At 63.0% G+C, this 110,506-nt stretch carries 118 protein-coding genes and 5 pseudogenes (2 of these 123 cut by a window edge); 57 read left to right on the top strand and 66 right to left on the bottom strand.

Features of this window, described 5'->3' with window-relative positions:
• The 4 genes from V1279_RS12875 to ndk form a co-directional block, all read right to left on the bottom strand.
• Positions 1 to 1,329: the 5' portion of a xanthine dehydrogenase family protein molybdopterin-binding subunit gene (locus V1279_RS12875; protein ID WP_334436152.1), read on the bottom strand. 999 nt of this gene lie to the left of the window's left edge; only the first 1,329 of its 2,328 coding nucleotides appear in the window; it begins with the start codon at positions 1,327 to 1,329; its stop codon lies beyond the left edge, outside the window.
• 74 nt (positions 1,330 to 1,403) lie between these two features.
• Complete coding sequence (locus V1279_RS12870) at positions 1,404 to 1,619, bottom strand: hypothetical protein (protein ID WP_334446356.1); 216 nt, start codon at positions 1,617 to 1,619, stop codon at positions 1,404 to 1,406.
• 245 nt (positions 1,620 to 1,864) lie between these two features.
• The gene (locus V1279_RS12865) at positions 1,865 to 2,701 is read right to left on the bottom strand and encodes a TerC family protein (protein WP_334436149.1); all 837 of its coding nucleotides are present in this window, start codon (positions 2,699 to 2,701) and stop codon (positions 1,865 to 1,867) included.
• 62 nt (positions 2,702 to 2,763) lie between these two features.
• Entirely contained in the window at positions 2,764 to 3,186 is a 423-nt protein-coding gene (ndk, locus tag V1279_RS12860; RefSeq protein ID WP_334436146.1) for a nucleoside-diphosphate kinase, read from the bottom strand.
• A gap of 323 nt (positions 3,187 to 3,509) precedes the next feature.
• On the opposite strand from ndk, the gene V1279_RS12855 reads away from it, so the two are divergent.
• The 3 genes from V1279_RS12855 (at position 3,510) to V1279_RS12845 (ending at position 6,088) form a co-directional block, all read left to right on the top strand.
• Positions 3,510 to 3,770 carry a sulfur globule protein precursor gene (locus V1279_RS12855; RefSeq protein WP_334436143.1) on the top strand — a complete coding sequence of 87 codons (261 nt, stop codon included), beginning with the start codon at positions 3,510 to 3,512 and terminating at the stop codon, positions 3,768 to 3,770.
• A gap of 187 nt (positions 3,771 to 3,957) precedes the next feature.
• Entirely contained in the window at positions 3,958 to 4,131 is a 174-nt protein-coding gene (locus V1279_RS12850; protein ID WP_334436141.1) for a hypothetical protein, read from the top strand.
• 94 nt (positions 4,132 to 4,225) lie between these two features.
• The gene (locus V1279_RS12845; RefSeq protein WP_334436138.1) at positions 4,226 to 6,088 is read left to right on the top strand and encodes an ABC-F family ATP-binding cassette domain-containing protein; all 1,863 of its coding nucleotides are present in this window, start codon (positions 4,226 to 4,228) and stop codon (positions 6,086 to 6,088) included.
• Between the two features lie 142 nt (positions 6,089 to 6,230).
• Here V1279_RS12845 and V1279_RS12840 read toward each other — a convergent pair whose 3' ends face one another.
• From V1279_RS12840 to V1279_RS12830, 3 genes are all read right to left on the bottom strand, one after another.
• Positions 6,231 to 6,731: a hypothetical protein gene (locus V1279_RS12840; RefSeq protein WP_334446354.1), complete on the bottom strand. Its 501-nt coding sequence runs from the start codon at positions 6,729 to 6,731 to the stop codon at positions 6,231 to 6,233.
• A 202-nt stretch (positions 6,732 to 6,933) separates the two neighbouring features.
• Complete coding sequence (locus V1279_RS12835) at positions 6,934 to 7,386, bottom strand: DNA polymerase III subunit chi (RefSeq protein ID WP_334436136.1); 453 nt, start codon at positions 7,384 to 7,386, stop codon at positions 6,934 to 6,936.
• A 15-nt stretch (positions 7,387 to 7,401) separates the two neighbouring features.
• The gene (locus tag V1279_RS12830) at positions 7,402 to 8,904 is read right to left on the bottom strand and encodes a leucyl aminopeptidase (RefSeq protein ID WP_334436134.1); all 1,503 of its coding nucleotides are present in this window, start codon (positions 8,902 to 8,904) and stop codon (positions 7,402 to 7,404) included.
• A 348-nt stretch (positions 8,905 to 9,252) separates the two neighbouring features.
• Between V1279_RS12830 and lptF the strand changes: the two genes are divergently transcribed.
• The 7 genes from lptF to V1279_RS12795 all read left to right on the top strand — a co-directional run bounded on the left by lptF (position 9,253) and on the right by V1279_RS12795 (position 17,995).
• Positions 9,253 to 10,422, top strand: a complete 1,170-nt coding sequence (lptF, locus tag V1279_RS12825) for an LPS export ABC transporter permease LptF (protein ID WP_334436131.1) — start codon at positions 9,253 to 9,255, stop codon at positions 10,420 to 10,422.
• Complete coding sequence (lptG, locus tag V1279_RS12820; protein ID WP_334436128.1) at positions 10,419 to 11,516, top strand: LPS export ABC transporter permease LptG; 1,098 nt, start codon at positions 10,419 to 10,421, stop codon at positions 11,514 to 11,516. Before lptF ends, lptG begins: the two co-directional genes overlap by 4 nt.
• Positions 11,516 to 14,011 (top strand): LPS-assembly protein LptD, encoded by a 2,496-nt coding sequence (locus V1279_RS12815; RefSeq protein WP_442894761.1) that lies wholly within the window; start codon positions 11,516 to 11,518, stop codon positions 14,009 to 14,011. Before lptG ends, V1279_RS12815 begins: the two co-directional genes overlap by 1 nt.
• 72 nt (positions 14,012 to 14,083) lie before the next feature.
• Entirely contained in the window at positions 14,084 to 15,037 is a 954-nt protein-coding gene (locus V1279_RS12810) for a SurA N-terminal domain-containing protein (protein WP_442894887.1), read from the top strand.
• Between the two features lie 3 nt (positions 15,038 to 15,040).
• Positions 15,041 to 16,045: a 4-hydroxythreonine-4-phosphate dehydrogenase PdxA gene (pdxA, locus tag V1279_RS12805; RefSeq protein WP_334436122.1), complete on the top strand. Its 1,005-nt coding sequence runs from the start codon at positions 15,041 to 15,043 to the stop codon at positions 16,043 to 16,045.
• Complete coding sequence (gene rsmA, locus V1279_RS12800) at positions 16,042 to 16,908, top strand: 16S rRNA (adenine(1518)-N(6)/adenine(1519)-N(6))-dimethyltransferase RsmA (protein ID WP_334436119.1); 867 nt, start codon at positions 16,042 to 16,044, stop codon at positions 16,906 to 16,908. Before pdxA ends, rsmA begins: the two co-directional genes overlap by 4 nt.
• A 28-nt stretch (positions 16,909 to 16,936) precedes the next feature.
• Positions 16,937 to 17,995 carry an alcohol dehydrogenase gene (locus tag V1279_RS12795; protein ID WP_334436116.1) on the top strand — a complete coding sequence of 353 codons (1,059 nt, stop codon included), beginning with the start codon at positions 16,937 to 16,939 and terminating at the stop codon, positions 17,993 to 17,995.
• Positions 17,996 to 18,145: 150 nt separating this feature from the next.
• Here V1279_RS12795 and V1279_RS12790 read toward each other — a convergent pair whose 3' ends face one another.
• Positions 18,146 to 19,006, bottom strand: coding sequence for a hypothetical protein (locus V1279_RS12790; RefSeq protein ID WP_334436113.1), 861 nt, complete (start codon positions 19,004 to 19,006; stop codon positions 18,146 to 18,148).
• Between the two features lie 391 nt (positions 19,007 to 19,397).
• On the opposite strand from V1279_RS12790, the gene V1279_RS12785 reads away from it, so the two are divergent.
• Together V1279_RS12785 and V1279_RS12780 are read left to right on the top strand one after the other, a co-directional pair.
• A complete protein-coding gene (locus V1279_RS12785; RefSeq protein WP_334436111.1) occupies positions 19,398 to 19,574 on the top strand; it encodes a hypothetical protein in 177 nt (58 codons plus the stop codon).
• Positions 19,501 to 19,731, top strand: a complete 231-nt coding sequence (locus tag V1279_RS12780; protein ID WP_334446350.1) for a type II toxin-antitoxin system RelE/ParE family toxin — start codon at positions 19,501 to 19,503, stop codon at positions 19,729 to 19,731. Before V1279_RS12785 ends, V1279_RS12780 begins: the two co-directional genes overlap by 74 nt.
• On the opposite strand, the gene V1279_RS12775 is transcribed toward V1279_RS12780, so the two are convergent.
• The 4 genes from V1279_RS12775 to V1279_RS12760 form a co-directional block, all read right to left on the bottom strand.
• Complete coding sequence (locus V1279_RS12775) at positions 19,728 to 20,468, bottom strand: class I SAM-dependent methyltransferase (protein ID WP_334436109.1); 741 nt, start codon at positions 20,466 to 20,468, stop codon at positions 19,728 to 19,730. The two genes, V1279_RS12780 and V1279_RS12775, sit on opposite strands and share 4 nt — an antisense overlap.
• Before the next feature lie 351 nt (positions 20,469 to 20,819).
• Positions 20,820 to 21,149, bottom strand: coding sequence for a HigA family addiction module antitoxin (locus V1279_RS12770; protein ID WP_334436107.1), 330 nt, complete (start codon positions 21,147 to 21,149; stop codon positions 20,820 to 20,822).
• Positions 21,150 to 21,158: 9 nt separating this feature from the next.
• Complete coding sequence (locus V1279_RS12765; RefSeq protein ID WP_334436104.1) at positions 21,159 to 21,449, bottom strand: type II toxin-antitoxin system RelE/ParE family toxin; 291 nt, start codon at positions 21,447 to 21,449, stop codon at positions 21,159 to 21,161.
• Positions 21,450 to 21,638: 189 nt separating this feature from the next.
• Positions 21,639 to 21,884 carry a hypothetical protein gene (locus V1279_RS12760; RefSeq protein WP_334436101.1) on the bottom strand — a complete coding sequence of 82 codons (246 nt, stop codon included), beginning with the start codon at positions 21,882 to 21,884 and terminating at the stop codon, positions 21,639 to 21,641.
• A 286-nt stretch (positions 21,885 to 22,170) separates the two neighbouring features.
• On the opposite strand from V1279_RS12760, the gene V1279_RS12755 reads away from it, so the two are divergent.
• Positions 22,171 to 22,398 (top strand): hypothetical protein, encoded by a 228-nt coding sequence (locus tag V1279_RS12755; RefSeq protein WP_334436098.1) that lies wholly within the window; start codon positions 22,171 to 22,173, stop codon positions 22,396 to 22,398.
• Positions 22,399 to 22,704: 306 nt separating this feature from the next.
• Here V1279_RS12755 and V1279_RS12750 read toward each other — a convergent pair whose 3' ends face one another.
• Positions 22,705 to 23,448: an SGNH/GDSL hydrolase family protein gene (locus V1279_RS12750; RefSeq protein WP_334436095.1), complete on the bottom strand. Its 744-nt coding sequence runs from the start codon at positions 23,446 to 23,448 to the stop codon at positions 22,705 to 22,707.
• Positions 23,449 to 23,783: 335 nt separating this feature from the next.
• Here V1279_RS12750 and V1279_RS12745 point away from each other — a divergent pair, with 335 nt between their 5' ends.
• Both V1279_RS12745 and V1279_RS12740 read left to right on the top strand, forming a co-directional pair.
• Positions 23,784 to 24,680, top strand: a complete 897-nt coding sequence (locus tag V1279_RS12745; protein ID WP_334436093.1) for a DUF6236 family protein — start codon at positions 23,784 to 23,786, stop codon at positions 24,678 to 24,680.
• A 1,032-nt stretch (positions 24,681 to 25,712) separates the two neighbouring features.
• On the top strand, positions 25,713 to 26,819 hold the full coding sequence (locus V1279_RS12740; RefSeq protein ID WP_334436091.1) for a hypothetical protein: 1,107 nt from the start codon (positions 25,713 to 25,715) through the stop codon (positions 26,817 to 26,819).
• A gap of 18 nt (positions 26,820 to 26,837) precedes the next feature.
• Here V1279_RS12740 and gmk read toward each other — a convergent pair whose 3' ends face one another.
• The 10 genes and pseudogenes from gmk to V1279_RS12690 form a co-directional block, all read right to left on the bottom strand.
• Positions 26,838 to 27,491 carry a guanylate kinase gene (gmk, locus tag V1279_RS12735; protein WP_334436089.1) on the bottom strand — a complete coding sequence of 218 codons (654 nt, stop codon included), beginning with the start codon at positions 27,489 to 27,491 and terminating at the stop codon, positions 26,838 to 26,840.
• A 3-nt stretch (positions 27,492 to 27,494) separates the two neighbouring features.
• The gene (locus V1279_RS12730; protein WP_334436087.1) at positions 27,495 to 28,382 is read right to left on the bottom strand and encodes a YicC/YloC family endoribonuclease; all 888 of its coding nucleotides are present in this window, start codon (positions 28,380 to 28,382) and stop codon (positions 27,495 to 27,497) included.
• Positions 28,383 to 28,509: 127 nt separating this feature from the next.
• Positions 28,510 to 29,793 carry an endolytic transglycosylase MltG gene (gene mltG / locus V1279_RS12725; RefSeq protein ID WP_334436085.1) on the bottom strand — a complete coding sequence of 428 codons (1,284 nt, stop codon included), beginning with the start codon at positions 29,791 to 29,793 and terminating at the stop codon, positions 28,510 to 28,512.
• A 125-nt stretch (positions 29,794 to 29,918) separates the two neighbouring features.
• Positions 29,919 to 31,185, bottom strand: a pseudogene (fabF, locus tag V1279_RS12720) (beta-ketoacyl-ACP synthase II).
• 97 nt (positions 31,186 to 31,282) lie between these two features.
• Positions 31,283 to 31,522 carry an acyl carrier protein gene (locus V1279_RS12715; RefSeq protein WP_008969609.1) on the bottom strand — a complete coding sequence of 80 codons (240 nt, stop codon included), beginning with the start codon at positions 31,520 to 31,522 and terminating at the stop codon, positions 31,283 to 31,285.
• A gap of 306 nt (positions 31,523 to 31,828) precedes the next feature.
• A complete protein-coding gene (gene fabG / locus V1279_RS12710; RefSeq protein WP_334436082.1) occupies positions 31,829 to 32,566 on the bottom strand; it encodes a 3-oxoacyl-[acyl-carrier-protein] reductase in 738 nt (245 codons plus the stop codon).
• 20 nt (positions 32,567 to 32,586) lie between these two features.
• The gene (gene fabD / locus V1279_RS12705; RefSeq protein ID WP_334436079.1) at positions 32,587 to 33,540 is read right to left on the bottom strand and encodes an ACP S-malonyltransferase; all 954 of its coding nucleotides are present in this window, start codon (positions 33,538 to 33,540) and stop codon (positions 32,587 to 32,589) included.
• Positions 33,541 to 33,650: 110 nt separating this feature from the next.
• Positions 33,651 to 34,275: pseudogene (locus V1279_RS12700) on the bottom strand (LysE family translocator).
• Positions 34,276 to 34,330: 55 nt separating this feature from the next.
• Positions 34,331 to 35,356, bottom strand: a complete 1,026-nt coding sequence (locus V1279_RS12695) for a fatty acid desaturase family protein (RefSeq protein WP_334436076.1) — start codon at positions 35,354 to 35,356, stop codon at positions 34,331 to 34,333.
• Positions 35,353 to 36,072 (bottom strand): TetR/AcrR family transcriptional regulator C-terminal domain-containing protein, encoded by a 720-nt coding sequence (locus V1279_RS12690; RefSeq protein ID WP_334436074.1) that lies wholly within the window; start codon positions 36,070 to 36,072, stop codon positions 35,353 to 35,355. Before V1279_RS12690 ends, V1279_RS12695 begins: the two co-directional genes overlap by 4 nt.
• A gap of 346 nt (positions 36,073 to 36,418) precedes the next feature.
• On the opposite strand from V1279_RS12690, the gene rpsF reads away from it, so the two are divergent.
• From rpsF to rplI, 6 genes are all read left to right on the top strand, one after another.
• On the top strand, positions 36,419 to 36,892 hold the full coding sequence (gene rpsF / locus V1279_RS12685; RefSeq protein ID WP_334436071.1) for a 30S ribosomal protein S6: 474 nt from the start codon (positions 36,419 to 36,421) through the stop codon (positions 36,890 to 36,892).
• Positions 36,893 to 36,897: 5 nt separating this feature from the next.
• Entirely contained in the window at positions 36,898 to 37,137 is a 240-nt protein-coding gene (gene rpsR, locus V1279_RS12680) for a 30S ribosomal protein S18 (protein ID WP_002711478.1), read from the top strand.
• 436 nt (positions 37,138 to 37,573) lie between these two features.
• Entirely contained in the window at positions 37,574 to 38,563 is a 990-nt protein-coding gene (locus tag V1279_RS12675) for a TAXI family TRAP transporter solute-binding subunit (RefSeq protein ID WP_334436069.1), read from the top strand.
• Between the two features lie 10 nt (positions 38,564 to 38,573).
• Positions 38,574 to 40,460: a TRAP transporter permease gene (locus V1279_RS12670; RefSeq protein WP_334436067.1), complete on the top strand. Its 1,887-nt coding sequence runs from the start codon at positions 38,574 to 38,576 to the stop codon at positions 40,458 to 40,460.
• A 371-nt stretch (positions 40,461 to 40,831) separates the two neighbouring features.
• On the top strand, positions 40,832 to 41,803 hold the full coding sequence (locus V1279_RS12665; protein ID WP_334436065.1) for a hypothetical protein: 972 nt from the start codon (positions 40,832 to 40,834) through the stop codon (positions 41,801 to 41,803).
• Positions 41,804 to 41,856: 53 nt separating this feature from the next.
• Positions 41,857 to 42,456, top strand: a complete 600-nt coding sequence (rplI, locus tag V1279_RS12660; RefSeq protein WP_334436062.1) for a 50S ribosomal protein L9 — start codon at positions 41,857 to 41,859, stop codon at positions 42,454 to 42,456.
• 41 nt (positions 42,457 to 42,497) lie between these two features.
• Here rplI and V1279_RS12655 read toward each other — a convergent pair whose 3' ends face one another.
• The 3 genes from V1279_RS12655 to V1279_RS12645 all read right to left on the bottom strand — a co-directional run bounded on the left by V1279_RS12655 (position 42,498) and on the right by V1279_RS12645 (position 44,698).
• Positions 42,498 to 42,962, bottom strand: a complete 465-nt coding sequence (locus tag V1279_RS12655; protein ID WP_334436060.1) for a PaaI family thioesterase — start codon at positions 42,960 to 42,962, stop codon at positions 42,498 to 42,500.
• Complete coding sequence (locus tag V1279_RS12650; protein WP_334436057.1) at positions 42,959 to 43,564, bottom strand: TetR/AcrR family transcriptional regulator; 606 nt, start codon at positions 43,562 to 43,564, stop codon at positions 42,959 to 42,961. The genes V1279_RS12655 and V1279_RS12650 overlap by 4 nt, the downstream gene beginning before the upstream one ends.
• A gap of 99 nt (positions 43,565 to 43,663) precedes the next feature.
• Positions 43,664 to 44,698, bottom strand: coding sequence for a hypothetical protein (locus tag V1279_RS12645; protein WP_334436054.1), 1,035 nt, complete (start codon positions 44,696 to 44,698; stop codon positions 43,664 to 43,666).
• Positions 44,699 to 44,958: 260 nt separating this feature from the next.
• Here V1279_RS12645 and V1279_RS12640 point away from each other — a divergent pair, with 260 nt between their 5' ends.
• The gene (locus V1279_RS12640) at positions 44,959 to 46,209 is read left to right on the top strand and encodes a class I SAM-dependent methyltransferase (RefSeq protein WP_334436051.1); all 1,251 of its coding nucleotides are present in this window, start codon (positions 44,959 to 44,961) and stop codon (positions 46,207 to 46,209) included.
• A 21-nt stretch (positions 46,210 to 46,230) separates the two neighbouring features.
• On the opposite strand, the gene V1279_RS12635 is transcribed toward V1279_RS12640, so the two are convergent.
• Positions 46,231 to 46,431: a transcriptional regulator gene (locus V1279_RS12635; protein ID WP_334436048.1), complete on the bottom strand. Its 201-nt coding sequence runs from the start codon at positions 46,429 to 46,431 to the stop codon at positions 46,231 to 46,233.
• A 102-nt stretch (positions 46,432 to 46,533) separates the two neighbouring features.
• Between V1279_RS12635 and V1279_RS12630 the strand changes: the two genes are divergently transcribed.
• From V1279_RS12630 to alr, 3 genes are all read left to right on the top strand, one after another.
• Positions 46,534 to 46,698, top strand: a complete 165-nt coding sequence (locus V1279_RS12630; RefSeq protein WP_334436046.1) for a hypothetical protein — start codon at positions 46,534 to 46,536, stop codon at positions 46,696 to 46,698.
• A gap of 341 nt (positions 46,699 to 47,039) precedes the next feature.
• Positions 47,040 to 48,539 (top strand): replicative DNA helicase, encoded by a 1,500-nt coding sequence (locus tag V1279_RS12625; protein WP_334436043.1) that lies wholly within the window; start codon positions 47,040 to 47,042, stop codon positions 48,537 to 48,539.
• A 46-nt stretch (positions 48,540 to 48,585) separates the two neighbouring features.
• A complete protein-coding gene (gene alr / locus V1279_RS12620) occupies positions 48,586 to 49,821 on the top strand; it encodes an alanine racemase (RefSeq protein WP_334436040.1) in 1,236 nt (411 codons plus the stop codon).
• A gap of 49 nt (positions 49,822 to 49,870) precedes the next feature.
• Here alr and V1279_RS12615 read toward each other — a convergent pair whose 3' ends face one another.
• Positions 49,871 to 50,092: a cysteine rich repeat-containing protein gene (locus V1279_RS12615; RefSeq protein WP_334436038.1), complete on the bottom strand. Its 222-nt coding sequence runs from the start codon at positions 50,090 to 50,092 to the stop codon at positions 49,871 to 49,873.
• Between the two features lie 46 nt (positions 50,093 to 50,138).
• Here V1279_RS12615 and V1279_RS12610 point away from each other — a divergent pair, with 46 nt between their 5' ends.
• Positions 50,139 to 50,909: an exodeoxyribonuclease III gene (locus V1279_RS12610; protein WP_334436037.1), complete on the top strand. Its 771-nt coding sequence runs from the start codon at positions 50,139 to 50,141 to the stop codon at positions 50,907 to 50,909.
• A gap of 117 nt (positions 50,910 to 51,026) precedes the next feature.
• A complete protein-coding gene (locus V1279_RS12605) occupies positions 51,027 to 51,998 on the top strand; it encodes a tripartite tricarboxylate transporter substrate-binding protein (protein ID WP_334436035.1) in 972 nt (323 codons plus the stop codon).
• 16 nt (positions 51,999 to 52,014) lie between these two features.
• On the opposite strand, the gene V1279_RS12600 is transcribed toward V1279_RS12605, so the two are convergent.
• Positions 52,015 to 52,464, bottom strand: a complete 450-nt coding sequence (locus V1279_RS12600) for a cupin domain-containing protein (protein ID WP_334436033.1) — start codon at positions 52,462 to 52,464, stop codon at positions 52,015 to 52,017.
• A gap of 164 nt (positions 52,465 to 52,628) precedes the next feature.
• On the opposite strand from V1279_RS12600, the pseudogene V1279_RS12595 reads away from it, so the two are divergent.
• Positions 52,629 to 52,745, top strand: a pseudogene (locus V1279_RS12595) (adenylate/guanylate cyclase domain-containing protein); the annotation flags it as partial.
• Between the two features lie 224 nt (positions 52,746 to 52,969).
• Here the strand turns inward: V1279_RS12595 and V1279_RS12590 are convergent.
• The gene (locus V1279_RS12590) at positions 52,970 to 53,527 is read right to left on the bottom strand and encodes an AAA family ATPase (protein ID WP_334436031.1); all 558 of its coding nucleotides are present in this window, start codon (positions 53,525 to 53,527) and stop codon (positions 52,970 to 52,972) included.
• Between the two features lie 251 nt (positions 53,528 to 53,778).
• Positions 53,779 to 54,858 carry an IS630 family transposase gene (locus V1279_RS12585; protein ID WP_334436028.1) on the bottom strand — a complete coding sequence of 360 codons (1,080 nt, stop codon included), beginning with the start codon at positions 54,856 to 54,858 and terminating at the stop codon, positions 53,779 to 53,781.
• On the opposite strand from V1279_RS12585, the pseudogene V1279_RS12580 reads away from it, so the two are divergent.
• A pseudogene (locus tag V1279_RS12580) lies at positions 54,800 to 55,553 on the top strand (adenylate/guanylate cyclase domain-containing protein). The gene V1279_RS12585 and the pseudogene V1279_RS12580 sit on opposite strands and share 59 nt — an antisense overlap.
• Before the next feature lie 24 nt (positions 55,554 to 55,577).
• On the opposite strand, the pseudogene V1279_RS12575 reads toward V1279_RS12580, so the two are convergent.
• Both V1279_RS12575 and V1279_RS12570 read right to left on the bottom strand, forming a co-directional pair.
• Positions 55,578 to 55,688 (bottom strand): annotated as a pseudogene (locus V1279_RS12575) (GFA family protein); the annotation flags it as partial.
• Between the two features lie 9 nt (positions 55,689 to 55,697).
• Positions 55,698 to 56,306 (bottom strand): hypothetical protein, encoded by a 609-nt coding sequence (locus V1279_RS12570; RefSeq protein ID WP_334436026.1) that lies wholly within the window; start codon positions 56,304 to 56,306, stop codon positions 55,698 to 55,700.
• Positions 56,307 to 56,392: 86 nt separating this feature from the next.
• Between V1279_RS12570 and V1279_RS12565 the strand changes: the two genes are divergently transcribed.
• The 14 genes from V1279_RS12565 (at position 56,393) to V1279_RS12500 (ending at position 71,746) form a co-directional block, all read left to right on the top strand.
• Positions 56,393 to 57,115, top strand: coding sequence for a sulfite exporter TauE/SafE family protein (locus V1279_RS12565; RefSeq protein ID WP_334446348.1), 723 nt, complete (start codon positions 56,393 to 56,395; stop codon positions 57,113 to 57,115).
• A 57-nt stretch (positions 57,116 to 57,172) separates the two neighbouring features.
• Positions 57,173 to 57,838 (top strand): HAD family hydrolase, encoded by a 666-nt coding sequence (locus V1279_RS12560; protein WP_334436024.1) that lies wholly within the window; start codon positions 57,173 to 57,175, stop codon positions 57,836 to 57,838.
• Positions 57,839 to 57,935: 97 nt separating this feature from the next.
• Positions 57,936 to 59,339: an adenylate/guanylate cyclase domain-containing protein gene (locus tag V1279_RS12555; protein WP_334436021.1), complete on the top strand. Its 1,404-nt coding sequence runs from the start codon at positions 57,936 to 57,938 to the stop codon at positions 59,337 to 59,339.
• Between the two features lie 155 nt (positions 59,340 to 59,494).
• A complete protein-coding gene (locus V1279_RS12550) occupies positions 59,495 to 59,629 on the top strand; it encodes a hypothetical protein (RefSeq protein WP_334436019.1) in 135 nt (44 codons plus the stop codon).
• Between the two features lie 710 nt (positions 59,630 to 60,339).
• A complete protein-coding gene (locus tag V1279_RS12545) occupies positions 60,340 to 61,743 on the top strand; it encodes an efflux RND transporter periplasmic adaptor subunit (protein WP_334436017.1) in 1,404 nt (467 codons plus the stop codon).
• A gap of 10 nt (positions 61,744 to 61,753) precedes the next feature.
• Positions 61,754 to 62,509 (top strand): ABC transporter ATP-binding protein, encoded by a 756-nt coding sequence (locus V1279_RS12540; RefSeq protein WP_334436015.1) that lies wholly within the window; start codon positions 61,754 to 61,756, stop codon positions 62,507 to 62,509.
• The gene (locus V1279_RS12535; protein WP_334436012.1) at positions 62,506 to 63,738 is read left to right on the top strand and encodes an ABC transporter permease; all 1,233 of its coding nucleotides are present in this window, start codon (positions 62,506 to 62,508) and stop codon (positions 63,736 to 63,738) included. The genes V1279_RS12540 and V1279_RS12535 overlap by 4 nt, the downstream gene beginning before the upstream one ends.
• A 317-nt stretch (positions 63,739 to 64,055) precedes the next feature.
• A complete protein-coding gene (locus V1279_RS12530; protein WP_334436009.1) occupies positions 64,056 to 64,685 on the top strand; it encodes an RNA polymerase sigma factor in 630 nt (209 codons plus the stop codon).
• Positions 64,682 to 65,485: an anti-sigma factor gene (locus V1279_RS12525; RefSeq protein ID WP_334436006.1), complete on the top strand. Its 804-nt coding sequence runs from the start codon at positions 64,682 to 64,684 to the stop codon at positions 65,483 to 65,485. Before V1279_RS12530 ends, V1279_RS12525 begins: the two co-directional genes overlap by 4 nt.
• A 124-nt stretch (positions 65,486 to 65,609) precedes the next feature.
• Positions 65,610 to 67,085, top strand: a complete 1,476-nt coding sequence (gene radA, locus V1279_RS12520) for a DNA repair protein RadA (protein ID WP_334436004.1) — start codon at positions 65,610 to 65,612, stop codon at positions 67,083 to 67,085.
• A gap of 164 nt (positions 67,086 to 67,249) precedes the next feature.
• Positions 67,250 to 67,879 (top strand): CvpA family protein, encoded by a 630-nt coding sequence (locus V1279_RS12515; RefSeq protein ID WP_334436002.1) that lies wholly within the window; start codon positions 67,250 to 67,252, stop codon positions 67,877 to 67,879.
• Positions 67,880 to 67,903: 24 nt separating this feature from the next.
• Entirely contained in the window at positions 67,904 to 69,430 is a 1,527-nt protein-coding gene (gene purF, locus V1279_RS12510) for an amidophosphoribosyltransferase (protein WP_442894760.1), read from the top strand.
• 133 nt (positions 69,431 to 69,563) lie between these two features.
• Positions 69,564 to 70,304, top strand: coding sequence for an SDR family NAD(P)-dependent oxidoreductase (locus tag V1279_RS12505; protein ID WP_334436000.1), 741 nt, complete (start codon positions 69,564 to 69,566; stop codon positions 70,302 to 70,304).
• A gap of 215 nt (positions 70,305 to 70,519) precedes the next feature.
• Entirely contained in the window at positions 70,520 to 71,746 is a 1,227-nt protein-coding gene (locus V1279_RS12500; RefSeq protein WP_334435997.1) for an ABC transporter substrate-binding protein, read from the top strand.
• 112 nt (positions 71,747 to 71,858) lie between these two features.
• On the opposite strand, the gene V1279_RS12495 is transcribed toward V1279_RS12500, so the two are convergent.
• From V1279_RS12495 to V1279_RS12480, 4 genes are read right to left on the bottom strand one after another with little or no spacing between them, the layout of a single operon-like run.
• Positions 71,859 to 73,109 (bottom strand): TCR/Tet family MFS transporter, encoded by a 1,251-nt coding sequence (locus tag V1279_RS12495; RefSeq protein ID WP_334435994.1) that lies wholly within the window; start codon positions 73,107 to 73,109, stop codon positions 71,859 to 71,861.
• Positions 73,106 to 74,491, bottom strand: coding sequence for a ribosome biogenesis GTPase Der (der, locus tag V1279_RS12490; protein WP_334435991.1), 1,386 nt, complete (start codon positions 74,489 to 74,491; stop codon positions 73,106 to 73,108). The genes V1279_RS12495 and der overlap by 4 nt, the downstream gene beginning before the upstream one ends.
• A 55-nt stretch (positions 74,492 to 74,546) precedes the next feature.
• On the bottom strand, positions 74,547 to 75,056 hold the full coding sequence (locus V1279_RS12485; protein ID WP_334435990.1) for a hypothetical protein: 510 nt from the start codon (positions 75,054 to 75,056) through the stop codon (positions 74,547 to 74,549).
• 29 nt (positions 75,057 to 75,085) lie between these two features.
• The gene (locus tag V1279_RS12480; RefSeq protein WP_334435988.1) at positions 75,086 to 75,739 is read right to left on the bottom strand and encodes a tetratricopeptide repeat protein; all 654 of its coding nucleotides are present in this window, start codon (positions 75,737 to 75,739) and stop codon (positions 75,086 to 75,088) included.
• A gap of 275 nt (positions 75,740 to 76,014) precedes the next feature.
• Here V1279_RS12480 and V1279_RS12475 point away from each other — a divergent pair, with 275 nt between their 5' ends.
• A complete protein-coding gene (locus V1279_RS12475) occupies positions 76,015 to 76,848 on the top strand; it encodes a hypothetical protein (RefSeq protein WP_334435985.1) in 834 nt (277 codons plus the stop codon).
• 28 nt (positions 76,849 to 76,876) lie between these two features.
• Here V1279_RS12475 and V1279_RS12470 read toward each other — a convergent pair whose 3' ends face one another.
• The 6 genes from V1279_RS12470 to V1279_RS12445 form a co-directional block, all read right to left on the bottom strand.
• A complete protein-coding gene (locus tag V1279_RS12470) occupies positions 76,877 to 78,472 on the bottom strand; it encodes a class I adenylate-forming enzyme family protein (protein ID WP_334435983.1) in 1,596 nt (531 codons plus the stop codon).
• 11 nt (positions 78,473 to 78,483) lie between these two features.
• Positions 78,484 to 79,305: a 3-methyl-2-oxobutanoate hydroxymethyltransferase gene (gene panB, locus V1279_RS12465; RefSeq protein ID WP_334435981.1), complete on the bottom strand. Its 822-nt coding sequence runs from the start codon at positions 79,303 to 79,305 to the stop codon at positions 78,484 to 78,486.
• Between the two features lies 1 nt (position 79,306).
• Positions 79,307 to 79,891 carry an NnrU family protein gene (locus V1279_RS12460; protein ID WP_334435979.1) on the bottom strand — a complete coding sequence of 195 codons (585 nt, stop codon included), beginning with the start codon at positions 79,889 to 79,891 and terminating at the stop codon, positions 79,307 to 79,309.
• Positions 79,892 to 79,977: 86 nt separating this feature from the next.
• Complete coding sequence (locus tag V1279_RS12455; protein WP_334435976.1) at positions 79,978 to 80,580, bottom strand: hypothetical protein; 603 nt, start codon at positions 80,578 to 80,580, stop codon at positions 79,978 to 79,980.
• Positions 80,581 to 80,649: 69 nt separating this feature from the next.
• Positions 80,650 to 81,207, bottom strand: a complete 558-nt coding sequence (locus V1279_RS12450; RefSeq protein ID WP_334435974.1) for a TetR/AcrR family transcriptional regulator — start codon at positions 81,205 to 81,207, stop codon at positions 80,650 to 80,652.
• Between the two features lie 60 nt (positions 81,208 to 81,267).
• Positions 81,268 to 81,993: a crotonase/enoyl-CoA hydratase family protein gene (locus V1279_RS12445; protein WP_334435972.1), complete on the bottom strand. Its 726-nt coding sequence runs from the start codon at positions 81,991 to 81,993 to the stop codon at positions 81,268 to 81,270.
• Between the two features lie 242 nt (positions 81,994 to 82,235).
• Between V1279_RS12445 and V1279_RS12440 the strand changes: the two genes are divergently transcribed.
• Positions 82,236 to 83,408, top strand: a complete 1,173-nt coding sequence (locus tag V1279_RS12440) for an IS110 family transposase (protein WP_334435970.1) — start codon at positions 82,236 to 82,238, stop codon at positions 83,406 to 83,408.
• A 569-nt stretch (positions 83,409 to 83,977) separates the two neighbouring features.
• Here the strand turns inward: V1279_RS12440 and V1279_RS12435 are convergent.
• Positions 83,978 to 85,597, bottom strand: coding sequence for a peptide chain release factor 3 (locus V1279_RS12435; protein WP_334435968.1), 1,620 nt, complete (start codon positions 85,595 to 85,597; stop codon positions 83,978 to 83,980).
• 156 nt (positions 85,598 to 85,753) lie between these two features.
• Here V1279_RS12435 and sugE point away from each other — a divergent pair, with 156 nt between their 5' ends.
• Complete coding sequence (gene sugE, locus V1279_RS12430; RefSeq protein WP_334435965.1) at positions 85,754 to 86,071, top strand: quaternary ammonium compound efflux SMR transporter SugE; 318 nt, start codon at positions 85,754 to 85,756, stop codon at positions 86,069 to 86,071.
• On the opposite strand, the gene V1279_RS12425 is transcribed toward sugE, so the two are convergent.
• The 7 genes from V1279_RS12425 to V1279_RS12395 form a co-directional block, all read right to left on the bottom strand.
• Entirely contained in the window at positions 86,072 to 87,076 is a 1,005-nt protein-coding gene (locus V1279_RS12425; RefSeq protein WP_334435962.1) for an inorganic phosphate transporter, read from the bottom strand.
• Between the two features lie 15 nt (positions 87,077 to 87,091).
• Positions 87,092 to 87,736 (bottom strand): DUF47 domain-containing protein, encoded by a 645-nt coding sequence (locus V1279_RS12420; protein WP_334435959.1) that lies wholly within the window; start codon positions 87,734 to 87,736, stop codon positions 87,092 to 87,094.
• Between the two features lie 151 nt (positions 87,737 to 87,887).
• Positions 87,888 to 88,856 (bottom strand): branched-chain amino acid ABC transporter permease, encoded by a 969-nt coding sequence (locus V1279_RS12415; RefSeq protein ID WP_334435956.1) that lies wholly within the window; start codon positions 88,854 to 88,856, stop codon positions 87,888 to 87,890.
• A 1-nt stretch (position 88,857) separates the two neighbouring features.
• On the bottom strand, positions 88,858 to 89,721 hold the full coding sequence (locus V1279_RS12410) for a branched-chain amino acid ABC transporter permease (protein WP_334435954.1): 864 nt from the start codon (positions 89,719 to 89,721) through the stop codon (positions 88,858 to 88,860).
• Between the two features lie 87 nt (positions 89,722 to 89,808).
• Complete coding sequence (locus V1279_RS12405; protein ID WP_334435951.1) at positions 89,809 to 91,026, bottom strand: ABC transporter substrate-binding protein; 1,218 nt, start codon at positions 91,024 to 91,026, stop codon at positions 89,809 to 89,811.
• A gap of 38 nt (positions 91,027 to 91,064) precedes the next feature.
• A complete protein-coding gene (locus tag V1279_RS12400) occupies positions 91,065 to 91,808 on the bottom strand; it encodes an ABC transporter ATP-binding protein (protein WP_334435948.1) in 744 nt (247 codons plus the stop codon).
• On the bottom strand, positions 91,801 to 92,556 hold the full coding sequence (locus V1279_RS12395) for an ABC transporter ATP-binding protein (RefSeq protein ID WP_334435945.1): 756 nt from the start codon (positions 92,554 to 92,556) through the stop codon (positions 91,801 to 91,803). Before V1279_RS12395 ends, V1279_RS12400 begins: the two co-directional genes overlap by 8 nt.
• A 373-nt stretch (positions 92,557 to 92,929) precedes the next feature.
• Here V1279_RS12395 and V1279_RS12390 point away from each other — a divergent pair, with 373 nt between their 5' ends.
• Entirely contained in the window at positions 92,930 to 93,532 is a 603-nt protein-coding gene (locus tag V1279_RS12390; protein WP_334435943.1) for a PAS domain-containing protein, read from the top strand.
• 6 nt (positions 93,533 to 93,538) lie between these two features.
• The gene (locus tag V1279_RS12385) at positions 93,539 to 94,162 is read left to right on the top strand and encodes a hypothetical protein (protein WP_334435941.1); all 624 of its coding nucleotides are present in this window, start codon (positions 93,539 to 93,541) and stop codon (positions 94,160 to 94,162) included.
• Here the strand turns inward: V1279_RS12385 and V1279_RS12380 are convergent.
• Positions 94,159 to 94,530 (bottom strand): ArsC family reductase, encoded by a 372-nt coding sequence (locus tag V1279_RS12380; RefSeq protein WP_334435939.1) that lies wholly within the window; start codon positions 94,528 to 94,530, stop codon positions 94,159 to 94,161. The two genes, V1279_RS12385 and V1279_RS12380, sit on opposite strands and share 4 nt — an antisense overlap.
• Positions 94,531 to 94,656: 126 nt before the next feature.
• Here V1279_RS12380 and V1279_RS12375 point away from each other — a divergent pair, with 126 nt between their 5' ends.
• The gene (locus V1279_RS12375; RefSeq protein WP_247515781.1) at positions 94,657 to 94,815 is read left to right on the top strand and encodes a DUF5993 family protein; all 159 of its coding nucleotides are present in this window, start codon (positions 94,657 to 94,659) and stop codon (positions 94,813 to 94,815) included.
• A 7-nt stretch (positions 94,816 to 94,822) separates the two neighbouring features.
• Positions 94,823 to 95,380, top strand: a complete 558-nt coding sequence (locus V1279_RS12370; RefSeq protein WP_334435933.1) for a disulfide bond formation protein B — start codon at positions 94,823 to 94,825, stop codon at positions 95,378 to 95,380.
• Here the strand turns inward: V1279_RS12370 and V1279_RS12365 are convergent.
• A complete protein-coding gene (locus tag V1279_RS12365; RefSeq protein ID WP_334435931.1) occupies positions 95,377 to 96,081 on the bottom strand; it encodes a glutathione S-transferase family protein in 705 nt (234 codons plus the stop codon). The two genes, V1279_RS12370 and V1279_RS12365, sit on opposite strands and share 4 nt — an antisense overlap.
• Positions 96,082 to 96,159: 78 nt before the next feature.
• On the opposite strand from V1279_RS12365, the gene V1279_RS12360 reads away from it, so the two are divergent.
• Both V1279_RS12360 and V1279_RS12355 read left to right on the top strand, forming a co-directional pair.
• Complete coding sequence (locus V1279_RS12360; RefSeq protein ID WP_334435929.1) at positions 96,160 to 97,032, top strand: SDR family oxidoreductase; 873 nt, start codon at positions 96,160 to 96,162, stop codon at positions 97,030 to 97,032.
• Positions 97,033 to 97,048: 16 nt separating this feature from the next.
• Positions 97,049 to 97,699, top strand: a complete 651-nt coding sequence (locus V1279_RS12355; RefSeq protein ID WP_334435927.1) for an HAD hydrolase-like protein — start codon at positions 97,049 to 97,051, stop codon at positions 97,697 to 97,699.
• A 40-nt stretch (positions 97,700 to 97,739) separates the two neighbouring features.
• Here the strand turns inward: V1279_RS12355 and V1279_RS12350 are convergent, their stop codons facing one another.
• The 5 genes from V1279_RS12350 to V1279_RS12330 form a co-directional block, all read right to left on the bottom strand.
• Positions 97,740 to 98,282 carry a 2'-5' RNA ligase family protein gene (locus V1279_RS12350; protein WP_334435925.1) on the bottom strand — a complete coding sequence of 181 codons (543 nt, stop codon included), beginning with the start codon at positions 98,280 to 98,282 and terminating at the stop codon, positions 97,740 to 97,742.
• Between the two features lie 84 nt (positions 98,283 to 98,366).
• A complete protein-coding gene (locus tag V1279_RS12345) occupies positions 98,367 to 98,801 on the bottom strand; it encodes a type II toxin-antitoxin system VapC family toxin (RefSeq protein ID WP_334435923.1) in 435 nt (144 codons plus the stop codon).
• 6 nt (positions 98,802 to 98,807) lie between these two features.
• A complete protein-coding gene (locus V1279_RS12340) occupies positions 98,808 to 99,050 on the bottom strand; it encodes a type II toxin-antitoxin system Phd/YefM family antitoxin (RefSeq protein WP_334435921.1) in 243 nt (80 codons plus the stop codon).
• A 101-nt stretch (positions 99,051 to 99,151) separates the two neighbouring features.
• On the bottom strand, positions 99,152 to 100,873 hold the full coding sequence (gene ilvD / locus V1279_RS12335; RefSeq protein WP_334435919.1) for a dihydroxy-acid dehydratase: 1,722 nt from the start codon (positions 100,871 to 100,873) through the stop codon (positions 99,152 to 99,154).
• Positions 100,874 to 100,899: 26 nt separating this feature from the next.
• Entirely contained in the window at positions 100,900 to 101,250 is a 351-nt protein-coding gene (locus tag V1279_RS12330; RefSeq protein ID WP_334435916.1) for a Lin0512 family protein, read from the bottom strand.
• Positions 101,251 to 101,431: 181 nt separating this feature from the next.
• Here V1279_RS12330 and V1279_RS12325 point away from each other — a divergent pair, with 181 nt between their 5' ends.
• Entirely contained in the window at positions 101,432 to 101,998 is a 567-nt protein-coding gene (locus V1279_RS12325) for a putative glycolipid-binding domain-containing protein (RefSeq protein ID WP_334435914.1), read from the top strand.
• Positions 101,940 to 102,338 carry a hypothetical protein gene (locus tag V1279_RS37810; RefSeq protein WP_442894759.1) on the top strand — a complete coding sequence of 133 codons (399 nt, stop codon included), beginning with the start codon at positions 101,940 to 101,942 and terminating at the stop codon, positions 102,336 to 102,338. Before V1279_RS12325 ends, V1279_RS37810 begins: the two co-directional genes overlap by 59 nt.
• Positions 102,339 to 102,348: 10 nt before the next feature.
• On the opposite strand, the gene V1279_RS12315 is transcribed toward V1279_RS37810, so the two are convergent.
• From V1279_RS12315 to V1279_RS12300, 4 genes are all read right to left on the bottom strand, one after another.
• On the bottom strand, positions 102,349 to 103,098 hold the full coding sequence (locus tag V1279_RS12315; protein ID WP_334435911.1) for a DUF899 domain-containing protein: 750 nt from the start codon (positions 103,096 to 103,098) through the stop codon (positions 102,349 to 102,351).
• Positions 103,099 to 103,151: 53 nt separating this feature from the next.
• Positions 103,152 to 103,685 (bottom strand): SRPBCC family protein, encoded by a 534-nt coding sequence (locus tag V1279_RS12310; RefSeq protein WP_334435908.1) that lies wholly within the window; start codon positions 103,683 to 103,685, stop codon positions 103,152 to 103,154.
• Positions 103,686 to 103,689: 4 nt separating this feature from the next.
• Entirely contained in the window at positions 103,690 to 104,067 is a 378-nt protein-coding gene (locus tag V1279_RS12305) for an ArsR/SmtB family transcription factor (RefSeq protein WP_334435905.1), read from the bottom strand.
• Between the two features lie 71 nt (positions 104,068 to 104,138).
• Positions 104,139 to 105,227, bottom strand: a complete 1,089-nt coding sequence (locus V1279_RS12300; protein WP_334435902.1) for an adenylate/guanylate cyclase domain-containing protein — start codon at positions 105,225 to 105,227, stop codon at positions 104,139 to 104,141.
• A 105-nt stretch (positions 105,228 to 105,332) separates the two neighbouring features.
• Here V1279_RS12300 and V1279_RS12295 point away from each other — a divergent pair, with 105 nt between their 5' ends.
• The gene (locus V1279_RS12295) at positions 105,333 to 105,788 is read left to right on the top strand and encodes an SRPBCC family protein (RefSeq protein ID WP_334435900.1); all 456 of its coding nucleotides are present in this window, start codon (positions 105,333 to 105,335) and stop codon (positions 105,786 to 105,788) included.
• Between the two features lie 35 nt (positions 105,789 to 105,823).
• Here V1279_RS12295 and V1279_RS12290 read toward each other — a convergent pair whose 3' ends face one another.
• The 3 genes from V1279_RS12290 to V1279_RS12280 form a co-directional block, all read right to left on the bottom strand.
• Entirely contained in the window at positions 105,824 to 106,522 is a 699-nt protein-coding gene (locus V1279_RS12290; protein ID WP_334435898.1) for a GNAT family N-acetyltransferase, read from the bottom strand.
• 40 nt (positions 106,523 to 106,562) lie between these two features.
• Entirely contained in the window at positions 106,563 to 107,540 is a 978-nt protein-coding gene (locus V1279_RS12285) for an SDR family oxidoreductase (protein WP_334435895.1), read from the bottom strand.
• Positions 107,541 to 107,606: 66 nt separating this feature from the next.
• Positions 107,607 to 108,140: a MarR family winged helix-turn-helix transcriptional regulator gene (locus V1279_RS12280; protein WP_334435892.1), complete on the bottom strand. Its 534-nt coding sequence runs from the start codon at positions 108,138 to 108,140 to the stop codon at positions 107,607 to 107,609.
• Positions 108,141 to 108,289: 149 nt separating this feature from the next.
• Between V1279_RS12280 and V1279_RS12275 the strand changes: the two genes are divergently transcribed.
• Both V1279_RS12275 and V1279_RS12270 read left to right on the top strand, forming a co-directional pair.
• Positions 108,290 to 108,967 (top strand): VOC family protein, encoded by a 678-nt coding sequence (locus V1279_RS12275; RefSeq protein WP_334435889.1) that lies wholly within the window; start codon positions 108,290 to 108,292, stop codon positions 108,965 to 108,967.
• An 85-nt stretch (positions 108,968 to 109,052) separates the two neighbouring features.
• Positions 109,053 to 109,538 carry a cupin domain-containing protein gene (locus V1279_RS12270; RefSeq protein ID WP_334435887.1) on the top strand — a complete coding sequence of 162 codons (486 nt, stop codon included), beginning with the start codon at positions 109,053 to 109,055 and terminating at the stop codon, positions 109,536 to 109,538.
• Between the two features lie 55 nt (positions 109,539 to 109,593).
• On the opposite strand, the gene V1279_RS12265 is transcribed toward V1279_RS12270, so the two are convergent.
• Positions 109,594 to 110,506, bottom strand: partial view of an MFS transporter gene (locus tag V1279_RS12265; RefSeq protein WP_334435885.1) — the 3' portion only. It continues 299 nt past the right edge of the window; 913 of the gene's 1,212 nt are visible here — the last part of the coding sequence; its start codon lies off the right edge, out of view — the gene reads right to left on this strand; the stop codon is at positions 109,594 to 109,596.

The following is a 110,506-nucleotide window of genomic DNA, read 5'->3' as shown; positions in this document are numbered from 1 at the left end:
GCTTCGCCGGCGCGCATCGAATCCTGCCGCGGCCTTGACCGCGTGATCGATCGCGTGCGCAAAGCTGCCCTGCTCGACGATAAGCCCCATCGCGCTTGAATGGGGAAAACGGCGAAAGATGTTCTTGCGCCGCAGCTTCAGCGCATCCATCCCGAGCTGGTGAGCTGCAATATCGATGCAGCGCTCGATCAGATAATTCGCCTCGGGCTTGCCGGCGCCGCGATAGGCGTCGATCGGCGTCGTATTGGTGAACACGCCGCTCGTCTCAAATGCGATCAGCGGAATGTCGTAGACGCCGCCCATCGCGCTCGCCATCGCCCTGGTCGGCACGCCCGCCGCCAGCGTCGAGACATAGGCGCCCAGATTGGCGAGGACTTTGGTGTCGAGCGCCAGGAAGCGGCCATCGCGGTCGAGCGCAAGGCGGGCGCGGACGAGGCTGTCGCGGCCATGGACGGAGCCGGTGAAATCCTCGCTGCGATCCCCGATCCACGTGACCGGGCGGCCGAGGCGGCGCGCCGCCCAGAGCACCAGCACCCATTCCGGATAGAGAACGTTCTTCATCCCGAAGCCGCCGCCGACGTCGGGAATGCTGACGCGAAGTTTGTCTCTGCCGATGCGAAAGACATCGTCGGCGAGCAGGTCGCGGATCGCGTGCGCGCCGGCGGCCGAGGCGATCAGATGCAGACGGCCGCTGGCGACATCGAACTCCCCTACCGCGCCGCGCGTCTCCAGCGGCGCGGCGACGACGCGGTTGTTGACCAGCTCGCATTCCACGACATGGGCGGCGGCGCGGATCGCCGCTTCCACCGGACCGATCTCGCCACGATTGAACCGGAACGCGATATTGCCTCTAGCCTCCGGCCAGATCGGCGCGGCGCCCGGCAGAATGGCATCTGCGATCGAGACGACCGGCGGCAGCGACGCATAGTCGACGACGATGGCCTCGGCGGCATCGCGCGCGGCTTCGGCGCTATCCGCGACCACGAACGCGACCGGCTCGCCGACATAACGAACGGCGTCGCGCGCCAGCGCGTGACAGGGCGGCACCACGAGCGGCGTTGTCATCGGGATACCGGTCACCACGCACGGCAGCGGGCCGATATTGTCGGATGCCAGTTCGGCTCCCGTGAGCACAGCGGCGACGCCGCGCATCTTGCGCGCCGCATCGATGCTGATCGCTGCGATCCGCGCATGCGCATGCGGCGAGCGGACGACGACGCCATGAAGCGCGTTGGACGCCAAGAGATCGGCGATGTAGCGCCCGCGGCCCCGCACGAAGCGCTCGTCTTCGAGGCGATCGATGCTGCGCCCCAATAACGGCTCGGTCATGGGAAGCTGTATGGAACCCCGCAGCGGTAAAAGCAATCGGCAGCCTCGTCAGCCGCCGACCAATCGCTCGATGATTAACGCTGAATGAGCTGCAATTCCAGCAGTGCAAGTCTTTGCAGAACGATCGGGTCGTGCTCTCCGCCATGGGCCGCGCGCAGGATCGCTTCGGCGAGCGCTTGAACGTGGCTGGACTGGACCGGCTCGGGAAGTGAAGCCACCGCGGCATCAAGCGCCACTTCCATCACCGAGATCACCTCGGGCGGGAAGGACGCATTGGAAAAATCCTTCATGATGGTCGCAACCAAAAGGAGCGGCTGCCAACACGCCTTGGCAGCGGGAATGCAATCGGCAGCCGCTTTGGAGTTCGATGTGTCTATCCCTTGGACACAAATTGCATAATTTCCCCGGCATCGAAGCGTTCCTGAAGGGCGAGCAAAATCGCCATCCATCGGTCCGATACTCACCTCACGCCTGCCTTGCGCCGGCAGGCTTCAAGGCCGCATCGCCCTCGCCGCCGGCGCCGAGAATTGATTCTCTACGCGGTGGCGGAGTGCTCGACGCCTTCCAGCTTCCGCCTGCGCCAGATCGATCCCGCCACGAGCACCACGGCGATGCCGATGAGCCCGAGCAGCACCTCGCCGCCGTGGCCGCCATTGGCAAAACGCAGCCCAAGACCAAGCGAGCTCAGCACGCCATCGAGGCCGACACCGACCGGGCCGTTGAAGAACGCATGCATCGCCGGCTGTATCGCGGGGTCGGTCGCCATCACCTCGCCGGCGACCCAGCCGAGCAGGCCCGCACCGGCCCACACCAAGGCAGGCAGGCGCGTGAGCAGCGCCATGATCAGCGCCGCGCCGGCGACGATCAGGGGAACGCTGATGGCAAGGCCGATGACCAGCAGCGGAATGCTGCCGTTGGCGGCGGCGGCAACCGCAATCACGTTGTCGAGGCTCATGACAATGTCGGCGATCGCCACGATCTGCACGGCCGCCCACAGATGCGCAGCCGCATCCACGTCTCCCTCGCCCTCGTGTTCAGGCACCAGCAGCTTCGCTGCGATAAACAGCAACGCGAGGCCTCCGACCAGCTTGAGGAACGGCAGCGCCATCAACGTCACGACGATACCGGTGAAGATGATGCGCAAGAGAACGGCGACGCCGGCGCCAAGGATCATGCCCCAGAACCGCTGGCGCGGCGGCAAGCCCCGGCACGCCATCGCGATGACAAGCGCGTTGTCGCCCGACAGCAGGATGTTGATCCACATGATCTTGCCGAGCGCGACCCAGAAAGCGGGGTGCTGCATCTCGGCCTGGAACTGGGTGAAGAACGCCGAGATAGTCGCAGGATCGAAAATTTGCCACAGCCAGTTCACAGCGTTCCCCCTCGGCTCTTTCAGCCGTTGCGCGCGGCGCCTATCGCCGCTGTCCTAATAAATCAGCCGACGATTTCGTTGCCCGAAAAGAACTGCGCGATTTCGATCGCGGCGGTCTCCGGCGCGTCCGAACCGTGCACCGAATTCTCGCCGATCGACTTCGCATGGACCTTGCGGATCGTGCCATCCGCGGCCTTCGACGGATCGGTGGCCCCCATCACGTCACGGTATTTGAGCACGGCGCCCTCACCCTCCAGCACCTGCACCACGACCGGGCCCGAGGTCATGAAGTCGACCAGTTCGCCGAAGAACGGACGCGCCTTGTGAACCGCGTAGAAGGTTTCCGCCTGTTCCCGAGTCATGCGAATGCGCTTCTGGGCCACGATCCGCAGCCCCGCCCTCTCGATCAACGCGTTGACGGCGCCGGTCAGATTGCGCTCGGTCGCGTCCGGTTTGATGATCGAGAAAGTGCGTTCAATCGCCATTGCTTACGTCCTTACAAAACGCCGGGTGGAGAGTTCCGGGGCTTATATCGGCGCCACCTCACGACGGCAAGCGACCCGGTGACGCGGCTGCCACCTCTTTTTGGCGAGTTTTCGTGCGGCGGACGCGCCGCGGGGGCGAAGATTACAGCAATTTCACGGAGGTGAACCCTGTCTGAAGCCGCCGTGCCGTCTTCATTCAGCATCGCGGCCGTAGACTTAACGACGATCGAACGCAGGGCACGCGCGTCCGCCGGCCCCAGGGCGTCACGGGACCCGATCTCACTGATGGTGCCAACTGGCACCGAAACTTTGAGGAGACGATCATGTTACGCAAACTTTCGCTCGTTGCAGTGGCGGCAGCTTCGCTGGGTGCGGCCGCGCTGGCGCCGACCTCGGCCTCGGCCGGCGGCTGGCACCATGGCGGCCGGCACCACCATCGTCATCATCATCACGGCTGGGGTGGCCCGCGCGTCTTCATCGGCGGCCCGGCCTATTACGCCGGCGGATATGGCGGCTGCTACGCGCGGCGCCTGGTTCCGACCCCTTGGGGCCCGCGCTGGCGGTTGGTGAACCGCTGCTACTGAACTGATCTGAGCTTCCCCCCGAGACTGACGCCCCGGCCGCCGCGCCGGGGCTTTTTTTCAAGGAACCAATTTTGGAAAGTGATTCGACTACTTGCACGGGAAACAAATCGCGCCGTTGTGACTTGATCCGTCGACACCCTCGGACCTTGCGAGTGCTGCGAGGTGGAACTCGTCAAAGAGACTGTTCATGGATTCTCGAATCAACGGTTTCGTTCAAATCGATCACAAGACCTGCCAGTCCATTTGCCACGGCGTGGGCGAACGGTTGCAACAAAACATGCGCCCGGAAGCAGAACTTTCCCCCCGGCTGCGAGAGTTGATGGATGAACTGCGTCGGCGCGACGACGACGAGCTGCATTGAATGATGCTTTGCCGATAGAATTTGCCGATCAGCCGATAGATTTTTCCGATAATAAATGGGTTGCGTTTGCCGGCCGCTCCGGTGACAACCCCGCATGCTTTCCATCACAGATATTTCGGTCCGGATTGCCGGGCGGCTCCTGATCGACGACAGCACCGTGCAGATCGTGCCCGGCGCGCGCGTCGGCTTCGTCGGCCGCAACGGCGTCGGCAAATCGACGCTGTTTCACGCGATCCGCGGCGACCTGCCGACCGAATCCGGCAGCATCACCCTGCCGCCGCGCTGGCGCATCGGCAGTCTGGCGCAGGAGGCGCCGGACGGCCCGGAGAGCCTCGTCGATGTCGTGCTGAAGGCCGATCTGGAGCGCGACGCGCTGCTCCGTGAAGCCGAAACCGCCACCGATCCGCACCGTATCGCCGAGATCCAGGTGCGGCTGGTCGACATCGACGCCCACTCCGCGCCGGCCCGCGCGGCGGCAATCCTGAGCGGCCTCGGATTTTCCACCGCGGACCAGGCGCGGCCGTGTTCGGAATTCTCCGGCGGCTGGCGCATGCGGGTGGCGCTGGCGGCGACGCTGTTCTCGGCGCCCGATCTCTTGCTGCTGGACGAGCCAACCAACTATCTCGACCTCGAAGGCACGCTGTGGCTGGAAGACCATCTGGCCAACTATCCGCGCACCGTCATCGTGATCAGCCACGACCGCGACCTGCTCGACACCTCGGTCGATCAGATCCTGCACCTCGATCGCGGCAAGCTGACGCTCTACAAGGGCACCTATTCCTCGTTCGAGGAACAGCGCGCCACGCGCGAGATGCTGGACGCCAAGCATGCCAAGCGCCAGGCCGACGAGCGCAAGCGGCTGCAGGCCTTCGTAGACCGCTTCAAGGCGAAGGCCTCGAAAGCCCGCCAGGCCCAGTCGCGTGTCAAGATGCTGGAACGGATGAAGCCGATCACTGCGCTGGTCACCCAGGACGTGCGTGAAATCGCGTTCCCGACGCCGGAGAAAATGCTGTCGCCGCCGATTATCGCCGTCGACGACGTGTCGGTCGGCTACGATCCGAAAAAGCCGGTGCTCAATCGCGTCACGCTGCGTATCGACACCGACGACCGCATCGCCCTGCTCGGCTCCAACGGCAACGGCAAGTCGACGCTGGTCAAGCTGTTGGCCAACAAGCTGCAACCTTTCTCCGGCCGGATCACCCGGGCGGAAAAACTCTCGGTCGGCTATTTCGCGCAGCATCAGGTCGACGAGCTCAACCTCGACGGCTCGCCCTACGATCACGTCCGCAGGCTGATGCCCGATGCGCCGGAAACCAAGGTGCGCGGCCGCACCGGCGCGATCGGGTTTTCCGGAAAGGCCGGCGATACCCTGGTCAAGAGCCTGTCGGGCGGCGAGAAGGCACGGCTATTGCTCGGGCTTGCCACATTCTTCGGCCCGAACATGATCATCCTCGACGAGCCGACCAACCATCTGGACATCGACAGCCGTGCGGCGCTGGCCGAAGCGATCAACGATTTTCCCGGCGCCATCATTATGGTCTCGCACGACCGCTACCTGATCGAATCCTGCGCCGATCAATTGTGGGTCGTCGCCAATCAGACGGTGACGACTTACGACGGTGACCTCGACGATTACAGGCGAATGGTGTTGTCGATCGGCGACACACGCAGCGGTTCGCGCGAGCGCATCAAGGAAAGCGCGAAGCCCGAGCGCGGCAAAAGCGAAAGACGAACGCCGCTGAAGCAGCGGATCGCCGAGGCCGAGGCCGAAATCCAGCGCATCAACGGCATCATCGCCAAGATCGACACGGCGCTTGCCTTGCCGGATCTGTTCACGCGCGATCCCAAGCAGGCCGCCCAGCTCAGCAAGGCGCGTGCCGGTGCCGAAAGCGCGCTGCGGCGGGCTGAGGAAGTCTGGCTGGAAGCAAGTTCACAATACGACGAAGCGGCGGGCTAGAGTCGGTTCCGATTGAATCAGAACCGGCTCTAGCTTCTTGTTTTGACGCGTTTTCTTGACACGAACCGGTACCCATCCCCCGGATCAAGTCCAAGGACCTGCTTCGCTTGAAAACGCTATAAAACCGCTCGATGCCCGCGAACTACGCGGCCGGCTTTTTCTTCGGCTTGGCGCCCCTACCCGGCGCCACCGGCTCCGGTCCACGCTCGATCGACGTCAGGCGTCCCGCGGTAAAGGTGTAGATTCCGGCCCGCTGGCCACGCGAATAGTTGATGACGGCGACTCGGTCGCCGCGCGCGTTGCTGGAGAAATTGACGTTGTCGGGTGCACCAATGCCACGCACGACGTCGCATTCGGTATGACCGAGCGCCACCGTTCCGGTCGTCGAGGGAGGCGGACTGCCTGCAGCGCCGTCTGCCAGCGCGTTTGCACCAGCGCCCGGCGTCGCCATTCCGGGACAACCGCCGTCGGCACTGACCAGTTCATCCGGCGTCACAGACTTTTCCGGGCTGAGTGGCGGCGTTTCGATCGACACGTTTCGGATGAACACGCGGCCGGAACGGGAAAACCAGTCCGCATCCTTCGACAGAAGGTCTGACGCACCCGAGCAGCCCGCAAGCGCGGGCCCGAGCAGCAACAACATCAGCAGTGGTTTTCGATCGATCGTTCCGCGTCGCACGCTAGACCTTGGCTCCGCCCTTGACTGTAACCATTTGTCCGACCATCACTTTGCGGCACGACCATGGCTGCCCGCAAGGTCCGGCGCAGAATCCGCAGATTATCATTAATTCCCCAAGATCGCTAATTTCCACCAATTTCCAAGGACCACTAATATCCGAGCATCGCTATTGCCGCCGCTGCCACCGGCCCCGCTCGTCGGTCTGCCAATAAGTCAGCTCGAACCCTCGTGCCTTGCAATCGGCCCAGGCGCCGCGCGCCGCGGTCAGCGCGTCATCATCGTCGCCGTTGAAGACCAGCACCACCCGTTCGTAGCTGTCGCAATCGGCCGGCAACGCCGCATTGTCGATCAGGAACCTGACATTTGCCCGGTTCGGGTTGCCCTCCTCGATTGAGAGAATGATGGGCTGGTCCTGCGCATCACTGGCGCGCCATGTGGCGTGCGGCAGGAACGAATCGTCGCTGTAGGCCCACAAATGCGCATCGAGCGCCTCGGTGCGCTCCGGCGAAGTCGATTGCACGACCACGCGCCAGCCGCGCTCGAGCGATTTTTCCAGAAGCGGCGGCAATACGCTTTCGAGCGACATGCCCTGCAAATGATAGAACAGGATTTCCGTCATCCGGCTGCGATCCGGTTACTTCGTGGCTTCGTAATATTCCGCGACCAACCGGTCCAAAAGGCGAACGCCATAACCCGACCCCCAACTGTGGTTGATGTCGGTTTTCGGCGCGCCCATCGCAGTTCCCGCGACGTCGAGATGCGCCCACGGCGTGTTGTCGACGAACCGCTGCAGGAACTGCGCGGCGGTGATCGAACCGCCGTGGCGCCCGCCGGTATTCTTCATGTCGGCAAACTGCGAATCGATCTGCTTGTCGTATTCGGGACCAAGCGGCATGCGCCAGACGCGCTCGCCGGTTTCGGTTCCGATCTTGCTCAGCCGTTCCGCCAGTTCGTCGTTGTTGGAGAACATTCCGGAATATTCGGTGCCGAGCGCGACCATGATCGCGCCGGTGAGTGTCGCAAGATCGACCATGAGTTTGGGCTTGAATTTCTTGGCCACGTACCAGAGCACATCGGCCAGCACCAGCCGGCCTTCGGCGTCGGTGTTGATGATCTCGATGGTCTGCCCCGACATCGAGGTGACGATATCGCCGGGGCGCTGGGCGTTGCCGTCAGGCATGTTCTCGACCAGGCCGATCGCGCCGACCGCGTTGACCTTCGCCTTGCGGGCCGCCAGCGCATGCATCAGCCCGACCACGCACGCAGCGCCTCCCATGTCGCCTTTCATGTCTTCCATGCTGGCGGCGCCCTTGATGGAAATACCGCCGGTGTCGAAGCAAACGCCCTTGCCGACGAAAGCGACCGGCTGATCGCCCTTCTTGCCGCCGTTCCAGTGCATGATCACGGTGCGGCCGGGCTGCGTCGAGCCCTGCGCGACACCGAGCAGTGCGCCCATGCCGAACTTCTTCATCGCCTTGACGTCGAGCACCTCGACCTCGACACCGAGCTTCTTGAGCTGGCTCGCGCGGCGCGCGAATTCGATCGGGTACAGCACGTTCGGCGGCTCGTTGACGAGTTCGCGTGCGATGATCACGCCGTCCACGACATGGGATGCCGGCGCGAAGGCCTTTCGCGCGGCGGCGACATCCCCGACGGCGATCGAAACGTCGGCGCGAAGCGCGCCGTTCTCGCCGTCTTTCTTCTTGGTCTTGTAGCGGTCGAATTTATACGCGCGCAGCCGGATACCCGACGCGATGGCGGCGGCGGCATCGCCCTGCATCGCCGCCTCGGGCAGCTCGGCGATCACGGTGACCGATTCGCTGGCGGCATTGAGCTTGCCCGCCGTCACCCCGCCGAACTTGAGAAAATCCTTCTCCTTGATATCGGCCGCCTTGCCGACGCCGACCACGATCAGGCGCTCCGCCTTGATTCCATCCGGCGCCGGGATATCGAGCGTCGATCCGCTCTTGCCCTTGAACTGATTGGCGGCCGCCGCCCGCTTGACGGTGTTGGCAGCCGTCCCCAGCGCCTTCCGCGTCGCCTCGCCGAACTTCAATGCGTCATCGCAAAACACCACGAGAACGCCACGGGGCGCGGCGGAAAAAGCGACAAAGCCGACCTTGACGGTGTCGGACATAGGTAAATCCTCCAGAATTCAGGGCTTCTTGCGGGTCCGGAATCGGCCCGTACGATGGAATGTTTCTCTTCGGTAACGGCCCAAATCGCTCAGGACCTGACGTTTTCGGCACTATGGCCCGCAAGCCACGGCACTGCCAAGCGCCGCAGTGGCCGGAAGGCCACATGAAGTGAATTATTAACCGCATCGAGGGGACGCCACGGCCCGGCCATTTTGTTGACGGATCAAAGGGATGGTGGTGAGAATGCAGACGGCTGGTGTTGGCGGCCCGACCAAAGGGGAACCCTCAAACGGGGGTTGGTCGGAAGCCGCTCTTCGGGCGCGCAAGGGTGGGATCGTGCGGTAACGATGGGGTCGATCGACAGGTACATTTTCCGCACGACGCTCGCGTCGTTTGCGCTGATCCTGGTCAGCCTCACCGGCGTGATCTGGATTACGCAGGCGCTGCGCGGCATCGACCTGATGACGAGCCAGGGCCAGACCATCATCACCTTTCTCGGCATCACCAGCCTGGTGATTCCGGCGCTTGTGCTGGTCATCGCGCCGATCGCGCTGATGATCGCGATCTCGCATACGCTGAACAAGCTCGCCACCGATTCCGAAATCATCGTAATGAATGCCGCCGGCTTTTCCCCATTCCGGCTGTTCCGCCCATTTTTCTTCGCCACTTGTGTGGTGGCGATGCTGGTCACCTTCATCGCTGCCTATCTCGCTCCCGACGGCCTGCGCCGGATCAAGCAATGGGACGCCGAGATCACGGCCGACGTGCTGACCAACATCCTGCAGCCGGGACGTTTCGCCCAGCTCGACCAGAACCTGACGATTCGCATCCGGGAACGGCAGCCGGGCGGCGTTCTCGCCGGCATCTTCGTCGACGACCGCCGCGATCCCAAGGAGCGCGTCACCATCATCGCCGACCATGGCACGGTGCTGAAGAACGAGAACGGCTCCTACCTGGTGCTGGAGGACGGCAACCTCGAACGTTTCGAGGCGGGAAAGCGCGATCCGGCGCTGGTGGCTTTCGCCCGCTATGCCTTCGACATGTCGAAATTCTCCAATCGCGGCCGTGACGTCGCGCTCGGAATTCGCGAACGCTATCTCTGGGAGCTGGTTTCGCCCTCGGAGGACGACCCGGTTTTCAAGCAACTGTCCGGACAGTTTCGCGCCGAGCTGCATGACCGATTCCTGGCGCCGGTCTATCCCTTCGCGTTCGCAGTCCTGACCTTTGCCTTCCTCGGCACGCCGCGCACCACGCGCCAGAGCCGCAATTTTTCGATCGGCGGATCCATCCTGGCGGTGTTTGGCCTGCGCATGGCGGGATTCGCCTGTTCGGTGATGACGGTGAAGACACCGGGCATGGCTCTCGTCCAGTATTCGATGCTGTTCGCCGCGATCGGCGGGGGGCTGTGGATGATCATCGCTGGCATCGTGGTGGAGCCGCCGGCGGCGCTGATGGAGGCCATCAACAGGTCGAACGCGCGGCTGGCGCGGCTCTTTGGACGGCCCGCCACAGCATGAGCATGATGACCAATACGCTCGGGCGATACTTTGCCGGCCGCTTCCTGGTCGCGGCGGTGGGCGTGTTTGCGAGCATTTTCGTGCTGCTCGTGCTGGTCGACTACATCGAAATGGTCCGCAAGACTTCCGGGCTGGTGTCGGTATCCGCGATCACGGTGGCTCAGACGTCGCTTTACCGGGTGCCGCAACTGCTCGAGAAGCTGATGCCGTTCTGCGTCCTGATCGGCGCGATGACCTGTTATCTCGCGCTGTCGCGGCGGCTCGAACTGGTGGTCGCACGTGCGGCCGGCGTATCCGCCTGGCAGTTCATCTCGCCTGCACTGGCAAGCTCGATCATCCTCGGCACCGTGGCGACTGTTGCCTACAACCCGATGTCGGCGAACCTGCGCGAACTTTCCAAGCGGATGGAGGCCGAGCTGTTCGGCTCGGCGCCCGGCGGCGGCATCCAGGATGCATCCGGCTTCTGGCTCAACCAGATCAACAGCGACGGCCAGTCGATCATCAATGCGGCGCGCAGCGAGCAGCAGGGTGTACGGCTGACCGGACTGACCGTGTTCCGATTCGACACCGATCTCCAGTTCAAGGAGCGAATCGAAGCCCGCGAAGCCGCCCTCGAGGAAGGCCGTTGGGCCTTCAAATCGGTACGCAGGTACTCCCTGGATAAACCTCCGGTTGATCAGGAGAACTATTACCTGACGACCACCCTCACCCCGGCCCAGGTTCGCAACAGTTTCTCCACCCCCGAAACCGTGTCTTTTTGGCAACTGCCCGGCTATATCCGCTCTTCCGAAAGCTCTGGCTTCGCGACCGCCGGCTACCGTCTGCAGTACCATAAGCTCATCGCACAGCCGTTTTTGCTGGCTGCAATGGTGATGTTGGCGGCTTCCGTCAGCCTTCGCTTCTTCCGGATGGGCGGCGTGCAAAAGATGGTTTTGAGTGGCGTGGGCGCGGGCTTTCTGCTCTACGTTTTATCGAAAGTTACTGAGGATTTGAGCAAGGCTGAGTTGATGCATCCGATCGCTGCGGCGTGGTTGCCCGTCTGTGTGGGTGGCCTCACCGGCTTTTTGGCCTTGTTGTACCAGGAGGACGGGTAGTGGCCGTTGTCGCCGCCCGCCAGTTGAGGTCGCCTGCGTTCAGGCGGCGCACCGATGTGCGCCGCTATCGAGCCCGCTTGGCTGCCGTTGGCGTTCCCATTTTTGCCCTGCTCGCCGGGATCGTTCTCGCGGGCTCGATCGAGCTTGCCCTGACGGTGCCGGCCTCGGCGCAAAGCTTCACCTACAATCCGCGGCCGCCCAAGCCGCCGCCACGGCCTGCCAACAACGACGGCAGGATGACCGTGCAAGCGGTCGAGGTGGATTACGACTACAACAACCAGCGCGTGTCCGCGGTCGGCAACGTGCAGATGTTCTACAACGGCACCAGTGTGGAGGCCGACAAGATCATCTATGACCAGAAGACCAAACGGCTGCATGCGGAAGGCAACATCCGCCTGACCGATGCGGAAGGCAAAGTCACCTACGCCAACATCATGGATCTGAGCGACGACTACCGTGACGGGTTCGTCGATTCGCTCCGCGTCGACACCGAGGACGCCACGCGGATGGCGGCGACGCGCGCCGACCGTTCCGCCGGCAATTACACCGTGTTCGAAAACGGCGTGTATACCGCCTGCGCGCCCTGCAAGGACAATCCGAAGAAGCCGCCGCTGTGGCAGGTCAAGGGTGCGCGCATCATCCACGACCAGACCGACAAGATGCTGTACTTCGAAAACGCGCAGCTCGAGTTCTTCGGCGTGCCGATGGCGTATCTGCCGTATTTTTCGACGCCAGATCCGACCGTCAAGCGCAAGACGGGTTTCCTGATGCCGTCCTTCACGACGGTCACCGGCTACGGTTACGGCGTGGAAACCCCGTTCTATTGGGCGATCGCGCCGGATTATGACGCGACCTTCAATCCGCGCTTCACCACCAAGCAAGGCGTGCTGTTCCAGGGCGAATTCCGCCAGCGCCTGATCAACGGCTCCTACCAGATCCGCGCCTACGGCATCGATCAGCTCGACCAGGGCGCCTACGCCGGTCAACCCGGCGACCGCCAGTTCCGCGGCGGCCTCGACACCAAAGGCCAGTTCGCGCTCAACGACAAATGGGTTTGGGGCTGGGACGGCGTTCTGCTGTCGGACTACTACTTCTTCTCGGATTACCGGCTGGCCCAGTACAAGGACCCGCTGGGCTCGTTCCTGAGCCTTCCGACGGAAGCCATCTCGCAGCTTTATCTGACCGGCGTCGGCAATCGCAGCTTCTTCGACGCGCGCACGATCTATTACCTCTCCTTCTCCGGCAACCAGGACCAGGTGCCGGTGATTCATCCGGTCATCGACTATTCCAACGTCCTCAACCACCCAGTCCTCGGCGGCGAGGTCAGCTACAAGACGAATTTCACCAGCCTGTCGCGTACGACCGCGGCCTTCGATCCGATCACGACATTGGCGAACACCGCCAGCCTGTGCACCACGACGTCCGCCGATCCGCTGGCGCGGACGCCGTCGCAATGCCTGTTGCGCGGCTTCCCCGGCACTTACACGCGCCTGACGGCCGAGGCGCAATGGCGGAAGTCGTTCACCGATCCGTTCGGCCAGATCTGGACGCCGTTTGCGATTCTGCGCGCCGACGCCATCAACGCCTCGGTTTCGAACCAACCCGGTGTTTCGAATTTCCTTCCTGTCGGCGACACGCAGGCGCTGCGCCCGATGCCGGCCGTCGGCCTCGAATATCGCTACCCCTTCATCAACGTACAGCCCTGGGGCACCACCACGATCGAGCCGATCGCGCAGATCATCGCTCGTCCCAACGAGACCTACGCCGGCAAGCTGCCCAACGAGGACGCCCAGAGCATGGTGTTCGACGCCAGCAACCTGTTCGCGGTCGACAAGTTCTCGGGCTACGACCGCGTCGAAGGCGGCGGCCGCGCCAATGTCGGCGTCCAGGCGACCACGCAGTTCGATCGCGGCGGCAGCGTCAATGTGCTGTTCGGACAATCCTACCAGTTGTTCGGCCTGAACTCGTACGCCGTGCACGACGTGACCAATACCGGGCTCGATTCCGGCCTGCAGACCCCCCGGTCCGACTACGTCGCTCGCGTCAACTATTCGCCGAACCGCACCTATACGTTCAGCGTGCGCTCGCGCATTGATGAGGCGACGTTGAACGTCAATCGCTTCGAAGCCGAGGGACGCGCCTCATTCGACCGCTGGTCGGTCAGCATGATGTACGGCAATTATGCCGAGCAGCCGGAACTCGGCTATCTGACCCGGCGCGAAGGCCTGCTCGGCAGCGCGTCGATCAAGCTGGCGTCGAACTGGGTCGTGTCGGGCTCGGCGCGGTGGGATCTTGAAGCCAACAAGCTGAACCAGTACATCGTTGGCGCAGGCTATGTGGATGACTGCTTCGTGCTGGCGGCCAATTACGTCACGTCCTACAACTACTCCGCCGGGACGACGCCGCCGGTGCTCAGCCACGCGTTCATGCTGCAGATCGGCCTGCGGACCATCGCGAATTCGTCCTCGACGGCCGGCAACACCGGCATGCAGTAGCGTGAGGCCCGACCTTGCCGGACAGTACCCAGCGCAACGCGGTACGAATTGGTTGATACGGCTGACATGACCATGACGACCATCAAGCTCCTTTCTCGCCGACTTTGGTCCAATGTTTGGTCCCTTGCCGCCGGCGGCGCCGTCGCGCTTGCCGTGCTGGCCGGCGGGGTTTCGCCAGTGCCCGCTCAGTCGGTGGCCTGCATGGTCAACGGCGAGCCCATCACCAGTCTCGATATCGAGCAGCGTACCAAGCTCAACTTCCTGACCACGCGGAAGCAAATGCCGCGGCAGGAAGTGATCGACGAACTGACCAACGAAAAGGTGAAGATCAAGGAAGCCAAGAGATTCGGCGTCGATCCTTCCGCCAGCGATATCGATCAGGCCTATGCGGGAATGAGCCAGCGGATGCGGCTGTCGCCCGAGCAGCTCACCAAGTCCCTGGAGAGCAGCGGTGTCCGGCCGGAAACGCTGAAGTCCCGCCTCAAGGCCGAGATGGTCTGGGGCAGTCTGGTGCGCGGCCGCTTCAAGGAGAGCCTGCAAGTCGGCGAGAAAGACGTTGCGGCCGCCGCCCAGGAAAGCGGCGAACCAACCCAGACCGAGGCGTTCGAATACAAGCTGCGGCCGATCGTGCTGATCGTGCCGCGCGGCTCGGCGCAAGCGGCGATCGACCTGCGGCGCAAGGAAGCGGAATCCTTGCGCGAGCGCGTCCAGACCTGCGAGCAGGCCAACTCCTACTTCAAGTCGATGCAGAACGCTGCGATCCGCGACACCGTGACCAAGACTTCGGCCGACATCCCGGGCCCGCTTCGCGAATTGCTGGACAAGACGCCAATCGGTCGTTTGACCCCGCCCGAAATCACCAAACAGGGCGTGGAGATGGTGGCATTGTGCGAGAGGAAACCGACCAAGATCGATACGCCGAAGAAGCGGGAAATCCGGGAAAAGATGTACGCCCAGAAATACGAGACAAAACAGAAAGCCTATCTGAACGACATCCGCAAAGCTGCAATGATCGAATGTCGTTGATGCATGGCAAAACCCCTCGCGCTGACATCCGGCGAGCCCGCGGGCATCGGCCCCGACATCGCCATCGCGGCATGGCTGCGGCGTAGCGAGCTCGACCTTCCGCCGTTCTATCTACTCGGCGATCGCGCGTTCTTCGCCGAGCGGGCGAAAGTCCTGGGATTGCAGGTCGAGCTTGCCGATGCCGCGCCCGAGGATGCGAGCGCGACATTCGCGAAGGCGTTGCCCGTGGTGGCAACAGGCGAAATCGCCACCGCACGCCCCGGACAGCCCGACGATACCAGCGCAAGCGCTGCGCTGGCCTCCATTCGCCACGCGGTCGACCATGTCCGGACGGGGCGAGCCGGCGCCGTCGTCACCAACCCGATCGCGAAGAGCGTGCTGTACCGCGCCGGATTCCGCCATCCCGGCCACACCGAGTTTCTCGCCGAGCTTGCCGCCGATGGCGGCCGCACGCCCCAGCCGGTGATGATGTTGTGGTCGCCGGCGCTCGCCGTCGTTCCCGTCACCATCCATCTTTCGCTGCGTGAGGCGCTGGCCCAGCTCTCGAGCGAGCTGATCGTGACGACCGCCCGGATCGCGGTCGCGGATCTGAAAGCGCATTTCGGCCTGGCCCAGCCGCGGCTTGCCATATCGGGCCTCAATCCGCATGCCGGCGAGGACGGCTCGCTCGGCAGCGAAGACATCGACATCGTCGCGCCGGCGGTCGAAACGCTGCGCAAAGATGGCATCGACGCCAGGGGCCCGTTGCCGGCGGATACCATGTTTCACGCCGCGGCGCGCAAGACCTACGACTGCGCCATCTGCATGTATCACGACCAGGCGCTGATCCCGATCAAGACGATTGCGTTCGAGGACGCCGTCAACGTCACGCTGGGATTGCCGTTCATCCGCACCTCGCCGGACCACGGCACGGCCTTCGACATTGCCGGCACCGGCAAGGCCAACCCGTCGAGTCTCGCAGCAGCCTTGCGGCTCGCCGCACGCATGGCGACGACCAAGCCTTCATGAGCGCGATCGACGATCTGCCGCCACTGCGCGACGTCATCCGCGAACATTCCCTGTCGGCGCGCAAATCCCTCGGCCAGAATTTCCTGCTCGACCTCAACCTCACGGCGCGGATTGCACGCGCCGCAGGCCCGCTCGAAGGCGCCACGATCATCGAGGTCGGCCCCGGCCCCGGCGGCCTGACGCGCGCGCTGCTGGCGCTGGGCGCAAAACGCGTCATCGCGGTCGAGCGCGACGAGCGCGCGCTGGCCCCGCTCGATTACATCGCCAGGCGTTATCCCGGGCGGCTCGAGATCGTGCACGCCGACGCGCAGCGCTTCGATCCCCGCCCGATGCTGGGCGGCGAGCCGGCAAAAATCGTCGCCAACCTGCCCTACAACATCGCGACTGCGCTTTTGGTGGACTGGCTCTCGATCGAGCCGTGGCCGCCCTGGTACGACATGATGGTGCTGATGTTTCAGCGCGAGGTCGCCGAGCGGATCGTCGCAAGAGAGAATGACGAGGCCTATGGCCGGCTCGCGGTGCTCGCCAACTGGCGCGCCGAGACCAAAATCCTGTTCGACATTTCTCCCGCCGCTTTCGTGCCGCAGCCCAAGGTCACCTCCTCGGTGGTGCGGCTGACGCCGCGCAGCGCCCCTGAAACGTGCGACCGCCGCGCCCTCGAACAAGTGGCCGCCGCGGCCTTCGGCCAGCGCCGCAAAATGCTGCGGCAGAGCCTCAAATCGCTGTCGGTCGATCCGGCGCGGCTGGCGGCGGCCGCGGAAGTCGATGCGACCCGGCGGGCCGAAACAATCCCCGTTTCAGGCTTTGTTGCCATGGCCCGTGAATTGACCGATATACGAAACACAAAAACTCAAACGCTCTGAGAAACTTCTGCTCAAGGGAGATATTGCCATGGCGCTGATGCGTCGCCAGTCGCTGGTCAAGTTCGATGCGCCGTTGTGCGAAACCATCGTCGACACGCCGAAGCCGATAGGACGCGAAGTCCTCGTCCGCATCGAGCGTTGTGGTCTGTGCCATTCCGACCTGCACATCCAGGACGGCTATGCTGATTTGGGCGGCGGCAAGCGGCTCGACACCACGCGCGGCATGACGCTGCCGTTCACGCTCGGCCACGAGATCGCCGGCGTCGTTGATGAAGTGGGTCCCGATGCCCCGAAGGACCTGATCGGAAAGAAGCAGGCGGTATTCCCCTGGATCGGCTGTGGCCAGTGCCGCGACTGCGCCAATGGCGACGAGAACCTCTGCGTCAAGCAGCGCTTCCTTGGCGTCTCGATCGACGGCGGCTTCGCCACCCACGTGCTGGTGCCCGACGCCAAATATTTGCTGGATTACGATCCGCTGCCGGTCAATCAGGCGGCAACCCTGATGTGCTCGGGCGTGACCGCCTATGGCGCGCTGAAGCGGCTGGTCGACCGCCCGCGGCAGCGCAATCTGCTGCTGATCGGGCTCGGCGGCGTCGGCATGATGGGGCTTTCGTTCGCGCAGGCGATGTTCAAGCAGAACATCACGGTCGCCGATCTCAGCCCCGCCGCGCGCGAGACCGCGCTGCAGAACGGCGCCGCGGTAGCCTACGATCCGTCCGAGCCCGAAGTCATCAGGCGCATCCTGAAAGAGACCGAGGGCGGCTTCGATGGCGTTGTCGATTTTGCCGGCAACGAGAAATCGATGGCGTTCGCTGTTGCGACAGTCGCACGCGGCGGCAAGGTCGTGGTCTCCGGCCTGATGGGCGGCAATTTCAGCCTGCCGATGGTACAATGGGTCTATAAGCGCATGACCATCGAAGGCTTCATGGTCGGCACCCTCGCCGAGGCAAAGGAATTGATGGCGCTCGCCCGCGCCGGCAAGATCAAGCCGACGCCGATGAAGGAAGAGCCAATGGCCGACGTCCAGAAATGGATCGACGAATTGCGCGCCGGGAAAGTCGTCGGGCGGATTGTGCTGAAGAACTGAAGCCGCGCACTCGCATCATTACAATGACGGTGCATTCGTCTCGCCCCGTCCCTTTGGCTTGCGCATGATCTCCGCGCCGACGCGTTCCGCATTTGTCGCGAGGGGTATCTGCCAGGGCGGGTACTCATGACTGAAAAGTAAGTGCATTGCTCATCCTCTCTGTATCGCCTGAGGTCGTGGCCGTCCGCCGGCGGAGTTCAGCGAGCGGCGCAATTGTCCCTCGAGCTCGTCAAGCAGGAAGAAGCTGACGTCGTCGACCGAGCCGTTTCCCTTGGCGAAGGGCTGTTCGAGGAGCCGGATCAGATACAGGACGTAGACGAACATGTAGGTGATGAATCCGAACAGCAGGGCCGCCGCCGGATCACCCTCCGTCTTCAGTAGAAGCAACAGCAGGATGATCGAAACCACCAGCGTCTGCACCAGGACATGCACCGACGGCACGAACTCGACGCGCTGTATGGTGTAGATGCGAAGCAGCGCCCTTCGGATCCCGTCCTGGTTGGCGCGGAGGCGCACGACGAAATTCGCCGCCATGCCCATACCCTCCAGGCGGCCGAGGATCGGCGTCAGCTTGGCCAGCTCGTCGAGCACGGGGGCGATGTTCTTGTGGTCGTAGGCATAGCCGAGACCTTCGCGCAGCTTTCCAATAACACCCAGCAGGATCAGCCGCGCTTCCCCAAGATTGAAACGCTCGTTGGTCCGCGCGAAGCATTCCAGATCCCCGTCGATCGCCTCGATCGCAGTGCGCAGTGCCGTCGGAAGTTGTTCGGCCTCCTTATAGTCCTTGAGAATGCTCGACAGCAGGAAGCCGATGATGAAGATGGCGCCACCGATGCCACTTGTCACCAGCCCGTTGAGATCGAGAAATTCAAATCCGACATAGTGAACGATTGCCTTGAGACCGCCGAGCAGCAGGACGATCACCCCGACTGTAAAGAACAGCCGAAATTTCTTTCGGAGGCTGATTTCGGCGCCACTGAAAGGGAGATGCGAGGTTATCGAAGACGGCAAGCGTTAGTATCCTTTCCCTGTAGAACGCAAAGGAACGAAACTCCGTTCGTTCCATCGCAGCACCTGTTGCCTGAATTTCCGTACATCTCGAAAGACGGCTATCCCAACGTGATTGGTCACCTTCCGTTCCTGCGTAAGTGCTGAAGACGAGGCGCGCCCGGCTGCCCGACTCCAGATAGATGTGGGCAGACAACCGCCAGCCCGGCAAATGGCTCCCGGGTTCTCGCAAGCGAAACTTCAAAATACAGCGATCTGCGATGAAGGCAGCCGGCCTCGAATCGTGGCCGAAAAGTAATAATCCGCGGCAGCCTTTGTCTCCGCGCGCGCGGCATCGCCTACGATCCGGCCCGAGCCTAAATCATCAAGGCATCCTCAAGGACCGAGGGCGGCGGTGCGTTACTGGCAATTGAAGCGCGAACTGCGCCAGGAAGACATCAAGCGGCTGCGGCAGATGTGGGATGAAGGTGTTGCCAGCGGCCCCGCCGGCAAGCTGAATATGGAAAAGCTGCGTAAGGACGCCCGCAAACGTCTGGAAGGCGCGAAGAAAACCTCCGGCAGCGCCGATTGAACTGGTCTGGTCGAACCAGGCCCGTACTGAGCTGCTGAACATCTACGTGTTGATTGGGCTCGAACGCCCGGCCGCCGCCAAGCGTTATCTGGATCGCATCGAATCCAAGGTGGAACTGCTCGCCCGCATCATGCGGCACGGACAGCTCGACTCTTAGCGCCTTTCTGTCTTTCGCGCTGCGACCAGGAGCATCATCGGCCGCTCCAGCTCTTCGGCCAGTTCGGGCAAGCGCTCGAGCTGTTCGCGCGTCGGAGCGAATTCCTCGACCCGGCGCAGCTCGAAGCCCGCATCAATCAGCGTGTTGAGCGTCGTGCCGAGCGTCCGGTGATACTTCAGCACGTCCCTGGCGAACCAGTCCGTGCGGCGCTCGCCCTCGACCGCGTAGCCGTTGACGGGCCAGGTCTTGCGGCCGTCTTCATCGGCGATCCAATGCGGATGCGCCGCAGCCATGAAGATCGGATGCTCAATCGTGAAGACCAGATCTCCGCCGCCGACCAGCGCCCTGTGGATCATGCGCACGAGGCGCCGGAAGTCCTCGACATAGTGAAAGCTCAAGGCGCTGTAGACGAGATCGAAAGCCGCTTCGGGCAGCTCCAGTGTCTCGAGATCGGCGAGCCGATATTCAATGGCCGGGTCCGTAGTATCGACCTTGGCGCGTGCGATCATGTTCTGCGACAGATCGAGGCCAAGCACCGAGACCGCGCCCTGCGCGCGCATCCAGCGCGAGGCCCAGCCGAAGCCGCAGCCCAGATCGGCCACGCGCTTGCCGGCTAGCGGGGGCAGCATGGCCTGGACAGCCGGCCATTCAGGCGCACCGTCCAGCCCATGCACCTGGCGAGGCAATTGGCTGTAGCCAGCGAAGAAATCGGGATTGTCGTAGATGTTCTGGGCCACGTCTATCTCCATAATGGAGGTAGAATGTGTCGGACCAGCTCTCCGTTTCGATACTCTTCCATCGTGATCACCGTTCCGCTGGGGATCGGTCGCCCGTGCGTAGGGACGCGCGCAAACGTCTGGAAGGCGCGAAGAAAGCCTCCGGCAATGCCGATTGAACTGGTCTGGTCGAACCAAGCCCGTACTGACCTGCTGGACATCCACGTGTTGATTGGGCTCGAACGGCCAGCCGCCGCCGAGCGTTATCTGGATCGCACTAATCCAAGGTGGAGCTGCTGAGGTCGCAGCCGCGAATGGGCGTGCGCCGGTCCGACATTCGTCCCTCGATGCGCATGCTGGTCGAGGGTCCTCTCACGCGAGCGCCGGGCCCGGATCGCCAACCTTGCGAAACCGCGCAACCTTGATCTGCCCGGCACGGCGACGCGCCTGCGCAATGTCGTAGCTATTTTGCATGCGCATCAATGTATCCATGGACACGTCGAACGCCTTCTCGATGCGCAGCGCCATTTCAGACGATAGTGCCGCGCGCTCATTGAGCAGCGCCGAGAGCGCGGGACGGGTCACACCCAGCGCCTTGGCGGCGTCGGTCACCGAGAGGTCGAGCGCCTCGACGATCTCGCTCTTCACGAACCCGCCGGGATGGGCCGGATTTTTCATGCGAATGCCCTGTATTGCCTTCATGGCCACCTCCTAGTGGTAGTCCTCGTAATCGAGGTCGATAATCTCAATCTCGTTTCGGTCGATCCGAAACGTCAGCCGCCAGTTCTTGGTGACGAAAAGGCTCCAAGTCCCCTTGCGGTCCCCGGTGAGCTGATGGGCTTTCCAGCTCGGCACGGCCTTTAATTCCGTCTCTTTCTGCATATCCTGAAGAAAAGAGATCATGCGGCGCAGCTTCTCCGCGACCGCAGCCTGTATGCCGCTCTTGTCATCGTCCTCGATAAAGCGCCGCAGACCCTTATGCAGGACGTTCCGAATCCTCATACAAGCAACATAAGGATCCGTCCGTATCGTGTCAAGCTACGCTTTACGACATGGCTGCCAGAAATGCCCGCGAAGCCGAAGCATTTCATTTGCGCACTCCGTAATGACGGAAACCACACACGACATCGCCCGGCGCCCTTCCTCGACAGGTCAACCCTCGCGCTGCACTCATCCGAGTCCCGGTGATGATCAGCGTCTGCCTGAGCGGAGGGTCCCGGCTGCGGAAGGCGAAGTCGTCTTGTTAATTGCAGCCGGGTCTGAGCGGCTGTCATGATCCTCGGCGATGTCGCTGGGCGCAGGCTCCAGTGAACTCAACGCTGCGTCGACCTTCTCCAAAAGGCGTTCCAGTTCGGCGCGCTCATTGGGCCCCGGGTCCTGCTCCAACCTGCCCAGCAGTTGTTGCTTTTGAGTGAGAAGTTTCGCAAGTGAAGTCATGCTGTCCTCGTCCGAGTACGTAGCCGGAGGGGGGCGTCGAACAGAGCGATCAACCATTCGGAACGGCGTCAAGTTCCTCCGCTCGTTAGCGTGAAACCTGCATCGAGTTACTATAATGGCAACGAGTTCGCCGGTACCGTGATGAGCGTGGTAGGCGGTCGAAACCGAGGTGGCTCGCGCAATGTTTCCTTCGCGGAACCCGAGATGAGCGCGCGATCAAAATCTCCGCCAAGCGGAACGAATGCCTTCCGAAGCCTTTGGTTTTGATCGACAAGAGGAGGTATCTATGAAGCTATCTGCCTTGACGATTGCGACACTGCTTACGGTCGGAACCATCGCTTCGGCCAACGCTATCGAGTTTGGTGTCGGTCCCGGCGGCGTCTACGTTGGTCCCGGCTATGATCGCCCCTACTACCGTGATCGTGATTACGGAGGTGATTGCCGGATCGTGATCCGCGAACGCACCAACCGCTTTGGTGAACGCGTCAGGATTCGCGAGCGCATCTGCGACTAAACACGCGCTCGACGGTTAGCGACGATCAGCTCAGGGTCCGGCGGGGATGCTGGACCGATCGGTAGGTCAGGAATTGGTACGATGTCGCCCCCCGCGACATCGTTCCCGCAAAAGAAGGGCCTCAGGGGCCCGCGGGGACTCTTCTTGCGTTTCTTGGATGCTGTTAGTCGCGATCATCATCGCACCCGCTGCCGAAAATCTTCGTCATGGCGCTGCGGGACAGCACGAAGACTTTGAGAATCAAGCAATCCTCGCCGGTCAGCCTCAGCACCACCTCCATGACGTGCAATTACGGTGGCAGTGCGCTTAACTTGCCTGTGATGGTCGCGAAGGCACGGCTGCCGATGACCGTGCCTTTTTGACCCCGCTGACGATCGCGAGCTTCATCGCCCACGCCACACGATGCGTGGCCCAGTCGCTGTCGTGCAGCCTGTGATCATCCGTCGGGTCGACCATCCGGTCGAAGGAGACCTGCTCAACCCCGAACAAGCCCTTCATGAATGCGAAACGGCGAAACACATTGACGCTGGCGTCCTGCGCCAGTTTGCTGATCGCCTCGACCATCGCGATCGCCTTGTCCTTCTTGGCCGGCGTCAGCACGGCCGGCACATATTGGAGGTCCATCAGGATGACGTTGGCCTCCGTTTCGTCGCGCAGCTTGACTAGACCATCGCGGATGGCCCCGGTGGTTTCATTGAAGGACGGAGGATTCTGGTCCGGGCTTTGCCAGACCGCATTCGTTCCGACCTGCCAGATCACCAGATCGGGCTTCTCGGCGATGACGTCGGTATCGAATCGCTGAAGTTCGATCGGCGCTTCCTGGCCGCCGATTCCCTGGTTGACCATGGTCATCCTGGCGTTCGGATATTCGGCCTGGAGAAACGGCAGCAGCCGCTCCGGATAGGGCTTGATATTGCCGTGGCCCGCCGTCGACGACGAGCCGATCGCGACGATCTTGGCCCGTCCTCTGGTGAGGCTTTGCGCAAAGTGGGTCAGGCCGTGCTCAAATGGAATCGGCTCAACCGGAATCAGTGAGGGATCGCTGTCCATGGGTCACCAGTTTGTTGCAGCCGAGACAACGTGGGGTGGAAGAAGTAGTCTGCGGCCGCGGATCACCCGCGCCGCTGCGGTGAAACCTTGCGGCCGTCTCATGAGTCCGAAATTGGCACATCGCGTCATTTCGTTGCGCTGCCGAGTTTAGCCCGCGGAACTACGGTGACAATACACTTAACTTGCCTGTGATGCTCGCGAAGGCGCGATGCGTCTAATGAGTGCACCGTATTTTTGAAGGATAGAGATTTAAGTTTTGGAATAGACGGGCTCGAAGCCAGACGATCTGGTTAGGATCGTTATCGGATCAAAATTCTGACAGCTAGGGGACTAGAATGGGTGAAGCCAAGCGGAGAAAGAAGGCCGACCCAAGTTATGGGCGACCGGTTCGCGGGCTCGTTTTGACCTGCCCAATTGAGCCGCGCGAAAATGGGTTCTCCATCAAATCTACCAACCTAGACCCTCAAGATTTACGTCATGCTCTTCTGTTCTGGGATGAACTAGTTTGGCCGACGAACAACCTGATAGCGATCGGGAGTGGTCCCGAGGCCCAGTTCTTGGAAGAGGCGGGTATCCTAACGAGGCCCCTCTACGTCTTTGCATCTGCGAGGAATGCCGAGCCTCTGATTTTGTCTCAGCTCCAAGCATTCAAAGAACGTGATGGAGCCAAGAATAGTACTTGGGATATCTGCCAAAACTCATCGATTCTGTTGAGTGCTAGCGCTGATGCGGTCACGGACGCTGGCATCCAGATAGAATTGCTTAACGCGATCCCAGTGCCTGACAAAGACGTCCCTCTGAATGAAATTCTGGAATTTAAGCGAAGACGAAATGATGAATTTGTCGCGCTCAGGGGCGAGATAGATAATCTTGTCCAGTGCGTCAACGCCGCCGGGGATCCGCGTGCTGAGCTGGAGCGAAAGATCACGCACCTTGATAGGGCTTGTGCCGATGCCCTTAAGATCTCGGCGGAGTGGCAATTTCCAGTACGCCTTTCTAGCCAGAAGACCACTCTCGATTTAAAGCCGTTCGAGATTGTTGCGGGTGGGCTCGCAGGATATCTCGGTGCGGCGCCTCTCGGCATATCAAGCGACGTCTTGGCCGGAGTGTGTGGAGCAGCAATGGCCGCGAAATCGATACTCAATATAAAAGCGGACATAGGGTGGAGGAGTCTGAAGCCCCGAGCGACACCTTTTGCGTATGTGGCGCGCTTCAATAAGGAACTGTTCTAGTCGACGAGCAAGACTACGGTGACAGTGCACTTAACTTGCCTTTGATTCTCGGAATTACGGTGCCAGTGCACTCAATAGCCCTTTCACGCTCTCGCGCATTTCCCCGGTCCCCAATCACTGATTTGCCCCGCATGGCAAGAAACTTATTTCGCGCTCGCGCAAAATTTTTCGCTTAACGCGCAACCCAAATCAAACCTACAACTCCCGCTATCCTGTCCCGAGAAGAGGGGCGTTGGCCAGCGTCACGAACGTTGGGGCGGGTTGCGGTGGACGCGGCAGCGTCGGGCGCGAGAGGTGTTCGCAGGGCGGATATTCCGTGAGCGGGCGCATCGCGCAGACGACCGGCGCTTAAACGCTTCAGTCGAAACTTCTTCCGGCAGCATGCGGGCCGGTTGGAGCGTATGGCTCGAGGAAGCTGCGGACGGCAAAACCGTGTGGTCCTGGCACCCGTTGCTGGTGTCAAGCTGATGGAGATTGTCGAGCCCGACCGGGCCTTCGATCAATCGCTAATCCGTCAGCGACGGAGGCAAAAGGAATTCGTCTCCGGGGAGAGCGCGGCATAAGCCGTAAAACCATCGCGCAGGGAAGGCCGGGTGTTCCGGCGCACCTGCGGTCCGCCGTGTGCATTTTTGCGCACGACTGCGGGTGTCATGGGCACCCGGCTTTCCCTGCGCCCTCTGCTTTTCGAGAGAGGGCATCGCCGATCGCACAACTTCGGGCGCTACCCGCGCCGCGAGATCGCAATGTCGTATCCAGTGCCGGCCGCATCTACCGAGCGCATCGGCTCCCGGTTCATTCGCGCGATTGGACCGCTGTTCCGAACGCTAGAATGCTTCCAAACAGTAGGAAAAAACCCATCCAAACGGGAGAAAAACAAGCTGTTTTATGGGAATCCGCCGGCCTCAATTAAGGCGGCCAGCTAGCCCCAATTATACCCCATCCGCTCCGAAATTGCGGCTCATTGCCACCCAAGTCTCCGACCAGATTGGGGGCATCAAGCGTCGTGTTGCGTTGCGTTGCCGGGGATACAGAATGTCGAACCGTTCCGTGAAATTCGTCCCGGCTCTCTTTGCCGGGGTTGTGGCAGGTGCCAATCTGGCCGCCATGACGGATCTCCGGGCCCAGGTAATATCAGCGGCGGAAGCCGCCACGCCAGCGACCCAGGCCGCCTCAGACAGTTGCCAGTCCGCGCCGAAGGGCGCGACCCCGTCGGGCAGCCACTGGTACTATCGCATCGACCGTACCACCAAACGTCAATGCTGGTATCTCCGGGAGGAGAGCGACAAGGCCGATGACAAGTTCGCGCGCGCCGCGCCGCCAGCGTCGTCCCCGGCGCCGTCGTCAGCAGCAGCAGAACCGGCTGCAGCGCAGCCGCCAGCGATCACACGCAAGTCGATCGCCGACGCACGTGCCGAATGGATCTCCCAGCAACCCCGCGCCGAGCCAAATTCGCCCGCCAAAGTCGAGCAAGCGGTTGCGGCGGTCCCCGCACCGGCCGTGCAGAATACTCCGCGCGCAGCGATGCCGAATGTGCTGGCGCCAGCGCCGCTGTCGTCGATGCGATGGAACGACGCTCCCACCACGAGATCTCTGGCAAATCCAGCCGATCTCCAGGTCGCCGCCGCCAACCCACCGGCAGCCCAGCCGCCGCAGGCCGAGGAAGTGCAGCAGCCTGCGGCAGATCAGGTTGCGCCCGCCGCAGCGGACGCGGCGACGGCAAAGCCGACCGCATCGCTGCAGAAGCTGCTTCTGGTGATGGCCGCCGCCCTCGCGCTGGCCGGCCTCACGGTAAGCGCGATCGTCAGGATCGGCCGCATGCGGGCACGCCGCGCCATGCGCCGCAAGCGGCGCGCGATGTGGGATTCCGCAAAGACGTTGCGGCGTTCGCCGCCGCCGATGTTCCACGACGAGGACGCCGGGCTGCGGCGCACCAGCGGCGTGCACAATCCGCGCGTGCCCCAGGAAAGGACAACACGCGTGCCCCGAGAGCGGCCACGCCCGCCCCAAGCACGCCCGGCCCAAGAACGGCGGCACGTGCCCCAGGATCGCGTGGCCCAAGATCGCGTGCCCCAGGAACGGGATCGGGAGCGGCAGGTTACGGAAATGCTGTCCCGGCTCGCCCGCAGCGCGCAGACCTGATTGAAACGGAAGCCGCGGCTATTTCTCCAGCTGGCGCCGCAATCCGAGAACGAAGTCTGAAAGGCCTACTTGCCGTTCTCGCTTCAACTGTTCCGCCCGCAAGATCGATTTTACGGCTTCGAAGGCAATTCCGATATTGTCATTGACCACAATGTAATCGTAGGCATCGAAATGGCTCATCTCGTCGCCGGCCTTTCTCATACGGCCGCGGATGACCTCTTCGGAATCTTGCGCGCGTGTGTGCAGTCGTTGTTCCAGTGCCGATACTGACGGCGGAAGAATGAAAACACTGACCACATCTTTCGGCGACCTGTCGCGCAGTTGTTGAGTGCCCTGCCAGTCGATATCGAACAGCACGTCCTGCCCGGACGATAATGCCGCCTCGACCGGCGCGCGCGGCGTGCCGTAGCGGTTGTCGAATACGGTGGCCCACTCCAGCAGTTCGCCGTTGGCGACCATTGTCTCAAATCGTGTATGATCGACAAAGAAGTAATCCTTGCCGTTAACCTCACCGGGCCGCTTCGGCCTCGTGGTAGCCGACACTGACATCTGCAGCGCAGGCGTCTCGGCAATCAGCATGCGCGACAGCGTGGTCTTGCCCGCGCCCGAGGGCGACGACAGCACGAACATCAGCCCGCGCCGTTCAACCCCGTCGAAACCTCCAGCCGTCATCGGTTACTCCAGGTTCTGGACCTGCTCGCGGAACTGCTCGACCACGTTCTTCATTTCGAGCCCGGTCTGGGTCAATTCCAGATCGTTCGATTTGGAGCAGCAGGTGTTGACCTCGCGGTTGAATTCCTGGGCGAGGAAGTCGAGCCGCCGGCCGACCGGTCCGCCCTTGCCAATCATCTCACGGGCCTGCGCCACGTGCGAGGCGATGCGGTCGAGTTCCTCGCGGATGTCGGCCTTGGTCGCGATCAGGATCGCCTCCTGATTGAGCCGGTCAGGGTCGAATCGCTCGGAAGTCTCCAGCAGTGCTGCCACCTGTTCGGCCAGGCGCGCCCTGATCGCCTCCGGCTTGCGGCCGGGCGCGGCCTCGGCCTTTTTCGCCAGCCTCTCGATTTCATCCATGCGCTGGATCAGAATTTGCCCAAGCGTCGTGCCTTCGCGGCGGCGCATCTCGACGAGCTGGGCAAGCGCCTGCTCGAAGGCGGCGGCAGCCGCATCCCTCGCCGCCTTGTCTTCCGCCTCGTCGCTTTCGGGCTCGACGACTTCGATGACGCCCTTGATGCCGAGCAGCCCGTCGATGCTCGGCGCCACCGCGTCGATCCTGCCGGCGAGTTCGCCCGCAACCTTCACGATCGAGGCCAGCACGTCTTCATTGATGCGCACGGAGGAGACCGCGTTGGCGCGCTTGACGCTGAGGTTGGCGTAGACCGTGCCCCGCGACAGCACCTCGCCGGCGCGTTTCTTGGCAAAGGCCTCCAGCTCGTCCCAGCCCGGCGGCAGCCGCAAACGCAGGTCAAAACCCTTGGCGTTGACGGACTTCAGTTCCCACTCGAACGTATAGGGCCCGTTGGCGCCGTGGCTCCGGGCAAAACCGGTCATGCTCGATAGCGCCATCGCTTAACACTCTCCAAAAGACAGGGATTTCGAGACTCGAAAGGAACGGCGCGACCTTAAGCCGATTTCCGCCAAAGTGGAATTACGTTCCGGCGATGGCCGGAACGACTATTCAACCAGCCGGGCGTCAGCGCTGAACCACCGGCGGCGTCGTGGTCGACTGCGCCGCGCCCTGGCGGGCGGGCGCCGTCGCAGGCGCCGGAGGACGGGCGGGCGGCTTTTTCGCCGGCGCCGCCGGCCGCGGCGTGGTTGCGGTTGGATTAGTATCGGCCGGTGCTCCGCCTGCCGTGGGCGGCGGCGCATCCTCTGATGGTTCGACGGTATCGTTCTGAATCTGTTTTTCGAGCGCCCGCAGCTTGACGACGTTCTTCTGGTGCTGGTCGTAGGTCTCGGTAAAGGCGTGCCCGCCGGTCCCGTCGGCCACGAAGAACAGGTCGCGCGTGCGCGCCGGGTTGGCGGCTGCTTCGAGCGAGGCGCGGCCCGGATTGGCGATCGGTCCGGGCGGCAGGCCTTCGATGACATAGGTGTTGTACGGCGACGGCTGTGTAATCTCGGAGCGCTTGATCGGTCGGCCCAGCGTTCCCTTGCCGCCGACCAGGCCGTAGATGATGGTCGGATCGGACTGCAGCTTGATCCTCTGCCGCAGGCGATTGGTGAATACGGCGGCCACGCGGCTGCGCTCGTCGGCGCGGCCGGTTTCCTTCTCGATGATCGAGGCCAGCGTGATGAGCTGCTCCGGCGACTTGACCAGAACGTCCGGATTGCGGCGCTCCCAGATTTCCGCAAGCACCCGCTTCTGGCTCTGTTGCAAGCGGTAGATCACCTGCTCACGCGTGGTGCCGCGCGGAAATTTGTAGGTTTCCGGCAGCAGCGTGCCTTCGCGCGGCATTTCCCGCACCGAACCAGCGAAGATGTCGTTGTCGATGAGCCGTGCCACGATCTGTTCGGAAGTCAGGCCTTCGGGAATCGTGACAGCGTGCTGCACCACCTTGCCCTCGACGATGGTGGCGATGACATCGCGCAGGCTGGCATTCTTCTGAAAGGAATATTCACCCGGCTTGAGGTCGGAACTCGCCTTCAGCGCAAACACACCGCCGATGAATACCCAGGGATTGACGTTGATCACGCCCTCACGCAGCAGCGCGTCGGCGATGTCGCGCTTGCCGGCACGCGAGGGAATGTTGACGATCTTGTCTTCCCGCAGCGGCCCCGGCGTCTCCAACATTTGTCTGCCGTAATAATACACCGTCCCCGCCCCGATCATCAGAATGATCAGGATGGTGATGATGGCATTGCCGACCACCACGAAAGGATTGCGGGCGCGTTCCGACCGCTTCGGCGGCGGCGGCACCCGCTCGGGCTCCAACGCAGCGCGCGGGCTCCGTGGTGAAATGGGCGGCCTCTCACTCATCGATGCAACCTGAATCCTGTCGGTTCAATCGCAGCCCGGCAATCCCTGCCCAGCCGATAGCATGCGCCCGCATGTAGAAGTCATCGCCGAATACGGCAAAACGGTGGAGTAGTTCTAAACACTTGCTAGTCGGCCACGCGCCGAACGATCACAGAGGCGTTGGTCCCCCCGAAACCGAAGGAATTCGACAGCGCGACGTTAATCTCGCGCTTGCGCGCCGTCTGCGGTACCAGATCGATCGCCGTTTCCACCGACGGATTTTCCAGATTGATGGTGGGCGGAGCGACATTGTCGCGAATCGCAAGGATACTGAAAATGGCCTCGATCGCACCGGCAGCACCGAGCAGGTGCCCGGTCGACGATTTCGTCGACGACATGGACACCTTGGAGGCGGCGTTGCCAAGCATCCGCTCCACCGCGCCGAGTTCGATCTCGTCGCCGATCTGCGTCGAAGTTCCGTGGGCGTTAATGTAGTCGATATCGGCCACCGCGATCCCGGCGCGCTTGATCGCCGCGCTCATGCTGCGGAAGCCGCCATCGCCATCCGGTGACGGCGAGGTAATGTGATAGGCGTCGCCCGACAGGCCGTAGCCCACCACTTCGGCATAGATTCGCGCACCGCGCTTTTTCGCGTGCTCATATTCCTCGAGCACGACGACGCCGGCGCCCTCGCCCATCACGAATCCATCGCGATCCTTGTCATAGGGCCGCGAGGCCCTTTGCGGCGCCTCGTTGAAGGCGGTCGAGAGCGCACGCGCCGCGCAGAATCCCGCCATCGCCAGCCGGCAGATCGGCGATTCGGTCCCGCCCGCCACCATGACGTCGGCGTCGCCGAGCGCAATCAGCCTGGCACCATCGCCGATCGCATGCGCGCCGGTCGAACACGCCGTCACCACGGAATGGTTGGGGCCCTTGAGGCTGTGCTCGATCGAGACGTAGCCGGAAGCGAGATTGATCAGTCGCCCCGGAATGAAGAACGGCGATACCCTGCGCGGCCCGCGTTCCTTCAGAAGCAACGCCGTGTCGGCGATGCCGGACAGGCCGCCGATCCCCGAACCGATCAGGGTGCCGGTGGCGCATTTGTCTTCTTCGGTCGAGGGATGCCAGTCGGCGTCGTCGAGCGCCTGGCGCGCCGCAGCCATCGCAAAGATGATGAAATCGTCGACCTTGCGCTGTTCCTTCGGCTCCATCCACTGGTCGGGATTGAAAGTGCCATCACTGCCGTCGCCGCGTGGAATCACGCAAGCGATCTGGCTCGCAAGATCGGCGACTTCGAATGTATCGATCTTCCTGGCGCCGCTCTGACCGTTGAGGATACGCGTCCACGTTGTGTCAACGCCGCAGCCGAGCGGCGTAACCATGCCCAGCCCCCGTGACGACAACCCGCCTCATATCAGAAACTCCAACCCGAAAATGCCGGCCCAAAACAAGAAACCGGGGGACCGTTCGACAACGGCCCGTCCGGCTCTGTCTCTACCCGCCCGGGACGTCAGCTTTTCGCGTTCTTCTCGAGAAACTTCGTGGCGTCGCCGACGGTCAAAATCGTCTCGGCGGCGTCATCGGGGATTTCGCAACCGAACTCTTCTTCAAATGCCATCACAAGCTCGACGGTGTCGAGACTGTCGGCGCCGAGGTCGTCGATGAAACTTGCGTTGTCGACAACCTTATCGGGTTCAACACCGAGGTGTTCGACCACAATCTTCTTAACCCGCTCGCCAATCTCACTCATCGTTCAACCTCGTGCTTGTTCCATTGGACCCGACCCCAAGACGCTATAGAGACGCTACGAGCTATCGTGGTCGTTAAACTTCCTTCGCTATCGCGCATAGTCTTGATTCGGCCCGGTGGTAGCCGACAAAGCCCCGGCGAACGGCAGGCGTCGCCACGCCAATATACAGGGTTTCAAAATCCTGCAATGGCCTTGTTTGCCCATCCGTCGGGGGTTCGGTTATCATACTTCCCTAGCCTTGACTACAAGCCCTCAACCGCCCCGGGAAAACGGCCTTTGGCCACATCGATCGGGGCAATAACTGGCTCAAAACATGGCCATTCCGCCGTTGACGTGAATCGTCTGGCCGGTGACGTAGGCGGCCTCGTTCGAACTAAGATAGACGGCCGCGGCGGCGATGTCTTCCGGCGTTCCCAGCCGCGCCGCAGGAACCTTGGTCAGGATGGTCTCGCGCTGCTTGTCGTTGAGCGCGTCCGTCATCGGCGTCTTGATGAAGCCCGGCGCAATGCAGTTGGCGGTCACGTTGCGCTTGGCATATTCCGCGCCCAGCGTCTTGATCAGGCCGATGATGCCGGCCTTCGACGCCGTGTAGTTGGCCTGGCCGGGGTTGCCGGTCACGCCGACGATCGAGGTGATCGCGATGATCCGGCCGAAGCGCTTGCGCATCATCAGTTTGGTTGCGGCGCGAGCGAGACGGAAGGTCGCGGTCAGATTGACCTTGATGACGTCGTCCCAATCCTCGTCACGCAATTGCACAAACAGATTGTCACGGGTGATGCCGGCATTGGCGATCAGAATATCGACCTGCCCCATCGCTGCTTCCGCCGCGGGCACCAGCGCCTCGACTTCGGCGCTGTCGGAAAGATTGCACGGCAGCACGTGAACACGCTCGCCAAGCTTGCCGGCGAACGAATCCAGCACCTCGCGGCGCGTTCCGGAAATCGCCACCGTCGCGCCCTGCGCATGCAACGCCTGCGCGATCGCCCCGCCGATGCCGCCGGTCGCGCCGGTGACCAGTGCCGTCCTTCCCGTCAAATCGAACATCAATATCTCCTTCCGGGAGCTTAGGCCGAAGCCGCCAATGCGTCCTTGGCCGCGGCAATATCGTTGGGTCCCCCAATCGACACGCCGACCGCGCCGTCGGCGATGCGCTTGACCAGCCCGCTCAGCACCTTGCCGGCGCCGATTTCGAAAAAGCGTGTGACGCCGTGGCTCGCCATATAGGCCACCGACTCGCGCCAGCGCACGGTGCCGGTGACCTGCTCGATAAGGCGGCGGCGAATCTCGTCGGGATCGGTGATCGGCGCCGCCAGCACGTTCGACACCAGCGGCGAGGCCGGCGTCTTGATCATCACCCCGGCCAGCGCCTCCACCATCGCATCGGCCGCGGGCTGCATCAGCTTGCAATGGAACGGCGCGGACACCGGCAGCAGCATCGCGCGCTTGGCGCCCTTGGCTTTGGCGATTTCCACCGCGCGATCGACCGCCGCCTTGTCGCCGGACACCACCACCTGCCCGCCGCCATTGTCGTTGGCGGCCTGGCAGATCTGGCCCTGCGCGGCTTCGCTGGCAACCGCCATGGCGGCCTCATAATCGAGCCCGAGAAGTGCCGCCATCGCGCCGGCGCCGACCGGCACCGCCTTTTGCATCGCAAGACCGCGGATGCGCAGCAGGCGCGCGGTATCGCTGACGGTCAGGCTGCCGGCCGCAGCCAGCGCGGAATACTCGCCGAGCGAATGGCCGGCGACGAAGGCCGCATCCCGCTCCACGGAAAAGCCCGCCTCGGCCTCCAGCACCCGCAGCGTGGCAATCGAGACCGCCATCAGGGCCGGCTGGGCGTTTTCGGTGAGCTGGAGGGTTTCGGCCGGGCCATCCCAGATGATCGCAGTCAGCTTCTCGCCGAGCGCCGAATCGACCTCGTCGAATACCGCCCGCGCGGTCGGGAAGGCCTCCGCCAGGGCCTTGCCCATGCCGACCGCCTGGGAACCCTGCCCCGGAAACATAAATGCAGCCGTCATCGGCGCTCCCTCATTCGAATTGGGCCGTAAGACACTGACCGAGGCCGGGATGTCAAGCCGCGGTGCGGAAAGACGATTCCGCAGGAAGGCCGGGAATTGGGTCGGCAGGCTCAGCGTTCTTGCAGCGCCAACCGGACGCCCAGAGCGCAATAGATGCCGCCAACTGCCTTGCCCTGCCATTTTAGCACGGTGGGATTTCGACGGAGAAAGTTGCCCAGTCCTCCCGCGCAGACCGCAAAAACCACCGTACTAACGAGTCCCAAGAGGACAAATAGGATCCCCAGGATCGTCAATTGAAGCATGACCGATCCGTTTTCGGGCACCACGAACTGGGGGAGGAACGCGAGGAAGAAAAGCGCGGTCTTTGGGTTTAGCACCTCGGCCAAAATAGCCTGCCTGAATGCCTCACCGGCCGAGATAGGTAGTGCGCCAGCCGTCAGATTTGCCGGCGTTCTCTCAAGAATGGCACGAATGCCGAGATAAACGAGATACGCAGCGCCAATGTATTTGATGATGCTGAACAGCAACGCCGAAGTGGCAATGATCGCCGAGATGCCGACGATCGCCATAAAGGTATGAATCACGTCGCCAGCTGCGATCCCGACGCCGGTAGCAATTCCCACCTTGGTGCCCGAACTCGTCGCCCGTGCAACGGTGAGGAGAGGCGGGACCCGGAATGAATACAAAGCCGAGTACAACCGCCCCATAAGCGGCCAAGGTCGTCAGATCGATCATTCGCTGGCTCCTTCACGGCGATGGTCGCCCGGGAACGTCACCCTACCGACTACCATTAGAACCCGCCTGCGGCCTGATCACCACCAACCTCCTTCCCGGCCCGTGCGCGGCGTGCGCCGCTCACCAAGTTGCCCGGGCGATCCTCGTGGTCTGGCCTGGCGGTCGCCAGCCGCAGCACGGCGGCGTAGTTCGGCTGCACCTCCATGCGGTCCGCATACCGGCTTTCACTGAGGATGCGGTGGACGCGCGGCAGGTTGTAGCAGGGCACGTAGAACAGCAGGTGATGCTCGAGGTGGTAGTTGACGTAATAGGGTGCGATGAATAGCCGCTCGAGGAAGTTCGCGCGCGTGGTGCGGGTGTTGCGCAGGGGATCGTTCGAGTCGGGAACGACTGCGTGTTCGGCGATGTTGCGAATGCGCGTGATGACCATCTGCCAGGTGAGCAGCGGCAACAGCCATAGCAGCGGATAGGCCCACCACACGCCGGCGGCAGCGAGGCCCGCAAATAGCAGGCCGTTGACGACAAGCTGCGGGCCAAGTTTTTCCCAGAAATGCGCAGCGCGCTGCGTGATCGGCCATTCCTTCGGCCCGAGCGCATTTAACAACTGCGCCTTGCGCTGCTGGTAGCCGGTCTGCCCGGTGATATCGCGGAAGAACTTCCGGCGGTAGCTCATCCCCGTGATCGGAAACGGTGCCGACAGCACCAGATCCGGATCGTCCTCCTGCTGCGTGCGCGCGTGATGCTGCAGATGATAGCGGCGATAGGCGCGGGTCTCGGCGAAGATTGGATAGGCGCAGAACCATTGGCTCAGCGTCAGGTTGACCTTCTCGTCGGCCGACAGACATCCATGCGCGCCGTCGTGCATCAGGATCGCGAGCCCGAGCTGGCGCGAGCCGATGATGCCGACGGCGATCAGAAAGGTCAGCGGGTTGGGCCACCACGCGACCAGCGCGATCGATCCCAATATCAGCGCCCACGCATGCGCGATGAGGGCTATACCCTTCCACGTCACGCGCTGGCGCACGGCGATCAATTGATCCTCGTTCAAGAAGTCGCGGGCACGCATGCGAAGCGCGGTCATGACGATCCCTCACTGTCGGGTGAATCCGAAGCGTCGCGGTCGCCGACGAGACGTAGCCGCGTATTGTCGCCGTTGGTCCTTGTCGTCGCCTGGTCGCCCAACACGCGCAGCATCTCGGCGCACATTTCCTCGGCCGATCGGCCCATGGCATGGCCTTCGACCATCACGCCGATCGCGAGCGCCCAGAACCGCCGTGAGCTCGCGTCCGGATCGCGCAAGGTTTTCCAGCCGTGTCGCTCGATCTGGCCGGCATAGGCGCGCATCCCCTCGCCGTGGAGCCGCTCGATGGTGCGCTCCACCAGCGGTGCGAGATCCTGGCGGCGGCGGGTCAGCGTCAGCGCTTCGGTAAAGAAGGCGACCGAATCCGTCGCCGTAACCGTCTCGACCAGCGCGCGGGTGTACTCGCGCGGCGTATGGGCCTGCGTTGCTGCCTGCTCGGCCGCGCGCGCCACGTACAGCACGTCGCGGCAGGCAGCTTCGACGAACAGCGCTTCCTTGGTGCGGAAGTAATAGGTGATCTGGCTTGGAAACGCGTCTGCGACCGCCGCGATGTCCGAGATCGAGGTGCCGGAGAGGCCCCGCTCCTTGAAAAGGCCGCTGGCGACGTCGAGCAGGCGCGACCGCATCTGGCGCCCTGCCGAACGCGTCGCGCGGGCGGCGTGCTTGGGATCGCCGGCCGGCGTTTCAGAAACAGTTTGGACGGACCTGGGAGCCATTTTGCCCTCTCGTGCATTATTTGTATGTTATACAAACAAGTATGTCAAGCCAGCCCCGGCGACCCCCCGGGGCCTTCTGCCGGCGAGGCAAGGAACCCTTTCAAGCCCCCGCAAGAAGCCTTGCCAGCGCGCTGAAAATCCTTATAAACCGCGCCATCCGTGGATCCCGGCCGGGAGCTGAACGGACGGTCCCAGCAATCTCACCTTTTTTTGGCGATGTTGATGTGGCAGGGCCAGTCGGCCCGTCGTCCCGTGCTTCCGCCTTCTGAGCTTATCTCCGAGTCCTTTCCGAAGGCCTCGAAGGGCTTGCCGCCGGGAACCGCGCCAACACTAGGAAAGGACATCCATGCCTCTTTATGAGCATGTTTTTCTCGCGCGCCAGGATGCGAGCACCCAGCAGGTCGAAGAGCTGACCACCCAGATGACGGGCATCGTCGAAGGGCTCGGCGGCAAGATCACCAAGACCGAGAATTGGGGCGTGCGTTCGCTCACCTACCGCATGAGCAAGAATCGCAAAGCGCACTTCGTGCTGATGAATATCGATGCGCCCTCCGCTGCGGTCACCGAGATCGAGCGGCAGGAGCGGATCTCTGAAGACGTCATCCGTTACCTCACCGTCCGCGTCGAAGAGCACGAGGAAGGTCCCTCGGCCATGATGCGCAAGGCCGATCGCGACCGCGAGCGCGACGATCGTGGTGGCGGCTTCCGCGGCGACCGCGAAGGCGGCTTCCGTGGCGATCGTGAAGGCGGTGGCTTCCGCGGCGACCGCGGCCCGCGCCGTCCGCGCGAAGACGCTGTTGAAGCGACGGGAGAGGAGTAAGAATCATGGCTGAAGCTGGTGCACGCCGTCCGTTTTTCCGTCGCCGCAAGACCTGCCCGTTCACGGGTCCGAATGCGCCGAAGATCGACTACAAGGATTCCAAGCTGCTGATGCGTTACGTCTCCGAGCGCGGCAAGATCGTGCCGAGCCGCATCACGGCCGTGTCCGCCAAGAAGCAGCGTGAGCTCGCGCGCGCCATCAAGCGCTCGCGTTTCCTCGGCCTGCTGCCCTACGTCATTCGCTAAGACCTCTTCGACCGGCGGCGTTCGCGCCGCCGGTCGGCATTCGTCATAAGATTTCCGGGTCGTCCGGCCGCCGATAGTTGAGGTCCAGGACCTCTAGCCGCTCGTTGGACCCGCAAGTTCTTCCCCATACTTTTTGCAATGCATCCGATGTTGCCGGTTCGCATCGTGTACCGGGCTTTCCCGTACGTCTTTAGTACGTAACCGGTGCGCCCGATCCTGAAAATCCCCGCACCCAATTGCCTACCCGTCGAGCCCCCGCACATGAAGGGAGCACGCGTCGTTGACAATCGCTGCAGCGGGCACGTACGCTGCTCGGCAGCAGGACGGATGACAAATTTCCGCATGCTACGGGTGTCGAAGTTGTCGCCGAATACGTGCGGACACGAGCCCCAATGAGCTGCGCCAACGAGCGCAAACGCCAGAGGGAGTGCAAACGATGTCCGTCCACATCCGTGGTCTACGGCAAGTCGTACGCGTGACCGCTATTGCAGCGCTGTCCTTCGCCGCAGCAGGCGCCGTCCAGGCCCAACAGAAAACCGACGTCATCTTTAGCGCCGGCCCGACCGGCGGCAGTTGGACGCCTATGGCAGCCGCAGCGTCCCAGGTCGTCAACAAGAAGTTTCCCGACCTGAACGTGCAGGTCGAGCCGGGCGCGGCCCTCGTCAACATGGAGAAGATCCGCAACGACAAGGCCGATATCGGCTGGTCGATGACGACCGTCATGTCCGATGCGCAGAAGGGCGAAGGTCAGTTCGCCGGCAAGCAGACCGACAAGGGCCTGTTTGTCGCCAACTTCTATCCCAACGTCTGGCAGCTCGTGGTGCCCGCCAACAGCGATATCAAGAGCGTCAAGGACCTGAAGGGTCAGCCGGTGGCGCTGCCATCGCGCGGCAACACCAGCCTGGCGGCCGGCTGGGAGTATCTGCTCAAGGTCAACGGCATGACGCTGAACGACCTCGGCGCAAAGAGTTACGGGCCGGTGTCGTCCAATGCGGAAGCCGTGAAGAACCGGCAGGCGGTGGCGGTCGGATGGTTCACGGTGGTGCCGGCGTCCTTCATCATGGACATGGGCTCGGCGATGCAGGTGCGGATCCTCGGGGTCACCGACGAGGAGATCGCCGCGCTACAGAAGCTCAATCCGGGCTTCGTGCCCTACACCCTGAAGGCCGGAATCTACAAGGATCAGGGCGTGACCGAGGCCGTTCAGACCTTCCAGTCGCCCACCGTGCTGATCGCCTCCTCCAAGACGCCTGCCGACGTGATCTACAAGATCACCAAAGCCATCGTCGAAGAACGGGAGGAGTTCGGCAACGTCACCAGCGTCATGAAGGGCGTGACGGCGGCGGAGATGGCAGAGAATTTCGGCATGCCCATTCATCCGGGCGCGGAGAAATACTACCGCGAAGCAGGATTGCTCAAGAAGTAAGGAGCGCCCCGTGCGCAAGCTCGCAGGCTATGCGGGGTTGGTGGTCGGCGTGGTGGCGGTCGCGATGTCCGTCTACCACGTCTACGCCCGGCTGACAGTCTACGCGCCCGATCAGCAGGCCCTGCTCTATATCACGCTCGCCTTCAGCCTGGTGCTGTCGTTCCTGTTGTGGCCGCGTCGCAAGGACGCGACCTCCGATCGCGTGCCGTGGGAAGATCTGGCGCTGGCGGGTCTGTCGCTGGCGTGCATCGGCTACATGTTTGCGAATTACGACTACATCGTAAACCGGTTTCCCACCGCCGACGCACTGACCCGAATGGACATGGTGGTGGGCATCACCGCCACCCTGCTGGTGCTGGAGGCGACGCGGCGCACGATCGGCGCGGCGCTGCCGATCGTGGCGATTGTCTTCCTGATCTACGGGTTCGCCGGCCCCTGGCTGTACGGCTGGCTTTATCATAAAGGCCTCACGCTCGAGATCGCGGTCGATCAGACCTATTTCACCACCGAGGGCATTTTCGGGGTGCCAATGACGGTGGCCGCGACCTACGTCATCCTGTTCATCGTCTTCGGCACGTTCCTGGAGAAGTCCGGCGCGGGCCAGTTCTTCATGAACTTCGCCAACGCGATCGCCGGCGGCGCGCGCGGCGGCCCCGGCAAGGTGGCGGTGGTTTCCTCGAGCCTGTTCGGCACCATCTCCGGCTCCGCGGTCGCCAACGTCATGGTCGACGGCTGGCTGACGATTCCGATGATGAAGAAGACCGGCTTCAAGCCCGAGGCGGCAGCCGCGATCGAGGCGGTGGCGTCCACCGGCGGGCAGATCATGCCGCCGATCATGGGAGCGGCAGCCTTCGTGATGGCCGAATTCCAGGGCGTCAGCTACACGCAGGTGATGATCGCCGCGGCGATCCCCGCGTTCTTCTATTACGGAGCGCTGTTCGCCGCGATCCACTTCAACGCCGTGCGCTCGGGGCTCAAGGGCCTGCCGCGCGAGGAGCTGCCGATCCTCGGCCACATCATGCTGCGCCAGGGCCACCTGTTCCTGCCGGTCATCGTGCTGCTGGCGCTGCTGCTGTACGGCTTCACGCCGACCTATGGCGCGATCATCGCCACGATCGCGCTGGTCGGCATCTCTTGGCTGCGGCCTTCGACCGGGCTTGGCTGGCGCGCGTGCCTCGAAGGTCTGCGCGACGGCGCGGTGCAGACCGTGCCGGTGGCGATGGCGTGCGCGTCCGCCGGCATCGTGATCGGCATCGTGCTGCAAACCGGGCTGGCGCTGCGGTTCACCGCGTTTCTCATCGACTTCACCTATGGCTCGCTGTTGCCTGCCCTGCTCATCACCATGGTCGCCGGCGTCATTCTCGGCATGGGCATGCCGACCACGCCCGCCTACATCATGCAGGCAGCGCTGCTGGTGCCCGCGATCATGAAGCTCGGGGTGGAGCCGATGGCAGCGCACATGTTCGCGTTCTACTTCTCATGTCTGTCGGCGGTGACGCCGCCGGTGGCACTCGCCGTGTATGCGGCCGCATCGATCGGCGGGGCCGGCCTGTGGGGCTCGGGCGTGCAGGCGATGAAGTTCGCCGCCGCCGGCTTCATCGTGCCGTTCTTCTTCGTCTACAACCCCGCGCTGCTGTTCCAGGGGCCTTGGCCCGAGATCCTGCGTGCGGTGGTGACGGGCGGGATCGGCGTGGTCGCACTGGCGGCCAGCCTCGAATGCTACTTCCTGCGCCGGACAACGTGGTTCGAGCGGATCCTGTTCTTTGCCGCCGCCATGCTGCTCATCGACCCCAATGCCGTCACCGATGTCATCGGCCTCGGCCTGCTTGCCCTCGTGCTGCTGCTGCAGAAGTTGTGGACTCCGCAATCCACCATCGCGCGGGAAGCCAGCACGTGACCCGCGCGCAATCCATAGCGTTGACGCTTATCGCAGGTGCGCTCATCGTTGGCACCGTGCTCTACGGTGTTCTGCGCATATATGCTGCCTGAGACGCGGCTAAGTCTCGCAGGAATGGGGGTCCCCTTTGTACCCCTGCCCGGTCGTCGGCTAAACGCCGGGAACCTTGCTGAATTCGTTTCCGCTGACACTCTTGATCGGTTGGGGCTACTGCTCTAAAAGGCGCAGCAAGTCGTCACGGCCCCCCGGTGGGGCCGTGAACGTTTGAGGGGTATCCTGGCACGGACGCCCCCTCTAGATCTCTAACTAGTTGGTAAGGCGGCATAATTTGCTGACCTCTATCTAACCGCTCGAAAGGAGCGGGACAGCTGATGATCGCGATTGTCCTCATTGGTCTTGCAGCCGGCTGCGCGTCGGCGCTGATGTTCGCCTCGATCATCTCGGGCGCGCTGATCTCATTGCTGCTGTTTTATCTGGCGCCGTTGCCCCTGATGGTGGCGGCACTGGGTTGGGGACCGCTCGCGGCGACGATCGGCGGCATTGTGGCGGCGTCAGGCCTGGGCGCGATCTTCGGCCTGCCCTACTGCATCGCCTTTGCCATCACCGTTGCTGTGCCCGCCTGGTGGCTCGGCCATCTCGCGCTGCTGGGACGGCCGCTACCTGGCGCAGCCTCCGGCAATGGCTCGACGCCGGCTACGCCGCAGCTCGAATGGTATCCGGTCGGCCGCGTCCTGCTCTGGATCGCAGGTTTTGCCGCATTGGCCACGATTTCGGCCATGCTGACGCTTGGCTCTGATGCAGAGACCATCACCAACTCGCTGCGCGCCGGCCTGTCGCGAATTCTGGGGGCGCGCGATGCGGCGTCGTCAGGCGATATCGAACGCTGGGTCGCAGCGCTTGCCATCGTCGCACCAGCGGCCGCAACGATCGTCGCCATGATGACGTTGACTCTCAACCTCTGGCTCGCCGCCAAGATCACGGCGACATCCGGCCGGCTGCAGCGGCCCTGGCCTGATCTGAAGAGCGCGGAATTGCCCCCGATGACGCTGGTGGCGCTCTGTGTCGCGCTGGCCCTCTGCTTTATCGGCGGGCTCGTCGCAATGTTCGCGCAGATCGCGACCACCGCGCTGATGATGGCCTATGGCCTCACCGGCTTTGCCGTGCTGCACACGCTGACGCTGGCATTCAAGAGCCGCGTCTTCTGGCTCTGCTGCACCTACGCGATCGTTGTCACATTCGGCTGGCCTGTGCTGGCAATGATCGCGCTCGGACTGGCAGATGCCATATTCGGCCTTCGCCAACGCTATCTGCGCGGCAAGCCTCCACCTCTGCCTGCATCCTGAAACTCCAACCATTCACTTCAACCGCATATCGAACACTCAAAAGGAGAATTAAAATGGAAGTCATCCTGCTGGAACGCGTCGTCAAGCTCGGTCAGATGGGCGAAGTCGTCCGCGTCAAGGACGGGTTTGCCCGCAACTTTCTGCTCAAGCGCGGCAAGGCGCTGCGCGCCACCGCCGACAATCGCGCCAAGTTCGACGGCATGAAGGCCGAGCTCGAGGCCAACAACCTCAAGGCCAAGGGCGAGGCGACCAAGGTCGCGGAGAAGATCGAAGGGCGCAACGTGATCTTGCTGCGCCAGGCGTCGGAAACCGGCCAGTTGTTCGGATCGGTGAGCATACGCGACATCATCGCCTCGTTCGAGGCCGATGGCGTCACCATCAACCGCAGCCAGGTCCTGCTGGATGCACCGATCAAAACCATCGGCAAGCACCAGGTCGCAATTGCCGTGCATCCGGAAGTCGAAGTCAACGTCAGCGTCACCGTGGCGCGTAGCGCCGATGAAGCCGAGCGCATCAACCGCGGCGAGGACATCTCGACCCGTCAGGAAGACCAGGACGCTGCCGCCGAGGCGCTCGCCGCAGCCGGCGAGTTCTTCGATCCGGAAGCCCAGCACGACGAAGAGGCGCCGGCGCCGGCTGCGACCGAGAAGTAACGCGTCTTATCGCGCTGTGATGAGTTTCAAGCTCGGCCCCTTTAGGCCGGGCTTGGGATTCTGGCTGCCGCTTTCTCGTCGAGCATGGCAATCGACGCCAACGCGGTCGCAGTGTGCTGCTCGACACCATCGGTCACGCAGAACACGTCGGCCGCAACCACGGCGACCTGACGTCCGGGCTTGATCACGCGCGCCTGGCAGATCAGGCGCTCGCCTACAGCCGGCGACAACAGGTTCAATTTGTATTCCGCCGTCAGCGCCGATTGCCCCCGCGATGTCGCGGCCGCAATCGTGGTGGCATTGTCGACCAGGAAGGCGGTGACGCCGCCGTGGAACAGGCCGTGCTGCTGCAACAGTTCCGGCCGGCGGTCGACCGCAAGCGTGCATGTGCCGCGCGTCAGCTCTGACAATTCCGCACCGATATAGGTCATGAAGCCCTGGCGGCCGACATTGTCGCGGATGCGGGTCGCGATCGGCGCGAAGTCGGGGTCGGCATTCGCACTCATACTTTTTCTCCCGGTTTGTGGATCGCATCGGGCGCGACCACCGCGCGGATGGCACAGGCAATCAGGATGTCGGCCTGCTCTCTTGGATCGGCGCGGTCGCGGCCCGACAGCCATGCGCGGCAAAAAATCTGCGCCGGTCCGATGATCTGGCTGAAGAACAGTGACGAAGTCATCGGCAGCAATTCGCCGCGCTCAACCAGCGGCGCGCGCCATCGCTCGACGGCTTCCGCAAGGCGCGAATTCTGTGCGCGCTGCGCGCCGCGGATCTCCTCGGTCCATTCGCTGCGGGAAATCTCGAACAAATACCGCGCCTCGCGCCGGGAGTTGACGACCCATTCGAGATGCGCGCGGATCAGCCGCGCCACGCCTTGCCGCGCCCCGCAGGATTCATCGAGCACCGACACGACGGCAGCGTGATAACGGGCGAGAATTTCCAGGAACAGCGTGCCGGCCAGTTCCTTCTTTGATCCGAAGAAATGGAAGAAGCTGCCATTCGACGCCCGCGCGCGGGTTCTGATGGCGGCCACGGTGGCGCCCTCGAAACCGTCGCGGTCGAATACCGCCAATCCCGCCGCCAGCAGATCCTCGCGTGCCGTAGTCATTCGTGTCTGTCTTTCGACATATGGATTCTTACTCTAGAGCATCACTCTAGATTTGGTCAAGCGACAGCACGTCGACCGGCATTCCGAAATCTGAAAATCCTAGCGCGAGATGGGCGGCACGGGCGGGCCAGCCGGTGTTACCGGCGGCGATGCGGGCGCCGTCGCCGTTACCGGTGGAGGCGCCGCTGTGGAAGAATCTGCGGCCGGCTCGGGCGCGGTCGCCGCGGAAGCAGGCGGTGCCGGCGTGACCGGCGGCACCGGATCTGGCCTGAGCGGCGTCGGCTCGCTACCGCTACCGGCGTTCTCCTTGGGAGCATCGACTTTGGCGGTCTCGGATCCGTCCTCGCCTGCCGGCTTTTCCGACTCGCCCACGGGCTTCGCTGGCTCGCCGGCCGGCTTGTCGCTCTCGCCCTTGATCTCGTCGGTCTTGATCGCGTCGGTCTTGGCAGGATCGGTCGCGGCAGTTTCAGCCTTGGCGGCATCCCGCGACGCATCTTCGCTTGCGGCATCGCCAGGGGCCGCCTGTTCAGCTTTCGGCGGTTCTTCGGCGGCGGGCTTGCCCCGTCTACCCTGCTTCTGTCTGACGCCCGATTTGCTGTCGGTCGCGGCCTGCACCGGGGTCTGTCCATCTGCAGGCTTGGCGGCCTCGGGCGCAGCTTGCGGACGTGCCAACCGCTTCGCGTCTCGGCCTGGCCGCGCGCCCTCGCCTTGCGGTGGTGCTCCGTCGGCGTCCGGCCGGGAAGCCTCCTGCGCAGGTGCGGCCGGTGGCTGCCGGCGACCGAGCCGGTCGGGCTGATCCGGCCTTCCGTCCTGCTTGGCGTCCTTCTTCTGCTTCGCCTGATCCTTGCCCTGATACCGGGGGTCGGCCGCCCCGCTGGATATCAGGAAGGAAGAGAGCTGCGAGGCCATGTCGGTGCCCGTCGTATAGTGCTGGCGCAGAAAGCCCGGCAACGACGAAGCCGACGTGTTCTTCAACAGGCCACGCGGACTCTTGTGGCAGGCGCTGCAGGTGTTCGAGAATATCTGGGAGGGGCTCTTGCCGGCGTCGAGATTTTCCACCGCCCGCGCCACACCTGCTGTGAGGCAGCCGATCAGGAGCGTCACCGTCGCTAAACTGAGCGCTCGGCTCAACATTCCCTGCTTCTCCAGACGTGGAATCGCTACCGGCATCGCAAGACGTGGCCGGCGGCGGGGTCACCTTTTAGCCGATTATGACGCGAATGGAAGCACGCTTATTGCGCATCTGCGTGATCGCCACATTCGGGAATATCCGCTTTGACTCCAACACAGTAGCGCCACGGCATCATCGTCCTTATGATTTTTTTGATCCATCCTTGGAACCAGCGGTTCCCTGATGCGTCGGTGTAACGAGCGTTCGCTCCATTGGTGCTTCGATGGATCGGTTGTTGCGTTATTTTTTGGGTCAGTTCATTCGCCGCGGCGCAATGACATTTAAAACTGCGAGCGGAACCCGGTTTACCTGCGGTGACGGAACCGGCCGCCCGGTGTCGGCGCGGTTTCTGACCGAACGGACCCAGCGCCGGATCCTGCTCAATCCCGAACTGGCGCTCGGCGAAGCCTACATGGACGGCACATTCGTGGTCGAGGATGGCTCGATCACGGACGCGCTGGAGATCCTGCTCGGCCAGCCCGAAATGCTCCCACGCTGGGCCAAGCTGCAATGGTGGCTGCGCTATTTCAGCCGGCACGCCAGGCAATTCAATTGGCGCGGCCGGGCGAGAAACAACGTCGCCCATCACTATGACCTCGACGGGCGGCTCTATTCCCTCTTCCTCGACGCCGACAAGCAATATAGCTGCGCCTATTTCGAAACGCCGGACACGACCCTCGACGATGCCCAGCTCGCCAAGAAACGCCACCTTGCCGCCAAGCTCCTGATCGGGCGCGGCAACCGCGTGCTCGACATCGGCTCGGGCTGGGGCGGCCTTGGCCTCTATCTCGCCGAAATGACCGGCGCCGATGTCACCGGCATCACGCTGTCGTCGGAGCAATTGCTGTCCTCGAATGCCCGCGCCGCCGAAAAGAACCTGACGGGGTCGGCAAGATTCCTGCCGAGCGATTACCGCGATATTGCCGGCCCGTTCGACCGCATCGTTTCGGTCGGCATGTTCGAACACGTCGGCATCGACTTCTATGAAACCTATTTCCGGCGCTGCGCCGAACTTCTCAGCGACGACGGCGTCATGGTGCTGCACTCGATCGGCCGCTCTACCGGGCCCGACGTGACGAGCCCATGGATCACGAAATACATCTTCCCGGGCGGCTATATCCCCGCCCTTTCCGAGGTCGTTCCCGCGATCGAGAAGGCGGGCCTTCTGGTCTGCGACATCGAAATCCTGCGGCTGCATTATGCGGAAACGCTGAAGGCCTGGCGCGACCGCTTCCTGGCGCGGCGCGAAGAGGCGGTGCGCCTCTATGACGAGCGTTTTGCCCGCATGTGGGAATTTTATCTGGCGGCGTCGGAAATGTCGTTCCGGAAGCAAAACCTGATGAATTTCCAGATCCAGCTCACCAAGCGCCAGGGGATCGTGCCGATGACGCGGGATTACATTACCCGGGAAGAAGCCAGGCTGCGCGGGATGGAACCCGGGAGGCAGCCGCGGCTGCAGTTGGCGGGCGAATAGTCCGCCCCGATCGCGGTGGCCTCAGTTCCGCAGGCTGTACGCCGAGGCATAGGGCGTCAACGCCGGACGGGCGAGTTGGGCTCGCAACGCTGCGAGCAGCTGATCATCACAGGGTATGGCACGCAGTTCCGGGCGCGAAATCTCTTCCATCGTGTCGATCAGCATCGACAGCCACAAGCGCTGGCCGCTTGCCGATCGCCATCCCGGGATTTGCTGACCCATCGCCTGTCCTTCTCGTCCGTTACAACAGGCAACTCGAAAATCGCCGGCCCGTTCCCGATTCCGTAACCAATCCATTCTGCGGCGAAGAAAATCACACCCGATGTGATCTACTTCACAAAAGCCCTCGGCGGCCCGTCGTACATTTCCGCCATGAGCCGGCAGACCTACCCAGCCCCGTTCGATTCCGACATCAGGATCGACTACGCTTTGATCGTAGCCGGCGTGGGCGCTGCCTTGTTCGCGTTCATCTACCTGATCCTGGTTTGATCAACGCTTAAGACGCGGATCGAAAACGTCTCCCCGCGTTCGGATGTGTCTGTCCAAGTCGCGGTAAGGTTCAGACTCTCCTAAGATTTTACCTAAGACTTTCCTTGCCTTGGCATTTTTGGCGAAGGCGCTCCCCGCGTCACCCGGTTCTGGCCGCAACCCCGTCAAGGGAAGACGTCTGCCCGTCGGGATGATTCACACCTTACATGTGTGAATCGTGCATAAGGCAGCTTCACACTTTCGCCAGGCCCGCGAGTGGCGCTTTATCGCCCCCCACTCGGGAATCGCGACCTCCCCGCGGAATCCCAACAACGCCAAGAATCTGAAGCATAATCCGACCCATGGCTTTGACTGATTCGAACGTCCTCAAACTCGCTCCCGACGCGGGAACTCCGGTCTACCGGAGCGCACCGCACAATATCGAGGCGGAGCAGAGCCTGTTGGGCGCCATCCTGGTCAACAACGACGCGTTCTACCGGGTTTCCGACTTTCTGGAGCCGAAGCACTTCTTCGAGCCGATCCACCAGACCATTTTCGAGACCGCCGGCAGCCTGATTCGAATGGGCAAGGTCGCGACTCCAGTGACGTTGAAAACCTTCCTGCCCGCCGATACCGATATCGGCGGCATGACGGTTGGCCAATACCTCGCGCGTCTCGCGGCCGAGGCCACCACGATCATCAACGCGCAGGACTACGGCCGCACGGTCTACGATATGTCGCTGCGCCGCGACCTGATCCGAATCGGCGAGGACATGGTCAATGTCGCCTTCGATGCGCCGGTGGACTTTACGCCGCGCACGCAGATCGAGGATGCCGAGCGCCAGCTTTACGAGCTTGCCGAGTCCGGCCGTTACGACGGCGGCTTCCAGCGTTTCTCGCAGGCGCTGACCACTGCAGTCGACATGGCGGCCAAGGCCTTCCAGCGCGACGGCAACCTGTCGGGCATTGCCACGGGCTTGCGCGATCTCGACACCAAGATGGGCGGGCTGCAGGCGTCCGACTTGATCATCGTCGCCGGCCGCCCCGGCATGGGCAAGACGGCGCTCGCCACCAACATCGCCTACAACATCGCCAAGGCGCATCGCGCCGAGGTGCAGGCCGACGGCACGATGAAATCCGTCAATGGCGGCATCGTCGGCTTCTTCTCCTGCGAAATGTCCGCCGAGCAGCTCGCCACACGTATTCTTGCCGAACAGACCAGCATCGCCTCCAGCATGATCCGCCGCGGCGGCATCAGCGAGGCCGATTTCGAGAAGATCCGGGACTATTCGATCGAGCTGCAGTCGCTGCCGCTCTACGTCGACGAAACCGGCGGCCTGTCGATCTCGCAGCTCACCGCGCGCGCCCGCCGGCTGAAGCGGCAAAAGGGCCTCGACATGATCGTGATCGACTACATCCAGCTGCTGCAGGGATCGGGCAAGCGTTCCGACAACCGCGTGCAGGAAGTAACCGAGATCACCACCAACCTCAAGGCGCTGGCAAAAGAACTTAACGTTCCGATCATCGCCCTGTCGCAGCTCTCGCGTCAGGTTGAAAATCGCGACGACAAGCGGCCGCAACTGGCCGACCTGCGTGAATCCGGCTCGATCGAACAGGACGCCGACGTCGTGATCTTCGTGTATCGCGAGGAATATTACCTCGCCAACAAGGAGCCGCGGATCGGCACGCCCGAATACGAAAAATGGCAGCTCGACATGTCGCTGGTGCACGGCAAGGCCGAAATCATCATCGGCAAGCAGCGCCACGGCCCCACCGGGACCGTGGAAGTACAGTTCGAAGGCCAGTTCACGCGCTTCAGCGATCTCGCACAGGATGGCCACTTGCCCGACCGCGGCTATTGAGGCGAACTGCGGTTGAACCGCCGCGTTCCGCCGCGTAAAATGGGGCATGAACATCGCCCCCGATCCCAAATCCATCCCGCACGGTACCCCGCTCTCGCCCGAAGCTAACCGGGCTGCCGCGCTTGCGAGCGCGACCGGCGTGCTCACGGTCGACCTCGACGCCATCGTCGCCAACTGGCGCAAGCTCGAGAAGACGGCGGTGCCGGCCGAATGCGCCGGTGTCGTGAAGGCGGACGCTTATGGCTGCGGCGCCGAGCAGGTCGCGCGCGCCCTTTCTGGCGCCGGCTGCAAGACGTTTTTCGTCGCCACCCTCGATGAGGCCCGCGTGGTTCGCGCCGCGGCGCCCGCGGCCGCAATCTACGTGCTCGACGGCTTCTTCCAGAATACCGGCGAGGCCTACGCCAGGATCGACTGCAAGCCCGTGATCGGCGACCTCAACGAACTCGCCGAATGGGATGTGTTCTGCCGCCGCTCCGGTTGGTCGGGCGGCGCGGCCATTCACATCGATACCGGCATGAACCGGCTCGGACTGACTGTCACCGAGGCGCAGGGCATCATCCCGCGGATCAACGCCGGCGATCACGGCATTACGCTCGTGATGAGCCACCTCGCCTCCGCCGAACTGCTCAACAATCCCGCCAACGCCAGGCAGCTCACGGCTTTCCGCGAGATCGCGAGCGTGTTCTCCAGCGTACCGGCGTCGCTGGCGAATTCGTCCGGCGTTTTTCTGGGCGCCCAATTCCAGTTCGACCTGGTGCGGCCGGGCTGTGCGCTTTACGGCATCAATCCGACGCCGGAAGCCGACAATCCGATGCAGCCGGTCGTCGAACTGAAGGCACGCATCGTGCAGATCCGCAACGTCGAGCGCGGCGATACCGTCGGCTATGGCGGCACCTGGACGGCGCGGCGTCCGACCCGATTAGCGATCGTTTCCGCGGGCTATGCCGACGGCTATTTCCGCGCCGCCAGCGCCAATGACGGCACCCGCGGCGCCGAGGTGGTGGTCGCCGGCAAGCGCTGCCCGATCGCGGGGCGGATTTCGATGGACCTGACGGCCGTCGACGTCACCGATCTCGACAAGAATGCCGTGCGGCGCGGCCATATGGTGACGCTGATCGGCGAAGGCATTACGGTCGACGAACTCGCCCACCATTTCGGCACCATCGGCTACGAGGTGTTGACCAGTCTTGGCAAACGCTACGTGCGAATCTACAAGGGCGGCAATGCCGTTGTAGAGCCCTCCGCTCCGCCTCCAGCGGAGCCGGCTGCCGCTTCCACCTAGTTCTTCGTTCCCAGGGTTGCTTCGCGGCGCCTCATGTCGAGGTTGTGTCTTACTGTGTCTTCCGGTTAGCCAACACTTTCTTGCAGGTGTCACTGAGTTGGTGCTGCTGCTTGTTCAGACATGCGACGACACGGCCGCCGCCGGGCGGCGTGCCGGCGCAATATTTGTCATAGTCCGCCTTGCAGGCGCCGCGCCCGTCGGCGGTCTGAGCAACCGCGGATCCGGAGCATCCAATGGCGAGCACGAGAACGGCGAAGCGTAGTTTCGACATGAAGTCTCCGGATGTCAGCGAGCGCAGTGATGCCGGCTAGCTCTACATGAAGATCGCGACCTTCAACATTAATAATGTCAACCGCCGCCTGCCGAACCTGTTGCGCTGGCTGCGCGCGGCTAAACCCGACGTCGTCTGTCTGCAGGAACTGAAATCGACCGATGCCGAGTTCCCGATTGTAGCTATCGAGAAAGCCGGCTACGGCGCGGTGTGGCGCGGACAAAGAACCTGGAATGGCGTTGCCATTCTGGCGCGCAACGCCGAGCCGGTATTGACCCGGACCGCGCTGCCCGGCGATCGCGATGATGACGAGGCGCGCTATATCGAGGCCGCCGTCAACGGCGTCATCCTCACCAGCCTCTATCTGCCGAACGGCAACCCGCAGCCCGGACCGAAATTCGATTACAAGCTCGACTGGTTCAAACGGCTGCGGTCGCATGCCGGCAAACTGCTCAAGCAGGATATCCCGGTGGTGCTGGCCGGCGACTACAATGTCGCGCCGACGTCGTCAGATATCTATCCGACAAAGTCCTGGGACAAGGACGCGTTGATCCAGCCGAAGAGCCGCGATGCGTTCAAGGCGCTGGTGGACCAGGGGTGGACGGATGCGATCCGGACGCTGCATCCGTCGAAACCGATGTTCACGTTCTGGGATTACAAGCGCAACCGCTGGCCGCGCGACGCCGGGCTGCGGCTCGATCATCTGTTGCTCAGCCCGGCTATCGCGCCGCGCCTGATCAAGGCCGGCGTCGATCGCGAGATACGCGGCGAGGAAGGCGCCAGCGACCATGCGCCGGCGTGGATCGTGCTGAAGTAGGCAGGATTATTGCGGCGTGATGCCCGCCGCCTGGCAGGCAGTTTCTTTCGCACTACGAACCAGAGATTGTTATGCTTCGCGCAAGCCTCAAAGCAGGCAATGACGGGAGGAACGCGCGTGAGAATCTTGAAGACGGTCGCGATGGCAGCAGCACTTCTTTGTGCGCTCGTGAATTCTGCTGCAGCCGCGGATGACGACTACCCTTCCCGTCCAATCACGCTGACGCATGGATTTGGCGCCGGCGGCAACGCCGATGCGATCGCGCGTATCGTAGCCGATGGCCTTTCCCGGCGGCTTGGCAAACCCGTCATCGTGGAAGCCCGCCCGGGCGCCGGCGGCAACATCGCATCCGACCGCGCCGCAAAGGCCGCGCCGGACGGCTACACACTGATCATGCTGACGGGCGGCCACGCGGTCTCGGCCGCCATGTACAAGGCGCTGCCGTTTGACCCGGTCGAGGATTTCCAGATGATTTCGACGGTGGTGTTCTTTCCCTTCGTCGTCGCCGTCAAATCGAGCCACCGGTTTCAGACGCTTGCAGATTTGATTGCGGAAGCGAAAGCCAAACCAGACACGCTGACCTATAGCTCGGTCGGCGTCGGATCGACGCAACATCTGGTTGGCGAATTGCTGTCGGCGATGGCCGGCATCAGGATGATCCACGTGCCCTACAAGGGCGGCGGCGGCCCCATCAACGACCTGCTCGGCGGCCAGATCGATATTCTGATCGACACGCTGACCATCACCGCCCCGCAACTTACGGCCGGCACGATACGAGGCCTCGGCGCGACCAGCCAAGCCCCATGGTTTTCGATTCCCGACGTCCCGCCGATCGCCGCAACCGTCTCGGGTTACGAGGTTCGATCCTGGCTCGGCATCGCGACCAGCAAGAAGGTTCCTCAACCCGTCATCGACAAACTCAATCGCGAATTGCGTGCAGTTCTCGAAATGCGCGACACCAAAAGCAAGCTGCAGGTCATGGGAAACGAGGTCCGCAGCGGTTCTCCCGACGACATGCGCAGCATGATCGTCTCCGAGATTTCCCGCTGGAAGCGAGTGATCGACACTGCGGGAATTCCAAGGCAATGACCGGAAGACGGTGAAGTCAGCTCTTGCGGGTGTGCCCCCAGGCCGCGTCCCAATCCTCGCCGGCGGCGTCGATGACGCGGCCGTCGGCCTCGAAGAACTTGTTCGGCACCTGGAAGATCGCGAGCATCAGTCCGCCTTCCGGACACCAAGCGACATGGCGGCTGCCCTCCTCGCGCCAGATGAATTCGCCGGCCTTGCATTCGATGCCCTGCGCCGGGCCTTCTTTGTCGACGAGCGAACCTTCCAGCACGTAGGTCTGCTCGATATTGACATGCTCGTGGTCAGGCAGCACCGCGCCCGGCGCGAACCGCATCAGCGCGGTCATCAGGCCGGTCTTGCGGTCGAACAGCAGCGTCTTGGCCTCGCAGCCGGGGAAACGGGTCTTCTGCCATTCCATGCTGTCGGGGCGGACCAGATGAGAATGCGTGTCTGCGGTCTGCGTGCTCTTTGGCGTCACGGCGTCCATGGCGATCCTCCGTTCTGCTTGTTTTGAGGCGATCCTAACAGCTTTGCCTTGGGCCGCCAGCCTGCAGGTGTGCGCTGCAGTGGTCCTGCCTTGCTCGCACCCGCGGCGGGTTATAGAATCGTCATCCCTGCCACTCTCGTGGATCACGGTTGAAAATGGCAGCTCTGCAACGTTCGCTTATCTGCAAAAGGTGCTGGGAGCAGATGCATGTGCCGGTGCTGCTTCGCGGCGTGGCCTCGGCGCCGTTTCGCGCATTCGGCATTCGGCCTAGCCGAATGAATCGGACGCTTGGTACCCGCCCGAGACCGTCCTCACAGTTCGAGGAAGAGCGGCGCGGCCCTGCCGTTTGCAGACGTTCGGAAGGTCGCGGGAGGGTGGCGAGCCGAAGTTTGACACGAACGCCCGGAACATCCGCTTTGTCGACATTTGCGACGTTGGCCCAACCGACACCTACGACCCTTTGCGGACCTTAGACGCGGCGTCGGCTCGGTGGTGATGACTGCATCTAAGCCTGTTCCTGACTGGCATTCAGCCAGCCAATCTTCTGAAGAATGAGCCCTGCAAGTTCCGCCGGCCCTTTGCCGTCCGTCGGTAGAACGACCATGCCTTCGGCGTCTTCGCTCGCCATGCGCCTTGCTTGCCGAAGCGAGCGCTGCACCTGCTCGTCCGCACCGGAACCTATCTCGCGCTGCGCAAGACGAGCCAATAGTGTGGGCTCACTAGCCAACATGCGAACCGCCGTGATCCGTGCCTCGGGTATGGCAGCAAGTATCCACCGCTTATCGAAATCCAAGTGCATCATGACTCCCGACATGATCAGACGTGTGTGCCCCAAGGTCCTGTATGTTGACCAGATCGCAGCCAAGTTGATGCTGCTGACGTCAGTTGTGCCGGGCTGAATTCTATCGAGCTCTTCAACACTGGGACGCGGAAATACCCTGTCGAGCTCATCGGTCTCGATAACCGCGTGAGTAACTTGAGCCGCGGCGAGTTGCGCGCTCACTTCCCAACTCAGCGTGGATTTGCCTATGCCGGCTGGCCCGGTAATCAGCAACAGTTGCATGCTATCGTCATCTTCCAATTCGGTGCCGAGACGGCTCGGTGCACTAGCCGGATTTGCAAGTCCAGCACTTTCTGAAGGTCCGCTTCCCAACCCTGCGGTTGCCCAGACAGATGGGATGGACGACTGCTTCGTGCTCAATCGAGCCGTTCGTCATGCTTGTCGTAGACGGCCGCAACGGGTCGAAATTCCCCGTTGGCTGCTTTCCGGAGAGTGGACATTCGGCGCGGACCGCCGCACTGCGATGGCCAACATTAGCGGATTGACTCCAGCACCTGGTGCCCGCGTGCGGCGGCGGCGATGATTTTGTCGGGATCGGCGGTCCAGACGAAGGGCTTTGACCGCTGGTTGTGGTCGACGACGAAGCAGTTGATGGCGGCCTGTAGATCGACGATGCCCTTGAAGACGCCGCGCTTGAGACGACGCCTGGTGAGGATGGCGAAGAAGCCCTCGACGGCGTTGAGCCAGCTGGCGGAGGTGGGCGTGAAGTGGAACGTCCAGCGGGGATGACGGCCGAGCCAGTCGATCACCTTGGGGTGCTTGTGGGTGGCGTAATTGTCGAGGATAGCGTGAACCGTCTTGCCAGCCGGGACCTCGCGCTCGACGGCGTTGAGGAAGCGGATGAACTCCTGATGCCGGTGGCGCTGCATGCAGCGGCCGATGACATTACCCTCCAGGATGTTGAAGGCGGCGAACAAGGTGGTCGTGCCGTGGCGCTTGTAGTCGTGGGTCATGGTCCCGGCGCGACCCTTCTTCATGGGTAGGCCCGGCTGGGTGCGATCTAGGGCCTGAATCTGCGACTTCTCATCGATGCTGAGCACCACGGCATGGGCGGGAGGATCGACATAAAGACCGACGATGTCGCGGACCTTGGCGGCGAACTTCGGATCGTTGGAAAGCTTGAAGGCGCGGATGCGGTGCGGCGCCAGGCCATGAGCCTTCCAGATGCGCTGAACCGAGGTCAGGCCAACGCCCGCCACCTTGGCCATCAGCCGCCCGGTCCAGTGCGTCCTCTCGCCGGGAGGATCGCAGAGCGTCAGGGCCACGACCCGCTCGGCCACATCCAGCGGCAGGCGGGGCGTATCGGGCGGCCGGGTCTTGTCGCGCAGCAAGCCCTCGACGCCTTCGTCCATGAACCGCGCCTGCCAGCGCCAGACAGCGGTCTTGCTGACCCCCGCCGTCCGCATGATCTCCACTGTGCCCACGCCATCGGCCGTGGCCAGCACGATCCGGGCGCGCCAAACATGTTTCTGAAGGCTGTTGCGGTCGTCAACGATCGACCGCAGTCGCTTACGATCTGTTGGGCTCAGATGGACGACAACGCCAGTACGCATCCCGCAGACTCGCACGACGCCGCACTGCGCGGAATTCCAATCCGGACTCTTTTGTCCCGATCAATCCACTAGCCGAATGAATCCCAACACCTGCACCATCTGCGAACTGATGTTCACGAAGGTGATGCGGGCCCGCAAGATCATCATCGACGCGACCATCATGTTCGCCGATCTGCGGGGCTATACCAGCCTGTCCCAATCACAGTCGCCGGATGCCGTCTCAGGCCTGCTCGACGCATTCTATGACGAATGTGCGAGCGCAATCTGGGAGCATGACGGGCTCCTCAACAAGGCGATCGGCGACGCCGTCATGGCGGTCTTCAACTTTCCCCTGCGGCGGGAGCAGCATGCCAGAAACGCCGTGCTTGCAGCGCGCGACATTCAGAAGAACTGGCGCGACCGCCGGGAAGCTCTGGTTGCCGCGCACGGCCTCACCGCAAGCGAACTGGGAATCGGCATCGGCATCCATTCCGGCGAACAAAGTTTTGGCGAGTTCGGGCGATCGCACCGGGACCTGACGGCGATCGGCACCGTCGTCAACACCGCCTCCCGGGGCCCAGTCGGTCGCCGGAGCCGACCAGATCCTCGTGACGAAGGCCGTGTTTGACCGCGCCCAACCGGATTTGAAGGACAGCCAGTCAAAAGCATTCCAGCTCAAGGGGTTCGATACCCCGATCGAGCTTTGCGCCGCATAGCCCTGTTGGCTGGCTGCCATATCATCACAAATTCTTGCCGTCGATGACGGTGACCGGCACGGCATCGAGGTTGAAATCATCAAACAGCCGCGAATTGACGCCGACCTTCGGATTGTCGAAGTCCGGCTGCGCCGAAAATCGGCGTCAGCTCTCCCGTGGGGCGCGCCAGACTTGCTGCAGGTCTGTCCAGCGCTCGGGAAGTCCCTCGCTCAACTTGGCGGTGCCGTCGCAAGCCGGCAGGTGAACCGTTAGGGTGGCCCAATCCTTCGTGTCGCGCGGCGTAAGGTTGCGCAACATAATTACGTCACGCGTGCGTTTGATCTCTTTGAACTGATACAGGTGGGCGACGACACCAGGCGAGTACTCATGCCAGACGTCACCCTCCTTTTTGAAATCGGTCTGCGTACCGCGATAGACGTCGGAGCTGCGGCAACTCGGAAGATTGAGCGTCTTGAGAATCAACGGAACGGCAGTGCCTGCCTGGCTGACCATTGCGAACACAGCGGTCGCCGTGGTCACCCCGCCGAAAAGCATGGCAAACAGGCTAGGCTTAAACCCGCTCAGATACGTCGCAAAGAAGGTGGCGCGTGCTTTCTCCATGATTGCGGTCTCCCCTTTTCCGGCGACCAGTACTGGCGAAATTGCACTGCCGATCGCTTTAACCAGCCAAGATCCCGTTCCACGACACCAACCTTGCAGAAAACGAGCAGCGTGAATGTGACCCAGCTCACAACCAACGGTGACATTTGCCAAGCCAACCCTCATGTTCCGGTCTTGCGATTGCCGATACCCTCGCATTACGATTCCCGGCCCCGCCGGTCCCGGAGCTGTATTCCTTGTTGGGTTTCCTCTTCGTCCTCATTGTCGGCCTGCTCGCCGGCACCATCTCAGGCATTGTCGGCACGGGTTCGTCGATCATGCTGATGCCGGTGCTGGTCTATCAATACGGGCCGAAGGAGGCGGTGCCGATCATGGCGGTCGCGGCCGTGATGGCGAACTTCTCGCGCATTCTCGCGTGGTGGCGCGAGGTCGACTGGCGCGCCTGCCTTGCTTATTCGGCCACCGGCATTCCGGCTGCTGCGCTTGGCGCGCGGACGCTGCTCGCGCTGCCCTCGCACGCCGTCGATATCGCGATCGGCCTGTTTCTCATCGCGATGGTGCCGGTGCGGCACTGGCTGGCCTGCCACCAGCTAAAAGCACGCATCTGGCACCTTGCGGTCGGCGGCGCCATCATCGGCTATCTCACCGGCATCGTGGTTTCGACCGGTCCGCTCAGCGTGCCGCTGTTTCTGTTTTACGGGTTGACCAGGGGCGCCTTCCTCGCCACCGAAGCCGCAAGCTCGCTCGGGCTTTATCTGAGCAAGTCGGTCACTTTCGAACGCTTCGGCGCGCTGACGCCTGATATCGCGCTGAAAGGCCTGATTGCGGGCTCCTCCCTCATGTTCGGCGCCTTCATCGCCAAACGCTTTGTGCTGCGGCTCAAGCCTGACGTCTTTCGACTGTTGATGGATGGCATCATGCTAGTCGCTGGTCTCACCCTGTTGTGGACGGCATTTTCATAAGAATGCGGCTCTCCACCTGAATGCGCGAACGTTGATCTTTTTGCAGGAATTGAAATAGTGGGCGCACTGATTTTTGACTTCGACGGCGTCATCGCCGACAGCGAAGCGATTGCCAATACTGTTCTGGCGGAAACTGTCACCAAGCTCGGTCATTCAACAACGCTTGACGAGGCGCTCACCCGCTATTCCGGACGGAGATGGGACGAAGCCGTGGCGGAGATCGAAGCGGCGATCGGACGGCCGCTGCCTTCCGATTTTTCCGGCCAGCTCAAGCTTGCGACGCTGGACCGGTTCCGAACAGATTTGAAGGAAGTGAGCGGGGCGACAGATTTCATCAGGCGTTTTGGCCACGTCCCCCGGTGCATTGCCTCCTCCAGTTCGATTGATCGCCTGCAGCTGTGCCTTTCGCTGTTGGCCTTGGAAGCGGAATTCGGCAGTCACGTCTTTAGCGCGGATATGGTCGCGCGAGGAAAGCCGCACCCGGACATTTTTCTGTTCGCCGCAAGCAAATTGGGCGTGCGCCCGAATCAGTGTCTTGTGATTGAAGACAGCGCAGGTGGGATCAGGGCGGCCGTTGCCGCCGGGATGACCGTCGTCGGCCTGTGCGCAGCCAGCCACATTCGCGAAGGCCATGATCTCAAGCTGCGCGATGCTGGAGCCGTGCATCTGGCGCATTCCTGGTCAGACGTCGAACGCTTCGCCCTTCGCTTTTTCAATGGCTAGGGGCGCACGCCCTCCGGTGGTATCATGTCAGCGCGAACGGCATCGGGTGCCGTGGCATAGTGCATCATCCGATACATTTAGTTTGGGGACGAGTGTCTTGAGCGCATTGGCGGAAGCGGCTGATATCACAAATCTCCGGAGCGAAACGGCCGGGCGAGCCGACGCCCGGCAGGACACCCTGAAATTCGCCGAAGCCGCCCTTGCCGACAGCAAGCGTGATGGACTGCTGCTCGCCGTCCGGGCCCGCTGGGTCGCGCTGGCAGTCACTGCCGTTACCCTGCCGATCATCAACCCGAACTGGGACGTGATCTATTACGTCCTGATGCTGGGCTTCTTTGCGCTGATCGGATGGGCCCAACTCAAGGTCGGCAAGGTGGGCCGTTCGCGTCCCGAACTTTTCCTGATATTTTGCGACCTCGCGCTGCTGACCTTCCTCAGCGTCGTACCCAATCCATGGAGCAGCGTTCACTGGCCGATCGGAATGCAATTCCGGTTCGACAGCTTCATCTACTTCTTCATCTTCCTTGCCACCGCCACCCTCGCCTATTCGTGGCGAACGGTGATCGCGATTGGCTTCTGGACCTCGGCCCTGTGGGCCATCGCGGTCGGTTGGTCGTACCTGCAGCCGGAAAGCCATGCCGCGCTGTCGGAGCGCGTCAGGGAAGCAGTCGGCGCTGATATTCGCATGTTCGAGATCATCGATCCCTCGTCGATCGGCTTCGGCGCGCGCTTCCAGCAGGTCACCGTGTTCATCATCGTCGCCGCGATCCTGGCGCTGATGGTGCGCCGTTCGAATGCGCTTCTGATCAGCCACGCCGGGATCGAACGCGAACGCGCCAACCTGGCGCGTTATTTCTCACCCAACGTCGTCAATGAATTGTCCGGCAATGACGAGCCGCTCACGCGGGTTCGCACACAGGACGTCGCGGTGTTGTTTGCCGATATCGTGGGATTCACTGCTTACGCCGATAGACGAGACCCGAAGGAGGTCATCGATACACTGCGACAATTCCACGAACGAATGGAAAGAGAGGTGTTTCAGCACGGCGGAACGCTCGACAAGTACCTCGGCGATGGCCTTATGGCGACGTTCGGCACGCCGTTCGCCGGCGATTCCGATGCGTTGAATGCCTTGCGTTGCGCCAGGGCTATGATCGGCTCCATCGCCGAGTTGAACAGAGAACGAAGCAATCGCACCGAACCGCCGATCCAGGTCAGTGTCGGATTGCACTATGGTCAGGTCGTGCTCGGGGATATCGGCCTCAACCGGCTCGAATTCGCTGTGATCGGCACCACCGTGAATGCGGCGAGCCGGCTCGAGGCGCTTACCCGCGAATTCGGATGCGCCATCGTGGTCAGCGACGCGCTGGTGCGGCAGGCCCGGGCGGAATCGAGCCATTCAAGCGCCGACTTCGCGTTGCTCGTCGAGCAGCCGGCACAGATCATTCGCGGTCTCGAGCAACCGGTCGGCATCTGGACATGTGCCAACGTCGCTTGCTGATGGTCCTGAAGCGCGCGACGGGTGCATCCTCACGAATGTGCGAGGCCTGCATCCGAACCGTACCCTGAATTCGTACCGGCAGACAGGAGCGACAATCACGCCGCTCCGATGACAGCAACCTAACGTCGCTCGCATGAGCGAAACAGGAGAGCATCATGCCGGACAAGTTCCGCACTGCACTCGCCATGGCCGTCCTGGCTCTGGCGACCGTGTCCGCCGTCGATAGCGCGTCGGCGGGCATACTTAACTGGAGCTGGTTCGCAGTGCCTCTGTACGGCATACCGTACTGAGTGCTTGCAGCGAGACGCAGAGGCCGCCCGCCGCCGGGCGGCCTCTGCAGGTGTCGCCAGACGCGACCATCGCGAAGCTTGCGGCCGGACGAAGCCGTCGCGACGCCGTTCCAAAAATAGCAGCAATAGCGCGCGTGGTTACCGCGGCGAGGCGATCTTGCGTAGACCATGTAGATCATGATGCGATTACATGGAATCGCATCATGATCTCATCGCATTGTTCGAGCGTGATCTCCGAGCAAACGCTTCGCGTTTGTTAGCTAAGGGAAAACCGGTTTCCACTTTGCGCTAACGCGGCCCTCCGGGTCCGGATCATGCTCTACCTGCAACCAGCTCACAAATGCGCGAGGCCTGCATCCGAACCGTACCCTGAATTCGTACCGGCAGACAGGAGCGACAATCACGCCGCTCCGATGACAGCAACCTAACGTCGCTCACGTGAGCGAAAACAGGAGAGCATCATGCCGGATAAGTTCCGCATCGCACTCGCCGTGGCCGTCCTGGCTCTGGCGACCGTGTCCGCCGTCGATAGCGCGTCGGCGCACTGGTTTAGCTGGAGGGCAGTGCCTCTGTATTACGTACCGCTCTGATTGCTTGCAGCAAGACGCAGAGGCCGTCCGCCGCCGGTCGGCCTCTGCCGCCGTTGCCAATCGCGACCTATCACGCGTCACGCGGCACTCAACTGGAGAAATGGAGGGGGATCGTCACAGATGCGCCGCCTGCTGATCACCCTGCTTGCCATCGCCGCTGCCACCGCGGGCACTTTCCATTTCTTTCCGCACTGGAGCGGTGCGCCGGCCCAGCCGTCCTACCGACTCGCCAAGGCAAACGAAGGCGAAATCGTTGCCACGGTAAGCGCGAGCGGCACCATCAATCCAACCACGACAGTTATCGTCGGCTCGCAGCTCTCGGGCCAGGTCGTCGAACTCCTTGCCGACTACAATTCCAATGTGAAGGCGGGGCAAGTGGTGGCGCGGCTCAATTCAGACCAGATCCTCGCCAAGCTCGATGCGGCGCGCGCCGATCTCGAGCAGGCCCGCGCCAAGAAGCTGGTGCAGAAAGCGCAGATCGAGCGCGTGCGCGCGGACACGGAAAAGGCCCGAGCTGCCGAGGCAGAGATCGAAGCGCAGATCGCTCGCAACGGGGCGCTGCTCGCCGACGCCGAGCGCACTTACCAGCGTCAGAGCGAGCTGCGTGCGCGCGGCGTCACCGCTGAGGCGATGCTCGATGCGGCCCGGACGACACGCGATGCCCAGCGTGCGAGCCTCGACTCGGTGAAAGCGCAGCTCAAATCCGCCAAGGCGCAGCTCGTTGGCCTCCAAGCCGATCAGCGCGTGGCAGAGGCGCAGCTTGCAGCCGCGGCCGCGCAGGTCGCCGCGCGCGAGGCCACGGTCAGACAGATCGAGGTCGATCTCCGGAACACGGAGATCCGCTCGCCGGTTTCCGGCGTCGTGGTTCAGCGTCAGGTCGAGCTTGGTCAGACCGTCGCGGCCGCGCTGCAGTCGCCGACCTTGTTCCTGGTAGCGGACGATCTTCGCCAAATGGAGATATCCGCCAATATAGACGAGGCCGACGTCGGCCGTATCAAGCCGGGCCAGCGCGCGACATTCACGGTAGGCGCCTTTCCCGGGCGAACCTTCGAGGGAACCGTCAAGCAGGTGCGGTTGGGGTCGCAGACCATACAGAACGTGGTGATCTACACGGCAATCGTCTCGATCGAGAATCCGCGTCTCGAGCTGCTGCCGGGAATGACCGCCACGCTGCGGATCGAAACCGACCGGCGCGACGGGGCCGTGCAGGTCCCGAGTGCCGCCTTGCGCTGGCGTCCCCCGACGACCAGCGACGTTTCCGGCGCACAGGTTTCGCAGTCTCAAGGAAGCAATCTGTCCGGCGAGCCGAATGCCGCCCTCGTCGAACGCAATCGGGCCACGCAGCCTGGGCGGGTCTTCGTGGTCGGGCCGGACGGCAAGCCGCAAGGGGTCACGGTCCGCATCGGCGCAACCGAAGGAGCATCAACCGAGATCGTATCGGGCCTCGAGCCCGGCCGCGAGGTGATCATCGGCGGCGGACCGCGCACCGCCGAGGCGAAGACCACGCCACCCGGCAGCTTGTAGAGAGGACACCATGTCGCTCATCGAGACCGAGCAGCTCACCCGCGTCTATCGGCTCGGCGACGAAGCCGTGCATGCGCTGCGCGAGGTGACGCTTTCGGTCGCGGCCGGCGAATTCACCGCCATCATGGGTCCGTCGGGCTCGGGAAAGTCAACGTTCATGAACCTGATCGGCTGCCTCGACCGGCCGACCTCCGGCCGCTACCGCCTCGACGGCGAGGAAGTGTCGGCGATGAGTCGCGATGCGCTCGCTGCCGTGCGCAACCGCAAGATCGGCTTCGTGTTTCAGCAGTTCAACCTGCTTGAGCGTCTTGATGCGCTTGGAAACGTGGAACTGGCGACGATTTACGCCGGAGAGGAGCGCAGGCGACGACGCGACAAAGCCGCGGCCGCACTCACCCGCGTTGGCCTCGCCGAGCGCCTGTATCATCAGCCGACACAGCTCTCGGGGGGGCAGCAACAGCGCGTCGCCATCGCCCGCGCACTCGTCAACACACCAAGGCTATTGCTCGCCGATGAGCCGACCGGTGCGCTCGACAGCCGCACCTCGCTCGAGCTGATGGCGCTGTTCCAGGAACTGAACAATGAAGGGACGACCGTTGTCGTCGTCACCCACGAACCCGAGGTGGCGCGGTTTGCGTCGCGCCTCGTGCGTTTCCGCGACGGTCGCGTGCTGAGTGACAGACCACAGCGCCCGGACGACGCTGCCGCCAAGCTGGTCGCAAGCCCGGTCGAGATCATGCCAGACTTCGCGGAGACGGCAGCATGACGTTTGCTGATGCGGTCATCTCAGCGCTCGACGCGCTGCGGCTGCACAAGCTGCGCAGCTCCCTGACGATACTTGGCATCATCATCGGCGTTGCAGCCGTGATAGCGATGGTGGCGGTCGGCAGCGGTGGACGCGAGCAGGTCGCGGCGCAGTTCCGCAGCCTCGGCGCCAACCTGCTCGTGGTCATGCCGGGCAGCATCACCAAATCCGGCGTGGGCCTCGGCTCAGGCTCCGCTTCCTCATTGACTGACGAGGATGCAGCGGCGGCCGTGCGGGAAGTGCCGTTGCTGCAGGTAGCCGCGCCATTCGTTCGCGAAAATGCCCAACTGATCGCTGCCGGCGTCAACTGGTCGAGTCTGGTCTACGGCGTCGATCTTGGCCTGTTCGAGGCGCGCGACTGGGACGTGGAATCGGGTCGACTGTTCGCGCCGGACGAGATCGCCCGCGGGGCGCAGGTGGCATTGATTGGGCAGTCCGTGGCGCGCGCGCTCTATGGCGGGCTCGATCCGGTCGGGCAGGAGTTGCGGGTGCGCAACGTGCCGTTCCGCGTGATCGGCGTGATGGCAAGAAAGGGCCAATCCGCCTGGGGCCACGACCAGGATGATGTCGTGCTCCTGCCGCTCAACACGGCGCGCCAGCGGGTGATCGGCCGCAATGCAGCCAATTCGCGCTCGGTCGACTCTTTCTATCTCAAAGTGCGCGAGGGGGAGAGCCTCGCCGCGGCGGAGAGCGACGTGAAGATGCTGCTACGCCAGCGTCACCGTCGGCAGCCGATGCAGGACGACGACTTCACGGTCCGCAACCTCGCCGACATTGCGGCGACGCAGGAAGAAAGCGTGGGCACGCTTGCCTTGCTGCTCGCGATCGTCGCCGGGGTCTCGCTCGCGGTGGGCGGCATTGGCATCATGAACATCATGCTGGTGTCGGTGACCGAGCGCACGCGCGAGATCGGGCTGCGGCTCGCGATCGGCGCGCGTCCACGTGATATCCTGAAACAATTCATGTTCGAGGCAATCGCGTTGTCGCTCATTGGCGGCGCCATCGGCATTCTGACCGGGATCCTCGCCGCCTGCGCAATCGCGAGCCTAGCCCAGTGGCCCCTGCTGATTGAGCCGGAATGGATCGTGCTGGCAGTGCTGTTTTCCGGATTCGTCGGCGTGTTCTTCGGCTGGTTTCCGGCGCTGCGTGCGTCGCGGCTCGATCCGATCGAAGCGTTGCGGTACGCGTGACTGCCGAGCCAGCCTCGTGCTGTCCGATAGTTGGAGATGCGCGGGCCCAACTTTCACGCACGCCCGTGGAACCTGTCACGCACATCCGTGGAACCGCGTCGTGTACGATCAACTTGTTGGCTTAAGTGTCCGTCGGGTTGGTGCTAAGGTTAAAGGCGATGAGAGCAGGCGCGCTCGCTACCTTGCTGTCGACTACGCACAATACCCGCGCAGTCGTTGCCAACCGCCCGCTGCGGGCGCGGTGTGGTCAGGCGACAGGGGCGAACAAGCAGATGCCGTCGCATGTGACCTCGCGCAGAAGAATCCGACGAGTCGAAATGCCGGAAATCAAGACGGTCAGCTTCGTGTCGAGCTCTGATGAGCGGGTGATCAGCCGATCCATCCGACCGGCAGCCCCAGATGCGGAGACGACGCAGAGTCCCGAGACCCTGCTGCAGGCCTGTGCCAGCGGCGATCAGACTGCCCTGCATAGCCTCTATAAGGGAACGGCACCGCAACTATTCGGACTCGCTCTGCGTATTCTCAGGAGTCGTGAAACAGCCGAGGAAATCATACAGGACTGCTTTGTTCTCGTTTGGCGCAACGCGCACACCTTCGATCCCAGTCGCGGTGCTGCGATGGCCTGGCTCGCCCGCATCGTCCGGAACCGGTGCATCGATGTCATACGACGGCGCGGGCGCGAGGCGCCACTCGATGATGCACCGATTGAGGACCGCGAGGACCCGGCATCGCATCCGGCCGATCAGGCGGTGCTTAGTCGCGATGCCCGCCGCCTGCAGGACTGCCTTGACAAACTCGAGGAGGGGCCGCGCAATACCCTCAAGCTGATATATTATGAGGGTATGACGTACCAGGAGGTGGCAGCCCATGTGGGCGTGCCGCTCGGCACCGTGAAGAGTTGGGTTCGGCGAAGCCTGATCCGGCTCAGGGGGTGTTTGGAACGATGAACTACGTCGAACCGGAAACGCGTGACCTACTGGCGGCCGAATACGTACTCGGCACGCTGAGCGGCGCCGAGCGCCGCCGTTTCGAGCGGCTGTTGTCCGGCGACCGCGACCTGCGCGATCTCGTGGAACGCTGGGAACAGAGGCTTAATCCCCTCGCCGAGTCGGTCCCGGCCGAGGAGCCGGCTGCGCATGTCTGGGACGAGATTGCCCGGCAGATCGCGCTGGCACGTGCACCGGCAGCACCGGTACGCGAAGGCTGGTTCGATCGGCTGTGGGACAGCGTCGGCTTCTGGCGCGGCGCGGCTGCCTTGGCCGCAGCTACGGCGGCGGCCTTGCTCCTCTACGTCGTTTCGCTCCCGCAGAGTGTTGCACCGGAGCAGATTGCGGCGCTCGACAAGCGGCTTGCACGCATCGAGGACACAACGAAGGGCCTGGTAGCCTCGCCGCCCACGCACGTGGCGGTGCTGCTCGACAAGGATCAGCGTCCGATGATGACGGCGGATCTCGACGTTGCCGACGGACGGCTGGTGCTGCGGCTCAACCTCACGCCGCCCCGTGATTTCAACAGCAATGTGCTTGAGGTCTGGCTGGTGTCCCCGGACGGCACGCGCCGCTCGCTTGGCCTTTTCCCGAGTGAGCGCCCCGGCACAACGACGGCTCTCGTGCTGCCGCACGCCACTGCCGAAGCGCTGGCCCAAGCGGCGCTCGCCGTCAGCCTGGAGCCAAGGGACGGCTCGACGACGGGGCAGCCGTCGGGTCCGGTCCTGTTCACCGGCTCGCTCATGCCTGTCGCTCTCTGACAAAGGCAGTCCCACCGAAGCGCGCTTTAGGGTCGGCGTCACCGCGTTCGATGCTGCGCGTTCGTGCTTCCGGGCCTAACCGTGTTATGCACGGTGTTCGACAGGAAGCAGCGACTCACATTTGATGGCCAAATCCACCCTCTCCTTCGTCTGCCAGAACTGCGGCGCGGCGTATAACCGCTGGCAGGGCAAGTGCGATTCCTGCGGCGAATGGAATACGCTGGCCGAGGAGGACACGACCGGCGCGACCTCGATGCCGGTATCGATCCGCTCCAAACGCAAGGGCCGGACGTTCAAGCTGGAATCGCTGACCGGCAAGACCCAGGACGCCCCTCGCCTGTCCTCCGGCATGACGGAGCTCGATCGCGTCACCGGCGGCGGGTTTGTCCGCGGCTCAGTGCTTTTGGTCGGCGGCGATCCCGGTATCGGCAAGTCGACGCTGCTCACGCAGGCAACCAGCCTGATGGCCCGCGCCGGCCATCGCGTGGTTTACATTTCAGGCGAAGAGGCTGTGGCGCAGGTGCGGCTGCGCGCCGAGCGGCTGGGGTTGGCGGACGCGCCGGTGCAGCTCGCCGCCGAAACGTCGGTCGAGGACATCGTCTCGACGCTGTCGGAGGGCGCGGTGCCGCGCCTGATCGTGATCGATTCGATCCAGACCATGTGGACCGACACGGTGGAATCCGCACCGGGAACGGTAACGCAGGTCCGCGCCTCGGCGCAGGCGCTGATTCGGTTCGCCAAGAAATCCGGTGCTGCGATCATCCTGGTCGGACACGTCACCAAGGACGGCCAGATCGCGGGCCCCCGCGTGGTCGAGCACATGGTCGACGCGGTGCTGTCGTTCGAGGGCGAAGGCTCGCAGCAATTCCGCATCCTGCGCGCGGTCAAGAACCGCTTCGGCCCGACCGATGAAATCGGCGTGTTCGAGATGACGGGCTTGGGCCTCCGCGAGGTCTCCAACCCCTCGGAATTGTTCCTTTCTGAACGAGACCTGGGTAGCCCGGGCACGGCGGTATTTGCCGGGATCGAGGGCACCCGCCCGGTGCTGGTGGAATTACAGGCCTTGGTGGCGCCGACCACGCTCGGCACCCCCAGGCGGGCCGTGGTGGGCTGGGACCCGAGCCGGCTCTCGATGGTGCTGGCGGTGCTGGAAGCCCATTGCGGGGTCAAACTGTCCGGCTACGACGTCTATCTGAACGTGGCGGGGGGGCTGCGGATCCAGGAGCCCGCGGCCGACCTCGCGGCGGCGGCCGCTCTGGTGTCGTCCTTGGTGAACGCTCCGTTACCGACAGATGCGGTCTTTTTCGGCGAGATTTCGCTCTCGGGCGCGGTCCGGCCGGTGGCGCAGACCTCCGCCCGATTGAAGGAGGCCGCAAAACTGGGATTTGGGCGTGCGGTTCTGCCCGAATCGGCCCGCGGCGAGGTCGGCTCCGATGGCGGGCTTGCACTGAACAGCATCGGCGGCTTGACCAGCCTGGTCGCCGATATCGCGGCACGTGGCAGCCCAAGAAACACCGGGGCCGGCAACCGGGAAGCCAGTCGCGAGGGTGCGGCAGAGAAAAATGCCACACCGGCGCGATTCCGTCGTGAAAACAGCTAAAGCGGCGTGACGCGCACCGCCCTCGCCGCTATACAACGCGCGCGAAAGGCGGGCGGGATGGTGCGATATCCGGCCTTGCGGGATGCGCCGTCTGCCCCTCACTTGGGGTGATCCTGACCCGCCGATTCGCTGCTTGAGAACTTACGAGCGGACCTGACCAGCCGATGCCGATAACGATACTCGATCTCGTCCTGCTCGGAGTAATGCTGATTTCGGGGCTGCTCGCCATGGTGCGCGGCTTCATGCGCGAAATCCTGTCGATCGCAGCATGGGGCGCGGCGGCGCTGGTGACGCTGTATGCCTTCTCGAAGCTGCTGCCGACAGCAAAGACTTATTTCAATAACGACACAGTCGCGGCCGTGGTGGTGGTAGCGGGCACCTTCATCGGTACCCTGATCGTGGTGTCCATCGTCACGGTGCGGATATCCGACATGATCCTCGATTCGCGGATCGGCGCGCTTGATCGCACCCTCGGATTCCTGTTCGGGCTCGGCCGCGGCCTCCTGATCGTGGTGGTCGCCTTCCTGTTCTTCAGCTGGCTGGTCCCGGACAAGCAGCGGCCGGACTGGATCACCGGTGCGAAGTCCCGGGTGGTCCTGCAGGGAACCGGGGATTGGTTAATGTCGCTCTTGCCTGACGACCCCGAGAACACCATCTTAAAGAGATTCAAGAAGAATAAACCGGAAGACGATCAAACTGACGCCGGCCAGGTAGCCCCTGCGTCCGGCGATGGCTACAGCAAACCTGCCCGCGACAGCCTTAAAAAGCTGATCGAGAAACCCGCGGACCGGTAATTCTGGCCAAAATAGAGAGAGGCGATGGACGCGATGCAAAAACCTTCCGATCCCGCCGGCCAACTCGATCTGAATCCTGATTTAAATCTTGGCATCGAGTTGCAGGACGATCTCGAAGGCGACACGCTACGCGAGGAATGCGGCGTGTTCGGCATCTTCGGCCACCCCGAGGCCGCCGCGATTACCGCCCTCGGACTACACGCCCTCCAGCATCGCGGCCAGGAAGCCGCCGGCATTGTCTCCTTCGACGGCAGCCGCTTCCACTCCGAGCGCCGCCTCGGTCTCGTCGGCGATACCTTCTCCCGCCGCGAAGTGATCGAACGCCTGCCCGGCATCGTGGCGGTCGGCCATGTCCGCTATTCCACGACCGGCGCGACCATCCTGCGCAACGTGCAGCCATTGTTCGCCGAGCTCAATGCCGGTGGTTTCGCGGTCGGCCACAACGGCAATCTCACCAACGGGCTGTCGCTCCGCCGCGAGTTGGTGAAGAACGGCGCCATGATGCAGTCGACCACTGACACCGAAGTGATCCTGCATCTGGTAGCGCAGTCCAAGCGCGGCCGCTTCATCGACCGTTTCATCGAAGCGCTGCGCGCGATCGAGGGCGCCTATTCGCTGGTGTCGCTGACCAACAAGAAGCTGGTTGGCGCCCGCGATCCGCTCGGCATCCGTCCGCTGGTGCTCGGCGATCTCGATGGCTGTCCGATCCTGACCTCGGAAACCTGCGCGCTCGACATGATCGGCGCGAAATATGTGCGCGATGTCGAGCCCGGCGAGATCGTCGTGTTCGACGAGGAAGGCGCCCACAGCCACAAGCCGTTCCCGCCGAAACCGCCGCGGCCCTGCATCTTCGAATATATCTACTTCTCGCGGCCGGATTCGATCGTCGGCGGCCGCTCGGTGTACGAGGTCCGCAAGGCCTTCGGCGCGCAGCTCGCCCGCGAGAGCCACGTCGACGTCGACGTCGTGGTGCCCGTGCCGGATTCCGGCGTGCCTGCCGCCCTCGGTTACAGCCAGCATTCCGGCGTGCCGTTCGAACTCGGCATCATCCGAAACCATTACGTCGGCCGCACCTTCATCCAGCCGACCCAGAGCGTGCGCGAACTCGGCGTGCGCATGAAGCATTCGGCCAACCGCGCCGCGATCGAAGGCAAGCGGATCATCCTGATAGACGACTCGCTGGTGCGCGGCACCACGTCGAAGAAGATCGTCCGCATGATGCGCGATGCCGGTGCCCGCGAGGTGCATTTCCGCCTCGCCTCGCCGCCGATCCTGTATCCCGACTATTACGGCATCGACCTGCCGGACCGTGGCGGCCTTCTCGCCGCGACCCACTCGCTCGAGGAGATGAAGGACATCATCGGCGCGGATTCGCTGGCGTTCCTGTCGATCGACGGCATGTACCGCGCCATGGGCGAACCGGGCCGCGATCCCGCCAATCCGAAATTCTCCGACCACTGCTTCACCGGCGCCTATCCGACCCACCTCACCGACCAGACCCAGGTCGAGCCGCAGCCCCGGCAATTGTCGCTGCTGGCGGAGGCGAGCTGAGAGCGCGCATACAGCGAATAATCCAGTAATTTTCCGTCATGGCCGGGCTTGTCCCGGCCATCCACGTCTGTAATACCCGCCGCAAAGACGTGGATGCCCGGAACAAGTCCGGGCATGACGAAAGTGGCACGACATGACCAAACCCCTCGCCTCCCGCATCGCCCTCGTCACCGGCGCCTCACGCGGCATCGGCTACGCCACGGCGCGTGCGCTCGCTCGCGCCGGCGCGCATGTCGTGGCCGTCGCGCGCACGCAAGGCGGACTCGAAGAGCTCGACGACGAGATCCGGAAAGACGGCGGCAGCGCCACGCTGGTGCCGCTCAACCTCACCGATTTCGACGGCATCGCGCGACTCGGCGCGGCGCTGCATGAGCGCCACGGCAAGATCGATATTCTCGTCGGCAATGCCGGAGTCGCCGGCCCCTCCTCGCCGCTCGGGCATATCGAACTGAAGCCCTGGAACGATGTAATGGCGGTGAACGTCACCGCAAATTTTCAACTGATCCGCTGCATGGAGCCGCTGCTGAAGCAATCCGATGCGGGACGTGCGGTGTTCGTCACCTCGGGCGCCGCCAACAAGGCGACCGCCTATCTCGGTCCCTATGCCGCCTCGAAGGCCGCACTCGAAACCCTGGTGCGGGTCTGGGCACAGGAGACCGCGAGCACGAAGATGCGCGTCAACCTCTTCAACCCTGGCCCGATCCGCACCCGCATGCGCGCCACGGTGTTTCCCGGTGAGGATCCGATGACGCTTGACACGCCCGAGCAAGTCGCCGAATCCATCGTGCCGATGTGCGCGCCCGACTGGAACGAGACCGGCAAGTTTTACGATTACAAGACGCGCACGCTGATGAGTTTTCGAAGCCCGGCGTAACCAGCGCCGGACGGTTCCATTTGATTCCCGCTGTGGCTGCGAGCGGCGATGATCATACCGCCGAGGTCGATACCGGTAAGCGGATCCAGAAGTTCAAGTTGACCTCGGGCGCGCTACGATAGGTGGATTGCCCGTCCCAGCGAGAAGGACTATCGCAGGACCGCTGGCAGGTTCCGAAAAGAGAGCCGGCGAACAACCATTTCTGGAGGAACACCATGACGACTAGAATTGCGCGGCGCTTCGCCGCTTCCGTCGCGCTTGCCGCACTCGCCCTCGCGACGCCAGCACTGGCCCAGGACAAAACCGTCAAGATCGGCGTGCTGAACGACATGTCGAGCCTCTATGCCGACATCGGCGGACCCAATTCGGTGGCTGCAGCGAAGATGGCGATTGAAGATTCCGGCCTCGCCGCCAAGGGTTGGAAGATCGATCTGGTCAGTGGCGATCACCAGAACAAGCCCGACGTTGGCGTCAACATCGCCAGGCAGTGGATCGACAACGACAAGGTCGACGTCATCGCCGACACACCAAACTCCGGCGTCGCGCTCGCGGTGAGCAACCTCGTCAAGGACAAGAACGTTGTCCTGCTCAATTCGGGCGCTGCCACAGCCGATCTCACCGGCAAGGCCTGCACGCCGAACACGATTTCCTTCACCTACGACACCTACATGCTAGCCAACGGAACCGGCAAGGCGCTGACCAAGGCCGGTGGCGACTCCTGGTTCTTCCTGACCGCAGACTACGCATTCGGACACGCGCTGGAACGCGATACCTCGGCGGTTGTCACCGCCAGCGGCGGCAAGGTGCTGGGCGGAGTCAGGCATCCGCTGAATACGTCGGACTTCTCGTCGTTCCTGTTGCAGGCGCAGTCCTCGAAGGCAAAGGTAGTTGGCCTTGCCAACGCTGGTGGCGACACCACCAATGCGATCAAGCAGGCGTCCGAATTCGGCATCGTTGCGGGCGGTCAGAAGCTTGCGGCGCTCCTGCTCTTTATTAACGACGTTCACTCGTTGGGCTTGAAGACCGCGCAAGGTCTGACGTTCACGGAATCGTTTTACTGGGACCTGAACGACAAGACGCGCGAATGGTCCAAGCGCTTCCAGAAAGTGTCACCGAAAGGCACGATGCCCTCGATGACGGTAGCCGGGGTTTATGCAGTCGTGCTGCACTATCTCAAGACGCTCGACACGATGGGCGGCAATCCGCATGACGGCGCCAAAGTCGTCGCCAAGATGAAGGAATTGCCGACCGACGATCCGCTGTTCGGCAACGGGCCGCTGCGTGCCGACGGCCGCCGTCTCATCCCGGCCTATCTGTTCGAGGTGAAGAAGCCGGAAGAGTCGAAGGGACCGTGGGACTACTACAAGCAGATCGCCACGATCTCGGCGGAAGACGCCGCCAAGCCGCTCGAAGCTAGCGAGTGTCCGCTGGTGAAGAAGTAACGGCGTACTAGGGAGCGTAAGGTGGGCAAAGGCGCTTTCGCGCCGTGCCCACCGTCTCTACGGATTTTCATCGTGAATGGTGGGCACACTTCGCTTTTGGCCACCCTACTATTCAACGCTTGGGCGTCGCCGCCAGCGTGCGCCACGCGATCACAAGCCCCAGCCCCAATAACGCCGCCGCCAGCAAAAACGGTGCACCCGGCATTTTCACTGGCGCCTGGTCACTGATGAAATGGGCAAAGGTCAGCGTGAACAGGAACGGTCCCACCATCTGGGCGATGCTGTTGACGCTGTTGGTCGCCCCCTGCAATTGGCCCTGCTGATCCGGCGCAACGAGTTGCGTCGTCAGCGCCTGGATCGCGGCCCCCGCCACGCCCCACAGCGCCATCACGGGAATGCCGATCCAGAACAGCAGTCCGGTCGGAGCGGCGCCGTAAATGAAAAAGCCAAGCGCGCCGCAGGCAAGCCCGAGCAGCAGCGCCCGGCGTTCGCCGAGACGGTTGACGATCGGGCCGACGCCTGCGCCCTGCACCACCATGGCGCAGACGCCCACCAAGGCCAGCGTCAGGCCGACGGTCGTCGTATCCCAGCCATATCGGTAGGTCGCATAGAGCACGAAGGTGGAGGGCAGCACCACATGCGCGACTTGCCCGAAGAAATTCGCCAGCGACAGCCCGGCCAGAATCCGGTTGGAACGCAGCAGATGCAGCGCGCCGAGCGGGCTGGCGCTTTTCCAGCGGAACGGCGCGCGGCGTTCCAGCGGCAGCGACTCGGGGAGGATCAGCCAGCCGTAGAGCGTATTCGCAAAGCTCAAGCCTGCCGCAACCCAGAACGGCAGGCGCGGATCCATGCCGCCGAGCAGGCCGCCAATGGCGGGACCGAGAATGAACCCGGCGCCGAAGGCTGCGCCGATCTTGCCGAACACCGCGGCACGCCGTTCCGGCGGCGTCACGTCGGCGATATAGGCAAAGGCAGTCGAAATGCTCGCCGACGTGATTCCAGAAATCACCCGCCCGATGAACAGCCAGATAAGCGACGGCGCCAGTGCCATCAGCACGTAATCCAGCGCCAATCCGAAATTCGACAACAGCACCACCGGCCGCCGGCCGAACCGATCCGAGAGCGCGCCGAGAATTGGCGAGAACAGGAACTGCATCAGCGCCCAGGCGGTGCCGAACAGTCCGAAGATCCGCGCAGCGGTTGCGGTATCGTTGTCGACGAAGCTTTCCACAAGCTTGGGCAGGATCGGCAGGATCAGGCCGAGCGCAAGCATGTCGAGCAGGATGGTAACGAATATGAAGGCCGCCGCGCCGCTGCGTACCGGCGGCGTGTCGGCAGCTTGCGCGGACGCCGCTTCGCTCATGACGGCCGCTTGCGCTTGTGTGCGAATGGATTGGCCTTTTCGCGCAGCGTGATACGTATCGGCGTACCCGGCAGGTCGAAGGCCTCGCGCATCGAGTTGATGAGATAGCGCAGATAGGATTGTGGAACGGCGTCGGCGCGCGAGCAGAACAAGATAAAACTCGGCGGCCGCGCCTTGGCCTGCGTAATGTAGTTCAGCTTCAGCCGGCGGCCCGAGACCGCGGGCGGCGGGTTGGCATCGACCGCCTGCTCGAACCAGCGATTGAGCGTGGCCGTCGGCACACGCTTGTTCCACACCGCATAGGCTTCCTCAATCGCCGTCATCAGCCGGTCGATGCCCTCGCCCATCAGCCCCGACACCGCGACAACAGGCGCGCCCTTGACCTGCGGCAGCCAATGATCGACATCGGTGCGCAGCGCGGAAATCAGATTTCCCTTCCGCTCCATCAAGTCCCATTTGTTGACCGCGAGCACGATCGCCCGCCCCTCGCGCTCGATCAAATCGGCAATCCGCAGGTCCTGTTCCTCGAACCGGTTCTGCGCGTCCATCATCATCACGACGACTTCGGCAAAGCGCACCGCGCGCAGCGCGTCCGCCACCGACAGCTTTTCCAGCTTCTCTTCGATCCGCGAGCGCCGTCGCAGGCCTGCGGTATCGAACACGCGGAACTCGCGTCCCTGCCAGGTGATCTCCACCGAAATGGAATCGCGCGTGGTGCCGGCCTCGGCGCTGGTCAACAGCCGCTCCTCGCCAAGCAGATGATTGATCAGCGTGGATTTTCCGGCATTGGGGCGGCCGACGATGGCGACGCGGATGGGACGCTGCGCGAGTTCCTCATCCGATACGATGATGTCGTCATCGTCGAACTCTTCACCCTCCTCAACCGGCTCCGGCATCAGCACGCGTAGCGCATCGTAGAGGTCGCTCAGGCCTTCGCCGTGCTCGGCTGAAATCTGGATGGGGTCGCCGAGTCCCAGCGCGTAGGATTCCATCGCGCCGACTTCGCCGTGCTTGCCCTCGCTCTTGTTGGCGACCAGCACCACCGGCTTGTTGGCGCGGCGCGCGAAATCGGCAAAGGCGCGATCGTTCGGCGTCAGCCCTGCGCGCGCATCGATCACGAACATCAGCGCGTCGGCAAGGCCGATCGCGGCTTCGGTCTGTTCCTGCATCCGCGCGGTGAGCGAGCCCTTGGCGCCCTCGTCGAGGCCGGCGGTGTCGATCACCGTGAATTCGAGATCGCCGAGCCGCGCATTGCCCTCGCGGCGGTCGCGGGTGACGCCGGGCTCGTCATCCACCAGCGCGAGCTTCTGCCCGACCAGCCGGTTGAACAGCGTCGACTTGCCGACATTGGGCCGGCCGATGATGGCGATCGTAAAGGGCATAATGATTCCAAACGCCCTTTTCGAAGGGCGTGTCAATCGAACGAAAAGAAGAAAATCAACGCGTGAACGTGCCGCTCGGCATCGGCGCCGGGAATGCGGATTGTTGCGGGGATTGCGCAGGCGCCGCCGATTGATCGGGCGGCGGCGCGGTGGTGCGCTTGCGCACGATCTTGGCCGGCTTGGGCGCTGGCGGCGCGGCGGCGGTGCTGCCTTCCTCCTCGGGCGCGGCGTCGGGGTCCGCAGCCGCGGGGGCGGCGGCCTGTTTGCCCTTGGATTTCGTGCCACGCTTCGATTTCGGTTCTTCCGCCGGCGGAGGAGCGGCAACCTGCGCGTTCGGGTCGTCCTGCTGACGGGCGCCCTTGTAGAGATCCTTCGGCACGCCCTGTTCAAGGCCCGGCACGCCTTCGGGGAACACCGGCTTGCGCTCACCGGGCAACTTTTTCTTGGTATCGAGGAAGTCGAGCAGATCGGAGGGATCGAAATTGCCCATGCTGCCACAGCCCGCCAGCGCGCCTGAAAGCGCGATGAGGACGGTAGCTGCGATCAAACGTTGCGGGCGGCGCATGGTCGGTTTTCCACTCAGCTCGTTTTGCGTCAGCTCTTGGCGACCGGCGGCAGCAAGGCCTGCAGCGCTTCGGCGCGCGAGCGCAGGCTCGGCGGCGTTTCGCTGTCATTGGCGATCATATCCAGCCATTGCCGCGTCGCCGCAGCGTCGTTGGCACGCCAGGCCGACAGCGCCAGCAATTCACGCGCGGTATGGCGAAAAGTGGCGCCCGGCGCGGCAGCGGCTTCGAGGCGCTCTTTCATGTTGGGATAGCTGGTGCTCTCCAACAGCAACTGGGCGGCACGAATCCGCGCCAGATCCTGCTCGGCGACGCCAACGCTGCGATCGGCGGCGATCTCATCGAACAGCTTTGCCGCTGCCTGCGGATCGCGGTTGGCAACTTCGGTTGCCATGCGCGACCGCGCCAGCACGCGATAGCCGAACGGCGCCTTCGCGACGAGATCGGCGAAGGCCGCTTCGGCCTCAGTGTGCTTGTTGGCTTCCGAAAGCTCGACGGCCTTGTCGAACGCAGCCCCAGCCTCGGCCGCCTTCTTGGCCTCCAGATATTGGTAGCCACGCCAGCCGCCCACGGCGGCGATGATCAAAATCACGCCGGCAATGATAAAAAGCGAGTATCGGTCCCACAGCTTTTTGAGCTGATCGCGACGGACCTCCTCGTCGACTTCATCAAATAATTCAGACACTTAAAGGTATCCCATCCCCGAGGAACCGCGCCTTGGGCGGCAGCATCGTGCGCCCGATCCCCGCATGGCCGAGGTAGCCTATCGATATGGCGGTGGCAAGGCAAAGCGAGGTGGATCAAAGCGTTAACAACGGCCCCGGCCGGCCCGCGAAATCGCCTGACAGCGTTGACATCGCGGTTCAAAGTTTGGCGTAATCCCGCCCGCTTCCATTTCGAATCTTACCCCGATTTCTTGGGTGTTTCATGCCTCGCCATGCGCTGGTTTCGATGCTTGCCATGAGCTTGGTATTGGGACTGGCATACCTGCCCGCAACGTCACTGGCCGACGACATCAAGCCGAAGGCGCCCGAGACGGCGTTCTCGGGCAAACTGCGCCCCGACATTTTGGGTATCTCGACCGAATCGAACGCCGAATCCGCGCGCGCCATCTTTGATTCCCTGTTCAAGGACCGTACCGACACCAAGACCGACATCCAGCAGCAGAAATTCGGCGGCGCCAGCTATGTCGCTGCGCTGAATTTCAGCATCCCCGCCGGTTCGAAACAGAACGGCGAGATGCTCTCGACCAGCTTCTCCTCACCAGCGAGCGCCAACCGCGCTTACTTCGTGGCGCGCAACCTGACCTTCGCGCAGGACCAGCAGCCGTCGAAGGCGGACATGGTCAAGGAAGTCATGGGCAAATACGGCGTGCCCACCATCGTCGGCGATCAGCATCTGTATTACATCTACCGCAAGGGCTCGATCATGTCCGTCGGCAGCAAGTACAAGCAAGCGACCGCGCTGGAAGCGATCGACAAGCCGCTCGATCCCCGGGCCGCCGTCAAGCTCAACGGCGACACCGTCCGCGGTAGCTGCGTGGCGGTCGTCAAGCGCGCTCAGACCAAGGCCAAGGAACCAAGCGCCATGCTGGCCGAGGCCAAGGGCGCAAATTGCGACGGCGTGTTGAGCGTGCAGCTCGTCCCGGGCACGCCGGCCGACCGTGTCGGCATCGCGCAATTCACCCTGCTGGACGTCAAGCAACTCGTCAGCGCGACCACGATTGACAGTGCCGCTCTCGCCGCGGGGCAGAACGAAGGCGCGATGCCCAAGGGCAGCGCTCCGAAGCTCTAGCCGCTGGGTTTCAGCCCTGCGTCGCCGTTCAGGCCGCTGGCAAAGCCTCGCGGAGCTGCCGTTTCATCACCTTGCCATTCACATTGCGCGGCAACGGGTCCGTCCGCACATCCATGGTTTCCGGCACCTTGTAATCGGACAGCCGCTCGGCGCACCAGGCGCGCAGCGCCTCGGCCCCGACCGTGCCGCGCGTCACGACGACCGCGTGCACGCGCTCGCCGAGCACCGGGCACGGCTTGGCGACGATCGCGCTCTCGACCACGTCAGGGTGGCCGGCGAGCACCGACTCGACCTCGGCGGAATAGATCTTCAGTCCGCCGCGGTTGATCATGTCTTTCTGGCGATCGAATACGCGAACAAAATTCTCTTCGTCGATCGAGCCGAGATCGCCGGAATGCCAGAAGCCGGCCGTAAAACTCTCCGCCGTGGCCTTCGGGTTATTCCAGTAGCCCTTGATGACCGAGCCGCCATGTATCCAGATTTCGCCGATCTCGCCGCGCGGCAGCTCACGGCCTTCTGCATCCATGACGACGATCTGCGCGCCCGGACAGGGCAAGCCGACACTGTCGATATGGCCTGCGGTCAGTTCGCCGGGCATCATGGTCGAGGGCGACGTGGTCTCGGTCGCGCCGTAGCAATTCATCAGCTTCAGGCCGGGAATCTTGGCATCCAGCCGTTCGATCGTGGCGATCGGCATCGGCGCGCCGCCAAAGCCGCCGATCCGCCAGCTCGACAGATCGTAACTGTCCAAATCCGGCTGCAGCATGCAGAGATTGTACATCGCAGGCACCATCACGGTGTAGGTGACGCGCTCGCGCGCCGCCATCTTCAGATATTCCGCCGCCTTGAACTCCGCCATGATGATCAGCGCGCCGGCGCAACGGACCATGGTCATGATGTTGGCGACCACTCCGGTGACATGGCCGAGCGGCACCGCGGCGATCGACCGATCGGCCTCGGTCAGTTTGAGGCACGATACGAACACCATCGCCGAATGAATGATGTTGCAATGGGCGAGCATCGCGCCCTTGGGCCGCCCTGTTGTGCCCGAGGTATAGAGGATCATGGCGGTGTCTTCTTCGCCGACATCGACCGGTGCTGCCAGCGGCACGTGATCGGCCAGATCCGAAAAGCGCGAGAGTTGCGGATCATCATCGACCGCGATCCGGTGCGTCACATCGGGAATATCGCCCGCATCCGGCACGCGGTCGGCCAGCGCGGCCTCGTGGATCAGGAGCCGCGCGCCGCAATCGGTGAGCACATAGGCGATCTCGGGCTTTTGCTGGCGGGTCGAAAGCAGCACGGTCACCAGCCCGGTATGCGCCGCGGCCAGCATCGTCAGCACGAATTCGATCCGGTTACCGAGCAGCACCGCGACGCGGTCGCCGCGCTTGAGGCCGAACTTCCCGAAGCCCGCCGCGATTTGCGCCGATTGCTGCGCGACTTCGCGCCAAGTCATTCGCGTGGCGCCGCAGACCAGCGCCTCGCCATCGCCGTTTCGTGCCACGGCTTCGGCTACCATCGCCGGGATGCTTTTGGGCCGCTCGCAAAAGGTCGGAACGATACGATCGCCGAAGCGGGGCTCGAGCCGCATCGCCGGAATAGAGTGCTGCGACCAGTCCATGGCGCGTCTCGTCAGCTCTTCTTCATCTCGTAGACGTGTTCGGGCCCGGGGAAAGCGCGCGAGCGCACGTCGCTGGCGTAGCCCTGGATCGCCGCTTCGATCGCGGGACCGAGATCGCCGTAGCGGCGAACGAATTTCGGCGTCCGCGGTGACAGGCCCAGCATGTCCTCCAGCACCAGCACCTGCCCGTCGCAGGCCGCGCTGGCGCCAATGCCGATGGTCGGAATGGCGATGGTCTCCGTGATCTTTCGCGCCAGCGGCTCGGCTACCGCCTCGACCACGACCGAGAAAGCCCCGGCATCCGAGATCGCCTGGGCATCCCTCAGGATCGGGTCCCAACTGCCTTCATCGCGGCCCTGCGCGCGAAACGAACCGAGCGTATTGATCGATTGCGGCGTCAATCCGATATGGCCCATGACGGGCACGCCGCGCTCGGACAGGAACGCGACAGTTTCCGCCATCCGCGCGCCGCCTTCGAGCTTCACCGCGCCGCAATGGGTTTCCTTCAATATCCGCACTGCGGAATGAAACGCCTGCTCCTTCGAGGCCTCATAGGAGCCGAACGGCATATCCACCACGACCAGGGCATGCTTCGAACCCCGCATCACCGCATGCCCCTGCAGGATCATCATGTCGAGCGTCACCGGCACGGTGGTCTCGAAACCGTGCATGACGTTGCCGAGGGAATCGCCGACCAGAATGACGTCGCAGTGGCGATCCACCAGGGCTGCGGTATGCGCATGGTAGGACGTCAGCATCACGATCGGCTCGCCGTTCTTGCGCGCGCGGATATCCGGCGCAGTTTTGCGCTTGATGGCAGACTGAACCGACATGCTAGACTCCAACCACGGGGACGCCGATCACGACCGGGTGGAACGCGAATGCGAGCGCCAGATAGGCGACGAGGCCGACCGCGATCGCGATCAGGTCGTTGCCGGGACCACCGACTGGAATCGGCGGCGCGCCGGCGTCGGAACGAGATTTCAGCGAAATGCGGTCATAAACGGCCCATGCGAGAAATGAACCGAACAGGATGATCGAGCCGAGATCGCCGTTGGCGAGCAGATGCGCCGCAGCCCACAGCTTGATGCCCGTCAGCATCGGATGCTTCAGCGTCGTATAGATCCGGCCCCGGATGTAGGAAGCGACCACCATGATGACCGCGGGCAGCATCAGCGCCGACGTGATGTGCTTGAGCGCCACTGGCGGGTTCCAGACGTTGTACCATCCCGTCGCGCGATAAAGCGCAAAGCCCCAGATGATCAGCGCCAGCCCTGCGAACGAGGCCAGCGCATAGCCGATCTTGTAACCGCCCTCGCCGGTCGCGGCGATAACCTGCGCGCGCAGCTTGCGCTGGGTGGTGAGCGTGTGGACGCCGAAGAACAGGATCAGGCCCAGGATCAGCACCAGCAGTCCCATAATGTCCTCCCGCTGCGCGGCTGGTTTTGCTGATTACCCGCGTATCATTTTAGGGGCTTGGTGCGCAATGCGCCACGCGGACGTCGTCAGGGTTTCTCCGCCTGCTTTGCCAAATCGCGGTTGTCGACGTAGCGGATCGCGATCGGCCGCCCGGCCAGCGCGCCGCCCAATCCGGCCGTGAATTTGAGCGGCACGCAGCCTGCCAGCGAGGTGTTGATCGCTTTCAGATAGGCAGCGCGGGTGTCGGCCGGGACGCCGGCGGTGGCATACGTCACGCGCGGGGTGGCGATGATCTCACCCGAGCGCTTAAAGCTGAAGCGAACCGACATCTGCATGCCCGGCCGCGCGATGTCGGAAGGCGGCGGCGACCAGCAGGACCGCAGCGCGGCAAACAGGTCGCCGATCGTATCGAGATCATGGTCCGGCTTCCGGTACTTCGCGGCCTGATCCTGCGGCGGCACGGCTTCGATCGTAAGTTGCAGATTCTGGCCGTACGGATAATCGATCTCGGGGATGCACGGCCCCTCGTTGAACACGCTGCAAAACGACGGCGTGCACGGCTGGCCGTCGAGCACGCTGCAGGGCGCATGCGAAAACGGCGTGGCGTCGATCTGGCGCCGCAACTGGGCATCGGCGGCGCTCATCCCGACGAACAGGCCGATCAGGCAGACGATGATGCGGCGGAACATGCGGGCAAGCCCTCAAAGCGACCCAATCAAGCTGGTACGCGTATTGGCCCGCATCAAGGCTGATCGCGTTCACATCCCCGCGTTCATGGCCGACAGTTCCGCAATCAGGGCCTTCTCGCTGGGCTGGTCGAGGACGCCGGCCGAATAGAGCGAGATGCCGCCATAAAGCGTGATGTAGACCTTCATCACCGCGCGGCGGCGTTCGACCGAACTCTCGATATGCTGGCAGAATATCCGCATGGCCTGGGTGATGACCTTGTGGACCGCCGCCTGCAGCGGCGGGTTGTGCTTCATGGTGGCGTGCGGGCGGCTGGTCATCAGGGCGTAGAGCGCGCGATTGGCCAGTGCGAAACGGACATATTTCGCGGTGTAGTCTTGCGGGGTCTCTGCCTTGACCAGGATGGCAGCGAGCCGCGTGTAGGCCTCGGTCGCCACCGCATCCAGTAGCGCCTCGCGGTCGGCGAAATGATTGTACAGCGAGCGATGCGCGACGCCGACGGCCTCCGCGACCTCGCGCAGGCTCAACTGCTCATGGCCGGCAGCGGCCACCAGGCGGGTGGCCGCCTTCAGCGCGGCGGATCTCAGATTGCCATGGCGATAGGTCGCCCGGCGCGGCTTTGCGGTCATATCCCCTTCATACAAAGGCACGGGATGCAACGCCACTACCGGACGCCCGAAGTTTTCGTCTCAGGCCGACGCCCGCTTGGCAACGCGGTCCTCGCCATATTGCGGCGTAATGTCCTCGTCGATCATGCTGCGGATCATCTTGATCACGGCGCCCCTCGCCCGCACCTTGGTGGCGGCGTGGGCCGCCATATTGAGCGTGGCGAGCTTTTGCGCGGCCTCCTCGGCGCTGCGCTCCAGCGCGTCGGCCGGAACGACGCGGTCGAAGAAGCCGGCGGTGACCGCTTCCGCGGGGCCGAACATTTCCGCTGTTATCACCACCCTGCTGAAATAGGCCGGCGTCAGCCGCTGTCTGGCGATTTCAATCGCAAAGCGCGGCACTGTGAGCCCGATCGCGACCTCGTTCATGCCGATCCGGTAGTCGCCGTCGGCGGCGATGCGGTGGTCGCTGGACATGATGAGGAAGGCGCCCATCGGATAGGCGTTACCCTGGCAGGCCGCCACGACCGGCATCGGGAACGAGAGGATACGTAGCGCCAGTTCCGCGCCCGCTTTCACCATCAAATACTGATCCTCGGCGCTGCCCTTGGCGAACACGCTGAGGTCGAAGCCACCCGAAAAATGCTTGCCCCGTGCCTTCAGGATTACGACGGTCCTGTCTTTTTCCGCCTGGTCGAACGCCCCGTGCAGGGCATTGAGCATCGCAAGCGACATCACATTGGCCTTGCCGTCGTCGATCACGATGGCGCCGACGGGGCCGGAACGGGAATAGGTCGCGAGATCAGTCATGGGCGGTCTCCCTTCTTGTTCAAAAGCATCCAATGGATACTTTAATGGAAGCCAGGACAGTGCAAGGGATTTATCCGGGCTCGGAATGCATGCAGGCATCCACTGGATGCATAAACATGACGAAGCCGGCCAACACCTCACCCGTCATCGCCCGCGAAGGCGGGCGACCCAGATGCTATGGGGGGAGCGGCGGCGAGGGTGTGGATACCCTCGAGCGCCGTGATCACGCAATGGAGCACCCCATGTCGCAATCGTTTGACGCCAGCAGGTCCCTCACCGCCTTCGAACAGGATAGCACGTTGGTCGCAGTGATCGAGATGAGCCAGTCGAAGTGGCTTGTTGCGGCTGTGATCCCGGGGGTCGAGCGCCAGCCCCTGAAGAAGCTTGGTGCAAATGCGGACGCTCTGCTGAAGCTGTTGCAGCGCTGGCAGGATGAAGCGCGCAAGGCCGGGCGGACGGTCAGGCGGATCGTCTGCGCCTATGAGGCCGGGCGAGACGGATTCTGGCTGGCGCGCTGGCTGCAGGCGCGCGCCATCGAGGCCTACGTCATCCATGCCGCAAGCATCGCAGTGTCCCGCGAGCACCGCCGGGCCAAGACCGATCGGATCGATACGGAACTGCTGATGCGCTCGTTTTTCGGCTGGCTGCGTGGCGAGAAGCGCCATTGCAGCATGGTCGCGATCCCGACCATGGCGGAAGAAGATGCGCGGCGGCCGAGTCGTGAGCGGGAGAGCCTCGTGGGCGAGCAAACACGGATCGTCAACCGGATCAAGGCTGTCCTCGCCCTGTTCGGCATCGGCGGGTTCAATCCGAGGCTGCGCAAGGCGGCGCAGAAGCTTGCGACACTGCACACCGCGGAAGGAACACCGTTACCGGAAAATGCCCACGCCGAATTGCGCCGCGATCTGGAGCGGCTGCGCCTGGTGCACGACCAGATCCACATCATCGAAAGTGAACGGTTGCGCCGGCTCGCGCTCGCGCCGGCCGCAACGACAAGGCCTCACGCGATGGTTCGTCTGATCGCAAGGGTTTTTGGCGTCGGCATTGCGACCGCCGACATGCTGGTAAATGAGGCGCTGGCGCGCAAGCTGCGCGATCGCAAAGCTGTTGCGCGCTATGCTGGACTGACCGGCGCGCCGGACGAGAGCGGCAAGCGCCGGCGCGAGAAGGGACTGGCCCGCGCCGGCAATGGTCGGGTCCGCCGCGGCATGATCCAACTGGCCTGGCGCTTTCTGATCTTCCAGAAGGATAGCCGGCTCGTCCGCTGGTTCCGCGAGCGCACCGCGGATGGCCGCAGCGCCACGCGCAAAACCATGATCGTGGCGCTGGCGCGCAAGCTGCTCATCGCGCTGTGGCGGCTGGCAACCACCGGCGAGATGACGGAGGGGCTCAGGCTGCGCCCGGCCGGCACTTGACCATGCAGCTTCCGCAACTCCAACACGATTGACGGTTCAGCAGCCGGCAGTCTGCCGACGACATCCGAGGTGGCGGTGATCCGCCGGAATACATGGCCTTTGCGCCGCGACCCAGAATGGACCCGCCGCCCCGGAGCTTCGCCCCCCGATGCGCATGCATGCATCATGGTTCTGGTCCCGATCGATCAACCGAATACAAGTCTGCGACGCGGTATCGCGTCCACGGTGGGCTCGCCTCGGAAATCGTCCCTATGCCGCTAACGCCAAACCTCGTCCCGCCCTCAAGCCTGCCGCCGGGCTCACGACCGTCAAGGGCTGCGTCGCTCCGCGATGGCCTGCGGCCACCCTTGACCGTCGTTCCGCCCAGGCGGCTAGTCGTCTCGGGGTCGGGACGAGGAGATGTCGGTCTTCGTCGAACAAGGAGACGATAGCAATGATCTGACAACGCTCACTCTTGATCACCCCCATACAAGTATTCCAGAGACATCAATGTTTTACGGATAAGCCGCGGCGTACTGGGTCCCCCGCTTTCGCGAGGACGACAGAAGAGAGCAGAGCGACAGCGCCCCTTAAGCCTTCTTCTTCACGTCCTTGACATTGGAAAAGGTAATTCCCTCGGCCCGTTCGCGGGTATAGCCGAGATAGAATTCGTTCTTGGCCATGAACACCGGGTCGCCGTCGACATCATCGGCGATGCCGGAGCCGTTGGCGGCGATGAAGGCCTCGAGTTTCTTGCGGTCGTCGGATGAGACCCAGCGCGCCAACTGGAATTCCGAGACCTCGAATTCCACCGGCAGCGAATATTCCGCATCGAGCCGTGCTTTCAGCACGTCGAGCTGCAGCGGACCGACGACGCCGACCAGCGCCGGTGCGCCGTCGCGCGGCCGGAACACCTGCACCACGCCCTCTTCCGACATCTGCTGCAGCGCCTCTTTCAGCTTCTTCGCCTTCATCGCATCCGTCAGGCGCACGCGACGGACGATTTCCGGCGCAAAGCTGGGAACACCGACGAAGGTGATGTCCTCGCCTTCCGTCAGTGTATCGCCGATCCGCAAGGTGCCGTGGTTGGGAATGCCGACGACGTCGCCGGCGTACGCCTCGTCGGCCACCGAGCGGTCCTGGGCGAAGAAGAATTGCGGGCTGGACAGGCTCATGTTCTTGCCGGTCCGCACCAGTTTCGCCTTCATGCCGCGGCTAAGCTTGCCGGAGCACAGGCGCGCAAATGCGATGCGGTCACGGTGGTTCGGATCCATGTTGGCCTGGATCTTGAACACAAAGGCGCTCATGCGCGGTTCGGCCGCTTCGATCTTGCGCAGGTTCGAATCTTGCGCCCGCGGCGCAGGCGCAAACTTGCCAAGCCCCTCCAGCAAGTCGCCGACGCCGAAATTGCGCAGCGCGCTGCCAAAATAGACCGGCGTCAGGTGGCCTTCACGAAATGCCTCCAGCTCGAACGGCTTGCAGGCTTCGGAAACCAGCGCGAGTTCATCCTTGATCTCGGCGACGTCGAGATTGGCGTTGCGGCCGGCGAGATCGGCGATGTCGATCTGCTCGGTCGCGCCGGTCTTGGCGCCGCCGCCTTCGAGCAGGCGCACACCGCCGTTGACGACGTCATAGGTTCCGAGGAAATCACGGCCGCGGCCGACCGGCCAGGTCATTGGCGTGGTATCGAGCGCCAGCGTCTTTTCGATCTCGTCCAGCAGTTCGAACGTGTCGCGGCTCTCGCGATCCATCTTGTTGATGAAGGTGATGATCGGAATGTCGCGCAGCCGGCACACCTCGAACAGCTTTCGCGTCCGCGCCTCGATGCCCTTGGCCGCGTCGATCACCATCACGGCGGAATCGACCGCGGTCAGGGTCCGGTAGGTATCTTCGGAAAAGTCCTCGTGGCCCGGCGTGTCCAGCAGGTTGAAGACGAGCCCCTCGAATTCGAACGTCATCACCGACGTCACGACCGAGATGCCGCGCTCGCGCTCGATCTTCATCCAGTCGGAACGGGTATTGCGCCGCTCGCCCTTGGCCTTGACCTGTCCCGCCAGATTGATGGCGCCGCCGAACAGCAGCAGCTTTTCGGTCAGCGTGGTCTTGCCGGCGTCCGGATGGGAGATGATCGCAAACGTGCGCCGCCGCGCCACTTCATCTGCAAGCGGCGAGCGGGACGGCGATTCGGAAGTAACGGCAATGTCGGACATGAGGCTCGAGCGTTTGGCAGGGAAAACCGGGCTAATCAAGCCTCATTTGGTGATTGTGGAACCCGCTAGCCAGTCCCATATCCGGTCTGGAAGGACGACCTTCCGATTTCACAGCATTTTTCGCGGGGACGACCCTGCATGGTTCGGAGGGTTGTCATGGCTTGGCTTGTGCTCGTCGCCGCGGGTCTCCTGGAAATCGGTTGGGCTATCGGCCTCAAATACACTGAAGGCTTTACCCGGCTGGTACCGTCGGTGCTAACGCTCGCAGCGATGGCCGGGAGCATCATTCTGCTCGGACTGGCACTGAAATCACTGCCGATCGGAACGGCCTATGCGGTATGGACCGGCATCGGCGCTGTTGGAACGGCGCTTCTTGGCATCGCATTGTTCGGTGAACCTGCCACCGCGGCCCGCCTCGCCAGCATCGGACTGATCGTGGCCGGCATTATCGGCCTGAAGCTGGTCACGACCTGATCAGCGCAGCAGCACCACCGCCCAATAGGTTAGCGCCGCCACGATTCCGGAAGCCGGAATGGTGATGACCCAAGCATAAACGATCGAACTCGCCACGTTCCAGCGCACCGCCGAGACCCGCCGCGCGGCGCCTACTCCGACGATGGAGCCGGTGATGGTGTGGGTCGTGGACACGGGAACCCCGAGATAGGTCGCCATGAAGAGGGTCGCAGCACCGCCGGTTTCCGCGCAAAAGCCCTGCATCGGCGTCAGCTTCGTGATCCGCAGCCCCATGGTGCGAACGATCCGCCAGCCGCCCATGAGTGTGCCGAGCCCCATGGCCGCCTGGCAGGAGATTACCACCCAGAACGGAATATTGAAGTCACTGCCGATGTGGCCCTGCGAGTACAGCAGCACTGCGATGATGCCCATGGTCTTCTGCGCGTCGTTGCCGCCATGGCCGAGCGAATAGAGCGACGCCGAGACGAATTGCAGGATGCGGAAGGCGCGGTCGACCGCAAACGGCGTCGACCGTACCGAGAGCCAGGACACGATCGCGACCAGCATCAGCGCCAGCAGGAACCCGACCAGCGGCGACAGCACGATGGCAAGAAGCGTCTTGGACAAGCCGGTCCAGACCGCCGCTGAAATCCCGGCCTTGGCCATGCCGCCACCGAGCAGCCCGCCGATCAGCGCGTGTGAACTGGACGAAGGAATTCCGAGCGCCCAGGTGATCAGGTTCCAGACAATGGCGCCGACCAGCGCAGCGAAGATCACCGTGGCGTCCACGACGCTCGGTTCGATGATGCCGGTGCCGATCGTATTGGCGACGTGGAGCCCGAACACCAAAAAGGCGATGAAATTGAAGAAGGCGGCCCACATCACCGCATATTGCGGGCGCAGCACGCGGGTCGACACGATCGTTGCGATCGAATTGGCAGCGTCGTGCAACCCGTTGAGGAAGTCGAACAGCAGCGCGACCGCGATCAAGAAGACCAGAATCGGAAGACCGAGCGAGGCGTCCACTTGATTGGCCCTGCCCTATACCTGTTCGATCACGATGGAATTGATCTCATTGGCGACGTCGTCGAAGCGATCGGACACTTTCTCGAGATGCTTGTAGATCTCGGCGCCCACGATGAAATCCATCGAGTTGCCGCTTCGATGCTTGAGAAACAGTTCCTTCAATCCGATGTCGTGGAGATCGTCGATGCGGCCCTCCAGCTTTCCGATCTCCTCGGTAATGGCGGTCAGCATCGCGACGTTGTTTCCGATCGATTGCATCAGCGGCAGCGCGCGACCGACCAGATTGGCGCACTCGACCAGCAGGGTCCCGATCTCGCGCATCGGCGGCTCGAAAATGCGGACTTCAAACAGCACCACCGCTTTCGCTGTCTGCTGCATCTGATCGATGGCGTCGTCCATCGACGTGATCAGGTTCTTGATGTCGCCGCGGTCGAACGGGGTGATGAAGGTGCGGCGGACCGCAGTCAGCACCTCGCGGGTGATGCCGTCGGCGTCATTTTCGAACTGGTTGACGCGCTGGCAAAACACCGGCGTCTCGTCGCCGCCGCGCAGCATGTCCTGTAGCGCCAGCGCACCCTGCACCACCGTCTGGGCATGCCGGTCAAACAGGTCAAAAAACCGCTCCTCCTTGGGCAGAAAGGCACGAAACCAGCGCAACATGGGGGTATTTTCCGTCGTTCAGAAATGACCGCTCGGGCGAGCTGTCACAAAACTGTCATAGAACATTCGAAGGCAAGGCGCGACGGCGGGCCCCCCGGGAGCCGGGTCATCCACCGCTTTGTGGGGCTGAAAAAGGCGCCAAAACCGGTAGCTACAGCGATCTCCGGAAATAATGCGCGATCTCGCCGATCACGCCGCGACGGAAGGTCAGCACGCAGGCGACGAAGATGACGCCCTGGATCACCGTCACCCACTGGCCGAAACCGGCCAGATATTGCTGCATGGCGATGATGACGAAGGCGCCGACCACCGGGCCGAACACCGTTCCGAGGCCGCCGACCAGCGTCATCAGCACGATTTCGCCCGACATCGTCCAGTGCACGTCGGTGAGCGAGGCGTTCTGGGCCACGAACACCTTCAGCGAGCCGGCAAAGCCCGCGATGGTCCCGGAGAGGATGAAGGCGAGAAGCTTGTACTGGTCGGTCTTGTAGCCCAGCGAGATCGCGCGCGGTTCGTTCTCCCGGATCGCTTTCAGCACCTCACCGAACGGCGAGTTGATGGTGCGGTAGATCAACAGGAAGCCGCCGAGGAAGCCGGCCAGCACGACGTAATAAAGGACCGTCGGCTTGGAGAGATCGAATATTCCGAACAGATAGCCTTGCGGAATGCCCTGGATGCCGTCTTCGCCATGGGTGAACGGCACCTGCAGATAAATGAAATACAGGAGCTGCGAGAGCGCCAGCGTGATCATCGAAAAGTAGATGCCCTGCCGGCGAATGGAGATGAAGCCGGTGACGACGGAGAGCGCGGCAGCTCCGGCGACGCCGACCAGAATTCCGAGTTCCGGCGTCACACCCCAGACCTTGAGCGCATGCGCCGTGCAGTAGCCCGCCGTTCCCAGGAACATCGCGTGGCCGAACGACAGCAGGCCGCCATAGCCGATCAGGAGATTGAACGCGCAGGCGAGCAACGCGAAGCACAGCGCCTGCATTACGAAGAACGGGTAGATGCCCGTCAGGGGCACCATGCCCAGCAATACCGCCATCGCGGCGAACACGATCATCTCGTCGCGCATGGCCTGCGGAGTTACCGGCAGTGAATCGTCAGTCAATGCGCTCATGTCAGGCCGCCCGTCCGGTCAGTCCCGTTGGCTTCAACAGCAACACCAGCACCATCAGGACGAACACCACGGTGTTGGAAGCCTCGGGATAAAAATACTTTGTCAGTCCTTCGATCACGCCGAGCGCGAATCCCGTGATGATCGAACCCATGATCGATCCCATTCCGCCGATCACCACCACCGCGAAAACCACGATGATCAGGTCGGCGCCCATCAGCGGCCGTACCTGATTGATCGGCGCCGACAGCACGCCGGCCAGTGCGGCCAGGCCGACGCCAAGCCCATAGGTCAGCGTGATCATCCGCGGCACGTTGATGCCGAACGCGCGCACCAGCGTCGGGTTCTCGGTGGCGGCGCGCAGATTGGCGCCAAGCCGCGTCTTTTCGATCAGGTACCAGGTGGCGAAGCAAACGATGAGCGAGAACACCACCACCCAGCCGCGGTAGATCGGCAGGAACATGAAACCGAGATTCATGCCGCCCTGCAGTTCACTGGGAATCGCGTAGGGCAGACCCGACGAACCGAAATAATTCTGAAAGACGCCCTGGATAATCAGCGCCAATCCGAATGTCAGCAGCAGCCCATAGAGATGGTCGAGGCCGGCGAGCCATTGCAGCATGGTCCGTTCCAGGATCATGCCGAAGATGCCGACAACGATGGGCGCGATGATCAGCGCCGGCCAATAGCCGATGCCGGCGATGTTCAACAGAAAATACGCGCAGAACGCGCCCATCATGTAGAGCGCGCCATGGGCGAAATTGATGATGTTGAGCATGCCGAAGATCACGGCGAGCCCCAGACTGAGCAGCGCGTAGAACGATCCGTTGATCAATCCCACCAAAAGCTGGGCGTAAAGAGCTTGCATCGGTTTCGCACTCAATCTCGTTGTGACGCAAATCGCGTTGTGACGCGAGAGGATGCCCGCCGGCACGGAGCCGGCGGGCCATCGTTGTTACTTCTTTACCAGCGGACAGGCGCTTTCCGAAAGCGGCCGGAAGGCCTGGTCTGCCGGGGTCGTTCCAACCAGCTTGTAATAGTCCCACGGCCCCTTGGACTCTGAAGGCTTCTTGACCTCAAACAGGTAGGCCGGATGAAGTTTGCGGCCGTCAGGGCGAATCGTGCCCTTGCCGAACAGCGGGTCGTCGGTCGGCGTTTCCTTCATTTTCGCCACCACCTTGACGCCATCATGCGGATTGCCGCCCATCGCATCGATCGTCTTGAAATAGTGGATCAGACCCGAATACACGCCGGCCTGCACCATCGACGGCATCGCCTTGTTCTTCATGCGCTCGGAGAAGCGTTTGGAAAACGCGCGGGTGCCGTCGTTCAGATCCCAGTAGAAAGTTTCCGTGAAGTTCAGCCCCTGCGCCACCTTGAGGCCGAGGGAGTGGACGTCATTGATGAACAGCAGCAGGCCAGCGAGTTTCTGACCGCCTGCGACGATTCCAAATTCCGACGCCTGCTTGATCGTGTTGGTGGTATCGCCGCCGGCATTCGCCATGCCGATGATCTTGGCCTTGGACGCCTGCGCCTGCAGCAGGAACGAGGAGAAGTCCGACGAATTCAGGGGATGCCTGACGGTGCCGATAACCTTGCCGCCCGATTTAACCACGACTGCGGAGGTGTCGCGTTCCAGCGCGTGGCCGAACGCGTAGTCCGCGGTCAGGAAGTACCAGGTGTCGCCGCCGGCCTTCACCAGCGCCTGGCCGGTGCTGTTGGCAAGCATATAGGTATCGTAAACCCAGTGAATTGTGTTCGGCGAACACTGGGTATTGGTGAGATCCGACGTCGCCGCGCCGGTGTTGATCATGATCGCGTTCTTTTCCTTCACCAGATTGTTGACCGCCAGCGCAACGCCGGAGTTCAGCACGTCCACGAAGATATCGACCTTCTCGACGTCGATCCATTGACGCGCGACGGTGGTGCCGATGTCCGGCTTGTTCTGATGGTCGGCGGAGACCACGTCGATCTTCCAGCCTTTGGCCGCCAGCCCCGAATCCTCGACCGCCATCTGGGCCGCGAGCGTCGAGCCGGCGCCGCCGAGGTCGGAGTAAAGTCCGGAATTGTCGGTGAGTACGCCGATCTTGACGGTCTTGTCCTGCGCGAACGCGCTGCCGGCGGCAAGCGCCAGAGCGGTACCCAGGAAGAGAGCTGAAATGTGATGCTTCATAGTATCTCCATTAATCTTGAGTTGAGATGCAGTACCGATCAGACGCCGAGATAGGTGTGGAGCTTGTCCATATTGGCCGACAACTCCGAGTTCGCGAAACCGTCGATCACCTTGCCGTGCTCGACGATGTAGTAGCGGTCGGCCACCGTGGAAGCGAAGCGGAAATTCTGCTCGACCAGCAGGATGGTGAAGCCTTCCGACTTCAGCCGCGCGATGGTGTGGCCGATCTGCTGAATGATGACGGGCGCGAGACCCTCGGTCGGCTCGTCCAGCATCAGGAAGCGCGCGCCGGTGCGCAGGATTCTGGCGATCGCAAGCATCTGCTGCTCGCCGCCGGAAAGCTTGGTGCCCTGGCTGTTGAGCCGTTCCTTCAGGTTTGGAAACAATTCGAAGATCTGGTCGAGCGACAGGCCGCCAGGGCGCACGATCGGCGGCAGCAGCAGGTTTTCACGCACGTCGAGGCTTGCGAAAATACCCCGCTCCTCCGGGCAGAAAGCCACGCCCATCCGTGCGATCCTGTCGGACGAGGCGCGCGTGATGTCCTGACCGTTGAAACGGATCGAACCGGTACGCTTGCCGATGATTCCCATCACCGACTTCAGCGTCGTGGTCTTGCCGGCGCCGTTGCGGCCGAGCAGCGTAACCACCTCGCCGGCCTTCACATTGAAGTTGATGCCGTGAAGGATGTGGGATTCGCCGTACCAGGCCTGCAGGTCGGAAACGGAAAGGACTTCCGCGCCCGCCGGTTTGGCGGCGGCTTCGGCCATTTTCAACTCAGGCATGACCGGCCCCCAGATAGGCTTCCTTGACGCGCTCGTCTTTGGATAGTTCAGCATAATTGCCTTCGGCCAGCACCTGCCCGCGCGTCAGCACCGTGATGATGTCGGACAGGTTGGCGACCACAGAGAGATTATGTTCGACCATCAGAATAGTGTACTTCGCCGAAATGCGCTTGATCAGCGCCGCGATCTTGTCGATGTCTTCATGACCCATGCCGGCCATCGGCTCGTCGAGCAGCATCATCTCGGGGTCGAGCGCCAGCGTCGTCGCGATCTCGAGCGCGCGCTTGCGGCCGTAGGGCATCTCGACCGCCGGCGTGGTGGCAAACTCGCTCAGGCCCACATCGTTGAGAAGCTCATGCGCGCGGCCGTTGAAGCGGTCGAGCACGCTTTTGGAACGCCAGAAATCGAACGAAGAGCCATGCTGGCGCTGCAAGGCAACGCGGACGTTCTCCAGCGCCGTCAGATGCGGAAACACCGCCGAAATCTGGAACGAACGCACCAGCCCGAGGCGGGCCACATCGGCCGGCGCCATCGCGGTGATATCCTGTCCCTTGTACAGGATCTGGCCGGCCGACGGCCTCAAGAACTTGGTCAGCAGGTTGAAGCATGTCGTCTTGCCGGCGCCATTAGGCCCGATCAGCGCATGAATGCTGCCGCGACGCACCTTGAGGGCGACATCGCGAACGGCGAAGAAACCCGCGAACTCCTTGGTCAATCCGTGGGTTTCGAGAATGAACTCATCAGCCAAACAAATTTCCCCCGTCAGCCGTCTCCGCGAGTTCGCTCGCGCGCGGCCAATTTTTCGCTGTTCGGGCAGGCTCAGCCGGACGTCCTGGAAACCGTCCCGAGCCCGCCGCCTCCGGGCCGGAATATGCCGTCAACGGTATGGGTTAGGCAAGGTGGAAAGCTGCCGTGGGGAAACGCGCGTGCCGGTTCCGGATGCGCCATAAGTCGAATTGCGCCGATTGCCCGGCCCGGCTGGCTCGCCGTCCGCGCTCAGCCACGATCTTCGCGCCGGCAAGCCATCGTTAACGGTGTTCTGCTGCAATCAGACGCTTTCATACAATATTTCCGCCTCAGCCCGCATCATCACGTGATTTAGATAGCCAGGAATTGCCGCCTTGGAATTTGAAAGCGCCGGACCGTCGGTCGTCAAATCTATCAAACAGCGCGACCTGCTGAACACCTGGCTGCGGCAATACGCCCGCGACCAGTCGATGCCGCGCATCTCGGAATACCAGCCGTCGCGGATCGAGGACGAACTTCCTGATCTGGTATTCTACACCGTCGATACCAGCACGCAGCCGCCACGCCTGACCATCCAGAGCAACGGCACGCGGATGTCCACTGCTTATGGGAATACCGGCAAAGGTCGCAATCTCGACGAGTATCTGGGCGCAAGGCTCGCTCCGATCGTGATGCCGGTCTATTATGAATGCGTCGCGCGCCGCCTTCCCGCCTATACCATCGCCAATATCGATGACATCTACGGGCGAATCGTCGCCTATGAGCGGCTGTTGCTGCCGTTCTCCGACGACGGCAGCGTTACCCAGATCATCGCTTCGCTGAAGACCATCAGCGAGGACGGCGGCTTCGAGATCAAGAACCTGATGCGTGGAAACGACAAGTTGCCGGTGCCGAAGTTGCGCACCATCATCGACCGCGATCTCTTCCATCGCGCGCCGGGCCGCATCACGGCAGGCGATGTGCTCCAATTCAGTTAAGCCGCAATGCAGTTCGCAAGTGCCGATCCCTCGGTCGTCAAATCGATTAGGCAGCGCTATCTCCTGAACGAATGGCTGCGCGCATTCGGCAAGCGGCGAACCATGCCTCCGCCTGGCGATTTTGAGCCGGAGCAGGTCGCCGACGAACTGATCGACATGATGCACTATGAGGTCGTCGGCCAGGGCGATGGCGCGCGATTTCTAATCACGCATGAAGGCGCCAGGCTCGCCACCACCTACGGCAGCGACCATATCGAGCCCGCGCAGCGAACCAACCGCTATCTCGATGATGCGATCGGCCCCGAACGATATGCCAACGTCGTTGCCTCGTACCGGGCTTGCGTGGCCCGTCAGCGGCCGGTCTATTCCATTTCGACGGTGCAGGATGCCGACGGCAAGGACGTGTCCTATGAGCGGCTGCTGATGCCGTTCGGCCGCGACGATGCCGTCACGCAGATCGTCGGATCCTTCAAGAGCATCAGCATTGAAGGCGGCTTCAAGGTCAGCAACCTCATGGGCCTGAGGCCGAAAGCCGAGCCCGTGATTCTGGTCAGGGCGATCATCGATCGCGCTTTCGTGCCGGTTTCGGCAGACGCGCATTCTTCCGACGAAGTTATCGACCTCGATTAGGCCTTGCGCCCGCGCGATTTGGACGCCACCTCCTTGCCGTAGACGTCCGGCTTGAAGCCGACCAGCAACTTGCCGCCGAGATCCAGTACCGGACGCTTGATCATCGAGGGCTGCGCCAGCATCAGCGCCAGCGCCTTGCGCTCGTTCAGGCCTTCCTTGTCGCTGTCGGGCAGCTTCTTGAACGTCGTCCCCGCACGGTTGAGCAACGTCTCCCAGCCGAGTTCGTCGGACCATTGCTTGAGCTTGTCCTTGGCGATGCCGGCCAGCTTGTAGTCGTGGAAGTCGTAAGCCACGCCGTGATCGTCAAGCCAGGCGCGCGCCTTCTTCATGGTGTCACAGTTCTTGATGCCGTAGATGATGATGGGCATTTTCGTTGCATTCCGTAATGACGTTATTGGTCCTGCCAAATTGGTCCTGCCAAGCAGTTTTTTATACAAAGCGGAACGGCGAATCTATCATAGACTGGCCCATCGTTCGCGAAGTTAGGACCGGCGATGGAATTCACCCTTTTGTTTCTGGCCACGGCCATCGTGATGCTGATCGCCTGGCGCGGGCAGCGCCCACTGGCGCTCGGCCTGTTTGGGGCTGTCCTGATCGCGTGCGTCGCCACCTATCTGCACCATGCGACCGATACGCTGAAACTGTCATTCTGAGAGGCGCATGACCCAGACGCGCGCCATTACGCTGAACGCACTCAGTCTCTACGCGGTGGCGCTGGTGCTGGCGGCGGCTTATGCGGCGCAGTTCATCCTTCATGAACTGCCCTGCCCGCTCTGCCTGCTGCAGCGCATCCTGTTCGCGGCGCTGGCCGTCGGACCGATCCTCAATATCCGCTTCGGCCCCCGCCCCAGCCACTATGCGATGTCGCTGCTGGCGGCAGTCGCAGGCGCTGTTGCGTCGACCCGGCAGGTGCTGCTGCACATCATGCCCGGCGACGCCGGCTATGGTTCGGCGCTGCTCGGTTACCATTATTATACCTGGGCTTTGATCGGCTTCATTGCCGCGGTCATTCTGATTGCCGTCGTGATGCTGTTCGATCGCCAGTTCGAAGACGACCATGCCGCATTACCGGCTACAGGCGGCGCGTTCGCGCAAATCGCGGTGTGGCTTGTGATCGCGCTTACGGCAACCAACGTGGTGACGACGCTGCTGGAATGCGGCTTCGGCGCTTGCGCCGACAATCCTCTTGTGTACGAACTGCTCAAGCCGGCCGCTTAGGGCCGCTTCGGCATATCAAGCCCGCGCTGCACCGCCGGCCGGGCCAGCCCGCGTTCCAGCCATGCCGGCACCTGCTTCAGCGTATCGAATGCGACTAGATCGCGCGCACCGTAGAAGCCGATCAGGTTGCGCACCCAGCCGAGCATGGAAATGTCGGCGATGGTGTATTCATCGTCCATGATCCATTGACGTCCGGCAAGCCGCGTCTCCATCACATCGAGCAGACGTTTCGATTCGGCCACATAGCGCTCGAGCGGCCGCTTGTCGGCAAACTCCTTGCCGGCGAATTTGTGGAAAAAGCCAACTTGCCCGAACATCGGTCCGATCCCGCCCATCTGAAAGTGCAGCCACTGGATGGATTGATATCGCCGCGCCGGATCGGCTGGCAGAAGCTTGCCGGTCTTGTCCGCAAGATATTGCAGGATCGCCCCGGACTCGAATAGCGGCAGCGGCTTGCCGCCGGGCCCGTTGGGATCGAGGATTGCCGGAATCTTGCCGTTCGGATTCAGCGACAGGAATTCCGGCGTCTTCTGGTCGTCCTTGTTGAAGTCGACCAGATGCACCTCGTAGGGCAGTCCGATCTCTTCGAGCATGATCGAGACCTTGACGCCGTTCGGCGTCGGCAGCGAATAGAGCTGAAGGCGGTCGGGATATTTGGCGGGCCAGCGTTTGGTGATCGGGAAGGCGGAGAGATCGGACATCGAAACTCGTTTTGCATGGTTATTGTTGCGCGGCTAATGTACGGCTGATGCCGCGTATAACAAGGGTCCGCGCCGTTCATGACCGATCAACCGTCCCCGGCGAAGCTCGGCCTCACCGATGAGGAGCTTGCGGCTCACCCGACCATGTTCGCGGCCGATGCGCTGAAGGATCAGGTCGTCGTCGTCTCGGGCGGCGCCGGCGGCATCGGGCGGGCGATCGCCTGGCTGTTCGCGCGGCTGGGCGCGCATGTCGCCGTAGTCGGGCGCGACGAAGGCAAGCTCGACGCGCTCGTGGGCCGATTGGCGGGTCGCGGTCTCAAGGCTTCCGCGCATGTCGCCGACATCAGGGAGCCCGATGCGGTCAACGCCCTGTTCGACACGATCTGGGCCGCGCAAGGCCGCGTCGACGGCCTCATCAACAGCGCCGGCGGACAGTTTCCGCAAGCGGCGATCGATTTTTCCGTGAAGGGCTGGAACGCCGTCATCAACACCAACCTGAACGGCACCTGGTACATGATGCAGGCCGCCGCGCAGCGCTGGCGCGACCACAAGCATCCCGGCAGCATCGTCAACATCGTGGTCGTGACGACACACGGCCTCTATGGCATCGCGCACACCATTGCCGCGCGAAGTGGTGTGATCGGGCTCTCGCGCGCCGTCGCGGTCGAATGGGCGCCACTGAACATCCGGGTCAACTGCGTAGCGCCGGGCGCGATCGAAACCGAAGGATGGAACGTCTACTCGCCCGAGGCACGCGCCGCCTACCCGCGCTCGAACCCGATGATGCGCGTCGGCTCGCCATGGGACGTCGCGGAGGCCAGCGTCTTCCTCGCCGGACCATCCGCGAAATTCGTGACCGGTGAGACGCTGACGGTCGACGGCGGTGGTCAGCTCTGGGGCGAGACCTGGACCACGGGCAAGCCGGCGTACTTCGGCGGCGACGACAAGTGACGCGCTGAAATTGCCCATGACAGGCCTGCCCACGACGCGCTATCGCCTCGCCATCTTCGATTTCGACGGCACACTGGCCGATTCGCTTCCCTGGTTTCGCTCGTCCTTTCACGACATGGTCGCGCGGTTCAATCTTACGCCCGTGCCCGCTGAGGAAATGGAGGGGCTACGCGGCCTGACCGCCCGCGAGATCATGGCGCGGCTCAACGTATCCACGTGGCAACTGCCGGCCATCGTCAGCGACATGAGAAAGCGCAAGCTCGCCGCCGCGAGCGAAATATCGCTGTTCTCTGGCATTCCGGCCATGCTGACCGAATTGCAGCGCTTAGGGATCAAGACCGCCATCGTCAGTTCCGACGGCGAAGCGTCCGTCCGCCAGGTGCTTGGGCCCAGCACTGCCCTGATCACCCGCTTCGACTGCGGCGCCGCGGTGTTCGGCAAGCACTGGAAATTTCGACGGGTCGCACGAACGCTTGGCACGAAGCCTTCAGAGACGATCTGCATTGGCGACGAGATCCGCGATATCGAAGCTGCGAAAGTCGCCGAAATGGATTCGGGCGCCGTGACCTGGGGCTATGCCCTTCCCACCGCATTGCAGGCGGCGGGACCAACCTATCTGTTCAACTCCATCGACGAGATGACTGAGCGGCTCGCTGTGCCAAGCTAGTGTCGCCGATCACTTCCGATCTTCTCGTGCCAATTTCCGGTCATGCCCGCAAAGGCCAACGTGCAAGATAATCGTGGCCCTTCATGCTGTGGATGAGCACGAACTCCGTCACTGTCCAGAAGATCGGCTGAATCGGATGCTCATCGACACTGCGCGCGTCGTACAAGAGCGTGACGTGCGGCGTAAAATTCCTGCTCGCCGCCCGCCTCAACCCTCTTCGCGTCAGTGCAGTGCCGAGCATCTGCCGAAATGCTTCCAGCCGGCGCAACCCATTCTCTCCGATCAGGACAAGCGGCCGATTGCCCGGCCTGCCCCTAAAACTCACGGTGCGGTCGAACGAAACCTCGAACGGCTCGGCTCGCAATTCCGTCGCGGCCTCGCATGCGGAGCGAAGCTGCCGATCCGGCAAACCGTTGAGAGAAAACAATGAAATGTGCAGACGCCCTGGCGCGATGAGTTTGCCATCGAATTTGTGAGCGCGTTTGAGCACGCTGGCCAGCCGGCGAATTCGTTCCGCTGTAGCCGCGTCGGGAACGGCTGCGAGGAAAATCCGGGCACTACTACTGCTTGCAAACTTGTCCATGACCAACTAGAACAAATCATGAACAAATATGAAAGTCAAACCTTCACGAAGCAGGCCTTCCTCGAGAACTCTGATCGTTCTCGGCTACGATGGCAGGGTCGCGAAAGGATCGCACGCAGCAACACCGAGCGGCTCGAAATGCCTAAGATTGCGCGACAGAATAGTGAGTTCGTGACGCCGGGCTGTCGCCGCGATGATGATGTCGGCAAAACCGGGAGAATGACCTCTTCCCCGAGCCTGATCTGCGATGCCACCGGCAATCCGTGCAGTGGGCGCATCGAAAACAAGGATACGGTGACCGTAGAGATGTAACACCGTTTCCAACCATGATGCCAAGTCCGCACTTTTGCGCGTCGCTCCCTCGCGCATCAATTTGGCGATTCCGTCTTCGATCTCGGCTACAGTCACCACGGACAGGAATAGCGAAGCGGAATGCGCGTCCATCCATTGGACAAGCGCAGAAGGCGCCGGCCGCGCAGGCGCCACGCTTGAAATGATGTTGGTGTCGACGAGGTACACAGGCGGTCAGAGATCAGCAGTCCGCGGACCAGAACTGTTGCGATTTGGCAGATCGTCCGCCGCCAACGGAGCCGCCATCAGTAGTCGGCCGAATGTCGGAACGTGGGATAATCGCTCCCACTCTTCGTAGCTGACGACCACCGCTTGCCGTTTGCCGTGACGGGTAATGACCGCGGGCGTCCCGCGCATCGCCTCGTCGACCACGGCAGACAGGCTAGCCTTTGCATCTCGAAGCTGAATTTCTTTCATGAAACACCTATATGACTACAGTAGTCATATAGGCCGAAACCCAAAAATTGGCAAGGGCCCATGAGGACCCCGGACTATCTCCGCGAAATGCAACCTCCCCCTCACAGCACGCATCCATAATGCGCCGACGACACCAGCCGGATGTACTTGTCGTGCACCGATCCCGGCCGCACCGCGGTCAACGAAGCCGGTGCGCGCCAGTCGGCCATGCGGCGGACGATCTCTTCCGCTGACACTTCGAGATTCACGGTGCGGGCGCCGGGATCGATCACGATAGCGTCGCCGTCGCGCACCGCCGCGATCGGGCCGCCGCGCGCGGCTTCCGGAGAAACGTGGCCGATCAGGATGCCGTGCGACACGCCGGAAAAACGGCCGTCGGTGATCAGCGCGACGTCTTCGCCAAGGCCCCGCCCCTGCAACTGAATAGTCAGCATCACCATCTCCGGCATGCCGGGCCCGCCGACCGGACCGACATTGCGCACCACGATAACGTTGCCCGGCACGATCTCGCCGGTGCGGATGGCGGCCATCGTATCGGCTTCGGACTCGAAAACGCGCGCGGTGCCGCGGAACTGCCCCTTCTCGAGCGCCTTGCCCGAGAGCTTGAGCAAACAGCTCTCCGGCGCGAGGTTGCCCTTCAGGACGCTGATGTGATTGTTCGCCGGCGCGATCGGTTTCGACACCGGGAAAACGATCTGCTGCGGCGGCATCTCTTCCAGCGTCGGAACATCGGCGAGATTTTCCGCCAGCGTCTTGCCGGTCACCGTCATGACGTCGCCATGCAGAAGGCCTGCGCGAAGCAGTTCCTTCATCACGACAGGCACGCCGCCGATCGCATGCAGGCTGCCCATCGCGAACGGGCCATGCGGCTGCAGATTGGCCAATAGCGGGACGCGCTCGCCGACCTGCTGGATACGCTCGATGGTGATCGGCACCTGCGCCTCGCGCGCGACCGCGAGCAGATGCAGATACATGTTGGTCGAACCGCCCATCGCGTAGACGGTCGTGATCGCGTTTTCGAACGCGCGCTCGGTCGTGATGTCGCGCGGCCGGATGCCGGCCTCCATCAGCCGGTACAGGGTATCGACCGAGGCATGCGCCTGCGCGCGGACGTCGGCGTGGATGTCGCTGCCAGCGTTGTAATCGGCGGGATGCGAGGCGCCGCGCGGCAGCATCATGCCGATCGATTCCGCGATCGTGCTCATGGTGTTGGCCGTGAACATCGCGCCGCAGGTGCCGCTACCGGGCATCACGTTGCGCTCGACCTCCAGCAGTTCCTCGCTGGACAATCGGCCGGATTCATTGGCAGAGCGCGCCTCGGCATAATCCATGACCGTGAGGTTGTTGCCCTTGCTGGCCCATGCGCCGAACGAGACGTGGCCCGGCGTGCCGGTGCCGGGATAGAGCACGAGCCCAAAGGCATTGGTGCGCGCCAGCGGCATCAGCGCGGCCGCACCGGTCTTGTCGCAGCCGGAAATTACGATCATCGCATCGCCATGATGGGCGTAGTGACCGATCTCGAAGCAATCGGCGACGACGTCGCGCGAGGCGAGGCTGTAACCCGCTGTCGGCGTGCCCTGCGTCAGGGCATCCGACACCGCCGGCGCACCGACGATCAGACCCTGCCCGCCGCGCTCCGCCAGGATCTCGACCAGCAGATCGGTAATGGCGCGGACGCGGTTGTTGCAGCGATGGGCGTTGGTGTAGGCGCTGGCGATCGTCACCACCGCGTTAGTCCGGGCCGCTCGATCCGGATCGAATCCGGCGGCGCGCAGCTCCACGCGCGCCTGCTTCCAATAGGTGCTGCTGTCTTGCGTCGTCATGGGTTAGCTCCCGGGCCCTGCGCGGATTAGCCAGTCTTGCCGTCATCGAAGCTGACGATCACGGCGGCGTTCGCAATCAGGATGGAGTCGCTGCCGCTTTCGGCGGGAATTTCCAGTCCGCCATTGATCGCCGTTACCTTCACGGTGCCGTACGGCAACTCCTTGGCTACCGCCGCGGTATCTACCCCGCTCGGGTCCGGCACGGCGATCGTGACATCGACGAACATGTCGTTGGCGGTCTTGCCCAGCATCCGGAAGAAGCCGAGGCTGGAATGGCGGATGGCGTCGGAGACGGCGCGCTTGGCGGCCTTGGTGGCATCGCGTCCGTGAACGTCGACGCCCATGCCCATTTCGGTGATACAGCGCACGCGTGCCATAGTGTTTCCTGCTATCGTTGAGTGAATTTACATACGTATCAGTCGTCCGCGATTCATGCGAGCGAGTACTCATCTGCCGGCTCTGGTCCGAGCCTATCAGCGCCGGGATGAAATGATGGCAGGAACCGAACAGTAGCGACCAGCGTTCTCCGCCGGGGTTGGATCCAATTCGAGGAAGCACATGCAGGGTGACCCCGAAATCCTGTTCTGGCGACGCACCGACGTGACCGGCCTGGAGCGTCTGAAACTCAGCATTTCCGCTGACGCCGTGGTGGCGGAATCTACCGTGATCTGCGTTGAGGACCGCGGCTTTCGGCTCGACCACCGGTGGAGGCTGACGCCCGACTGGCGAGCTCAATCGCTGGACGTCGAGCGATGGGGACCGACCGGGCGAACCCATCTCAACCTCGAGCGAACGGACAGCGGCTGGAGTGTCAATGGCCGACGACGTACTGACCTCGACGGCGCGGAGGAACCGGACCTCTCGGTCACCCCTTTTTGCAATACATTCCCGATCCGCAGGACGCCTGCCGGCGCAGGAGAGAGTCGCACGCTCGACACCTGCTTCGTGGACGGGGCCGCCATGACGGTGCAGCGTTCACGTCAAAGATACGACCGCCTCGCCCCGGATCGGGTACGCTACGTGGACCTCGGGGTCTCGGCAGGTTTCGAGGCTGACCTTGAGGTCGATGATCGGGGCCTGGTGCTTCGCTACCAGCACCTTTTCGAACGAGTGGCGCCCTGCTGACGAAAGCACGATCTGGTTGTCTGAAACTGGAGGCACAGCGGGGAGCGGAGCGCAACCGTTCGCAGCACTTCAGACTCCGCTTCGCCGGCCCGAGATCAGCTTCAGCCAGGGCGCCGAATGGAAGGCGCTCATCAGCAAGTACATCGGGACCATTCCGCCCACCGGCGATGCGTTCGCAGCCGAACAAAACGTATCGAGCGGGCCGCTGCCAACCACAGCAGTGAGCAGCGCCATGATCGCGAAGGTCGGCGCGGCCGCGAGCGATAGCCATCTGACTATGCTGCGCGCGACCGCGTCGCTCTCGCCATCACAACTCACAGCACCAGTCGAGTTGCTGTGACAGGCCTGGCTCACGACTTCGCACTCGCGCTCTGCTTCCGGAATGCGGCTTCCCCGGCGTCAGACACCTCGACCCACCTCTTGTCGGGCGCCGCGCCTTCAACGTAGCTGTCGTGCCAGTTCCACCACTTGTAGGTCTGGGTCTGCGGATAGCCTTCGGGAGAATCCTCCCACACTTCCTGGCGCCCGAGCGGCGTGATGTCGAGATAATTCCAGGTGCTCCCCATCTGCTCGTCGCCGCGGTTGTTGATGAAGTAGGTGCGATAAATTTCGCTACCGTCGCGGAAGAACACGTTGGTGCCGTGCCATTCGCCGACGTCGAAGTCGGCATCGAAACTGTCCGTGATGGTGTACCAGGGGATCATCTCCCATCCCATTCGCGCCTTCTGGCGCGCGATGTCGGCTTGCGGCGCGCGCGAGGCGAACACGAGCGTGGTGTCACGCGCATTCAGATGAGCGAGATGAGCAACCTGGTCGGCCACCATCGAACAGCCGCGGCAGGCATGGTCGGGCCAGCCGAACACCCCGGGCTCGTAGAAGGCGCGGTAGACGATCAGCTGACGACGGCCCTCGAACAAGTCGCGCAAGCTCGCCTGGCCGTTGGGCCCCTCGAACCTGTACTCCTTCTCCACGGCCAACCACGGCATCCGCCGGCGTTCGGCGGCGAGCGCGTCACGGGCGCGGGTCGTGGCCTTTTCCTTCACGAGCAATTGCTGGCGGGCCGCTTCCCATTCCTGTGCCGAAACGGTGTGAATCTGCATGGCTAACCTCCTGTTTGTTGGGACGTTTGTCACTTGAGCTTCGACTTGCAGCGTCAGGCCGGCAGACGCGCGTCGTATTCCTTCATGAGGCCGCTCCAGCCATCCCAGAACGGCGCCGGCTCCTCTCCGCTCGCACGGGCGACCAGAACATCGAGATGCATGTGCCAACCGGCCATATGCTTGAGCAGCGTGGCGCGGTCGGGGAAGCGCCGATGGGTGACCGTGAGCAGCACGCCCTTGCCTTTGGGCTCCAGTTCGAACGTGACGTCACCGGTACTGTTCCAGGTGATCGACAATTTTCGGGGTGGATCGAATTCGGTAATCCGGCTCTGCATGCGATGCTCGCCGCCAAAGCCGGCCGGGGCCTTGCCGGGCGGATCCGTCAATTCGTCGTTTCGCCAGACGAGTTCGAAGGGCGCGCCGACCTTTGTCCCCATATCGCCGGCCGCCATCCATTTGCGGCGCAACTCGCTGTCGGTGAGATAGGCCCAGATGCGCTCGATCGGGCCGGGCAGCATCCGCTGGATTTTCAGCGTCGTGGGCTCGGGCAGGCTGCCGTACGCGTCGGGCTTTGTCGTTGAATTCATCGCTCTACTCCGTCACCGATTTTGATTTGGATTTTGATTTGGATCTTGCTTTCGCCCGGTCCTCTTCGCGCAGCAGAGCTTCCAGCCTGTCGAGCTTTGCGGTCCAGAAACGCTCGTAACGCTTCAGCCATGCATCGGCTTCCGCGAGCCGCGCCGCCTCGAGGCGGCAGAGATGGGAGCGACCGCGGATCGTGCGTTTGACGAGACCAGCGCTCTCCAGCACCCGCACGTGTTTCGAGGCGCCGGCGAAGCTCATGTGAAACGGCGTCGCCAGTTCCCCGATCGTCAGTTCCCGTTCCGCCAGACGACCAAGCATCGCCCGCCGCGTTGGATCCGCGAGGGCGTGAAAAACGGCGTCGAGATGGGCACTACGTTCAACCATGTGGTTTAACATAGTCGCGCGATGCTAATTGTCAACCAATCGGTTTAACGTTTTCGTGATGAGATTTGGGCCTAGCCGTCCGGCACGGTGTACACGGCGCAGGGAGCCGCAATGCCGCGCAGCGCGTGCGTTCCCAGCGGGATCAGTTTTGTGGTGGATTCGGCGGCGAGTGCGCTTGATATTAGCACCGTTCGGCCGAGCGGCCGACAGAGCCCTTCCAGCCGGCTCACCAGATTGACCGCGGGACCTATCGCCGTGAAATCCAGCCGGTCGGCCGCTCCGACGTTGCCCCACAGAACTTCACCGAGATGCAATGCCACGCCGAACGACAGCGGCGGCAGCCCCTGCTCTCTCCGTGCGTCGCCGAGATGCGCCATTCCGGCCTGCGCGGAAGCAACGGCCCGGAGCGCAGCGTCGCAGGCATCGCGGGGAGATGGGCCGGTGACCGGAAAGATCGCCAGCACGCCGTCGCCGATGAATTTCAACACCTCGCCGCCGAAGGCATGAACAGCGCCGGCAATGCAATCGAACCAGGCGCCGAGCGCGGCGATCACCGCCGCGGGAGGCTCGGCCTCGGACAGTGCCGTGAAGCCGCGTAAGTCGGCAAACAGCAGCGCGGCCCGGATCGTCTCACCGACCTCGCGCCGCAGCGGCCCCGTCAGCACGCGCGCCGCGCTCCGCTTGCCGAGATAGGCTTCGAGCGCAGCGGTCACGGTCGCGCGCGCCGAAAGCGCGGCGAGCGGCGCTGCAGCGAAGCGGGCGGCATCGCGCAGGCGATCAGACTCCGGTTGCGTGAACGGCCGCAGTCCGATCCAGCCAAGAATCGGCCCGTCCGATCCCGGGCTCACATTATCTTCATGCACCGCTCCGCCTGCGAGCCCGGCCAACCAGCTCCGGCCGGCGTCGCCGGACAAATTCCCCGCCGCTCCGAATCCCGCCGGAGCGAACCCCACGGCTTCGATCACCGCCCCATTCTCGGCGCGCCATAGCCAGGTCCGGCGGGCGACGATCGGATGCGGCACGGCGAGCGTCAGCGCTCCGCCGGCGAGCGGCACGCCGTCCTCGATCAGGCGGGTGCCGAGTTCGGCGAGGAACCGGTCGGCGCCCGGCGAAGCGCTGGCTGCGTCGACCAACCATGTCAGCGTCGAACTCAGTTGCATGGATCGATCATGCGGCAGCGATGTTGCATTGTCACCCACGGCGCTTAACTTAGGCACTCGCTGGTTGTATCAGCGTGTCCTGCCCAACGACCCACGAGGCTTTCGATGACTGAATCGTTTGTGCTCCAGCGCGAGACCCACATCGCCGCCCCCCGCGCCAGCGTGTTCGCCTTCCTGACGGACCCTGAGAAGATCGTGCAATGGATGGGAAGCGAGGCAGTGACGGAGATGCATCCGGGCGGCATGTACCTCCTGAAAGGCGTCGGCAGCTCCACGGCACGCGGCGCGTTCCGCGAGGTCGTGCCGGTTCACCGTCTCGCCTACAGCTTTGGCTGGGAAGGCAACGAGGAAGTGCCGCCGGGATCGGGCCTGATCGAGATCGATCTGATCGAACGGGACGGCGGCACGCTGTTGCGCATGACCCATAGCGGCCTCCCCACCGAGGCAACCCGCGACGCCCATTCCAAGGGTTGGACGCATTATCTCGACAGGCTGACCAAGGTAGCCGCCGGCCAGGACCCCGGACCGGACCGCGGACCGAGTGGCACACGCAACGCGTAAGAACGGTGTCGGTCAAGGCGTGCATCGCTGGACGATCAGTCCTGTTTCTTCAACACCGTCACATGAAGGCGACGACGGATTTCCATCCCCTGCCGCCGGTAGAGCGCGATGGCCGAGTGATTGCTGGTGAAGACGTGCAGGAAGGGAACTTCCCCGCGCGATACAATCTGGCGGGAGATGGCGGATAGCAGTATCTGCCCGTAGCCGCGGCCGCGATGGGATGGATGCACGCAGACGGCGGTGATCTCGGTGTAGCGAGCGGGCTTCATCCGCTCGCCGATCATCGCGACAAGCTGGCCGTCGACGCGGATGCCGAGAAAGGTGCCGAGTTCATGGGTCCGCGCGCTGAACGGGCCCGGCTTGGTGAGCGCGGTCAATTCCATCATAGCCGGAACGTCATCGGCGCCGAGGGTGACGATATCGACACCGTTCGCCGGCATCTCAACCGGCGTACCGATCATCTGCTCGCCGGTATCCGCCAGCACGATCTTGAATTCCGCGGGCGGACTGACGGCTTCCGGTGTGAACAGCACGGCGATGTCTTGCGGCGACATCAGCGCACCGAGCGCTGCGAAATTTTCCGCAGACATATCCGGCATGGCCGCGAATGGCGTCATCTGCGTCGGATAGCGCCGCGCGCGGGCATCGCCTTCGGCCAACGCCTGCTGCGTGGTCGTCAGCGCGGTCCAGATCGGATAATCGAGGGGATGGCTAGGGCTGTCGTGAACGGACATCATCAGGCTGCTTTCATTCTCACTCGATTGCATGACAACGCTAGCGGTAATCGCCGAGGTCGGCGACTTTGCCGCCCTCCCGAACCTCGGCCGTGTAGCGCCAGATGTCGGGCCGCGAGCCATCAATATCCGTAAAGCCGTAGTGGCGGGCGAGCTCGCCGGAGCTGACCGATTTCTGATTCCACCTCGACCGGTCGGAATCGGCGGCGAGCGCGGCTACGGCGCGACCGACATAGCGCGGCGATTCCGACAGCGCGAAATCCGGCGGCGCCTGAGGCTTGCCGCCTTCCCTCGCCGTCAGCGCCTCGCGCCAGTTGGTTTCGGTGACGCCGAAATTCTCCAGCATCATCTCGGAGCGCAGCCAACCCGGCGTGATCGCAACCGCCGTCGCCCCGTGGGGGCCAAGTTCGTGGCCTTGCGAGAAGGCCAGACGGTTCACGCTCTGCTTGACGAGGTCATAGAACACCGAGATCCGGTAATGCTGCGCGTTGTAGTCGGCGGTGCCGTCGGTGACTTCCACCAGAAGGCCACCGGGCTGCGCGATCAGCAGCGGCAGCAGATAATGCGACGTCACCAGGTGCGTCTCGATGCCGAGCCGCAGAATCCGCAAGCCCTTCTGCAGGTCGAGCTTCCAGATCGGCGTATTCCATTGCGGCGGCCCGCCCTTCAGCACTTCGGCGCCCCAGATGTCGTTGACGAGCACGTCGATGCGGCCGTGCTCGTCACGGATACGTTCAGCCAACGCCGCGACCTGCGCCGGTTCGAGATGGTCGACGGCGATGGCGATGCCCTTGCCGCCTAGCCCGGTCACAAGCTCGGCCGTCTCCTCGATCGTCTCGGGCCGGTCATAGTCGGATCGCGTCGGAGCATCGGCGCGCGTGCTGCTGCGGCCGGTGCAGATCACCGTCGCGCCGGCCTCGCCGAGCGCTGTGGCGATGCCGCGGCCGGCGCCGCGCGTCGCGCCTGCCACGACGGCGATACGTCCGCGAAGCGAGCCCTCGTGTGACGCAACATTCATCGCAACTTCCCCTTCACGCGCCGCCGCCGGACTCCGATCGCATCGAAGCGCCGATGGAGCGCACCGTCACGCCTCCTCGGCCGTCGCCTTGATCAGATTGTCACGCAGCGTGACAACATTTTCCTGCAGCCGCGCGAACTCGTCCGGCTTCAATCCGGTCGAGGCCACGAGGTTCATGTGCATGCCCTTCTCGCGCAGCAGCCGGCCATCGTCGGTGAGGCTGACGCGCACCTGCCGTTCGTCCGCGGGATCGCGCTGGCGGCGCAGATAACCCATGGTCTCGAGCTTTTTCAGGACCGGCGTCAGCGTGTTGGATTCCAGGAACATCTTTTCGCCAAGCTCGCTCACCGTCTGGCCGTCCTGCTCCCACAAGGCCACGATCGCGATCCATTGCGGGTACGTCAGGCCGAGATCCTCAAGGCCCTTCCTGTAGGCCCGGCCGAAGGCGAGGTTGGCCGAGTAGATCGCAAAGCACAGGAAATCGCCAAGCCGCCGGTCGGCCCCCGGCGGCTCCGCATTCTGGCTGGCCTTTGAATTGTCTCTGGAATTGTCCCTGTAACCGGCCGCCTGACCGGATTTGGGACCGTCATTCGGTTTCATGAGGTCGTCCTTTCCGACACGAACATGTGAAGTCTCGTATCCATATATATCGCATACGATTAAATCGGAAGGGTTGACAGTCGAGCTCGGTGGGTATTTATAGGCCGCACGCGAATATATCGCACACGATATAATCAGAGGAGAGAGCCATGACCACCACATCTGCAAACCAGACCTCGAATGCGCCGGCGGTCGACCTGAAGCTTGAAATCGTCGTCATCCCCGTTTCCGACGTCGACCGCGCCAAGCAGTTCTATGCCAAGCTTGGCTGGCGGCTCGACGCCGATTTCGCCGGCCCGGACGACTACCGCGTGATCCAGTTCACCCCGCCCGGCTCCAACGCCTCGGTGATCTTCGGCAAGAACGTCACCTCCGCCGCGCCCGGCTCCGCGCAGGGGCTGTACCTGGTGGTCTCGGACATCGAAGCTGCCCGCAAGGAGCTGCTCGGCCGCGGCGTCGCGATCAGTGAAGCGTTTCACGCCGGCGGCGATGTGCACGTTGGCACAGACGAGCCGTACCTGTTTGGACGGGTACGGCTGAGCGGCCCGGATCCGGCGCGCGGCAGCTATCGCTCCTACGCCTCGTTCAGCGATCCCGACGGCAATGGCTGGCTGCTGCAGGAAGTCACCGCGCGACTGCCCGGTCGCATCGACGGTAACGGCACCTCGTTCACCTCCTCGGCCGATCTCGCCGCCGCGTTCCGCCGGGCGGCCGCCGCCCATGGCGAATACGAAACGCGCAACGGCGGCAAGCACGATGAGAACTGGCCGGACTGGTATGCCGACTACATCGTCAGCGAACAGAGCGGCCAGCAACAGGCCGCATAAGCAGCGCTTGTGACGACAGGCATCGGCGGCAGTTCCTGGTGACTTCGCCGCCGATGCATCAGCCAACCCATCATGGAGATTTGCAATGCGTACGTTATCCAAGGGCTTCTCACTTATTCCGGTGACCGCGCTCGCGCTGGCTCTAATGCTTTCAGCCGCACCGGCTCAGACGACACAGGGCACCGCGGGTGATCGAACCTCAGCGGCATCCGATCGGCCACGCGACGATCTGGCCGGCAAGCTTACCCGGCGCATTATCCAGCGCGCGCCGTCATCGATCCCAGGCCGCGAGATCGTGCAGGTAGAGACGGAGATTCCCGCAGGCGTCGAGTCCGGATGGCACGTTCATCCCGGCGAAGAGGTCGGCTACATCATCGCCGGCGAGGTCGAGATGAAGGTCGAGGGGCGTCCCACCGTCATCCTGCGCGCCGGCGACGGTTTCCTCATCCCGCCGCGGACCCCGCACAATGCGCGCGACCTCGGTCCGGAGACGGGACGGATGCTCTCGACCTACATCGTCGAGCAAGGCCAGCCGCTGGCGACGTTCGTTCATCAGCACGTGGAGAAGTAAGTCCCCACTCGTCATTCTCCGATGTGCAATTGCACACCGGAGAATGATGGAGAGGTTACGCCGGCACCGGCACCGCCCGTGCCACCGGCATCGGCCGGAACGTCAGGATGATCAGGAACGCGCCGAGACCCATGATCCACGAGCCGAGATAGAGCCAGGCGTAGCTGGCAAACGTATCGTAGATCAAACCGCCGGCGAGCGGACCCGTTGCCATGCCGAGGCTGCCGGCCATCGCGGTGCCGCCGATCACGGTGCCCATCATCCGCAGCGGAAAGTTTTCGCGCACCAAAACAGCGTAGAGCGGCATGGTGCCGGCATAGATGAAGCCGAACAGCGCCGCGATTGCATAGAACGCGGCGAGCTCGCGCACGAAGACATAACCGAGCGCACCGAACGCCTGCGCCAGCAGGCCGAACACGAGCACGCGCTTGGCGCCAAAGCGGTCGCCGAGCAGGCCGAAGGCGATACGGCCGCCCATCCCGGCGAGACCCTCGATGCTGTAGATGGTCACGGCCGCGATCATCGGGATGCCGCAACTGATGGCGTAGCTCACGGTGTGGATGATCGGTCCCGAATGCGTGGCGCAGCAGAAGAAGTTCGTCAGCAGCAGGATGATGAATTGCGGTGAGCGCAGCGCCTGCGCCAGCGTCATGTCCGCTTGCGCCGGATCGTCTGATGGCGCCGACGGCCCGGCAGCCAGCGCCGGCGCGCGGCGCACCAGCAATGAGACCGGGATCATGATCGCCGCGACGACGAGGGCCACGATCTGCATCGAGGTCCGCCAGTCATGGTTCGAGACCAGCCAGGCGGCGAGCGGCGACATCGTCATCGGCGCCATTCCCATGCCGGCTGAGACCAGCGACACGGCAAGGCTGCGATGGGTATCGAACCAGCCGGTGACGCAAGCCATCATCGGCGCGAAGATCGCAGCGGTGGCGGCCCCCACCATCAGCCCGAAGACGAATTGA

Origin of the sequence: Bradyrhizobium sp. AZCC 1610, from assembly GCF_036924515.1 — a bacterium.
In the GTDB taxonomy this organism is placed as follows: domain Bacteria; phylum Pseudomonadota; class Alphaproteobacteria; order Rhizobiales; family Xanthobacteraceae; genus Bradyrhizobium.
This window is presented reverse-complemented; position numbering and strand designations above follow the sequence as displayed.

Coding starts and splice junctions, on each gene's coding strand:
- V1279_RS12385 (WP_334435941.1), top strand. CDS start 93,539: ATGCAGTTCGCAAGTGCCGATCCCTCGGTCGTCAAATCGATTAGGCAG.
- V1279_RS12420 (WP_334435959.1), bottom strand. CDS start 87,736: ATGTTGCGCTGGTTTCGTGCCTTTCTGCCCAAGGAGGAGCGGTTTTTT.
- V1279_RS12650 (WP_334436057.1), bottom strand. CDS start 43,564: ATGACTACGGCACGCGAGGATCTGCTGGCGGCGGGATTGGCGGTATTC.
- V1279_RS12845 (WP_334436138.1), top strand. CDS start 4,226: ATGCTTTCCATCACAGATATTTCGGTCCGGATTGCCGGGCGGCTCCTG.
- mltG (WP_334436085.1), bottom strand. CDS start 29,793: ATGAGTGAGAGGCCGCCCATTTCACCACGGAGCCCGCGCGCTGCGTTG.
- V1279_RS12375 (WP_247515781.1), top strand. CDS start 94,657: ATGGAATTCACCCTTTTGTTTCTGGCCACGGCCATCGTGATGCTGATC.
- V1279_RS12695 (WP_334436076.1), bottom strand. CDS start 35,356: ATGACCGCGCTTCGCATGCGTGCCCGCGACTTCTTGAACGAGGATCAA.
- V1279_RS12770 (WP_334436107.1), bottom strand. CDS start 21,149: ATGAAGGCAATACAGGGCATTCGCATGAAAAATCCGGCCCATCCCGGC.
- V1279_RS12715 (WP_008969609.1), bottom strand. CDS start 31,522: ATGAGTGAGATTGGCGAGCGGGTTAAGAAGATTGTGGTCGAACACCTC.
- V1279_RS12290 (WP_334435898.1), bottom strand. CDS start 106,522: ATGTCCGTTCACGACAGCCCTAGCCATCCCCTCGATTATCCGATCTGG.
- V1279_RS12310 (WP_334435908.1), bottom strand. CDS start 103,685: ATGAATTCAACGACAAAGCCCGACGCGTACGGCAGCCTGCCCGAGCCC.
- der (WP_334435991.1), bottom strand. CDS start 74,491: ATGCCCTTTACGATCGCCATCATCGGCCGGCCCAATGTCGGCAAGTCG.
- V1279_RS12745 (WP_334436093.1), top strand. CDS start 23,784: ATGGGTGAAGCCAAGCGGAGAAAGAAGGCCGACCCAAGTTATGGGCGA.
- ndk (WP_334436146.1), bottom strand. CDS start 3,186: ATGGCGATTGAACGCACTTTCTCGATCATCAAACCGGACGCGACCGAG.
- V1279_RS12530 (WP_334436009.1), top strand. CDS start 64,056: ATGCCGGAAATCAAGACGGTCAGCTTCGTGTCGAGCTCTGATGAGCGG.
- V1279_RS12665 (WP_334436065.1), top strand. CDS start 40,832: ATGATCGCGATTGTCCTCATTGGTCTTGCAGCCGGCTGCGCGTCGGCG.
- V1279_RS12835 (WP_334436136.1), bottom strand. CDS start 7,386: ATGACGGAAATCCTGTTCTATCATTTGCAGGGCATGTCGCTCGAAAGC.
- V1279_RS12360 (WP_334435929.1), top strand. CDS start 96,160: ATGACCGATCAACCGTCCCCGGCGAAGCTCGGCCTCACCGATGAGGAG.
- V1279_RS12445 (WP_334435972.1), bottom strand. CDS start 81,993: ATGACTGATCTCGCGACCTATTCCCGTTCCGGCCCCGTCGGCGCCATC.
- V1279_RS12275 (WP_334435889.1), top strand. CDS start 108,290: ATGACCACCACATCTGCAAACCAGACCTCGAATGCGCCGGCGGTCGAC.
- V1279_RS12280 (WP_334435892.1), bottom strand. CDS start 108,140: ATGAAACCGAATGACGGTCCCAAATCCGGTCAGGCGGCCGGTTACAGG.
- V1279_RS12645 (WP_334436054.1), bottom strand. CDS start 44,698: ATGTTGAGCCGAGCGCTCAGTTTAGCGACGGTGACGCTCCTGATCGGC.
- V1279_RS12750 (WP_334436095.1), bottom strand. CDS start 23,448: ATGGACAGCGATCCCTCACTGATTCCGGTTGAGCCGATTCCATTTGAG.
- V1279_RS12590 (WP_334436031.1), bottom strand. CDS start 53,527: ATGCAACTGTTGCTGATTACCGGGCCAGCCGGCATAGGCAAATCCACG.
- V1279_RS12505 (WP_334436000.1), top strand. CDS start 69,564: ATGACCAAACCCCTCGCCTCCCGCATCGCCCTCGTCACCGGCGCCTCA.
- V1279_RS12295 (WP_334435900.1), top strand. CDS start 105,333: ATGACTGAATCGTTTGTGCTCCAGCGCGAGACCCACATCGCCGCCCCC.
- V1279_RS12540 (WP_334436015.1), top strand. CDS start 61,754: ATGTCGCTCATCGAGACCGAGCAGCTCACCCGCGTCTATCGGCTCGGC.
- V1279_RS12740 (WP_334436091.1), top strand. CDS start 25,713: ATGTCGAACCGTTCCGTGAAATTCGTCCCGGCTCTCTTTGCCGGGGTT.
- rpsF (WP_334436071.1), top strand. CDS start 36,419: ATGCCTCTTTATGAGCATGTTTTTCTCGCGCGCCAGGATGCGAGCACC.
- V1279_RS12365 (WP_334435931.1), bottom strand. CDS start 96,081: ATGTCCGATCTCTCCGCCTTCCCGATCACCAAACGCTGGCCCGCCAAA.
- V1279_RS12600 (WP_334436033.1), bottom strand. CDS start 52,464: ATGGACGCCGTGACGCCAAAGAGCACGCAGACCGCAGACACGCATTCT.
- V1279_RS12350 (WP_334435925.1), bottom strand. CDS start 98,282: ATGGACAAGTTTGCAAGCAGTAGTAGTGCCCGGATTTTCCTCGCAGCC.
- V1279_RS12730 (WP_334436087.1), bottom strand. CDS start 28,382: ATGGCGCTATCGAGCATGACCGGTTTTGCCCGGAGCCACGGCGCCAAC.
- V1279_RS12470 (WP_334435983.1), bottom strand. CDS start 78,472: ATGGACTGGTCGCAGCACTCTATTCCGGCGATGCGGCTCGAGCCCCGC.
- V1279_RS12515 (WP_334436002.1), top strand. CDS start 67,250: ATGCCGATAACGATACTCGATCTCGTCCTGCTCGGAGTAATGCTGATT.
- V1279_RS12690 (WP_334436074.1), bottom strand. CDS start 36,072: ATGGCTCCCAGGTCCGTCCAAACTGTTTCTGAAACGCCGGCCGGCGAT.
- purF (WP_442894760.1), top strand. CDS start 67,904: ATGGACGCGATGCAAAAACCTTCCGATCCCGCCGGCCAACTCGATCTG.
- V1279_RS12405 (WP_334435951.1), bottom strand. CDS start 91,026: ATGAAGCATCACATTTCAGCTCTCTTCCTGGGTACCGCTCTGGCGCTT.
- V1279_RS12535 (WP_334436012.1), top strand. CDS start 62,506: ATGACGTTTGCTGATGCGGTCATCTCAGCGCTCGACGCGCTGCGGCTG.
- V1279_RS37810 (WP_442894759.1), top strand. CDS start 101,940: ATGATCGGGGCCTGGTGCTTCGCTACCAGCACCTTTTCGAACGAGTGG.
- V1279_RS12270 (WP_334435887.1), top strand. CDS start 109,053: ATGCGTACGTTATCCAAGGGCTTCTCACTTATTCCGGTGACCGCGCTC.
- rplI (WP_334436062.1), top strand. CDS start 41,857: ATGGAAGTCATCCTGCTGGAACGCGTCGTCAAGCTCGGTCAGATGGGC.
- V1279_RS12625 (WP_334436043.1), top strand. CDS start 47,040: ATGGCTTTGACTGATTCGAACGTCCTCAAACTCGCTCCCGACGCGGGA.
- V1279_RS12795 (WP_334436116.1), top strand. CDS start 16,937: ATGGCGCTGATGCGTCGCCAGTCGCTGGTCAAGTTCGATGCGCCGTTG.
- V1279_RS12765 (WP_334436104.1), bottom strand. CDS start 21,449: ATGAGGATTCGGAACGTCCTGCATAAGGGTCTGCGGCGCTTTATCGAG.
- V1279_RS12485 (WP_334435990.1), bottom strand. CDS start 75,056: ATGCGCCGCCCGCAACGTTTGATCGCAGCTACCGTCCTCATCGCGCTT.
- V1279_RS12585 (WP_334436028.1), bottom strand. CDS start 54,858: ATGCGTACTGGCGTTGTCGTCCATCTGAGCCCAACAGATCGTAAGCGA.
- V1279_RS12610 (WP_334436037.1), top strand. CDS start 50,139: ATGAAGATCGCGACCTTCAACATTAATAATGTCAACCGCCGCCTGCCG.
- lptF (WP_334436131.1), top strand. CDS start 9,253: ATGGGGTCGATCGACAGGTACATTTTCCGCACGACGCTCGCGTCGTTT.
- V1279_RS12760 (WP_334436101.1), bottom strand. CDS start 21,884: ATGACTTCACTTGCGAAACTTCTCACTCAAAAGCAACAACTGCTGGGC.
- V1279_RS12415 (WP_334435956.1), bottom strand. CDS start 88,856: ATGAGCGCATTGACTGACGATTCACTGCCGGTAACTCCGCAGGCCATG.
- V1279_RS12340 (WP_334435921.1), bottom strand. CDS start 99,050: ATGAAAGAAATTCAGCTTCGAGATGCAAAGGCTAGCCTGTCTGCCGTG.
- V1279_RS12675 (WP_334436069.1), top strand. CDS start 37,574: ATGTCCGTCCACATCCGTGGTCTACGGCAAGTCGTACGCGTGACCGCT.
- V1279_RS12655 (WP_334436060.1), bottom strand. CDS start 42,962: ATGAGTGCGAATGCCGACCCCGACTTCGCGCCGATCGCGACCCGCATC.
- V1279_RS12755 (WP_334436098.1), top strand. CDS start 22,171: ATGAAGCTATCTGCCTTGACGATTGCGACACTGCTTACGGTCGGAACC.
- V1279_RS12330 (WP_334435916.1), bottom strand. CDS start 101,250: ATGGCACGCGTGCGCTGTATCACCGAAATGGGCATGGGCGTCGACGTT.
- V1279_RS12810 (WP_442894887.1), top strand. CDS start 14,084: ATGACGACCATCAAGCTCCTTTCTCGCCGACTTTGGTCCAATGTTTGG.
- radA (WP_334436004.1), top strand. CDS start 65,610: ATGGCCAAATCCACCCTCTCCTTCGTCTGCCAGAACTGCGGCGCGGCG.
- V1279_RS12850 (WP_334436141.1), top strand. CDS start 3,958: ATGGATTCTCGAATCAACGGTTTCGTTCAAATCGATCACAAGACCTGC.
- V1279_RS12370 (WP_334435933.1), top strand. CDS start 94,823: ATGACCCAGACGCGCGCCATTACGCTGAACGCACTCAGTCTCTACGCG.
- fabG (WP_334436082.1), bottom strand. CDS start 32,566: ATGTTCGATTTGACGGGAAGGACGGCACTGGTCACCGGCGCGACCGGC.
- rsmA (WP_334436119.1), top strand. CDS start 16,042: ATGAGCGCGATCGACGATCTGCCGCCACTGCGCGACGTCATCCGCGAA.
- V1279_RS12840 (WP_334446354.1), bottom strand. CDS start 6,731: ATGTTGTTGCTGCTCGGGCCCGCGCTTGCGGGCTGCTCGGGTGCGTCA.
- V1279_RS12525 (WP_334436006.1), top strand. CDS start 64,682: ATGAACTACGTCGAACCGGAAACGCGTGACCTACTGGCGGCCGAATAC.
- V1279_RS12455 (WP_334435976.1), bottom strand. CDS start 80,580: ATGTTCCGCCGCATCATCGTCTGCCTGATCGGCCTGTTCGTCGGGATG.
- V1279_RS12550 (WP_334436019.1), top strand. CDS start 59,495: ATGCCGGACAAGTTCCGCACTGCACTCGCCATGGCCGTCCTGGCTCTG.
- lptG (WP_334436128.1), top strand. CDS start 10,419: ATGAGCATGATGACCAATACGCTCGGGCGATACTTTGCCGGCCGCTTC.
- sugE (WP_334435965.1), top strand. CDS start 85,754: ATGGCTTGGCTTGTGCTCGTCGCCGCGGGTCTCCTGGAAATCGGTTGG.
- V1279_RS12285 (WP_334435895.1), bottom strand. CDS start 107,540: ATGAATGTTGCGTCACACGAGGGCTCGCTTCGCGGACGTATCGCCGTC.
- V1279_RS12615 (WP_334436038.1), bottom strand. CDS start 50,092: ATGTCGAAACTACGCTTCGCCGTTCTCGTGCTCGCCATTGGATGCTCC.
- V1279_RS12315 (WP_334435911.1), bottom strand. CDS start 103,098: ATGCAGATTCACACCGTTTCGGCACAGGAATGGGAAGCGGCCCGCCAG.
- panB (WP_334435981.1), bottom strand. CDS start 79,305: ATGTCGGTTCAGTCTGCCATCAAGCGCAAAACTGCGCCGGATATCCGC.
- V1279_RS12325 (WP_334435914.1), top strand. CDS start 101,432: ATGCAGGGTGACCCCGAAATCCTGTTCTGGCGACGCACCGACGTGACC.
- V1279_RS12855 (WP_334436143.1), top strand. CDS start 3,510: ATGTTACGCAAACTTTCGCTCGTTGCAGTGGCGGCAGCTTCGCTGGGT.
- V1279_RS12355 (WP_334435927.1), top strand. CDS start 97,049: ATGACAGGCCTGCCCACGACGCGCTATCGCCTCGCCATCTTCGATTTC.
- V1279_RS12380 (WP_334435939.1), bottom strand. CDS start 94,530: ATGCCCATCATCATCTACGGCATCAAGAACTGTGACACCATGAAGAAG.
- V1279_RS12400 (WP_334435948.1), bottom strand. CDS start 91,808: ATGCCTGAGTTGAAAATGGCCGAAGCCGCCGCCAAACCGGCGGGCGCG.
- V1279_RS12435 (WP_334435968.1), bottom strand. CDS start 85,597: ATGTCCGACATTGCCGTTACTTCCGAATCGCCGTCCCGCTCGCCGCTT.
- V1279_RS12640 (WP_334436051.1), top strand. CDS start 44,959: ATGGATCGGTTGTTGCGTTATTTTTTGGGTCAGTTCATTCGCCGCGGC.
- V1279_RS12305 (WP_334435905.1), bottom strand. CDS start 104,067: ATGGTTGAACGTAGTGCCCATCTCGACGCCGTTTTTCACGCCCTCGCG.
- V1279_RS12440 (WP_334435970.1), top strand. CDS start 82,236: ATGTCGCAATCGTTTGACGCCAGCAGGTCCCTCACCGCCTTCGAACAG.
- V1279_RS12545 (WP_334436017.1), top strand. CDS start 60,340: ATGCGCCGCCTGCTGATCACCCTGCTTGCCATCGCCGCTGCCACCGCG.
- V1279_RS12450 (WP_334435974.1), bottom strand. CDS start 81,207: ATGACCGCAAAGCCGCGCCGGGCGACCTATCGCCATGGCAATCTGAGA.
- alr (WP_334436040.1), top strand. CDS start 48,586: ATGAACATCGCCCCCGATCCCAAATCCATCCCGCACGGTACCCCGCTC.
- V1279_RS12870 (WP_334446356.1), bottom strand. CDS start 1,619: ATGAAGGATTTTTCCAATGCGTCCTTCCCGCCCGAGGTGATCTCGGTG.
- V1279_RS12410 (WP_334435954.1), bottom strand. CDS start 89,721: ATGCAAGCTCTTTACGCCCAGCTTTTGGTGGGATTGATCAACGGATCG.
- V1279_RS12500 (WP_334435997.1), top strand. CDS start 70,520: ATGACGACTAGAATTGCGCGGCGCTTCGCCGCTTCCGTCGCGCTTGCC.
- V1279_RS12830 (WP_334436134.1), bottom strand. CDS start 8,904: ATGTCCGACACCGTCAAGGTCGGCTTTGTCGCTTTTTCCGCCGCGCCC.
- ilvD (WP_334435919.1), bottom strand. CDS start 100,873: ATGACGACGCAAGACAGCAGCACCTATTGGAAGCAGGCGCGCGTGGAG.
- V1279_RS12635 (WP_334436048.1), bottom strand. CDS start 46,431: ATGGGTCAGCAAATCCCGGGATGGCGATCGGCAAGCGGCCAGCGCTTG.
- rpsR (WP_002711478.1), top strand. CDS start 36,898: ATGGCTGAAGCTGGTGCACGCCGTCCGTTTTTCCGTCGCCGCAAGACC.
- gmk (WP_334436089.1), bottom strand. CDS start 27,491: ATGACGGCTGGAGGTTTCGACGGGGTTGAACGGCGCGGGCTGATGTTC.
- pdxA (WP_334436122.1), top strand. CDS start 15,041: ATGGCAAAACCCCTCGCGCTGACATCCGGCGAGCCCGCGGGCATCGGC.
- fabD (WP_334436079.1), bottom strand. CDS start 33,540: ATGACGGCTGCATTTATGTTTCCGGGGCAGGGTTCCCAGGCGGTCGGC.
- V1279_RS12495 (WP_334435994.1), bottom strand. CDS start 73,109: ATGAGCGAAGCGGCGTCCGCGCAAGCTGCCGACACGCCGCCGGTACGC.
- V1279_RS12475 (WP_334435985.1), top strand. CDS start 76,015: ATGAGCTTGGTATTGGGACTGGCATACCTGCCCGCAACGTCACTGGCC.
- V1279_RS12300 (WP_334435902.1), bottom strand. CDS start 105,227: ATGCAACTGAGTTCGACGCTGACATGGTTGGTCGACGCAGCCAGCGCT.
- V1279_RS12460 (WP_334435979.1), bottom strand. CDS start 79,891: ATGGGACTGCTGGTGCTGATCCTGGGCCTGATCCTGTTCTTCGGCGTC.